At 45.1% G+C, this 115,343-nt stretch carries 102 protein-coding genes and 1 tRNA gene (2 of these 103 only partly in view); 89 read left to right on the top strand and 14 right to left on the bottom strand.

Annotated elements, in window-relative coordinates:
- The 5 genes in view from NYE35_RS21475 to NYE35_RS21455 are tightly spaced (at most 60 nt apart) and all read left to right on the top strand, a layout consistent with a single transcriptional unit that may run on beyond the window.
- On the top strand, positions 1–274 hold the final stretch of the coding sequence (locus tag NYE35_RS21475) for a phosphoribosylanthranilate isomerase (protein ID WP_036676248.1). Its footprint begins 404 nt before the window's first position; only the last 274 of its 678 coding nucleotides appear in the window; the start codon falls outside the window, past its left edge; it ends in the stop codon at positions 272–274.
- A complete protein-coding gene (gene trpB / locus NYE35_RS21470) occupies positions 271–1,470 on the top strand; it encodes a tryptophan synthase subunit beta (RefSeq protein ID WP_341122022.1) in 1,200 nt (399 codons plus the stop codon). Before NYE35_RS21475 ends, trpB begins: the two co-directional genes overlap by 4 nt.
- Complete coding sequence (trpA, locus tag NYE35_RS21465; RefSeq protein ID WP_076147359.1) at positions 1,467–2,291, top strand: tryptophan synthase subunit alpha; 825 nt, start codon at positions 1,467–1,469, stop codon at positions 2,289–2,291. Before trpB ends, trpA begins: the two co-directional genes overlap by 4 nt.
- 60 nt (positions 2,292–2,351) lie before the next feature.
- Positions 2,352–3,449: a histidinol-phosphate transaminase gene (hisC, locus tag NYE35_RS21460; RefSeq protein WP_076127634.1), complete on the top strand. Its 1,098-nt coding sequence runs from the start codon at positions 2,352–2,354 to the stop codon at positions 3,447–3,449.
- Between the two features lie 46 nt (positions 3,450–3,495).
- A complete protein-coding gene (locus NYE35_RS21455) occupies positions 3,496–4,590 on the top strand; it encodes a prephenate dehydrogenase (protein ID WP_036676253.1) in 1,095 nt (364 codons plus the stop codon).
- Between the two features lie 511 nt (positions 4,591–5,101).
- Here NYE35_RS21455 and NYE35_RS21450 read toward each other — a convergent pair.
- Positions 5,102–6,406: a CynX/NimT family MFS transporter gene (locus tag NYE35_RS21450; RefSeq protein ID WP_341122020.1), complete on the bottom strand. Its 1,305-nt coding sequence runs from the start codon at positions 6,404–6,406 to the stop codon at positions 5,102–5,104.
- Positions 6,407–6,623: 217 nt separating this feature from the next.
- Positions 6,624–7,190 carry a helix-turn-helix domain-containing protein gene (locus tag NYE35_RS21445; protein ID WP_038572428.1) on the bottom strand — a complete coding sequence of 189 codons (567 nt, stop codon included), beginning with the start codon at positions 7,188–7,190 and terminating at the stop codon, positions 6,624–6,626.
- 196 nt (positions 7,191–7,386) lie between these two features.
- Between NYE35_RS21445 and NYE35_RS21440 the strand changes: the two genes are divergently transcribed.
- From NYE35_RS21440 to NYE35_RS21385, 12 genes are all read left to right on the top strand, one after another.
- Positions 7,387–7,563, top strand: coding sequence for a hypothetical protein (locus tag NYE35_RS21440; RefSeq protein ID WP_143766109.1), 177 nt, complete (start codon positions 7,387–7,389; stop codon positions 7,561–7,563).
- 551 nt (positions 7,564–8,114) lie between these two features.
- Entirely contained in the window at positions 8,115–8,702 is a 588-nt protein-coding gene (locus NYE35_RS21435; RefSeq protein WP_036676255.1) for an RNA polymerase sigma factor, read from the top strand.
- 152 nt (positions 8,703–8,854) lie between these two features.
- Entirely contained in the window at positions 8,855–9,301 is a 447-nt protein-coding gene (locus NYE35_RS21430; protein ID WP_051490909.1) for a hypothetical protein, read from the top strand.
- A 177-nt stretch (positions 9,302–9,478) separates the two neighbouring features.
- Positions 9,479–10,066 carry a histidine phosphatase family protein gene (locus tag NYE35_RS21425; protein WP_036676257.1) on the top strand — a complete coding sequence of 196 codons (588 nt, stop codon included), beginning with the start codon at positions 9,479–9,481 and terminating at the stop codon, positions 10,064–10,066.
- An 89-nt stretch (positions 10,067–10,155) separates the two neighbouring features.
- Complete coding sequence (locus tag NYE35_RS21420) at positions 10,156–11,241, top strand: hypothetical protein (protein ID WP_076101463.1); 1,086 nt, start codon at positions 10,156–10,158, stop codon at positions 11,239–11,241.
- A gap of 246 nt (positions 11,242–11,487) precedes the next feature.
- Positions 11,488–11,667, top strand: a complete 180-nt coding sequence (locus tag NYE35_RS21415) for an IDEAL domain-containing protein (RefSeq protein ID WP_036676261.1) — start codon at positions 11,488–11,490, stop codon at positions 11,665–11,667.
- Positions 11,668–11,851: 184 nt separating this feature from the next.
- Positions 11,852–12,271 carry a DUF2487 family protein gene (locus NYE35_RS21410; RefSeq protein WP_036676262.1) on the top strand — a complete coding sequence of 140 codons (420 nt, stop codon included), beginning with the start codon at positions 11,852–11,854 and terminating at the stop codon, positions 12,269–12,271.
- A gap of 239 nt (positions 12,272–12,510) precedes the next feature.
- A complete protein-coding gene (locus tag NYE35_RS21405; protein WP_036676264.1) occupies positions 12,511–13,065 on the top strand; it encodes a QcrA and Rieske domain-containing protein in 555 nt (184 codons plus the stop codon).
- 5 nt (positions 13,066–13,070) lie between these two features.
- The gene (gene qcrB / locus NYE35_RS21400; protein ID WP_036676266.1) at positions 13,071–13,742 is read left to right on the top strand and encodes a menaquinol-cytochrome c reductase cytochrome b subunit; all 672 of its coding nucleotides are present in this window, start codon (positions 13,071–13,073) and stop codon (positions 13,740–13,742) included.
- Between the two features lie 26 nt (positions 13,743–13,768).
- On the top strand, positions 13,769–14,641 hold the full coding sequence (locus NYE35_RS21395) for a menaquinol-cytochrome c reductase cytochrome b/c subunit (protein ID WP_036676267.1): 873 nt from the start codon (positions 13,769–13,771) through the stop codon (positions 14,639–14,641).
- A 91-nt stretch (positions 14,642–14,732) separates the two neighbouring features.
- On the top strand, positions 14,733–15,380 hold the full coding sequence (locus NYE35_RS21390) for a DUF1405 domain-containing protein (RefSeq protein ID WP_051490910.1): 648 nt from the start codon (positions 14,733–14,735) through the stop codon (positions 15,378–15,380).
- Between the two features lie 153 nt (positions 15,381–15,533).
- Entirely contained in the window at positions 15,534–16,436 is a 903-nt protein-coding gene (locus NYE35_RS21385; protein WP_038572421.1) for a sporulation protein YpjB, read from the top strand.
- A 59-nt stretch (positions 16,437–16,495) separates the two neighbouring features.
- Here the strand turns inward: NYE35_RS21385 and NYE35_RS21380 are convergent, their stop codons facing one another.
- Positions 16,496–17,365, bottom strand: a complete 870-nt coding sequence (locus NYE35_RS21380) for a YitT family protein (protein ID WP_036676270.1) — start codon at positions 17,363–17,365, stop codon at positions 16,496–16,498.
- A 167-nt stretch (positions 17,366–17,532) separates the two neighbouring features.
- Between NYE35_RS21380 and NYE35_RS21375 the strand changes: the two genes are divergently transcribed.
- The 26 genes from NYE35_RS21375 (at position 17,533) to NYE35_RS21250 (ending at position 42,705) form a co-directional block, all read left to right on the top strand.
- Complete coding sequence (locus NYE35_RS21375; RefSeq protein WP_036676271.1) at positions 17,533–17,862, top strand: nucleotide pyrophosphohydrolase; 330 nt, start codon at positions 17,533–17,535, stop codon at positions 17,860–17,862.
- Between the two features lie 59 nt (positions 17,863–17,921).
- Entirely contained in the window at positions 17,922–18,443 is a 522-nt protein-coding gene (locus tag NYE35_RS21370) for a tetratricopeptide repeat protein (protein ID WP_036676272.1), read from the top strand.
- A gap of 34 nt (positions 18,444–18,477) precedes the next feature.
- Complete coding sequence (gene dapB / locus NYE35_RS21365; protein WP_036676273.1) at positions 18,478–19,281, top strand: 4-hydroxy-tetrahydrodipicolinate reductase; 804 nt, start codon at positions 18,478–18,480, stop codon at positions 19,279–19,281.
- Between the two features lie 15 nt (positions 19,282–19,296).
- Positions 19,297–19,719: a methylglyoxal synthase gene (mgsA, locus tag NYE35_RS21360; RefSeq protein WP_036676275.1), complete on the top strand. Its 423-nt coding sequence runs from the start codon at positions 19,297–19,299 to the stop codon at positions 19,717–19,719.
- Positions 19,716–20,408 carry a bacillithiol biosynthesis deacetylase BshB1 gene (gene bshB1 / locus NYE35_RS21355; protein WP_038572419.1) on the top strand — a complete coding sequence of 231 codons (693 nt, stop codon included), beginning with the start codon at positions 19,716–19,718 and terminating at the stop codon, positions 20,406–20,408. Before mgsA ends, bshB1 begins: the two co-directional genes overlap by 4 nt.
- A gap of 234 nt (positions 20,409–20,642) precedes the next feature.
- Entirely contained in the window at positions 20,643–21,803 is a 1,161-nt protein-coding gene (gene bshA / locus NYE35_RS21350; protein WP_036676278.1) for an N-acetyl-alpha-D-glucosaminyl L-malate synthase BshA, read from the top strand.
- Positions 21,778–23,163 (top strand): CCA tRNA nucleotidyltransferase, encoded by a 1,386-nt coding sequence (locus NYE35_RS21345; protein ID WP_341122018.1) that lies wholly within the window; start codon positions 21,778–21,780, stop codon positions 23,161–23,163. Before bshA ends, NYE35_RS21345 begins: the two co-directional genes overlap by 26 nt.
- Positions 23,153–23,953 (top strand): biotin--[acetyl-CoA-carboxylase] ligase, encoded by an 801-nt coding sequence (locus NYE35_RS21340; protein ID WP_051490911.1) that lies wholly within the window; start codon positions 23,153–23,155, stop codon positions 23,951–23,953. The genes NYE35_RS21345 and NYE35_RS21340 overlap by 11 nt, the downstream gene beginning before the upstream one ends.
- A 339-nt stretch (positions 23,954–24,292) precedes the next feature.
- Entirely contained in the window at positions 24,293–25,159 is an 867-nt protein-coding gene (gene panB, locus NYE35_RS21335) for a 3-methyl-2-oxobutanoate hydroxymethyltransferase (RefSeq protein WP_036676283.1), read from the top strand.
- The gene (gene panC, locus NYE35_RS21330; RefSeq protein ID WP_341122017.1) at positions 25,160–26,050 is read left to right on the top strand and encodes a pantoate--beta-alanine ligase; all 891 of its coding nucleotides are present in this window, start codon (positions 25,160–25,162) and stop codon (positions 26,048–26,050) included.
- Entirely contained in the window at positions 26,043–26,426 is a 384-nt protein-coding gene (gene panD / locus NYE35_RS21325; protein ID WP_036676288.1) for an aspartate 1-decarboxylase, read from the top strand. The genes panC and panD overlap by 8 nt, the downstream gene beginning before the upstream one ends.
- A gap of 111 nt (positions 26,427–26,537) precedes the next feature.
- Positions 26,538–27,179, top strand: coding sequence for a tetratricopeptide repeat protein (locus NYE35_RS21320; RefSeq protein WP_038572413.1), 642 nt, complete (start codon positions 26,538–26,540; stop codon positions 27,177–27,179).
- 126 nt (positions 27,180–27,305) lie between these two features.
- Positions 27,306–30,167, top strand: a complete 2,862-nt coding sequence (gene dinG / locus NYE35_RS21315; RefSeq protein ID WP_076104447.1) for an ATP-dependent DNA helicase DinG — start codon at positions 27,306–27,308, stop codon at positions 30,165–30,167.
- A 130-nt stretch (positions 30,168–30,297) separates the two neighbouring features.
- Positions 30,298–30,951, top strand: a complete 654-nt coding sequence (locus NYE35_RS21310; RefSeq protein ID WP_036676294.1) for a redox-sensing transcriptional repressor Rex — start codon at positions 30,298–30,300, stop codon at positions 30,949–30,951.
- Positions 30,938–32,239 carry an amidohydrolase gene (locus NYE35_RS21305; protein ID WP_076101458.1) on the top strand — a complete coding sequence of 434 codons (1,302 nt, stop codon included), beginning with the start codon at positions 30,938–30,940 and terminating at the stop codon, positions 32,237–32,239. The genes NYE35_RS21310 and NYE35_RS21305 overlap by 14 nt, the downstream gene beginning before the upstream one ends.
- Positions 32,240–32,411: 172 nt before the next feature.
- Complete coding sequence (locus NYE35_RS21300; protein WP_076104448.1) at positions 32,412–32,930, top strand: cell wall elongation regulator TseB-like domain-containing protein; 519 nt, start codon at positions 32,412–32,414, stop codon at positions 32,928–32,930.
- Positions 32,931–33,340: 410 nt separating this feature from the next.
- Positions 33,341–33,883, top strand: coding sequence for a hypothetical protein (locus NYE35_RS21295; RefSeq protein ID WP_036676301.1), 543 nt, complete (start codon positions 33,341–33,343; stop codon positions 33,881–33,883).
- Complete coding sequence (locus NYE35_RS21290; protein ID WP_036676302.1) at positions 33,876–35,378, top strand: AAA family ATPase; 1,503 nt, start codon at positions 33,876–33,878, stop codon at positions 35,376–35,378. Before NYE35_RS21295 ends, NYE35_RS21290 begins: the two co-directional genes overlap by 8 nt.
- A 133-nt stretch (positions 35,379–35,511) precedes the next feature.
- Positions 35,512–36,384 (top strand): 3-hydroxyacyl-CoA dehydrogenase family protein, encoded by an 873-nt coding sequence (locus NYE35_RS21285; protein ID WP_036676304.1) that lies wholly within the window; start codon positions 35,512–35,514, stop codon positions 36,382–36,384.
- The gene (locus NYE35_RS21280; protein ID WP_036676305.1) at positions 36,381–37,589 is read left to right on the top strand and encodes an acetate/propionate family kinase; all 1,209 of its coding nucleotides are present in this window, start codon (positions 36,381–36,383) and stop codon (positions 37,587–37,589) included. The genes NYE35_RS21285 and NYE35_RS21280 overlap by 4 nt, the downstream gene beginning before the upstream one ends.
- Positions 37,590–37,610: 21 nt before the next feature.
- Positions 37,611–38,909 carry an asparagine--tRNA ligase gene (asnS, locus tag NYE35_RS21275; protein WP_036676308.1) on the top strand — a complete coding sequence of 433 codons (1,299 nt, stop codon included), beginning with the start codon at positions 37,611–37,613 and terminating at the stop codon, positions 38,907–38,909.
- Between the two features lie 31 nt (positions 38,910–38,940).
- Positions 38,941–39,693: a DnaD domain-containing protein gene (locus NYE35_RS21270; RefSeq protein ID WP_038572407.1), complete on the top strand. Its 753-nt coding sequence runs from the start codon at positions 38,941–38,943 to the stop codon at positions 39,691–39,693.
- 71 nt (positions 39,694–39,764) lie between these two features.
- On the top strand, positions 39,765–40,373 hold the full coding sequence (locus NYE35_RS21265) for an RNA polymerase sigma factor (RefSeq protein ID WP_176462568.1): 609 nt from the start codon (positions 39,765–39,767) through the stop codon (positions 40,371–40,373).
- The gene (locus tag NYE35_RS21260) at positions 40,370–40,861 is read left to right on the top strand and encodes a hypothetical protein (RefSeq protein WP_076297404.1); all 492 of its coding nucleotides are present in this window, start codon (positions 40,370–40,372) and stop codon (positions 40,859–40,861) included. Before NYE35_RS21265 ends, NYE35_RS21260 begins: the two co-directional genes overlap by 4 nt.
- Before the next feature lie 15 nt (positions 40,862–40,876).
- A complete protein-coding gene (locus tag NYE35_RS21255; protein WP_036676314.1) occupies positions 40,877–41,983 on the top strand; it encodes a hypothetical protein in 1,107 nt (368 codons plus the stop codon).
- Complete coding sequence (locus tag NYE35_RS21250) at positions 41,980–42,705, top strand: hypothetical protein (protein WP_051490914.1); 726 nt, start codon at positions 41,980–41,982, stop codon at positions 42,703–42,705. The genes NYE35_RS21255 and NYE35_RS21250 overlap by 4 nt, the downstream gene beginning before the upstream one ends.
- Positions 42,706–42,757: 52 nt before the next feature.
- On the opposite strand, the gene proC is transcribed toward NYE35_RS21250, so the two are convergent.
- Genes proC through proB form a run of 3 tightly spaced genes read right to left on the bottom strand, consistent with a single transcriptional unit; the run spans position 42,758 to position 46,064 of the window.
- Positions 42,758–43,627 carry a pyrroline-5-carboxylate reductase gene (proC, locus tag NYE35_RS21245; RefSeq protein WP_036676316.1) on the bottom strand — a complete coding sequence of 290 codons (870 nt, stop codon included), beginning with the start codon at positions 43,625–43,627 and terminating at the stop codon, positions 42,758–42,760.
- Between the two features lie 49 nt (positions 43,628–43,676).
- On the bottom strand, positions 43,677–44,924 hold the full coding sequence (locus NYE35_RS21240; RefSeq protein ID WP_076141301.1) for a glutamate-5-semialdehyde dehydrogenase: 1,248 nt from the start codon (positions 44,922–44,924) through the stop codon (positions 43,677–43,679).
- 36 nt (positions 44,925–44,960) lie between these two features.
- Positions 44,961–46,064, bottom strand: a complete 1,104-nt coding sequence (gene proB / locus NYE35_RS21235; protein ID WP_076147249.1) for a glutamate 5-kinase — start codon at positions 46,062–46,064, stop codon at positions 44,961–44,963.
- 432 nt (positions 46,065–46,496) lie between these two features.
- Here proB and NYE35_RS21230 point away from each other — a divergent pair, with 432 nt between their 5' ends.
- Entirely contained in the window at positions 46,497–46,694 is a 198-nt protein-coding gene (locus tag NYE35_RS21230) for a hypothetical protein (RefSeq protein ID WP_036676321.1), read from the top strand.
- Positions 46,695–46,779: 85 nt separating this feature from the next.
- On the opposite strand, the gene NYE35_RS21225 is transcribed toward NYE35_RS21230, so the two are convergent.
- Positions 46,780–47,691 (bottom strand): LysR family transcriptional regulator, encoded by a 912-nt coding sequence (locus NYE35_RS21225; RefSeq protein WP_076101451.1) that lies wholly within the window; start codon positions 47,689–47,691, stop codon positions 46,780–46,782.
- A gap of 903 nt (positions 47,692–48,594) precedes the next feature.
- Between NYE35_RS21225 and leuC the strand changes: the two genes are divergently transcribed.
- The 17 genes from leuC to mglC all read left to right on the top strand — a co-directional run bounded on the left by leuC (position 48,595) and on the right by mglC (position 73,457).
- Complete coding sequence (leuC, locus tag NYE35_RS21220; RefSeq protein ID WP_036676324.1) at positions 48,595–50,019, top strand: 3-isopropylmalate dehydratase large subunit; 1,425 nt, start codon at positions 48,595–48,597, stop codon at positions 50,017–50,019.
- A gap of 29 nt (positions 50,020–50,048) precedes the next feature.
- Complete coding sequence (gene leuD / locus NYE35_RS21215) at positions 50,049–50,651, top strand: 3-isopropylmalate dehydratase small subunit (RefSeq protein WP_036676325.1); 603 nt, start codon at positions 50,049–50,051, stop codon at positions 50,649–50,651.
- 186 nt (positions 50,652–50,837) lie between these two features.
- On the top strand, positions 50,838–52,430 hold the full coding sequence (locus NYE35_RS21210; protein WP_081386864.1) for an N-acetylmuramoyl-L-alanine amidase family protein: 1,593 nt from the start codon (positions 50,838–50,840) through the stop codon (positions 52,428–52,430).
- Positions 52,431–52,579: 149 nt separating this feature from the next.
- On the top strand, positions 52,580–54,019 hold the full coding sequence (locus NYE35_RS21205) for an N-acetylmuramoyl-L-alanine amidase (protein WP_038572397.1): 1,440 nt from the start codon (positions 52,580–52,582) through the stop codon (positions 54,017–54,019).
- A gap of 116 nt (positions 54,020–54,135) precedes the next feature.
- Positions 54,136–54,795: a GerMN domain-containing protein gene (locus NYE35_RS21200; RefSeq protein ID WP_076104455.1), complete on the top strand. Its 660-nt coding sequence runs from the start codon at positions 54,136–54,138 to the stop codon at positions 54,793–54,795.
- Positions 54,796–54,882: 87 nt separating this feature from the next.
- Positions 54,883–57,615, top strand: coding sequence for an S-layer homology domain-containing protein (locus NYE35_RS21195; protein ID WP_081384340.1), 2,733 nt, complete (start codon positions 54,883–54,885; stop codon positions 57,613–57,615).
- Between the two features lie 313 nt (positions 57,616–57,928).
- Entirely contained in the window at positions 57,929–58,609 is a 681-nt protein-coding gene (gene nth / locus NYE35_RS21190) for an endonuclease III (RefSeq protein ID WP_036676333.1), read from the top strand.
- 32 nt (positions 58,610–58,641) lie between these two features.
- Positions 58,642–58,908: a hypothetical protein gene (locus NYE35_RS21185; RefSeq protein ID WP_036676334.1), complete on the top strand. Its 267-nt coding sequence runs from the start codon at positions 58,642–58,644 to the stop codon at positions 58,906–58,908.
- 343 nt (positions 58,909–59,251) lie between these two features.
- Positions 59,252–62,938: a dynamin family protein gene (locus NYE35_RS21180; RefSeq protein ID WP_254924644.1), complete on the top strand. Its 3,687-nt coding sequence runs from the start codon at positions 59,252–59,254 to the stop codon at positions 62,936–62,938.
- Between the two features lie 149 nt (positions 62,939–63,087).
- The gene (purT, locus tag NYE35_RS21175; protein WP_094903381.1) at positions 63,088–64,278 is read left to right on the top strand and encodes a formate-dependent phosphoribosylglycinamide formyltransferase; all 1,191 of its coding nucleotides are present in this window, start codon (positions 63,088–63,090) and stop codon (positions 64,276–64,278) included.
- Positions 64,268–64,732 carry a GNAT family N-acetyltransferase gene (locus NYE35_RS21170; protein ID WP_232061416.1) on the top strand — a complete coding sequence of 155 codons (465 nt, stop codon included), beginning with the start codon at positions 64,268–64,270 and terminating at the stop codon, positions 64,730–64,732. The genes purT and NYE35_RS21170 overlap by 11 nt, the downstream gene beginning before the upstream one ends.
- 194 nt (positions 64,733–64,926) lie before the next feature.
- A complete protein-coding gene (locus tag NYE35_RS21165) occupies positions 64,927–66,579 on the top strand; it encodes a response regulator (RefSeq protein ID WP_036685685.1) in 1,653 nt (550 codons plus the stop codon).
- A 2-nt stretch (positions 66,580–66,581) separates the two neighbouring features.
- A complete protein-coding gene (locus NYE35_RS21160) occupies positions 66,582–68,411 on the top strand; it encodes a sensor histidine kinase (RefSeq protein ID WP_094903383.1) in 1,830 nt (609 codons plus the stop codon).
- Positions 68,408–69,430 carry a substrate-binding domain-containing protein gene (locus NYE35_RS21155; RefSeq protein WP_036685687.1) on the top strand — a complete coding sequence of 341 codons (1,023 nt, stop codon included), beginning with the start codon at positions 68,408–68,410 and terminating at the stop codon, positions 69,428–69,430. Before NYE35_RS21160 ends, NYE35_RS21155 begins: the two co-directional genes overlap by 4 nt.
- Before the next feature lie 198 nt (positions 69,431–69,628).
- Positions 69,629–70,699, top strand: coding sequence for a galactose ABC transporter substrate-binding protein (locus NYE35_RS21150; RefSeq protein ID WP_094903385.1), 1,071 nt, complete (start codon positions 69,629–69,631; stop codon positions 70,697–70,699).
- Between the two features lie 146 nt (positions 70,700–70,845).
- Entirely contained in the window at positions 70,846–72,357 is a 1,512-nt protein-coding gene (locus NYE35_RS21145; RefSeq protein ID WP_076141297.1) for a sugar ABC transporter ATP-binding protein, read from the top strand.
- 92 nt (positions 72,358–72,449) lie between these two features.
- Positions 72,450–73,457 carry a galactose/methyl galactoside ABC transporter permease MglC gene (gene mglC / locus NYE35_RS21140; RefSeq protein ID WP_036685697.1) on the top strand — a complete coding sequence of 336 codons (1,008 nt, stop codon included), beginning with the start codon at positions 72,450–72,452 and terminating at the stop codon, positions 73,455–73,457.
- A gap of 351 nt (positions 73,458–73,808) precedes the next feature.
- Here the strand turns inward: mglC and NYE35_RS21135 are convergent, their stop codons facing one another.
- Positions 73,809–74,039, bottom strand: coding sequence for a hypothetical protein (locus tag NYE35_RS21135; protein ID WP_076104459.1), 231 nt, complete (start codon positions 74,037–74,039; stop codon positions 73,809–73,811).
- Positions 74,040–74,319: 280 nt separating this feature from the next.
- Entirely contained in the window at positions 74,320–74,472 is a 153-nt protein-coding gene (locus NYE35_RS21130) for a hypothetical protein (RefSeq protein ID WP_155288159.1), read from the bottom strand.
- Positions 74,473–74,770: 298 nt separating this feature from the next.
- Here NYE35_RS21130 and NYE35_RS21125 point away from each other — a divergent pair, with 298 nt between their 5' ends.
- Both NYE35_RS21125 and NYE35_RS21120 read left to right on the top strand, forming a co-directional pair.
- The gene (locus NYE35_RS21125) at positions 74,771–77,245 is read left to right on the top strand and encodes a WG repeat-containing protein (protein ID WP_341122016.1); all 2,475 of its coding nucleotides are present in this window, start codon (positions 74,771–74,773) and stop codon (positions 77,243–77,245) included.
- Between the two features lie 304 nt (positions 77,246–77,549).
- Positions 77,550–78,266: a CAP domain-containing protein gene (locus NYE35_RS21120; protein WP_036685704.1), complete on the top strand. Its 717-nt coding sequence runs from the start codon at positions 77,550–77,552 to the stop codon at positions 78,264–78,266.
- Between the two features lie 133 nt (positions 78,267–78,399).
- On the opposite strand, the gene NYE35_RS21115 is transcribed toward NYE35_RS21120, so the two are convergent.
- Positions 78,400–78,472: transfer RNA gene (locus tag NYE35_RS21115), tRNA-Lys, on the bottom strand.
- 239 nt (positions 78,473–78,711) lie between these two features.
- Here NYE35_RS21115 and NYE35_RS21110 point away from each other — a divergent pair.
- The 6 genes from NYE35_RS21110 (at position 78,712) to NYE35_RS21085 (ending at position 87,012) form a co-directional block, all read left to right on the top strand.
- Positions 78,712–79,551: a GDSL-type esterase/lipase family protein gene (locus tag NYE35_RS21110; protein ID WP_076274742.1), complete on the top strand. Its 840-nt coding sequence runs from the start codon at positions 78,712–78,714 to the stop codon at positions 79,549–79,551.
- 102 nt (positions 79,552–79,653) lie between these two features.
- Positions 79,654–80,634 carry an ABC transporter ATP-binding protein gene (locus NYE35_RS21105; RefSeq protein WP_036685707.1) on the top strand — a complete coding sequence of 327 codons (981 nt, stop codon included), beginning with the start codon at positions 79,654–79,656 and terminating at the stop codon, positions 80,632–80,634.
- A complete protein-coding gene (locus tag NYE35_RS21100; RefSeq protein ID WP_036685819.1) occupies positions 80,627–81,616 on the top strand; it encodes an ABC transporter permease in 990 nt (329 codons plus the stop codon). Before NYE35_RS21105 ends, NYE35_RS21100 begins: the two co-directional genes overlap by 8 nt.
- A gap of 169 nt (positions 81,617–81,785) precedes the next feature.
- Positions 81,786–83,768 (top strand): DNA topoisomerase IV subunit B, encoded by a 1,983-nt coding sequence (gene parE / locus NYE35_RS21095; protein ID WP_036685709.1) that lies wholly within the window; start codon positions 81,786–81,788, stop codon positions 83,766–83,768.
- Positions 83,769–83,946: 178 nt separating this feature from the next.
- On the top strand, positions 83,947–86,388 hold the full coding sequence (gene gyrA / locus NYE35_RS21090; protein WP_036685712.1) for a DNA gyrase subunit A: 2,442 nt from the start codon (positions 83,947–83,949) through the stop codon (positions 86,386–86,388).
- Positions 86,389–86,580: 192 nt separating this feature from the next.
- Positions 86,581–87,012, top strand: coding sequence for a MarR family winged helix-turn-helix transcriptional regulator (locus NYE35_RS21085; protein ID WP_036685713.1), 432 nt, complete (start codon positions 86,581–86,583; stop codon positions 87,010–87,012).
- 679 nt (positions 87,013–87,691) lie between these two features.
- Here the strand turns inward: NYE35_RS21085 and NYE35_RS21080 are convergent.
- Positions 87,692–88,438: an RluA family pseudouridine synthase gene (locus NYE35_RS21080; protein ID WP_076104464.1), complete on the bottom strand. Its 747-nt coding sequence runs from the start codon at positions 88,436–88,438 to the stop codon at positions 87,692–87,694.
- A gap of 3 nt (positions 88,439–88,441) precedes the next feature.
- Complete coding sequence (locus NYE35_RS21075) at positions 88,442–89,305, bottom strand: class I SAM-dependent methyltransferase (protein ID WP_341122014.1); 864 nt, start codon at positions 89,303–89,305, stop codon at positions 88,442–88,444.
- Between the two features lie 231 nt (positions 89,306–89,536).
- On the opposite strand from NYE35_RS21075, the gene NYE35_RS21070 reads away from it, so the two are divergent.
- The 4 genes from NYE35_RS21070 to NYE35_RS21055 all read left to right on the top strand — a co-directional run bounded on the left by NYE35_RS21070 (position 89,537) and on the right by NYE35_RS21055 (position 92,211).
- A complete protein-coding gene (locus NYE35_RS21070; RefSeq protein WP_076104465.1) occupies positions 89,537–90,367 on the top strand; it encodes a helix-turn-helix domain-containing protein in 831 nt (276 codons plus the stop codon).
- A gap of 85 nt (positions 90,368–90,452) precedes the next feature.
- Positions 90,453–90,818 (top strand): VOC family protein, encoded by a 366-nt coding sequence (locus NYE35_RS21065; protein ID WP_076104466.1) that lies wholly within the window; start codon positions 90,453–90,455, stop codon positions 90,816–90,818.
- Between the two features lie 171 nt (positions 90,819–90,989).
- Positions 90,990–91,442, top strand: a complete 453-nt coding sequence (locus tag NYE35_RS21060) for a flavodoxin (RefSeq protein ID WP_076104467.1) — start codon at positions 90,990–90,992, stop codon at positions 91,440–91,442.
- Between the two features lie 13 nt (positions 91,443–91,455).
- Complete coding sequence (locus NYE35_RS21055; RefSeq protein WP_176462674.1) at positions 91,456–92,211, top strand: hypothetical protein; 756 nt, start codon at positions 91,456–91,458, stop codon at positions 92,209–92,211.
- 97 nt (positions 92,212–92,308) lie between these two features.
- Here NYE35_RS21055 and NYE35_RS21050 read toward each other — a convergent pair whose 3' ends face one another.
- Together NYE35_RS21050 and NYE35_RS21045 are read right to left on the bottom strand one after the other, a co-directional pair.
- Positions 92,309–93,154 (bottom strand): GNAT family N-acetyltransferase, encoded by an 846-nt coding sequence (locus tag NYE35_RS21050; RefSeq protein WP_036685729.1) that lies wholly within the window; start codon positions 93,152–93,154, stop codon positions 92,309–92,311.
- An 82-nt stretch (positions 93,155–93,236) separates the two neighbouring features.
- Complete coding sequence (locus tag NYE35_RS21045) at positions 93,237–93,530, bottom strand: GNAT family N-acetyltransferase (RefSeq protein WP_076104469.1); 294 nt, start codon at positions 93,528–93,530, stop codon at positions 93,237–93,239.
- A 1,675-nt stretch (positions 93,531–95,205) separates the two neighbouring features.
- Here NYE35_RS21045 and NYE35_RS21040 point away from each other — a divergent pair.
- From NYE35_RS21040 to NYE35_RS20965, 16 genes are all read left to right on the top strand, one after another.
- Positions 95,206–96,108, top strand: a complete 903-nt coding sequence (locus NYE35_RS21040) for an ArsR/SmtB family transcription factor (RefSeq protein ID WP_038572383.1) — start codon at positions 95,206–95,208, stop codon at positions 96,106–96,108.
- 233 nt (positions 96,109–96,341) lie between these two features.
- Positions 96,342–98,090, top strand: coding sequence for an ABC transporter substrate-binding protein (locus tag NYE35_RS21035; protein WP_036685737.1), 1,749 nt, complete (start codon positions 96,342–96,344; stop codon positions 98,088–98,090).
- 64 nt (positions 98,091–98,154) lie between these two features.
- Positions 98,155–99,108, top strand: coding sequence for an ABC transporter permease (locus NYE35_RS21030; protein WP_341122013.1), 954 nt, complete (start codon positions 98,155–98,157; stop codon positions 99,106–99,108).
- A 16-nt stretch (positions 99,109–99,124) separates the two neighbouring features.
- Positions 99,125–100,048, top strand: a complete 924-nt coding sequence (gene opp4C, locus NYE35_RS21025; protein ID WP_036685740.1) for an oligopeptide ABC transporter permease — start codon at positions 99,125–99,127, stop codon at positions 100,046–100,048.
- An 11-nt stretch (positions 100,049–100,059) separates the two neighbouring features.
- Positions 100,060–101,043 (top strand): ABC transporter ATP-binding protein, encoded by a 984-nt coding sequence (locus NYE35_RS21020; RefSeq protein ID WP_036685742.1) that lies wholly within the window; start codon positions 100,060–100,062, stop codon positions 101,041–101,043.
- Entirely contained in the window at positions 101,036–102,001 is a 966-nt protein-coding gene (locus NYE35_RS21015) for an ABC transporter ATP-binding protein (protein ID WP_036685744.1), read from the top strand. The genes NYE35_RS21020 and NYE35_RS21015 overlap by 8 nt, the downstream gene beginning before the upstream one ends.
- A 210-nt stretch (positions 102,002–102,211) precedes the next feature.
- Complete coding sequence (locus NYE35_RS21010; protein ID WP_051491406.1) at positions 102,212–102,820, top strand: 50S ribosomal protein L25; 609 nt, start codon at positions 102,212–102,214, stop codon at positions 102,818–102,820.
- A 324-nt stretch (positions 102,821–103,144) separates the two neighbouring features.
- A complete protein-coding gene (locus NYE35_RS21005; protein WP_341122011.1) occupies positions 103,145–104,992 on the top strand; it encodes a fibronectin type III domain-containing protein in 1,848 nt (615 codons plus the stop codon).
- Positions 104,993–105,262: 270 nt separating this feature from the next.
- Positions 105,263–105,907 (top strand): YhbD family protein, encoded by a 645-nt coding sequence (locus tag NYE35_RS21000; RefSeq protein WP_076100120.1) that lies wholly within the window; start codon positions 105,263–105,265, stop codon positions 105,905–105,907.
- A gap of 12 nt (positions 105,908–105,919) precedes the next feature.
- Positions 105,920–106,606, top strand: a complete 687-nt coding sequence (locus NYE35_RS20995; protein ID WP_036685749.1) for a hypothetical protein — start codon at positions 105,920–105,922, stop codon at positions 106,604–106,606.
- On the top strand, positions 106,599–107,270 hold the full coding sequence (locus NYE35_RS20990; RefSeq protein ID WP_038572381.1) for a hypothetical protein: 672 nt from the start codon (positions 106,599–106,601) through the stop codon (positions 107,268–107,270). The genes NYE35_RS20995 and NYE35_RS20990 overlap by 8 nt, the downstream gene beginning before the upstream one ends.
- A 40-nt stretch (positions 107,271–107,310) precedes the next feature.
- Positions 107,311–108,858, top strand: coding sequence for an MFS transporter (locus NYE35_RS20985; RefSeq protein WP_341043072.1), 1,548 nt, complete (start codon positions 107,311–107,313; stop codon positions 108,856–108,858).
- 1,675 nt (positions 108,859–110,533) lie between these two features.
- The gene (locus NYE35_RS20980) at positions 110,534–111,493 is read left to right on the top strand and encodes an ABC transporter permease (RefSeq protein WP_036685755.1); all 960 of its coding nucleotides are present in this window, start codon (positions 110,534–110,536) and stop codon (positions 111,491–111,493) included.
- 17 nt (positions 111,494–111,510) lie between these two features.
- The gene (locus NYE35_RS20975) at positions 111,511–112,407 is read left to right on the top strand and encodes a carbohydrate ABC transporter permease (protein WP_341122010.1); all 897 of its coding nucleotides are present in this window, start codon (positions 111,511–111,513) and stop codon (positions 112,405–112,407) included.
- 91 nt (positions 112,408–112,498) lie between these two features.
- Positions 112,499–114,334 carry an ABC transporter substrate-binding protein gene (locus NYE35_RS20970; protein WP_036685758.1) on the top strand — a complete coding sequence of 612 codons (1,836 nt, stop codon included), beginning with the start codon at positions 112,499–112,501 and terminating at the stop codon, positions 114,332–114,334.
- 134 nt (positions 114,335–114,468) lie between these two features.
- On the top strand, positions 114,469–115,343 hold the 5' portion of the coding sequence (locus tag NYE35_RS20965) for a sensor histidine kinase (protein WP_036685760.1). The gene runs 871 nt beyond the window's last position; the window shows 875 of its 1,746 coding nt (coding positions 1–875); the start codon lies at positions 114,469–114,471; its stop codon lies off the right edge, out of view.

Genomic DNA, 115,343 nt, shown 5'->3' with positions numbered 1-115,343 from the left:
AGTAGATGCGGTTTTATTAGATACTTATGATCCATTGCAGAGCGGCGGCTCTGGCCGAACCTTCGCATGGAACAAATTACCTGAGTACCAAGAAATTGCAGTACGACATGGCTTGCCCTTGTTTGTGGCTGGAGGGCTTCATTCAGATAATGTTGGTGAATTGCTTGATACCTATGTCCCGTATGGGGTAGACGTATCGAGTGGAGTAGAGACTGACGGCATTAAGGATATTCAAAAAATGACAGCTTTTGTGGAAAGGGTGAAGCAATCATGATACAAGTACCGGACCAGCATGGACGTTTCGGTTCATTCGGAGGCCGCTTCGTGCCCGAGACTTTGATGAATGCATTGATTGAGTTGGAGGAGGCCTACCGTAAGTTTTCGGCAGATCCAGCTTTTCAGGAAGAAATAGATTATCTATTAAAACAGTATTCCGGACGGGAGACCCCGCTGTATTATGCGGAACGTCTGAGCAAACATCTGGGAGAAGCTAAAATATATTTGAAGCGTGAAGATTTGAATCATACAGGTGCCCATAAGATTAACAACGCGATTGGTCAAGGGATTTTGGCCAAAATGATGGGAAAAACGAAGGTAATCGCTGAGACTGGCGCGGGTCAACATGGTGTAGCCACAGCTACAGTTGCATCTCTGCTAGGTATGGAATGTAAGGTGTTTATGGGGGAAGAGGATACGCGCCGCCAGGCCCTTAATGTATTCCGGATGAAGCTGCTTGGTGCAGAAGTGATTCCCGTTACTTCCGGATCGCGCACTTTAAAAGATGCCGGCAACGAAGCGCTTCGCTACTGGGTTAGCAATGTAGACGATACCTTCTATATATTGGGTTCAGCTGTAGGACCGCATCCTTATCCGATGATGGTCCGTAACTTTCAGCGGGTTATTGGGGATGAAACACGGCGCCAGATTCTGGAGGCTGAAGGAAGGCTGCCGGATCTGCTCGTAGCTGCTGTAGGCGGTGGCAGTAATGCCATCGGTATGTTCTATCCATTCGTTGAGGATGAAAGTGTCGGTATGATTGGTGTAGAGGCGGCTGGTAAAGGCATTGATACCCCTTTTCATGCGGCAACAATGAGTAAAGGAACTCATGGCGTATTCCAGGGTTCGATGAGTTATCTCTTGCAGGATGAGCATGGACAAGTAACAGAAGCACATTCCATCTCCGCAGGCCTGGATTATCCTGGTGTGGGTCCTGAACACTCCTATCTAAAAGATATCGAACGCGCAAAATATGTACCGATTACAGATGCAGAGGCGCTAGATGCACTGAAGCTGCTTTGCGTAACGGAAGGTATTATTCCAGCGTTAGAATCAGCACATGCGATAGCTCATGTAGTGAAATTGGGTCCAACCCTTACCAAGGATGATATTGTTGTCATCTGCCTGTCAGGCCGGGGAGACAAAGATGTAGAATCCATTATGGCGTATACAGAAGGGAAGGGAACTGAATGACAACCCAAACTACAAACCGGATGGATTTGGTATTCCGGAAGCTTAAAGCTGAGAACCGGACCGCATTGATTCCTTTTCTGACTGTTGGAGATCCAGATTTGGAGACTACTCTTGCCATCATTACTGAACTGGAGACAGCAGGTGCAGATATTCTGGAGCTGGGAGTACCTTACTCTGATCCGCTTGCAGACGGCCCTGTAATTCAGAGAGCATCTGCCCGGGCACTGCGGGGTGAAGTTCACCTGCGCACTTGCATGGAGACCGCGCTAAAGGCTCGTCAAGCCGGCAGCAGTTTGCCATTTATCTTGTTTTCTTATTACAATCCTATCCTGCAAATGGGTCTTGATACGTTTTTTGCTGATCTGAACAAGCATGAAATTAGCGGACTTATTATCCCGGATCTTCCCGTTGAGGAATCAGCGGAGATGCGGCGCCGTAGTGATGAAGTTGGAGTCAACCTCATTCCTTTAGTTGCACCAACCTCAAGCGAACGTATTGCAAAGATTGTATCCGGTGCGAGCGGGTTTATCTATTGTGTATCTTCATTAGGGGTGACTGGAGAAAGATCCTCTTTCCATGCGGATGTAGAAGCCTTTATTGCTTCCGTTCGTCAAGCTACGGATCTGCCAGTGGCTGTAGGATTTGGGATCTCTACTGGCGAACAGGTTGCCCGTTTTGCTCAGATTTGCGATGGTGTTGTAGTAGGGAGTGCCATTGTCCGCAAAATAGAAGAGGTAATTCCGTTGCTCGATCATCCTGCTACGCGGAATGAGGGACTGTTGCAAATTCGAGAATTTGTGGCACAATTAAAAAGACCATAACAGTGTCATTCTGACCTGTGTATAGTGGAGTAATCAACTATGGAGAGCGAGGACTATTCAATGAATCCAAAACCGAATATAGTTAATCTCCCTGTCTACAAACCAGGGAAACCTATAGACGAAGTCAAGAAGGAGCTTGGCTTAAGTGAGGTTATTAAGCTTGCATCCAATGAGAACCCGTATGGAGCTTCACCGAGTGCAAAAGAAGCAATTCTAGCAGAACTTGAGAATCTTTATCTTTATCCGGACGGCTCAGCCGTTGAATTGACTTCAGCACTGTCCAGCCGTCTTGGCGTGAATAACGACAATATTATTTTTGGCTGTGGCTCAGATGAGATTATTGCACTTATTGCTCGTGCCTTTTTCTTGCCAGGTGATGAGACCATCATGGCGGACCAGACCTTCTCCGTGTATAAGAGTAACGCAGACATCGAAAGTGCGGTATCTATTGAGGTGCCACTTGTAAAAGGGACACATGATCTGGATGGAATGCTGGCCCGTATAACAGACCGTACTAAGGTTATCTGGATCTGTAATCCGAATAACCCAACAGGTACGATTGTACCAGAGGAAGCTTTGGTTTCTTTCCTGGATGCTGTGCCTTCCAATGTAATGGTTGTCCTTGATGAGGCATACTGTGAGTATGTAACAGATCTTTCATACTCCAATGGCATCCAGTTACTGACTCGTTACAAGAATTTGGTTGTGCTTCGCACATTCTCCAAAATTTATGGCTTAGCTGCATTGCGTATTGGATACGGTGTTGCGAGTCCTGAGATCATTTCGTTGATCAACAAGGTACGCGAGCCATTTAATACCTCTCGTCTTGCTCAAGCTGCAGCTCTTGCTGCTTTGAATGACCAAGATTATGTGCAGGAATGCCGTCGTCTTAATAGCGCGGGTATTGTCCAATTGCAAGGTGAATTCAAACGTCTGGGTCTAGAATCCTTCCCGGCACACGGGAACTTCATCATGGTAGATGTTCGTAAGCCTGCTACAGAGGTCTTTGATGCTTTGATGCGTAAAGGAATCATCGTAAGAGCGGGTCATCAGGTTTATCCGACTTATATTCGGGTTACTGTGGGCTCGGCTGAGCAGAATACAGCTTTTATCACCGCGCTGGAACAAACTCTTATAGAGAGTGGAGTACGCGCCTAGTAATAACAGCAAGTCAAGACTAAAGAAGGCAGGTAGTTCAAAGAACATGACGACAAAAATAGCAATATTCGGTGTCGGTCTGATCGGAGGCTCACTGGCCCTTTGCTTTAAAGGCAAGGAGGGCCTGACCGTCGTTGGCCATGCCCACCGTCCTGAATCCGCGAGTAAGTATATTAGCAGAGGTGTGGTCGATAGTGCCACATTGTCTGTGGAGGAAGCGGCAATCGATGCCGATTTCATTTTTTTATGTGTGCCGGTGGGTATGCTAGAGGATTATTTGCAGCAGTTAAGCAAATTGCCGCTCAAGCCCGGCTGCATCATTACAGATGTTGGAAGTACGAAAGCTAGTATTGCCGCATGCGCGGTCTCTTTGGATATTCCTGGAGTACATTTTATCGGCGGTCACCCTATGGCAGGATCAGAGCGTTCAGGTGTTGAGGCAGCTTCATCGCTGTTGTTTGAGAATGCCTATTACGTATTAACGCCTCCACCGGGAGTGCCAGACGAGGCTTATCACGCGTTGGAGTCCTTACTCCACCTTACTAGAGCGCAGATTGTACGCCTTAATCCAGAACGTCATGATGAGATTGTAGGTGCCATTAGTCATTTGCCACATATTATTGCGGTTGCGCTGGTAAATCAGATTAAAGCTTATGATGATACTGACTCCTTGTATAGTACGTTAGCTGCAGGGGGCTTTCGGGATATTACACGAATTGCGTCCAGTGATCCAATTATTTGGCGTGATATCTTGTTAAACAATCGTTCAGTGATGCTTCGATTGTTGAAGGATTGGAACGAGGAAGTTTCTTCTTTTGTTCGTTTGCTGGAAAGTGAAGATGGTGTAGGGATTGAAGAGGCATTTCATGAAGCCAATGGCTTCCGTAGTCAATTGCCTGAACGGCGTAAAGGTATGATAGCACCTTTATTTGACCTACATATTGATGTACCGGATCATCCGGGGATTATCGGTCGTATTGCTACAGAGCTGGGGGATCAAGGAATTAACCTTAGCAACGTACAAATTATCGAAAGCCGTGAAGATGTTCCGGGGATTATGCGTCTCTCATTCCGTCAGGAGAACGATATGGAGCGGGCGAAGATCCTGTTGCAGCATCATGATTATACGGTATACGTGTAGTATTAAGGTTCGCTCAGGTTCGTTTTCAAATCGTAATAAACAGCAAAACAGCGATTCTCATGTTGATAGAGAATCGCTGTTTTTTTTGTTTGTTGGTTTGTTGGTTGCTTAGTTCAACATGCCGCCGTCAGTATCATCATCGGTATCGCCATCGCCATCACTATAAGTACCAGTATAAGTACCACTATAAGTACCAGTATAAGTACCAGTATAAGTACCAGTATAAGTACCACCTAGTACTTACGGACCCTAATGACGTTATTTGCTCGTTTTTTGCCTTTGAAGCAGTCTTTCGGACTCCACTGACACTATTTCATATGAAGAGGCTTATATTGGGTGTTTTTCGTGCCAATAGCTGCTATGCGGTCCGTTAGCATCCCAAATGTGGATTAATGCTGTATTTAAGGTCAACTGTGTCCGATAGCGTCTTCGTACAAGCTAAATGTTTATTGGATCAACGAAGAAAAGAAAGGAGTGCCGCAAAATGCTTCCGGATTAATACCCGAAGACTCTAATTTAGGTTTGGTTTGTTGCAACTGTTCCCAAACTCGCTTTCTTCATTTCGATCAGTATTTCTTCCAAGAAATTCTCTGGTACTTGAGTTTGTTTCCTCGTAACTAGCTTGGCTACCTACAAAACGATTTCTTGCTGCTCCTAGACCGACAATAAAGAGTAAGACCGAAGCGCCAAGCAGTATGAAAAGTGGCAGGTTCCAACTATTTGTCGTGTCATGCAAATATCCTATAAGGGCAGGACCAATTGCGGCAAGCAGATATCCGATCGATTGCGCCATACCAGACAGTTCCGCTGCTTGATGCGCACTTTTAGTACGTAAACCGAAAAACATCATGGACAAGCTAAAGGCGCAGCCTCCACCAATTCCGAGTATGATAATCCACAACAGAATGATATTGGAGCTTCCGTAAAGCAGTCCGAGCGTTCCCGTCAAAAGCAAAATGGTTGTGATGAACACTAACGAACGTTGATTTGACATTCGCCCTGCAATAACGGGGACAATAAAGGTAAATGGAAGCAGCGCTAACTGCATTATTGAGAGGTACCATCCTGATTGGCTTGAGTCAATGCCTTGCTGTTTTAAAATTTCAGGCAACCATGCGATCAGCACATAGAAAATCATAGACTGCATCCCCATAAACAAGGTTACTTGCCAGGCAAGAGGGGAACGCCAAACATTCACATCATTGCCGGCCATCTGTTGACTTGTCGAGGCTGTTTGCTTCGTATGCTTCCTTAATTGAGGCAACCAGCAAAGGATCGATACAAAGCTTAGGATCCCCCAAATTCCCAATGCACCCTGCCATTTTAAACCTGCGTTTGCAGCTAGCGGTACACTGATTCCCGAGGCGATCGCTCCAGATAAACTCATTGAAATTGCAAATACACCAGTCATGGCACCGATTTTATTAGGGAAATCACGTTTGATTAAACTTGGCATTAATACATTACAAACGGCAATTGCAAATCCAAGAATTGCAGTTCCAATATACAGATTTGCAGCCCCAGATAAAGAACGTATTACAATACCAACAGTCAAAAAGATCAGGGCAAACAAAATTAAAAGTTCTACTCCATACCTACGTCCTAGTTTTGGTACTAGAGGCGATATTAAAGCAAAGGTAAGTAAAGGTACCGTTGTTATCAGGCCTGCTAAAGTATTGGAAATATGAACGTCACCCCTTATGAGACCCACTAAAGGACCGACCGAGGTTAAGGGAGCACGTAAATTTGCGGCAATAATAATAATGCCGAGTAGTAGCAGCCCTAAAGATGATGGTACGAATTTTTTATTCGGCATTCTTCATTTTCCCTCCCAGAATTAATGCGTACTAATATCCGCGCGGACAATGAAAGTATAGTATAATATATTAAATTTAACAATAAGTATTTTAAAGTTTACTTTATTGAGATTGTCCTATATCTTGAAATGCTTAAATTAGTTAAAAAAATACAACTCAGAGTTTCCATATAGAATGGAATACTGAGTTGCATTTTATAGGTGAAATTTTCGACTTTTAGAAACCATATTTTAAGGAGATATGGAGCACTGTTTCGCTATTTGTATGATTGGTATAAGAGTGAGGGCGGTCTGCACGAAAACTGATCGTATCATATTGATTCAATGTGTACATTTCTCCATCGACTCGAATTTCAATGGAACCAGTCATTACTGTCGCAATTTCAGTTGTATTCACATGATGACCTTCAGGGTGATACGAACTATTTGGCTGTAAGTAAGCCCGACACATTTCAATATCGTTGCTTACGTTTTTAAAGACGGGTTCAATGATCCAATTCTTTTGATCATTAGAAAACCGGAGACCTTCACCTGCTCGATACAGACTAACAGGGTCTTCAGATTTGAACAAAGCTAATAGGGGCAAAGATATGCCTTTTGAAATTTTCCATATTATCGCCAAAGTTGGATTTGTCTCGCCACGTTCGATATTCCCCAGAGTAAGTTTGCTTACGCCTGTTAATTCCGCTAAGTCATCTAAGCTCATGTTTTTTTCTTTTCTGTACTTTTTCAAGGCACCGCCGATTTGTAGTACCAGTTGTTTTGATTCATCGATTTCATCCATTTCAAATTCACCTCAATAAATAACTTTATAGCTAGTATATTGTTTATTTTGACTCTTTTCCATACGATTAGGATTAGAGGGTGGATAACACACGCAGCTAAACAAAATCTGACGTCTATGTAACGAACCTGCCCGTAAGCTTATCACCGTCCCCGGTTTAATCCTTTATTTTTGCAAAAGGAAGGATACCAATGGGGTGAGCGCAGAGGAGGCTATATTTGTAGGTGATCATCCAATGAATGACGTACAAGCGAGCCGTAACGCAGGGCTGCAAGGCATTTGGAAACGTAATGAGCATATACCTCTTCAAGTGGACGCAGACGGGGTAATAGATGATTGTGGGGATTTGTGGAAGCTAATTCGCTCGCTATAGTAAAATAATCTGATATTGACCATCTAAAAAAGGTAGAGCGCTTTCAGGACAAAAAAAGACCGCTTACAAAGTAAGCGGCTACAGTTCACAATAAATTGGAACCGTTAAGTATTGGATAGGAGTGGAGAGAAACCATACTGTACTTTTATTATATGTATACGTTTACATTTTGTCAACAGTTTTTAAAAATTGATAAATGTGTTATTTTTAAAGCCGGAATCTATGTCAGAAATCCAATGTCGGGTCTTGTTGGCGAGAGGACCTATCTTAAGTCTATTAATGTCATCCTATGAGAATATGTGGTACAATAGAGCAGGTATGTTTCTAGATTCGTTTCTATATTTATGTAAAATTAGAAGTATGCCTTATTTCTTTTTGTCTTCTTCATATACATCATGCCTTAATTATCGGGTAGTTGAATATACATAGGTGTATTTCATAAAAAAACTAAATATTTGCAGTAACACCGCAACTTTTAAAGCCCAAACCGGTATAATAAGTACGGACCGGATGGGAAAAGACGTGCAAGGGCGAGGAGGGCCAATCTCACCATGACGGATTCCCAGTTGATCCAGCAAATCAAACAAGGAAACACAGAATTATATTCAGAATTAATGCGTCGTTATCAACGTAAAATACTAGCATTTGTATATCATATGCTTAGAAATTCACATATGGAGCTTATCGCAGAGGACCTTTGTTCGGAGACCTTCTACAAGGCATTTCGTAGTTTGCATTCCTTTCGAGAGGTAGATGCTTCATTCTCAACATGGCTGTACACTATCGCCCGCAACACTGTGCTAAGTGAGCTTCGCAAGAACCGTGCCGGTAATGTATCTCTGGAAGAGAGTGGATATACACCAGTAGCACCGTTTGAAGTTGCACCCGAGCAGGCTGCATTGCGCAATGAACGGATGAATTTGGTCCGTGAGGCGATAAATAATCTTCCCGAAAAACAACGCTCTGCACTTATCCTACGTGAATATGATCAAATGGACTATCAAGAAATCGCAGAAATTTTAGATCAGAGTGTAAGCTCAGTGAAATCATTATTGTTTCGTGCCAGGAGTAGTGTGAAGCTTCAACTCGAATCCTATTTCAATGAGCCTGAAGTTGAAGAGCAGGTTGAGAGGGTGTAAGGCGAATGAATTGCAGGGAAGCGCAAGAATGTATTCCGCTCTTGTGGGACGCTCCCCCCACACATCCTAGGCGGATTTTACTTGAAAGACATATTGAAACTTGTCCTTACTGCGCTGCAGAATGGGCTCTATGGCAAGAGAGCAGCCTGCTTATGCAAGATTTGAGGGAAGAGATCAGTGAAGAGCGTGCTGAAGCCATAAATGTTAAAGTCATGGAGCGGATTTATTTAGAGAGTCCATGGTTGATGCCCGGTGACGGGAAATCTGCTGGGACCTCTGCTATTGTTCGCCATCGGCTTAGCTTATGGATCGCATGCTTTCTGGCAATATTTCTGTCCAGCGTTCTTTATTTTACGATGTTCAGAACTCCAGGTGATGCAGTTGTTGCTCAGAGTGGAATTGTGGAGACAGGTGTCGCTGGATCCTCGATGGAATGGCAATCAACGTATCCAATTTTGGGCTCTGAAGGTGGGATCATTGAACCCCTTGTAGTAAGTATGGGACCCACTCATCCTCAATACTGGATGATGTTATCGATGTTAGGTGTAGGCTTTGCAGTATTTTCATTAACTAGGCTGAATCGTTATCGCCGATCATAGAGGTTATTAGACGTATGTCTTTGCTTCCGTTGTTTATAATATTCAGAACATTGAAGGAGTCCCTTTACTTAATGTAATGAGGGGCTTTTTGCATTGTAAAACTCATAAAAAGAAGACTTTTTATTTCATCCATGTTACATTAAGAGACAAATACTTTGCTGAAAAGGGGGAGGCAACATGCTAATCGGCTTGATACGCCATGGATTGACGGACTGGAACGCGATAGGGAAAATACAGGGACAAAGTGATATTCCACTTAATGATGAAGGACGGATGCAAGCTGCAATGCTTGCTGACCGCTTATTACAGGAACCGTACAGCTGGGACTACTGCGTTACTAGTAATCTTTCCCGCGCTGCTGAGACCGGTAAGATTATTGCTGACAAGTTAGGAATTCCGCTATTAGAACCTGATCAGCGTATCCGGGAACGTGCTTATGGGCAGGTAGAAGGGCTTACTGCCGCAGAACGTGAAGAGAAGTGGGGTAAGGAATGGAGCCAGCTCTCCCTCGGTCAAGAAACCGACGAACAGCTTCAGGCTCGGGCTCTTGCTTTTATGGAAGATATTTCTGCACTGCATCCCAATCGGAATATACTCGTCATATCCCATGGAGGATTTCTTGCTCAGCTGTATACTGCTCTTTACAAGGATAAGTATTCTGAACGAATTGGCAATCTATCCTTGACGATTCTGGAGAAGAAAGAGCGGGAATGGAATCCTATTTTATATAATTGTACTCGCCATATCCTGCAAAATCAGCATTAACCCGGGCTTCGGGTTATTTTTTTTGCAATAAAGGGAATAAAATAGGCAGTATTCCCCATAATGGTAGTAAAACGGTGAGGCGATAAAACATGAATCTGGCGGATATGCTTACTTATGCAGATATTGGACAGCTGACCGCCATAGCGGGCCGCTACCGGTGTGAATGCAAACAGAATTCCAAACACGACTTGATCCAAAGTATTTTGATTATGCTTGGAAGCAGAAGTTTTATGGAGTCTCATATCCGGGAATGCGCTCCGGAGGATTTACGGTTTTTGAATACATTGCTTTTTGATGAACGCACATACTTTAGTCTTGAGGATTTGTTGGCTGTGGCAAGGCAAGCGTCCTTTGATGCACCTGAAGGGAAAACTGGAGGTTTCCGGGAGATGGTCTCTCGTTTCAAAAGTGGAGGCTGGCTTTTTAGTGGTTCCTCACAGCAGACCAGATATTTGTACCAGGTACCCAAGGATTTAAAAGAACGTTTTCGGGAGACGATGAGTGCACATATCAAAGAGAGCATCGCAACTAGCCCTGAACCTGTTATGTATCGCAGTGAAGGAGAATTAATGATCAGTGATCTGGTAATGCTGCTGAGATATATTAAGGACAATGAGCCAGAACTGAATCAGGAAGGGGCAATGTATAGGCGGTACCAGCAAGGTGTGATGAACGCGCTTCATATTCCGGAGGAGCTTCTTAGCAAAGGCGGTTGGAGGTTTGGTTATGGGAGAGCTTGTGAGCATTATCCTCCAAGATTTGCGCTTTTGTATGACTATATTCGTCACCGCCGCTGGATCTCTGAGGAAGGCTTCCGGCTAAGGCTTACTGCGACCGGTGAGGCTGTGTTAAACGATGGAAAATGTGATTCGTTGATGCAGATATTCTCTTTTTGGTTAAGACTATATAAAGGGGCTGTGCCAAATCTACCTTCACTTGTGTATTGGATAAGCATTAGCGCCGGTAATTGGGTGACAGTACCTTCTTTAGTGGATGGTGTGGGGTGGCTAATTAAACCGTTTTATTATGACAGTGCTGCTTCTATTCTAGAGCAACGAATAATACGGATGATGGTGCACCTAGGGATGCTTAAATTGGGCGAGACTTCTGGTGGACTCGCTGTGATGATGACGCCATGGGGGATAGAGACAGCCGTACCTAAGTATCTTCGGTAGAGGTGCGCATGCGAAAAGGCTTATGGGGATTACATACGCAGATGTAGGAATCCGTTAATGCTGCTGATGGGTACAATAGAGGAAGTATTGAGCGTAATGGGCAAATATGTAGAACGAAGACAGGATTGATGAATATGCTTTAGTAGGTGCCGCTTCTCTTGAAACCGAAAACATAATCATCTTGATGGATATCAAAATATCAAATAACAAGAAAAAAGGATCTCTTAAACAGCGGAGGTGTATCGAATGGACAAAATGAAGGCTACGTATGAAGTGATGCTAGGACTTGCGGCAGAAATGGTGTGGGATGAAGCGCTGCGAAAGCGTCGCTCCGACATCTTGCACCGTGAGATTGACACGGCGCTGGCTACCGGAGATGAGATGGCTTTCCGAAATCTTACTGAGGAACTTAAAAGTTTGGCATAAAGAAATGCGCTTAGCGCATTTCTTTTTTTGCTTATAATCTACTCACTTTGCTTAAACGAACGAAAATAAAAAATCTAAATCTGGACGTTCATCCTCCTCCTTCAATATAATGGGTTCTATAACTTCAGGAAGATCTGCGAAAGATCAAAAAGATTAACAATTATACATAGGGAGATGAATGGAAATGAAATTCAGCGATTTTGAAGTGGACACTTGGGAAGAAAATCGAAAATTCTATGATACATGTCTCATACCTTTTACAGGATTAACTGGACTTGAGAGTCCTCCTGAGACCGTTCAGGCACTCGAAAGATTACGTAATTTCATGGATATGGTGGAAATACCGTTCAAGGGGCGGATCGTGACTTACCCAGCCATTCAGTATGCTGGAGAGGGTTATGTGAATTTAATTAATGAGATTTGCCAAAAAGTCAAATCCAGTGGTTTCCAGCATGTTGTGGTGTTGACAGCGGATGTACCTCTCCAAGAAAGCCAAATCTATGAAAGCGATTTAGTTCTCTCTCTGCCTATCATTGAGGCTTCTCCAGAAGGGAAGAATAACAGTGGAATTAGTATCAAAATTCAAGAGATGTGGCGGAGATGAACTCCTTATAAATGTGACAGAAATTCAACAATTACAGGTTGAAACCGCTTTTTAGCCTGTCACAAATTAGACAATATTCTTGACGGGTTTTGGAGCCTAAGCTATTATTAGGTTGAATCCAAATGGTATGTGATGTATTTCATTGAAAAGATTTGAAAACGGATTATTTATATTGAGACATCTCTGATCGGACACCACAGATACTTTCTTATATCTTGAGAAGGGGGTTATATAACAGTATGAGCAGCCATAATGAACAACAGGAGACATGGCCTGAACAACCACCCAGCCGTAAAGAGATGTCGCGCAGGCAATTTTTGACCTACACGCTTGGTGGCGCCACTGCTTTTATGGGGGCGGGTACAATTCTTCCAATGGTCCGTTTTGTCGTAGATCCGATATTACATAAGAAGGGTGCTGGAGATTTTATCAAGGTTGCTGAGATAAGCAAAATCACCGAAGAGCCCCAGGAATTTACTTTTGAATTGAAACAGAAGGACGGATGGTACGACAGTACAGCGACACTCACTGCGTGGATCCGGAAAGACGCGAAGGGTGATATTTATGCGCTTTCACCGATTTGTAAACATTTGGGATGTACGGTCGGGTGGAACAACAATAAAGCTCATCCGGACGAATATCACTGCCCTTGCCATGGTGCACGTTATACAAAGCTTGGCAAAAATCTCGAGGTTGCTCCTAAGCCGCTTGATCAGTATAAAACGAAATTCGATAACGGGTGGGTGCTTTTGGGAGACATTGTGCCAAATACAGTAGCTCGTGAGGAGGCTTAGTTCTGATGTTTAAAAATGTCTATAACTGGATTGACGAACGTCTGGATGTTACGCCAATTTGGAGAGACGTGGCCGATCACGAGGTTCCTGAGCATGTTAATCCGGCCCATCATTTCTCTGCGTTCGTGTATTGCTTTGGCGGACTGACCTTTTTTATTACAGTCATTCAGATTTTATCAGGTATGTTCTTAACGATGTATTATGTTCCGGACATTATTAATGCTTATGCTAGTGTTGAGTATTTACAGACAAGTGTTGCATTTGGACAGATTGTCCGCGGGATGCATCACTGGGGTGCAAGTCTAGTAATTGTTATGATGTTCCTTCATACGATGCGCGTCTTCTTTACAGGCTCTTACAAAGCGCCGCGTGAGATGAACTGGGTAGTTGGAATGCTGATTTTCTTCGTAATGTTGGGACTTGGTTTAACAGGTTACTTGTTGCCTTGGGATAATAAAGCTTATTTCGCAACAAAAGTAACTCTCGAAATAGCCAATTCTGTTCCAGTAATGGGGCCGGTGCTGAAGGAACTGATGCAAGGCGGAACGATTGTTGGCGCCGAAACCTTAACTCGGTTTTTCGCACTACATGTATTCTTCCTCCCAGCGGTGCTTCTTAGTCTGCTCGTAGGACACTTTATTATGATCCGCAGACAAGGGATTTCCGGACCGTTGTAAGTTAATCTGAGAGAGGAGGAATACGGATGGCGCATGGAAACAATTCTAAGGAAAAGGTTGTATATGTCGGTGATTCCAGAGTTCGCAAAGGGAACGGATTTATCACACCTCCGGACTACACGGCTTACCCCGGCAAATCGGAAGCCTTTATCCCTAACTTTCTATTGAAGGAATGGATGGTCGGAGTCGTTGTACTTGTAGGAATATTAGTACTTACTATTTCAGAGCCAGCTCCGCTAGGGTTTCCAGCAAATGCTAGTGCTACGGTTATCCCGATTCCTGACTGGTATTTCTTGTTTCTCTATCAGTATTTGAAGCTCCCTTATGCTTCGGGCGATTATATCGTTCTGGGTACACTAGGAGTTACTGGTGTGGCTTTTGGTTCACTTCTGTTGGCTCCTTTTTTGGATACGGGTAGAGAGCGTCGCTTTTACCGTAGGCCGATTGCTTCATCTTTGATGTTCTTGTCCCTAGCAGCAATTGTTTATTTGACCAATACAGCCTGGACTGAATATAAACATGAAATGGCTGAAACGGGTCAGATTCCTGAAGATGTTCAACGGGAAGAAAAGGCGGCGGAGAACAGGGCAAAAGGTCTTCCAACCTCCAGCGCCGTTAAGGCAAAAGAAGTAGCGATTGTGGACAAGGATGATCCAGCTATGGGGCTCTACAAACAAGCTACTTGTATCACCTGTCACGCAGCGGATTTGAAAGGGGCAGGCGGACCTTCGCTTCGCGGAGTTGGGGACACTCATGACAAAGAAGCAATCCTTACTATTATAAAAGAGGGTCAAGGGCAGATGCCAAAAATGTACGATACCGCGTTGGGAGCAGGTCTGTCAGAAGCGGATATCGATACCTTGGCCGGCTGGCTTGCCAAACAAAAAAGCGAACAGTAAAATAATGATAACGCAACCTGATCGTGCATGCGGTCAGGTTTTTGTATGTCTAAATGTAAAGTGCCACTACTTGGGGAGGTTAATAATCTGTATGCCAGTTCATTGGTTTAACAAACTGTTTAAGAACCGGGGAATTATTTGGTTGTTATTTATCGTAAATTTCCTGGGCACAATTTATGGCTACATATGGTATGGCAATCAACTGGAGTTCACTGCGGCTAATTATCCACACTGGCTGCTTCCATTTGTTCCGGATAGCCCAACCGCAAGTTTGTTTTTTACCTTAGCTCTGTTGCTGATGCTCTTCCCTCCAAAAAGCTACACAGGAAACAATGTAAGGGAACTTATTGAGGCTTTGGCGGTCGTTACGTCAGTGAAGTACGGGATATGGGCAGTGAGCATTATTTTTGCCGGGGGTTATCACGGTGATGTTTTGGTTTGGAAAGATTGGATGCTGGTAATCTCCCATACGGGGATGGCAGTTGAAGCGTTGATTTATGCAAGGTTTTTTTCTTTCCGCAAAATGATTCCATTAGCCTTACTATGGACACTCGCCAACGATATGCTGGATTATTCTTACGGAATCTATCCGTGGTTACCTTCTGTTTTGAACGATTATGTAATTCAGGTACAGTACTTTACTATGGCGCTTACGCTGCTTAGTGTTGCAGCTGCTTGGTTGTTTAGTAGAAGACAAAGACCGGTAGAGTCAATCTATCAGTTCAAGAATAGACGTTAGTAAGCAGTTCTATCCCTTGTCCCCCTGCCATACATTTAGAATTATAAGAAGTATAAGTTTTATACTATACTTTATCCTTATAATTTTACGAGAAACGAATATCGTCTTTAAAAGACGACAACGTCGTTTCTTCTTGGGTAGGAGGGGAGTTTCATGCTCCGCGGGAGATATTATGTAGTGGTTGTGCTAGTATTCTGCTGGCTACTGACCAGTATGGATGTTGTAAAGGCTTCAGCAGCGCTAGGGGATGATGGCGAAGGGTCTGGCAATGCTTCGAAGCAAAGCGCCGACGTTAGTTCGGGTAACGGTTTGGCAGTAATGAGCGGAAAGACTGGAGCACAGCAGCTGGAACAAGCCGCTGAGGCGTTGTATGGGTATGTTTTGGAAGGGGATGTAATGAAGGTTCGACAGGAGACCGAAGCGATCTCCAAGATCTTTGTGTCCACATCCTTTGAGGGAATGACCTCTGTGGAGGGGATTAATGCGTTGTCAGGGGTCATTATGGACCTGAAGGCTACCGTGGCAGGCGCGAAAATAAATCCACAGCAATGGGAAGCGGCAGCCGCCAAGCTACGTCTAGCTGCCAATAGTCTTAATCATCCGCGTCAGCCTATCTGGCTTCAGTACTACAAGCTGATTCGTGAGGATCTAAATGCGATGGAGCAAAGTGCGGTTGCAAATGATTTGGCGGGCTGGAAAACAGCTCTGGAAAGACTGCAGGGCAGGTATGATAACATCCGGCCGGCAGTGATTGTCTCCCGCCAGCCTGAAGTTGTGAGTGCTTTTGATTCTTGGCTCTCATATGCGGCCGGCATTCCTTCGTCCTCACAAAAAGTTGAACGTGCCCGCCTGCTTGAAATTGTATCTTATGGTCAGGATGCGGTAAGAGTGATGTTCGGAAAAGAGAAGGATGAACCCGCATTGTCCTTGCCGCTGGCATCGCAAGAATTTGGGATTTGGGGAGGGTTAGCAGCAAGCTTCATTATAGCTGCGTTAGCCTATGTAGCTTATCGCAAGTACCGTGGTCAGAATCAGAATTGGAAGCCGATTCCGTAGGGTGAAATTATAACAGCAAAAAGGAGTGTGGGCTTGAAATGGCCTACACTCCTTTTTAATTAGGTTTCTCGAAAGCCTTCTCCATGTACGTCGTGTACATCGCTAATAATTACGAAGGCGCGTGGATCAACGGATTTGACCAGCAGACTTAGCCGGCGAATTTCTTGCCTTGAGACTACACAGTACACCATATATTTAGCTTGCTTGGAATAAGCACCAATGGCAGGGATGAGGGTTACACCACGATCCATTTCCGCTGTAATCAGATCGGCAATTTGCGGTGCATCATCACTGATAATTGTAAATGCCTTGGCAGCATAGGCACCTTCTTGGATAAAATCTATAACTCGTGATGAGATGAAAACTGCGACAAGTGTGTAAAGTATTTTTTCTTTAGGAATGTAGAGGATGGAAGAGCCAATAATAATAATGTCGATGGCCAAAATAATCTGCCCCATGCTCCAGCCAAAATTCCGTCCCAGAATTCTTGCGACAATATCAACACCACCTGTTGTACCCCCAAAACGGAATACTAGCCCAAGCCCTGTTCCAAGCGTTACTCCTGCGTACAGTGCCGCAAGAATAAAGTCGTGTTCGGTACTGAAGGGGATAATCCATCCCGCAGTAATCATTCGTTCGAAAACCCACAGGAAAAAGGTCAACGCCCCGATCCCTACACCTGTATACACAATTTGCCGCCCGCCTAGGACTTTCCAGCCCAGCAGAAACAAAGGAAGGTTGATCAGCAGTGTGGATAAAAAGATGGGAATACTAAAGGCATAATTAAGGAGAAGTGTGATCCCGGTTACGCCGCCTTCCATCAACTGATTTGGAATGATGAAATACAGTAGCCCGAAGGCATATACTGCGGCTCCGAGCAAGATGGGAGCGACTGTCTTGCTGATTGTAATTACCTTTTTTGAATTCATGAAATCCCTCGTTAGGCCTTTTGTAGGCAGTTTTTCTTTTCCTATAATAAGTATACCTTTTCTTGCGTGTGTTAAAATATTCAAAAAAGATTGTCTTCAAAACGTCTTTACGATAACATAGGGGCAAACAGAAGGCAAGATATACAGAGGGGGAGAAGTTACATTTTATGGACAAAAGTCTTGGTGACATACAGCGTGAAGTAGACGCTTATATATCGCAGTTTAAGGAAGGGTACTTCAGTCCACTCTCTATGCTGGCCCGCATGTCCGAGGAAGTCGGAGAACTGGCTAGAGAGGTCAATCATGAGTTCGGTGAGAAGCCTAAGAAGTCTGATGAAGCTGAGAATTCCATTGAACTTGAACTGGGAGATATTCTGTTTATTACCGTTTGTTTTGCAAATTCTCTCGGGATAGACCTGACGGAAGCGCATAATAAGGTAATGCATAAATTTAATACCCGTGATGCGGGACGTTGGACACCGAAAGACACCGATTAGGCCTCTATAACATATGCTGTACCAAACGAACGGGATTTAGCCGTGAGGATGGTGTGTATATGGATCATAAGGATTATGTAAGAGAGGCCTACCGCTCGATATTGCGCAGTGACTTTGCCGAAGCTATTGTTTGCTTCGAGTCTGCAATTGCGGCAAGCCCTGCTGATGCCGAGGTTAGATATCGTTGTTCCATAACGTATGCCCGCAGTGGTATGCTAGATAAAGCTTTAGTTCATGCTCAGGCTGCTGTAAAGCTGGACACCAGCAAACCTGAGTATAGTCTGCATCTGCAGCATTTGCAGGCTATGATGCATGTACAGGAAGCCAAACGGTTGATAGAAGATGAAGACAACAAAACTCGCAACCCTTATCATCCGATTACACTGCTCAAAGAGGCGATTACCCTTGATCCATTATATGGGGATGCTTATGTATGGCTTGCTATCGCGCATAGTCGAGTGAATGAACATTTACAGGCTATGACTGCCTTAAAAGAAGTGATTTCGTTACATCCGGATGATTCTGGCTTGCGGGAATTGATGAGAGACCTTCAGAAATCCATACAATCGTATATGCAATAACTATATAACTAGTGAGAGCGAGGATGGAAAAAATATGAATAACAAGATCAGGGTCGTTGTATCCGGCGCAGGCGGAAGAATGGGTAAAGAGGTTGTTAAACTTGTATTGCAGGACGAAGAGCTGGAGTTAGCAGCAGCAGTAGATCGTTCTTCGGGCGATATTGATGCAGGGCGTCTGGTAGGTCTGGAAGACTCAGGCGTTATTGTAACTTCTGATCTTGAGGCCGCCCTCGCGGGAAGCAACGGAGATGTCCTTGTGGATTTCACTACACCACAGTCAGCGTATACGAATACAGCGCTAGCTATTAAGTACGGAGTGCGTCCGGTTATCGGTACAACCGGATTCACACCGGAGCAGATGGTGGAACTGGACAAGCAGTGTCAAGAACAGGGGATAGGCGGACTTATTGCTCCGAATTTCTCCATTGGGGCTATTCTATTGATGAAATTTGCGGCGCAAGCTTCAAAGTACTTCCCGCATCTGGAAATTATAGAGTATCATGGTGACCAGAAACTGGATGCTCCATCTGGAACTGCGGTCAAAACCGCAGAGATGATTTCGGAAGTTCGTGAGGAACTTCGTCAAGGTAATCCTAAAGAGGAAGAAACCATTGAAGGTGCCCGTGGTGGTTACTATAACGGATTCCGGATACATAGTGTCCGTCTTCCTGGTGTGTTTGCTCAAGAAGAAGTGATTTTTGGCGGATTCGGACAATCCTTGAAGATTCGCCATGATTCTTATGAGCGTGCGGGATATATGCCAGGCGTTAAGATGGGTATTGAAAAGGTAATGGGATATACAGGCTTGATCTATGGATTCGAGCACTTTATAGAATAGACAGGAGAGAACACCATGTTAAAGATCGCATTTATTGCCCACGATCGTAAAAAAGATGAAATCGTAAATTTTGTATTAGCTTATGAACATGTATTTGAAGGTCATGAACTTTTTTCTACAGGGACTACTGGCCAACGGATTATGGATGTAACTAACTTAAAAATTCATCGTTACATGTCTGGTCCATTAGGTGGAGATCAGCAAATCGGTGCAATGGTAGCACAGGATGAACTGGATCTTATTATTTTCATGCGTGATCCATTAATGGCGCAGCCACATGAACCTGATATTTCAGCTCTACTTCGTCTATGTGACGTATACGGGATACCGGTAGCTACGAATATTGCCACAGCGGAGGTTCTTGTGAAGGCGATTGATCGTGGTGATTTTGCTTGGCGTGCACTGGTTCATAAATACAAACCAGGTGTTGATGAATGAAGCTGGACATTCTTGTATTTGGTGCGCATGCAGATGATGCGGAGATCGGTATGGCAGGAACAATTGCAAAACATACCGCTGCGGGACTTAAGGTGGGACTTTGCGATTTAACAGCCGCGGAAATGTCATCGAACGGTACAGTAGAACTTCGCAAGCAAGAAGCGCAGCAAGCTGCAGACCTTCTCGGAGCATCCGTGCGGACAAACCTGGGTCTGCCAGATAGAGGGCTTTTTATTACAGCAGAGCATGTGGCGGCTGTGACTGCTGAAATTCGCCGCTTTTCTCCTACGATAGTTTTTGCTCCTTATTGGGAGGATCGTCATCCCGATCATATCGCCTGTAGCAAGCTGGTGGAAGAGGCTGTTTTTAATGCCAAGCTACGTAAATATATGCCGGACAAGCCGGCAATTCCTGCTCCACAGCTGTACTTCTATTTTATCAATGATTTAGGACGTACCGATCTTATTGTTGATGTTACTGAGCAATATGGCTTGAAGGAGCAGGCGTTGTCCTGCTATCGCTCCCAGTTCACCAAACCTCCGGGTGAGGATGCTGTATCCACACCGTTAACGGAAGGCTACATTGAACGAGTCCGTTCGAGAGATATGCTGCTTGGCCAGCGCAGGCTGATTCCTTATGCAGAAGGGTTTGCAACCAAGGTACCTCATACGGTGGAATTGTTTACTTAAGGAACGGATATAACGAAGTTTGTATGATAATATAATAAGCTGATTATGATTGATCCAGGAGTGCTTGGAATTAATACGCCATTGCGCTCCTGAGAGCTTTTTTTGAACAGCTTAGAGAAATGAAGTCCTGTGATTTTGAAAGAAACGGTGTTCGCTTCGCTTTTTTGAAAGCGGCCGACAAACAATAGATGATTCATTACACGAATCAATACTGGAGAAGAAGGAGACAGGAAGATGGATCGTATGCTGAAAATAGGAATTACCTGTTATCCGTCTCTTGGCGGTTCAGGCGTAGTTGCGACTGAATTAGGTAAACTCTTGGCCGAGAAGGGTCATGAAGTTCATTTTATTACACATAGTATCCCGTTCCGGTTGGGAACGTTTCAGAAAAATATTTTTTACCATGAGGTAGAAGTAAACGATTATTATGTATTCCGCTATCCCCCGTACGATCTAGCGCTTGCTACGAAGATGGCTCAGGTTGCCAAAATGCAAAATCTGGATCTTCTCCATGTTCACTATGCAGTGCCACACGCAGTGTGTGCTTTCCTTGCAAAGCAAATGCTTGGGAACGATATGAAGGTTGTAACGACTTTGCATGGCACGGATATAACGGTGCTTGGTCAGGATGAATCGCTTAAAGATTTGATTCGTCTGGGGATTAATGAAAGTGATGCCGTTACGGCGGTCTCTCAGGATCTTATTAGAGAAACACGGGACGTACTCGATATTACCCGCGACATTGATCTCACTTATAACTTCGTGGATCATCGGGTCTATTATCCGCGTGATGTAACGGATCTGCGGGGAGATTTCGCAGCGCCTGATGAGAAGATTCTGATGCATATCAGTAACTTCCGTCCTGTAAAAAGAGTCAGCGATGTTGTTGACGTTTTTGCCAAAGTGAATCGTGAACTGCCTTCCCGCCTGCTGCTTGTAGGTGAAGGTCCGGATCTTCCCAAAATCCAAGCCAAAATTAGTGAAATGGGTCTGGAAGATAAAGTTCGGTTTCTGGGAAGGCAGGATGAAATTGCTCAGGTGATCTCTTTAGCTGATCTGCTTCTGCTTCCTTCCGAGAAGGAAAGCTTTGGTCTGGTTGCTCTGGAAGCAATGGCTTGCGGCGTACCGACGATTGGCTCGCAAACCGGAGGCATTCCTGAGCTTATAGAGCATGGAAAGACTGGATTCCTTGCACCGATTGGCGATACAACGGCTATGGCTAAATATGCAGTTAAGCTCCTGTCGGATGAACGTATGGTGCAACAGTTCAGAGAAGCTTGTTTACAAACAGCCTGCAAAGATTTCTGTAAGGATTCGATAACGAAACAATATGAAGATATTTATTACCGGGTGCTGGGGCGCAAGGTACTTGGACTGGACCCAGTTCGGGGGTAAGGAGTCACATATGGAATGGACAATGGCACCTTCTGCGATGGCAATTGCAGCGGAGATTGTAATTTCCGAGTTAACCCAAAATGGCCACGAGGCTTATTGGGTTGGAGGATGTATTCGCGATGAGCTATTAGGTAGGCCAGTGCATGATATGGATATTACAACCTCAGCACTGCCTGAGGAAGTGATAGCTATCTTTGCGCGCAGTGTGCCAACAGGATTAGCTCATGGTACGGTCACCGTGATACAGGATGGTTGCGGGTTTGAAGTGACGACATACCGGACAGAAAGTGGTTATGTAGACCATCGTCGTCCTGAACATGTTTTTTTCGTGAACGATGTGAAGGAGGATCTTCGTCGTCGTGATTTCACGATCAACGCGATTTGCTGTGGATTAAATGGGGAACTTATTGATCCATTCGCAGGTGAGAAGGATCTACAGCTGCAGGTGATTCGCTGTGTAGGCGATGCGGAGGAGCGGTTTGACGAAGATGCGCTTCGCATGCTTCGCTGCATTCGTTTTGCATCGGTGCTGGATTTCTCCATCGCGAAGAACACGTGGAGGGGCCTGATGCGCCAGCGGGATAAGCTGGCGCATATTGCTGTGGAGCGTGTCCGCGCGGAGCTGGACCGCATCGTCGAGGGGCCGCATCCTCTGCGCGGCCTAGGCATGCTAGCGCGCTGCGAGCTGCTGGCGCGCGGCAAAGCCCTGTTCCCCTGGACCGGAACCGATATGGCGGCTGCTGCCACCTTAACGGCCGGGATCGGGGAACTGGAGAGCGCCCGCCTGCGGTGGGCGCTTCTCCTCCATGCCCTGAAGCAGTCGGCCCAAGAGGCCGATGTGCTGCTGCGGGCATGGACGTTCTCGGGGACGACGCGGAGCGGCGTCGTCCAGGTGCTGCGGGTCCGCGAAGCTTGGACCGCTGCGCTAGAGGGCATGCCGCCGGATATGGGCGGCATGGAAGGTCTGCGGCGGCAATGGATCGCCGCCGTGCTGGCCTTCGGCGTGGAAGCCGCCGAAGGGTGGCTCTCGCTGCTGGCGATCCTGCCAGCCGCCGCACCTACTCTTCCCACTGCGGCCTCTTCTGTCTTTTCCGTCGTGGAATCGTCAGAGGCCTCAACCTCACCTGCCGCTGTAAATGTACAAGCGGCAAGAGAATGGATCGCGCAAATGCCGCTAACCAGCCTTTCGGAGCTTGAGATTACAGGCAATGAGCTGCTGGAGTCTTTGGACAAACGTCCGGGGCCATGGCTCGGCAAAATGTTAAATGGACTCCTGCAAGTGGTCGCTTCAGGTGATTTACCTAATGATAAACAATTATTGCTGCTTGAAGCAAAAAGGATGGATGGACATGAGCGATGATAAAGCGCTGTCGCTAACTGAGCTGAAGCGAGAGACCTCCGCTTCGAATTGGATAGGCAACGTTCAGTTGCTGGAATCTGTGGTGTCCACACAAGAAGAAGCTAAGTTTTTAGCGGAAAACGGCGCGCCGGAAGGAACAACCGTCATCGCAGAAGAACAGACGGGTGCCCGAGGCCGAATGGGAAGAAAGTGGTTCTCTCCCCGTGGCAAGGGCATTTGGATGAGTATTGTGTTACGGCCCCAATTACCCTTGTCGGAGACTCCGCAGCTGACATTGCTGGCTGGAGTTGCCGTCTGCAAGGCAATTCGACGGGTGACCGGTGTAGATGCCGGCATCAAATGGCCGAATGATCTGCTCGCAGGCGGTCGTAAGATTTGTGGGATTTTACTCGAATCTTCTCTAAGAGAAGGGGAGCTTCATTATTGCATTGCTGGAATTGGCATTTCCGCGAACATGACAGAGGAAGATTATCCCGATCATCTGCAGGAGGTCGCCACTTCACTTCGGATTGAGCGGGGGGGTGCTCCAGTTGACCGTTCTGAGCTGGTAAGGGCGGTTTTGGACGAACTGGATATGCACTACAATCTGTACATGAAGCAAGGTTTTAAACCTATAAAGGAGCTTTGGGAGTCCATGTCTGTGACTTTGGGGCGCCAGATCGCACTGAACAGCCCTCAGGGGCGTTCTGAAGGTGTGGTAGTGGGTTTGGATGAAATAGGTGGTCTACTGCTTAAAAACAGCTCAGGAGAGATCTCTAACGTATGCTCAGGTGAAATTGAACTCTTATAAGATTTATTTATATGACAGGGGTATCATCCCTTGTCATATTTTTTTTCGTGTAATTCCGCGCTTTTTTTGATATACTATGGGTCGGAGGCGGTATCGTTTATCGAACTGTACTCTTGAATTGTAGAACTTTTTTATATTTTTTATTACTGAAAGTACCTTCATAACTGCGTTTGACGGTTACGTTGGATTCTGCTCTGAGCCGTAAGGACCGAGACAGAAGGGACGATCGCAAGTGACTCTTTTTTGCCCTTCGGACCTTTTTAGCAAATGATTGCTAAAAGGTTTTTTTGTTGCGATTTTTACGGGCAGGTTACTTAAAAAAGGAGGACGAAAAGAGAAATGGCAAACAAACAAGCGCTAAATATTGTAAAAATGAAAAAAATGAAAGCAGAAGGTGTGCCACTGAGCATGCTGACCGCTTATGATTATCCATCTGCAGTTCTTGCAGAAGAAGCAGGTATCGACCTTATTTTGGTTGGTGACTCTCTTGGGAATGTAGTCCTTGGATACAATACAACTTTACCGGTAACGATTGAAGATATGGTGTACCATACCCGCTCGGTAACTCGAGGAGCACAAAGTACATTTATCGTGGCTGATATGCCATTTATGACGTATCACGGGAGTATAGATGAAACCCTGCGGGGTGTGCGCAGATTGATGCAGGAAGGGCGGGCTCATGCCGTCAAAATGGAAGGTGGACTTGAGATTTGTGAGACTGTAGCTACGGTTGTGGCTGCGGGAGTCCCTGTGCTGGGACACATCGGGCTTACTCCTCAATCCGTGAATATGATTGGTGGCTACCGGATTCAAGGCAAAGACGCCAAGGATGCCCAACGCCTGATGGATGAAGCTAAGGCGCTTGAGGCAGCAGGTGCTTTTGCAATCGTTTTGGAGCTGGTAACGGAAGAAGTAGCCCAGGCAATTTCTGAAGCGCTTAGCATCCCAACCATTGGGATTGGTGCAGGCCGTTACTGTGATGGACAGGTATTGGTTTTCCATGATTTGCTGCGTTATGCCTCACCTTATCGTGAGAAACGTTTTGTCAAAACCTATGCGGATGTGGGTAATGTGATCCGTGAGGGCATCAGCCAGTATGTGAAGGAAGTGAAGGAACGTTCCTTCCCAGATGAAGGCCACGTTTTTAATGCAGATGAAACAGTCTTGGAATCTTTATATGGCGCTGCCAGAAAGGAAGGGAAATAAATGAGAGTCGTCAGAAGCATTGAGCAGCTGCGCGAAGCTTTGGAGTATATGAGACAAGGCGGGCACGCCCCGATTGGGTTCGTTCCTACGATGGGATACTTGCATGACGGACATGCCAGTCTGCTTCGCCGGGCTGGAGAAATGAGCCACACAGTGGTAATGAGCATTTTTGTGAATCCTTTGCAATTCGGGCCAAACGAGGATTATGATTCCTATCCGCGTGACGAGCGTCGTGATTTGGAACTCGCTGAACGAGAGGGAGTAGATATTGTATTTATCCCCAGTGTGGAAGAAATGTATCCGCAGCCTACTCGGACTACTGTCTCGGTATCGGAGCTCACTACCCGGCTATGTGGGGCTTCCCGCCCTGGGCATTTTGATGGTGTAACCACAGTGGTTAATAAATTCTTCAATATTGTACAGCCGGATTATGCTTTCTTTGGGCTGAAGGATGCTCAACAAGTTGCTGTGCTTCGCCGAATGGTGTCCGATCTTAATATGAATGTCGAAATTATTCCTTGTCCGATCGTTCGTGAAGGGGATGGACTCGCACTAAGCTCACGTAACGTATTCTTGTCTCCAGAGGAGCGTAGTCAGGCATTGGTGTTATCTCGTTCCTTACGTGAAGCACGTCAGTCTATTGAAGAAGGAAAAGTAACAACCGTTGCTGAAGTGCGGGAATTGTTGACATCGGTTATTTCCAGCTCACCTCTAGCGGTGATTGATTATGCGGAGATCCTAACATTCCCTGATCTTGAAGGATTAGAGGATGAAGCTCTTTTATCAGAAGTGGATGGGGAAATTATTATAGCGCTTGCCGTGAAGTTTGGCAGAACACGCTTGATTGATAATAATGTATTTATTCCAAAGGAGGTTGCTGCACTTGTTTAGACATATGATGAAATCCAAAATTCACCGCGCAACAGTAACGGAAGCGAATTTGAACTATGTGGGCAGTATTACCATTGATGAGAGCTTGATGGAAGCCGCGGACATTCTTGAGAATGAAAAAGTTCAAATTGTGGATAACAACAATGGTTCGCGACTGGAGACCTATGTAATTCCTGGACCGCGTGGAAGCGGAGTGATCTGTCTCAATGGTGCCGCAGCTCGTCTTGTTCAGCCGGGCGATACAGTAATTATCATTTCGTATGCGATGTTGTCCTCGGAAGAACTGGAGTCACATAAGCCAACGGTGGTATTCGTGGATGAGAATAACAAACCAGTGAAGCTGGCTGATCATGAATTGCATGCTACAATCGCTTAATGTATGGACTTACGCCATGTAATGAATGGCAGGGATGAAAGACCCCGATCTCGCAGAAAATGAAGTCAGGCAAGCTGAACTGATTTCATCTTCAGTAAGGGGGGATAGCCCATGTTTCAACATTTGTTTGCTGAAATGAACAAGGTGCTTCAGGAGATCGTAACAGATTACCCTACAGCGGAGGGTGCCCGCCGGAACGAGCTTTTATGCAATTATAATATGCTGCATAGACTGAGCGATAAAGTGATGGATGAATGGCTCGCTTTTGCTGAGAAGCTAAGTCACTTTCGCGAAAGTGCGGATTTTACAGCAGTGGTCGAAGAGGAAGTGCCGGAACAGGAAGCACCAGAGCTGTGTATGGATTCCTTTGTAAGAGGTCAGGGATATTATAAGCTGCTGATGTATGGAAAGTGTATTGATCAGTTTAAAGAAGTTATTGCGCAATACCCGGATAGCTTGGCTGCTCGATTATATTTAGCCATCTCTTATCTGCAGGAAGGTGACGGTGAAGCCGCTTGGAGTCATCTGAACCATATGCTGGGCTTGATACGGGAAACCAAGCTGAAAGCCATGGTATATAATGCTTTAGGCTGCATACGAGCCTCACAGGAACGTTTTAATGAAGCGCAGGAATTGTTTGACCTTGCCTTGCAGCATGACCCGGCGCTTCCGGAGCCAAACGTTAACTTAGAGGTATGCCGCCGTCGTGGAGGGAAGCTGCATTTTGGAAATCAGCTGGTTTCCCTTTTGTAAAAGAATAACGGTTTTGGAAATTTCTATTCAAGCGATGCATCCCCTGAACCAGTGGTGTGCATCGCCTTTTTTCGCAACTTCTGTTATGCTGATTAAGAGTCTCAATTGAAAGGGAATAGAATTATAATGAAATTTGCCGTGCTTGATTTTGAAACAACAGGAACCCAATCCGTGGGTGAAATTATCCAGGTTGGCCTTGCAATTATAGAAGAAGACCGGTCCATCTCCCGGGTATATGGTTCCTATGTCAAGCCCGGAACGCCGATTCCTCCTTTTATAACAGGTCTGACGGGGATTACCGATGATGATGTGAAGGATGCGCCTGAGCTGGATGAGATGATGATGGAGCTTGTTCCGCTCTTGGATGATGTTGTGCTTGTAGGGCATAATGTCGCTTTCGACTTCCATTTTTTACAAAATGCTTTAGATCGTTGTGGTTATTTGCCATTTCAAGGGCGGATTTTGGATACGATTGATTTTCTGAAAATTTGCTTTCCTTCGCTCACATCTTATCAGCTAGGCTCTGTCAGTGCTCATTTTGGAGTGACACATGATCGTCCGCATCAGGCAGATAGTGATGCACTTGCGACTGCTTTAGTGCTGTTGAAATGTCTGGAGGAGCTCTACGAGCTGCCGCTGCTTACGATCCAGAGACTCTGTGAGCTGTTTACCGAAGAGGATAGTGATCTGGGCTGGTACTTTGATGGTCTGCTGCGAGAGCGGGAAGCGGAGACGCTACAGCCCGAAGGTGATCTGACTTTCTATCGTCAATTAGCGCTTGCAGTAGGAGACTGGACGGAGTTAGCGCCACCTAGAGATGAGCATGTAGAGAATCCGCTAGCGAATTTATCTTTTACTGATTATATGGACGAAGTAACCAAACGACTTAAAGACACATTACCGCAGTATGAAAGCCGGGAAGCTCAGGATATTATGATCAATGAGGTGATGACGGCACTTGCCGAAGACAAACACCTACTGATCGAAGCGGGCACAGGAACCGGTAAATCGCTCGGTTATTTGTTGCCTGCCATTTATCAAAGCGTTCGCACCAATGAAAAAGTCATGGTCAGCACTCATACCATTAATCTGCAGGACCAATTGCGCGAGCGGGATATCCCTTTGTTAACGCAGGTAGTTCCTTTTCCGTTTAAAGCTGCTATTTTTAAGGGAAGAGGACATTATTTGTGTCTGCGTAAGTTTGAGCATAAAATTAATAAAAAGGACTTTATAAGCCCAAGGGAAGATGCGCTTACTGCAGCTCAGATGATCGTATGGCTCACTCAAAGTGAATCAGGGGATGATGAAGAGCTGAATTTAAGCGGCCGGGGCGGTGATTTCTGGGAGACGGTGGCAAGCGATACCGATTCCTGTCTGGGACGTTCCTGTCCTTGGTTCCGCAAATGCTATTATCATAGGGCCAAGCATGAAGCTGGGATTGCTGACGTGGTCATTACGAACCACTCCAAGCTATTCGCAGATGTTAAAGCTGGGCACCAGCTGCTTCCAGCTTACGAGCATCTTGTAATTGATGAAGCACATCATTTAGAAGATGTGGCTGGTAAACATCTTGGCATGCATATGAAGCATTTCACTGTGGCACACACGTTATCGCGACTGTATAAAGATAGCCGAAACGGACAGCTTCCTGCTCTGCGCCAGATCTTACAGTCGTCAGGCAGTGAAGAGGCTTCAGAATGGAGCGGAGTCATCGATCGGATCTACCCGGATCTGCTTACTGTCAAAGAAACCTGGGATGCACTCAGCGACAAGCTGTTCAGCCTTTTGCCGGAACGCAGTGATGCAGCAGCAGGGGAAGCGGGACAACTGGTTATGCGTTTGCTTCCCGCCCGTAAGCCGAAGGATTGGGATGAATTAGTTGCGCTTGAGAACACTATGAATCTGACGTTAAGCGACATCATCCGTAAGGGTGATAAAATGCTTAATGAGATGCGTGACCAGGAAAGCCAATCCTCAGCAGACAGTCTTGTTACTGATATTAGCGGTTTATTTAAGGATTTGGCTTCCATACGTGAGCAAGTAAGATTCTTTATGGGGCTGAATGACGATAATGTAGTATATTGGCTGGAGGCAAATGGAAATTACCGCAGCAAATCACTGCAGATGTATGCCGTCCCTGTGGATGTTAGCAGCCAGCTTAAAGAGTTGTTCTTCGATAAGAAAAAAAGCATCGTGCTTACCTCGGCGACGCTGTCTGTAGATAAATCTTTTCAGTTTATGATTGATAATCTCGGACTTAACGAAGCTGCGGAAGAGGGACGTCTAATGACTTCACTCCTTCCTTCTCCCTTTAAGTATCGCGAGCAGGCGCTGCTAGTTATACCGCGTGATTTTCCTAGTGTGAAGGGCAGTGTGGGCGATGCTCGATTTGTCGATACACTCGTACAGTCGTTAGCAGAAGCTGCCAAAACAACACGTGGGCGGATGCTGGTTCTGTTTACTTCTTATAAAATGCTGCGTCAGGTATATGATCCGCTTAAAGAGGCTTTGGCCTCACAAGAGATTACGGTGCTTGGTCAAGGCGTGGAAGGTGGCAGCCGGAGCAAGCTGATCCGCCGCTTTCAGGACAGTGCAGCATCCGTTCTGCTGGGGACGAGCAGCTTCTGGGAAGGTGTAGATATTCCAGGTGAAGCACTGACTTGCCTGGCCATCGTGAGACTTCCGTTTCAACCGCCGAATCACCCGTTGGCGGAAGCGAAGTCGGAGTTATTGCAGGCTCAGAAGAAGAATCCGTTCATGAAATTGTCTGTTCCTCAAGCGGTTATTCGCTTTAAGCAGGGATTCGGAAGACTGGTTCGCACGGCGCAGGATCGCGGAATAGTTATTGTTTATGATACAAGGGTTATTGAATCTCATTACGGGAAGTATTTCCTTTATTCATTGCCTGGTCCCAAAATGGAGCATATGCTGACTGATCAAATGGTCCCCCGCATAGCGGAATGGCTAGAGGATGGCGGCGCTTCTTAAAATGCTCGTCTTCAGTTTAGCTCCTCCTTATCCTTAAGGGCGGTAAGTTACAGTACCGCCCTTAATAAGGAGAGGTATACGTTTGAATATGGATTTTCACAAGAACATTACTATTTTTAGGAGGAAAAATATGAAATCGGATAAAATATCAGAAGCCGTTGTTCGCAGACTACCTGTGTATTTGCGTTTTTTGAATGATCTCCAGAATCGCGAAATATTAACAGTTTCCTCTCAGGAACTTGGACAAAAGCTGGATCTTAATCCCGCACAGATTCGTAAGGATTTAGCGTATTTTGGTGACTTCGGCAGAAAAGGTATCGGCTATGATGTAACGTATCTTATTGAGAAAATCCGTCATATTCTGAAGCTGGATCAACAGCTTAATGTAGCTTTAGTAGGGGCAGGTAATCTCGGACATGCCTTGTCTAATTACAATGCATATCTTAAAGATACAATGAAAATCACCGCTATATTTGATTCGTACGCTCCTAAGGTTGGACGTAAGATCAACTCCCTTACTGTGCAACCAATGGATGAACTAGGCAGCACGATTCGTGAGCAAGGTATTCGCATTGCCATTATTACCGTACCTGATTCAGAAGCTCAAAATGTAGCAGATATTCTCATTTCTTCTGGGATTGAAGCGATTTTGAACTTTGCCCCTGTGATTCTGAAGACACCACCGAATATCCGGGTGCATGCAGCTGATTTTACAACTGATCTGCAAAGTCTTGCTTATTACTTGCGGGATGGAAAGGAAGAAAGCGAACATGAACAGCAATAAAACGATAATTAAGGGCGGGTATTTTCTGACTCCGGGAACGGATGAGCCGGTTCTGAGTGGATATATGACTATTGAAGATGATTTAATCACTTACATAGGAAAAGAAGAGCCTCAGATGGAAGCTGGAGTGCAAGTGGTTGATGGCAGTCGTCTGCTGTTCATGCCTGGACTTGTAAACACACATGGTCATGCGGCGATGTCTTTGCTGCGTGGATATGGAGATGATTTAGCGCTACAAGTGTGGCTTCAGGAGAAAATGTGGCCGATGGAGGAAAAGTTCACCGGTGATGATGTATACTGGGGAACCTCCTTATCTGTATTGGAAATGCTGAAGGGTGGAACTACGACCTTCCTCGATATGTATGATCATATGGACCGAGTAGCTGAGGTAGCTGAGTTATCAGGTATCCGTTCCGTATTGATGCGTGGTGTGATCGGGTTATGTCCAGAGGATGTACAGAATCACAAGCTTGCGGAAGCGATTTCTTTTGCCCGTAACTGGCATGGAAAGGCGGACGGTAGAATTACTACTATGATCTCGCCGCACGCCCCTTATACTTGCCCTCCGGACTTCCTGGTTAAGTTCGTGCAGGCAGCGCATGATCTGGATTTACCGATGCATACGCATATGTCCGAAACGAAACGTGAAGTGGAACAAAATGTGGCGGATTACGGGTTGCGTCCTGTAGCTCACTTAGAGAAGCTTGGAATGTTCACACGTCCCTCGATAGTTGCACATGGTGTTCATTTAAATGATGAAGAGATTGAGATCTTGGCTCGCCATAATGTGGGTGTCTCTCATAATCCGGGCAGTAATTTGAAGCTGGCTAGCGGAGTGGCTCGGGTTACTGATCTTCTAAAAGCTGGTGTGAAGGTGTCTCTTGGCACGGATGGCGCGGCAAGCAACAATAACTTGGATATGTTTGAAGAGATGCGGCTTGCAGCTCTCATTCATAAGGGTGTCAGCGGTGATCCAACGGCTGTTCCAGCTCCAGAAGCTCTACGTATGGCTACAGAATATGGCGCCCAGTCCATCTTTTTAAATAATGTAGGTAGACTTGCTGTTGGGATGAAAGCTGATTTCATTGCAATTGATATAGATCAGCCGCATTTGCTGCCACACACAGATCTGTTGTCTCATGCAGTTTACTCTGCTAGCGCTAAGGATGTTGAGCATGTGTGGGTGAATGGTAAACAGGTCATCAAGCATGGACAATGCTTAACCCTGGATGAGGAAGCTATCCGGCGTAAAGCGCAAGAAGCCTTCGAAGGTTTATTGAAGCGTTAAGTCTGGATAATAACGAATAAATAATAGGCTGCGACTTTTTGCTTTTAGCAAAAGTTGCGGCCTTTTGTACATTTTAAAGGCTGGGAAAGCTAGAAAATTATGAAATTTTGGATAAACACGCGGGTGTGTTATATAATCAAAAAAGATATATTACTAGAAAGGGAGCTGTACCTTGAAGAAAAGGAAAAAATGGATCCTCCTGGGGTCAGTTCTGATTCTGCTCCTGGGGTTTGGACTTATCCAGTTCTATGCCTATATTATGAAAGATCAATGGAACGAGCGGGATATCGCCAAGGATGTTGCCAAAACCAGAGCGGGTCTAACAGAGGTAACCAAAGCACAAAAATCGGTTTGGGATGAAAATGCAGTGTACTGGGTTTTAACAGGAAAAAATGAAGCCGGGACTGCTCTTATGGTCTGGGTCCGCTTTACGGTAGATGGAAAATATGCTGAAGGCGACGACGCAGTGTTTGCTGAGGAACTAAGTAAAGGAACCTCAGAAGCCCAAATACGCGGCATTATCAAAGCTGATCTTCCGGACATAACGATTGAACGCTTGCTGCCGGGAGTATATAACGGAGAGTATGCTTGGCAGCTTTTTTATAAACAGAGCGGTCGGTATTATTATCAATTTTATCGGTTTTCGGATGGGTCCCGAATGGGTGAAGGTTACAGTTTACCTAAAAGTTAAGCCGAACATAAGGAAATTAAGGGTGGCAATGTAAACAAGCGAACTTATTATAAGTTCGCTTGTTTACATTTATTTGATGTACAAAAGTGATATACTAAGTGATATACTGAATGGGTGGTTATCACCGAATATTCTCTTAAATTCACATACAAAAATAGGCCGATTGATTAAAAATCAAGGCCGATTTTGTCGAAAACGAGGAATATATTTGGTATTGATGGAAATATTTAAAAAATTAAATTTTAAATATATTCACATTTATTTTGAAATTAGTATATACACCTGTGATATACTACTACTTGTAATTAGAACAGCAATAAGAGACTTCAGTCTCTCTGATGAGCTCTCAAGTAGCTATAAATTATTATACTGAGCTTTATATTTTGTCATCTTTGAGAGGAGGACGTTTCTTGAAATTACGTCTTGTACCTGTGCTGATAACGTCTCTACTGTCGGCTACTCTATTGTTTGGTGGCTTCTTTTTGTATCGTCAGTTTGCAATGCAGGAACCACTTCAGAAGATTGTATCTCAATATGAGGGCGTCAATGATTCTCATATCAGTATTAACCGCAATGAGGTCACTTTGAAACTTGATCTCCAGCCAGGCACGAAATTACGTGAACTGGTTCAGTACGTCTCTAAAGAAGGAAAATCGATGATTGATGGACGTACACTGAAACTTGATGTAGAACAGAACTCCAGTGAACTGCTGGATGAATACTGGGATAAAGCGATGTTCTCTGTAGCTGAAGCCATGGAGAGCCGTAAATATACACTTATACCCACAGAACTTGATGGACTCAAAGCGCAATATCCGCAATATAAAAATGTGATAGCCTCAACAGAAATTGACGACAATAATGTCTATGTAAGCTTGAGTAATGGAAAAGAAAGCAAATTTATTATTTTGCCGCGCAAACCTGCGACATTGGGGGTATGGAATAATGCCTAAATACCTTAAAGAAATTCTAATCGGATTTGTTCCTGTCTTGTTTATTTTTATGGCTTTTCTAGGCATTAATATATTCCCGATCGTTATTGCTGCTGGGATGCTCACGGCTTTACTTATCATTGCTCATTTAAGAGGCGGACTTGCGGTAAATGCAGGTGCCGGGAAGAAACGCAAGAAGGATGGACCTTCAAAGCTTACTTTTGAAGAAATTGGCGGGCAAGACAATGCAAAGCAGGAGCTTCGTGAAGCGTTGGATTTTTTGATCCGGCATGAGGAAATCAGCAAATTCGGGATTCGGCCTTTGAAAGGGATTCTGCTTACAGGCCCTCCAGGAACAGGTAAGACCCTTATGGCTAGAGCAGCAGCACATTATACGAACTCTGTATTTGTGGCAGCATCAGGCAGTGAGTTTGTAGAAATGTACGTAGGTGTCGGTGCCGGCCGTATCCGCGATTTGTTTAAGGATGCCCGTACCCGCGCCCTTAAGGAAAACAAGCAAAGCGCTATTATTTTCATAGATGAAATTGACGTAATTGGCGGTAAGCGTGAAGGCGGACAGCAGCGAGAATATGATCAGACCTTGAATCAGCTGTTGACTGAGATGGACGGGATCTATAACAACGAAACGCCGCGCATTCTGCTGGTAGCAGCCACTAACCGTAAAGAAATGCTTGATTCAGCATTGCTGCGTCCTGGCCGGTTTGACCGTCATATTCAAGTGGACATGCCTGATAAAAAAGGCCGCAAATCGATTCTCGAATTGCATGCCAAAAATAAGCCGCTTCATGCAAATGTGAACCTCGACAAAATTTCCGAAGAAGCCTATGGTTTTTCCGGTGCTCAGCTCGAAAGTGTTATGAATGAGGCAGCAATTTATATGATGCGTGAGGAATTGACAGAGGTTGAGCAGCGGCATCTGTCGATGGCGATTGACAAGGTTATGATGGGGGAAAAAACGGACAGAGAAACTAATCACGAAGAGAAAAAACGGGTGGCGATCCACGAATTGGGACATGCCATTATGGCAGAGCTGCTGCGTCCGGGAAGTGTTAGTCAGGTTACGCTGACTCCGCGGGGGCAAGCCCTTGGTTATGTACGTCACAATCCTCAGCAAGAGCAGTATTTGTACACCAAAGATTATCTCGAAGATCAGATTATGATTGCACTTGGTGGAGCGGCTGCAGAAGAAATGTATTATGGCGGACGAAGCACAGGTTCGCGTGGCGATTTTGATCAGGCCCTGAATATTGTCGAAACCATGATGAAATCCGGATTGACTTCGTTGGGTATCGCCAAGCTGGAAATGGTTACCACTGAAGAGCTTATGAAGGAAAACAGTAAAATTTTGGATGAACTGATGGTTCGTACTCACGACCACCTTGAAAAGCAACGAAATGTATTTGATTACTCCCTTGACATTTTAATGAAGGAAGAAGTGCTCTCTGGAGAGCAATTTCGATGTCAATTTCGTGACAGCGTGCGTTTACCAGCATAAATATTTATGCTGGTTATTTTTTTTTACTTTTCAGGCATGCTAAGATATCATTATATGTCGGGCTTTATAAATTTTTGCGACAGACAAGGTACAATACAAAAGTATAGATACCTGAAAGGATGGAGACTTTTTTATGAATTTCAAGAAAATTGGTGTCATCGGCGGTGGCACAATGGGACAAGGGATTGCCGAAATGCTGGCAGCCAAGGGCCTGGATGTATTGCTGGTGGAGAAAACCCCTGAGAAACTGGACTACTCCTACGAAATGATCGAGACAAGTCTAGATAAGCAACTGGAGAAATGGGCGATCACTCAAGCTGAGAAGAAGCTGATTCTTAGCCGCATTCAAAAAGTGACACATTTCGCAGAGCTGAGCTCTTGTGACATGGTTATCGAAACAATCGTTGAGGATTTAGAAGAAAAGAAAAAAATATTAAATCAACTGGATCAAGTATGTCCAAACCACATTATTCTTGCCAGCAATACGTCAACACTTAGCTTGACTGAACTTGCAAGTTCTACAATGTATCCGGAACGCGTGATCGGAATGCATTTCATATACCCTGTAGCTAAAGTGGATCTTGTTGAAATTGTACGCGGTCTGAAAACTTCAGATGCTACTTTTGAAGATACAAAATCCTTTGTTGATGAAATTGTTGAGAAAAAAGGTGTAATGATTTATGAATCCCCAGGATTTGTAACATCACGCCTCATTTGCTTGTTTATCAATGAAGCTATGCACGTGCTGCAAGAAGGCGTTGCCTCCGCACAGGATATTGACGATGCTATGCGTATTGGTTATCAATTCCAATATGGACCGCTTGAAATGGCTGACAGATTCGGTCTGGATTCGGTTCTTGCTGCACTTGAAAATATGTTCCGTGAATATGGTGAGCTGAAATATCGTCCTTCCACGATCCTTAAGAAGATGGTGCGTGCAGGACAATTGGGTATGAAATCAGGCGAAGGCTTCTTCCAGTACGACAAGGATGGTGACCGTATATGAATATTCTAGTAATTAACTCCGGTAGTTCTTCTTTAAAATATCAATTGTACAATATGGCTGATGAATCCGTTTTGGCTAAAGGTTTGGTGGAACGTATCGGGATGGATTCCTCCATTCTGAACCATAAACCTACTGGTAAAGCTGAAGTAACAGAAGTAAGTGAAATTTTGGAGCATAACACAGCGATTCGTAAAGTTCTAGCTTGCCTAACGGATAAAGAGCATGGCGTTATTGAATCCATTAAAGAAATCAATGCTGTGGGTCACCGTGTAGTACATGGTGGTGAATTCTTCAAAGCTTCCGCACTTGTGGACGCTGATGCCAAGACTAAAATTCGTCAATTGTTTGACCTTGCACCACTGCATAACCCAGCAGCAATGATGGGGATTACGGCTTCTGAAGTAAATATGCCGGGTGTACCGCAGGTTGTTGTATTCGATACTGCATTCCACCAAACAATGCCTGAAAAAGCTTATATGTACGCGATTCCTAGAGTACTGTACAATAAATATAAAGTTCGTCGGTATGGCGCACACGGTACATCACACGACTTCGTAAGCAAAGCTGCTGCGGAGTACTTGGAGCGTCCGTTGGAAGATCTGAAGATCATTACTTGTCATATCGGTAACGGAGGTAGCGTAACTGCAGTTCAAGATGGAGTGTCTGTGGATACTTCCATGGGTATGACTCCTCTGGAAGGTTTGATGATGGGTACTCGCAGTGGTGATCTTGATCCAGCAATTGTTCCTTACGTGATGAACAAGGAAGAATTGTCCGTAGGAGAAGTTAACTCCATGTTGAACAAACATAGTGGACTCCTAGCAATTTCGGGCGTAAGCAGTGATATGCGTGATATTATTGAGGGTATGGAAAAAGGTGAGCCTAATTCCACGCTAGCTTTTGAAATGTATGAGTACCGCTTGCGCAAGTATATCGGTTCTTATGCGGCTGCTATGAACGGTGTAGATGCTATCGTATTCACTGCTGGTGTTGGTGAAAATGCTTCATTGCTACGTGAGAAACTGCTAAATAACCTTACGTTCCTGGGTATTGAGTTGGATGTTGAAGCTAACAAAGTTCGCTCCGGCGACCCGCGTCGTATCTCTACGGTAGATTCCAAAGTGCAGGTGCTTGTAGTTCCGACTAACGAAGAACTTGTCATCGCACGTGATACAAACCGTATTGTGCAAGGAATTAACGGCTAAATTAGAGGAGAGATTGAAGGCATGGCTAACAAGAGTGTAATCAAGAACGTGAATGAACATGTTGGAGAAAGTGTTGTTATCGGTTGTTGGGTAAACAACAAGCGCTCCAGTGGTAAAATTCAGTTCCTGCAGCTTCGCGATGGTACAGGTTATATTCAGGGAGTTGTAGTGAAATCAGAAGTGCCTGAAGAGGTATGGGACGCAGCTAAGAGCCTCACGCAGGAAAGCTCATTGTATGTGACTGGTATTATTCGTGAGGAGCCTCGCAGTCAATCCGGTTTTGAAATGACTGTTACCGGAATTGAAGTTCTGCACCTTACAGAGAATTATCCAATTACTCCGAAAGAGCATGGCGTTGATTTCTTGATGGATCACCGTCACCTCTGGCTCCGTGCCTCGAAGCAGCGGGCTGTTCTGGTTATTCGTGCGGAGATTATCCGGGCAATCCAACAGTTCTTCAACGAGAGCGGATTTACAAAGGTGGATCCTCCGATTCTGACGCCAACGTCAGCAGAGGGAACTACTAACTTGTTCCACACGAAATACTTCGATGAGGATGCTTACCTGACCCAAAGCGGACAGTTATACATGGAAGCTGCAGCTATGGCACTGGGCCGTGTATATTCCTTTGGACCAACCTTCCGTGCGGAGAAATCTAAGACTCGTCGCCACTTGATCGAGTTCTGGATGATCGAGCCGGAAATGGCCTTCACAGATCATGAAGAAAGCTTGAAGGTTCAGGAAGAGTTTATTAGCTTCGTAGTGCAATCCGTATTGAAGAATTGCCGTGCGGAGTTGGAAGCGGTAGGCCGCGATATTTCCAAGCTGGAGAATATCAAAGCACCATTCCCACGCATTACTTATGACGATGCGATCAAGTTCTTGAATGATAAAGGCTTTGAAGATATTGCTTGGGGTGATGATTTCGGTGCACCTCATGAAACAGCAATCGCTGAAGCATACGATAAACCTGTATTTATTACTCATTATCCTGCTTCATTCAAAGCGTTCTACATGAAGCCGGATCCAAATCGTCCTGAAGTCGTACTGTGTGCTGATATGATCGCTCCTGAAGGTTATGGAGAGATTATTGGGGGTTCACAGCGGATCGATGATCCTGCGCTGCTTGAAGAGCGTTATAAAGAGCACAATCTTTCGATGGATTCTTATAAATGGTACATGGATCTGCGTACTTACGGATCTGTACCTCACTCCGGTTTTGGACTTGGGCTTGAGCGTACTGTAGCTTGGATCTGTGGTCTTGACCATGTACGTGAGACTATTCCATTCCCACGTACACTGTACCGCCTCTACCCATAAGTTCTTAGGATTTGAACAAAGGGGGAAGCACATGGACGGCAAGACATGGAGTACCTGGAGCGAAGGCGTCTCCTTCGGTCTGGAGAACGGAATGGCCGTCATACCTTACGCTTTACTGAAGTATTACCGGAAGCTGAATTTAAGCGGAAGTGAAGCCATGCTGCTGATTCATCTGCTCTCCTTCAGGCAAGTAGAAGGGATTGAGTTCCCTTCTCTGGAGGAGCTTCAGGTTGTAACTGGTCGTAGCATTTCCGTTCTCGCCGGAGAATTGCAGAAGCTCATGAAGGAAGGTTTCATTAGCATCGATGGAGACAACGATGAGCTAAGAGATATCCATTATGAACGCTACAATTTCTCAGGGCTATATGGAAAGCTAGGTGCTTATCTTGCGACAGCTGTACAAGAAAATGAGCAAGATAAGGACAAGGGAGCATATGGAACATCAGCTCCCCGGGCTGCTGCGTCAGGTGGAGGATTCGGAACTCCCCCCACATCTCCTTCTTCACTTGGAGATAAAGAGGAGAGCCGGAATCTATTCAGTATTTTCGAGAAGGAATTCGGGCGCCCGCTGTCTCCAATGGAATGTGAGACGATTTCCAGCTGGGTGGATCAAGACCGATATCCTGAGGAGCTGATTCTGTTAGCACTCAAGGAATCCGTATTTGCGGGGAAGGTTCATTTTCGTTATATCGACCGGATATTGCTGGAATGGGCCCGTAACCGGGTCAAGAACGCTCAGGATGTTAAGACGTATACACAAAAATTCCGCAATGGTGGAAGATAGATCGTTTAGGAGAGAACCGTATTGCTTTAGCTATTGCTAGAGTCTGTACGGTTCTTTTTTTATTTTTTTAGATAAGTGCAGGGGTAGGCGAAGAACTCAGCGTCTATTGCTGTGGGAAGGAGGGGAGAGTCATTGAGGAAGAGCTATTAATCAAGCGGATTTGCCAAGGAGACGAAGATGCGTTTCGCCAGTTTGTAAATACATACAGTCAGCATATATACAAAATCACCTATTCTGTATTACGTGAAGTCAAAGGGGCTGAAGACGCTGCTCAGGAAGCTTTTCTCCAGATGTATAAATCTCTCCCTGACTACCGTTATCAAGGCTTAAAATCATGGATTACGCGGATCGCCTTAAATAAGGCTATTGATGCCAAACGTAAACGTGATCGGCTACGAGAGTTACCTGTTGACTATGAGCTTGTGCTGAGCCAGACACCTTCTAATGAGGAGGATGTACTAGCCACTGTTGTCCGTCGTGACCGGATGAATCGTCTGTCGGGTGAGATCAACAATTTACCGGAGGGTCATCGGGAAATTATGGTGGCTTATTATCTGGAAAATAAAAAATATGAGCAAATTGCTGCTGAAAATGAAATTACTCTGAAGACGGTGGAGTCCAGACTATATAGGGCGAGACAATGGATGCGAAAACATTGGAAGGAGGACGAATGGCTATGATGAAGAGTGGAGAAAACCTAAATCGCCGCGAGCAGGCAAAAGCTTATCTTGAAGGGCAAGAAGATAGTATAGAGCGAGATGAATGGGAACAATTGCTGCTCAAGGATGAAGACACATTTGTTTCGTACATGGAGATGCTGGATGAGCTAAAGGAGGATCTGCCTTCATTGGAGAATTCGTCTGCTTTTACAGAGAGAGTTATGGGAGATTGGGTTGCTACGGTGAGATCTTCAGTAGTCATAGAAGAAGTAGCGGGGCAAGAAGAAGGATCACGGCGTTATCGCTGGTATGAAAAAACAATCTTTCATTATGCCGTTGCTGCTTCGTTAACGCTGTTGATTATGTCTTCCGGGATGTTTGATAAGTTACTCACGGGTGAAATGGAGCTTATTGTCCCTAAGAAAGATAATTCGCCATCTTATAGCGAACAATTCATGCAAGCCACCAGCGGATGGTTGAGCCGGATTATGGACGGAAGACAGAAATGAGAGGAGAAATGAACAATGCAACAGCAGCGTAATAAAATTAAGGGTCTTTTTCTTAATATGATTCCTGGAGCAGGTCATTATTATATGGGAAGACGCCCACAAGGGATTGTTTATTTTTTGCTAAGCTTTGGTGTGTTATTTATGTCATTCTTAATCGCTATGGCTGAAGGGGATGAGGGAATTCTGGCATTGGGAGTGATCGGATTCTTACTTCTATGGATCCTTTCGATGATTCATCTGGTAATTAAATTACTGCAAATGCCCACTCCAATTGTAGCGCCTGATGGATCAATGCTGGATTTTAGTTCTACTATGCCCGTAAAGACGGAGGATAATGAACGTGTGCATGTCATCTTATTGTCTTTCATTCCTGGATTGGGTCATTTTCATATGGGGCTGATGCAGCGTGGACTATCCTTTCTGATTTCTTTTTTCGGATTCATGACCGTTATGTTGTTCTTGGCCGGAATTACTTCGAGTGATGCATTTTTGCTGCTGTTTGGAGTATTGCCAGTAATTTGGCTGTATTGCATGTTTGATGCAGTTCAGTTGATCCATCGTAAACAAGCAGGAGAAATGCTTGTTGACCGCACATTATTCGAAGAGATGGAGGCTGGACGTGAGGAAGGACGACGCAGCAAAGTATTAGCGACATTACTATCCGCATTTCCTGGTGCTGGACAGATGTATCTGGGACTGCAAAAAAGAGGGCTCCAGCTCATGCTTCTTTTCTTAGGAAGTATTTATGTCATGGATCTATTGCGGTTAACATTGCTCTTTTTCCTTATCCCGGTCATTTGGTTCTATAGCTTATTCGATGGCTTACAGTTAGTTAGCCGATATGGACGTGAACCTTTGCAGGATAAGCCGGTTATCGAAGGTTTCTTAAATCATCAAGGCTGGCTCGGAGCAGTCCTGATGTGTCTCGGATTATACTTTATTGTTGTGAATGTCGCAGTTCCTGCCATCGATATCAGATTTCCAGAATGGCGGCTGGAATATCGCGTAAATGAATATTTTAAGACCATTGTCGTCTCCGTGTTATTGATTGGTGGTGGGGTGAAGCTGATGACTGGAAGTAAGAATAATAAGAGTAGAAAAGGGGCGGGGGGTCAATCTTGAATAATCCAGTAGAAGTAGAGCCGGGAGTCATGGTAACTAGCGAGTTTCCAGTGAACGAAGGGAAATCTAGAAGTTGGCGTGTAGGTACGTTGTCGATGGGACTGAGCCTTTTATTTCTGGGGGCATTAATAATGGTCTCGCAGTGGAAAGGAGCGGATGTGTTCGAGACAACGCTTGCTTGGTGGCCGCTCATTTTTATCTTACTTGGTTTAGAAATTGTAATTTACACCTTATGGTTCCGTGGTAAAGGGAAAATGTACTATGATGTGCTAAGTGTTCTGTTCGTCGGATTTCTGGCAGTGTGCTGTTTAGTATTCGCAGGAGTCAGCTCTTTAGGATTAACACAAGAACTTAGACATGTGATCTCATCTACGGAGGAGAATTATTCCTTGCCGGAATGGAAGGGGAATGTTCCACAGGGTGTAGGCACACTTATAATCCAGGCTGCTGAACCTTATGGAATTATGGTTGATCGAACGGCTGGGAACGAGTTGAATGTATTTGGGAGTTATTCCACGGCAGAAGGGCAACTCAAGCAAGAGCAAGAGAAGCGGCTGTTGCAAACTAAACAAGTCGGAGACACATTTTACGTCATTTTAGGAGACATACCTAGACATCTAGTATTCGATAACTCCAGGAATGCATTGAACGTGACCATTGCGGCTCCTGTAAATCTAAAGGTAATCGTAAGAGATAATTATGGAAATGTTGTAACAAGATAAAAAAAAGATCGCTTCCCACCCGATGAGGGGATGGGCTGCGATCTTTTTTTGGTTAAGAACGAAGCTCTTTCTCTAGGGCAGCACCCATTTCACGTGAGCGCTCGGCACATCGGTTAACTGCAGCAATCACAGTTTCAAAGAATTCCCCTCGTTCAAGCACTTCTATAGCTGCTTGTGTTGAACCGTTAGGGGAAGTAACCTTCTTACGGAGTGCTGCGGGTTCTTCTCCCGTCTGTTGTACCATTCGGGCAGCACCCAGCACTGTTTGAACAGTTAATTCGGTGCTTTGATCAAGTGGCAGCCCACCACGGATACCAGCGGCGATCATGGCTTCCATCATGTAATAGATATACGCAGGCCCGCTGCCTGAAATTCCGGTCAAGGTTTCCATACGTTCCTCATCAATGACTGTTGTAAGCCCGACAGCCTCAAAGATATTAAGAGCAAGGCGACGGCCTCTTTCGTCTACTTCTTTGGAGAAGGCTAGACCAGTGGCACCCAGACCGATGGAACTGGAAGTGTTAGGCATTGTGCGAACAATAGGCTGTGCTTTGCCAAGTAGACCTTGCATGGTGCGAATAGATAGACCTGCAATGACAGAAACTACGATCTGATCCGGAGAAAGAATTGGACCTAGTCCGCGTAAGGATTCTGCAGCATCTTTAGGTTTCATTGCCAGTACTATTACTGGTGCGTTCCGTAAGTATTCTATTTTTTGTTCGGGATCATTTGTGCCTATTACACCATAACGGCTTTTTAGTTCTGCCAGACGTTCACTGCTGCTGCGATTGAGCATGATGACATTATCGGACTTCACGATATTGCGGCTAATCATCCCGCGAACGATAGCTTCTGCCATGGAGCCTGCGCCATAAAAAACAATATTATGATTCATGAGTGGAACTGATGGTTGCTGACACATGGCTAAAATCCTCCTAAAAGTTGTGTGATAGAATACTTAAACGTGTATACTAACCCCGAATTTGTCCCGTTCCGTAGATCTTATATTTGGTTGAAGTTAGAGCAGGCAGACCCATCGGGCCACGAGCGTGGAGTTTCTGGGTACTAATACCAATCTCTGCACCGAATCCAAATTCAAAGCCATCCGTGAAGCGGGTTGAGGCATTGTGATAAACAGCGGCAGCATCCACTTCTTGTAAAAAGCGTGTGGCGTTCTCCTGATCTTCTGTTACGATACATTCCGAATGTTTCGTACCATACTGGGCGATATGCTGCATAGCTTCTTCCAAATCACTGACGATTCTAATATTAAGGATATAATCGTTGTATTCTGTAGCATAGTCTTCTACGGTTGCAGGTAATACCCATGGGACAAGAGAGATGGTTTGTTGACAGCCGCGAAGTTCTACATGAACCTCACGGAATGCTTCGGCTAAGGATAACAGATATTTGCTCGCGTAATCCTGATGAACGAGTAGTGTTTCCATAGAGTTACATACCGAAGGGCGCTGAGCTTTGGCATTTAAACTAATGTCCCGTGCCATTTCTGGCAAGGCAGTTGTGTCGAGATAAGTATGGCAGATGCCTGCTCCAGTTTCAATTACGGGAACGGTTGCGTTAAGGACTACATTTTGAATAAGAGAGCTGCCTCCGCGCGGGATGATCACATCTAAAAGTCCGTTCAGCTTTAGCATTTCATCTACTGAAGAACGATTTGGGTCTTCAATCAGCTGAAGCGCGTTAGGCGGCATTGAGGTTTCAGCAAGAGCATTGTGCAGAACCTCGACAATTTTACGGTTGGAGGACAGGGCAGAAGAGCCACCGCGCAGCACAACAGCGTTGCCGGTTTTGAGACATAGACCTGCAGCATCAACAGTTACATTGGGACGTGCCTCGTAGATGATGCCGATCACACCAAGCGGAACACGCAGCTTCTGGATGTTGAGGCCGTTAGGACGTTCAATGCTTTCTAGCGTGTCACCGATAGGATCCGGTAATATAGCGATTTGTTGCAGGCCTTCGGCAATGCTGTTAATCCGACCCACATCTAACGCCAACCGGTCGAGCATGGATTCCGGAGTTCCATTAAGTCTTCCTCGTTCCAAATCCTCCGCGTTGGCGGCGATAATGGCGGGAGCTTCGCGGCGAAGCGCATCGGCCATGACCAGCAGTGCTTCATTCTTCTGGCCAGTTGTTAAGCTTGCTAGAACTCCTGTAGTCTCCTTGGCTAATTTACTCTTATTAATTACTTCACTCATGACGATTCCTCCCTATATTTGAATTGAAAAAAATGTTTATCTCAGTGTAATCCATTCGTCACGGTGAATGACCTCAAGCCGGTGTACTTCTCCCAGCTTTGGTACAATCTCACGGCTTGGCAGACCTTGAATGCTGCGCAGCTGAGCATCATCGTAATTTACAATCCCACGTCCAAGCAATTTGGAGTCGGGTCCAAGTACTTCTACAACATCTCCTGCGTGAAAGCTACCCTCTGTCTGTTTGACGCCTACAGGCAACAGGCTGTGACCGCCATGAAGCAAAGCTTCTACAGCCCCTTCGTCCACGTATAGGGAGCCGAGAGGGGTAGACATAAAGCCAAGCCATTGCTTTTTGACGGGGAGAGAGGATAGCTTCGTTGCAAAATAAGTGCCCCTACCTTCTCCTGTTGCAGCAAGCTGTAAATCTCCAGGTTCGGTGGCTCTTCCGACAAAGACAGGAACACCACCTCGAGTAGCGATCTTGGCCGCATCGATTTTTGATCGCATACCGCCTGTTCCAACACTAGAGCCAGCTCCACCAGCAATAGCATATATCTCCGGTGTAATGTCATCTACGAACTGATAGCGGACAGCATCCGGATGCTTGCGGGGATCTCCACTGTATAAACCATCCATGTCGGTTAAGACAAGTAGTCTAGAGGCTTTTAACAGGTTGGCTACTAGCGCAGAGAGGGTATCGTTATCGCCAAATTTCAGTTCATCTACGGAGACAGTGTCATTTTCGTTAAATACGGGCACCGCTCCTTGGCGAAGTAGCTCTTCTACAGTCATCATAGCGTTATTCATGGCTCTGCGGCTGCAGAAATCGGTGCGAGTCAGCAATATTTGCGCGGTAGTAATTCCATGCTGGGCAAAAGCTTCCTGATAGGCTTGCATCAGCAGTACCTGACCCACAGCCGCAGCGGCCTGCTTCTCATGCAGCAGCTTCGGACGTGCTAGATAACCGATACTGCGGAAGCCGGCGGCTACCGCACCAGAGGTTACTAACAACACCTCACAGCCGTTTTTCTTCAACTCGGCAATCTCTGAGGCAAAAAAGGAGACTGCTTCACGATTCAAACCGCCCTCGGGTCCGGTCAGCGAGCTGCTGCCTATTTTGACCACGATTCGCGTCGTCATTTCTGTCCACATCCTCTTCGTTTATTAAGTCCTGAAAACAACAAAAAGCCCCCATCCTTAGACTTAGCAAAGGACGAAAGCTTATAAACTTCCGCGGTACCACCTTCATTGATGAGGGATCATCCGACTTCATTCTCATAACGGGAGGATCCGTCCTGTTTGACACAGGCCGCTCGGGGGTAGGATTCGGAACGAAAACCGCGGTAAATTCTTTCAGCCTGTCGGAATCTACTCTCTAGGCGCGGTTAGACTCATTCTTACTGGTCCCGTCTGCACGTTTCACTTATTTTCAATAGAATACCATGGAGCTCGTTGCATTGCAAAGGGAAAACGTAGGATATATTTCTTCATGCAGAAAGCTCTAAATATTATGTTTAACCTCAAAGAGAAGGGGTAAAGAACTTATAATCTGTTACCAGGAGGTGGATTAAATTGACTAAAGACAACAATGCCGAGCAGGGACAGAATCAAGATTCAAACGAAGTAGCAGAGCTTCAGAATAGTGTGACTCGTGAATTTGTGGAAGAGCACACCGGGGCTCCAGTTGATAAGGGATTGGCTGATTCAAGTAAAGCACATGTGTCGGATGATCAGAACCGCCTGATTACACAGCGTAATTTGCGTAAATAATCTAGTACTGTTAAAAGAGGTTTACCTGAAAAAGTGCCCCGACAACCACGCGAATGGTTACTGGGGCACTTTATTTGTATATATTCTATTCTTCCGTTAATTCAGACACTGTTGATTTGAATGTCTCTACAAAAGCCTTTGCGGCCTTGGATAAATATCGTCCGCGTCGATATGCTACAACTAGCGTACGACTAGGCACTGGATCAGCGAGCGGTAAGTAGACTGGAACAAATTCACTCCGCGGTGCACGAGCGATAAAACGAGGAACAAGAGTCACGCCCATGCCTGTTGCCACTAGGGACTGGACGGTTTCCATATTGTTGCTCTCGAAAACGATTCGTGGCTCGAATCCGGCTTTCCGGCACAGTTCCACTGTCATTTTGCGGAAGCCCTGACCTTCCTTAAGTACGATAAAGGGTTCGTCCTTAAGCTCTTCAAGTGAGGTCCGTGTTCCATCTAGGATTCGTTTAGCGAGCGGATGTTCAGGAGGAACAGCGAGATCGATTCTTTCCTCTCCAAGCTCTTCATAAGCCAGAGCAGGAATTTCGAGGGGTAAGGAGAGCAGGCTTAAATCGGTCTGGCCACTTGCCGTGAGTTTCTCTAGGTTCATCGACGAGTCTTCGAGCAGCGTAATTTCTACCTCAGGATAATTTTGTTTGAAAACTGGAAGCACATGCGGCAGAAGATGTGCACCTGTTATCGGCATACTGCCCACAACTACACGTCCAGTGCGCAGTTCTGATATGTCGGACATTTCTTGCCGCAGCAGCTCCACTGCGTCAATGATAATCTGGGCTTGTTCAACGAATTTAGAACCTGCGTAGGTCAGCTCAACGGAGCTGGTATTACGCTGAAACAGCATTACGCCGAGCTCTTTTTCCAGTTTGGAAAGCTGCTGGCTGAGCGAGGGCTGGGCAATATGCAGCTTGTCCGCTGCACGAGAGAAGTTTTTTTCGGCTGCGATTTGCAGCACATACTGCAGTTGTCTCAGTTCCATGTATGAACTCCTTAGGAAAATGATTTACTTATAAGTATATCCTATTGGATTATAGTTTTGTATAGGCAACCCGAAAGAGCCTTCACTTCATCGCTCCTCAGGATTTGCGGGCCTGATTTCAAGAGATTAACCCTCCAACACTGACCGAAGTATCCGATATCCTCTAACAGTATATTTTTAGCGCCGGATCTTGAGAGTATCTATGAAATAACTGTATTTTGTACAGCTATTTCGTATGCAAAAGGGATCATTTTGGTTTTAAGTGTATTCTATACAACTAAAAACTAGAGTTCCCAGCTATAACGCGATAAATCATGAAAATAGCTGTACAAAATGCAGCTATATTCATTAACGAATGATTCACAGGAATATAGCTGTACAAAATACAACTAAACGCACCTACACACTACGCTTGCGCATCGCACCTACACATCACACTTGCGCATCGCACCTACACATCACACTTGCGCATCGCTTCTACACACTATGCTTGTGCATCGCTTCTACACACTATGCTTGCGCATCGCTTCTACACACTACGCTTGCGCATCGCTTCTACACACTACGCTTGCGCATCGCACCTACACATCACACTTGCGCATCGCTTCTACACATCACGCTTGCGCATCGCTGCTACACACCCCGCTTGCGTATCGCTGCTACACACCCCGCTTGCGTATCGCTGCTACACACCCCGCTTGCGCAATGCTGCTACATACCCCGCTTGCTCATCGCTCCTACATATTGCGCCTCGACATACCCTAACTTAGCTTATAGGTTCAGGCTATCACTTTTATAGATATCATATCTTGGAATTATAAAGACAGGGGTGTTATATTTAGATCATTCAAGAGAGACTCCACGCTCTCTTCCAATGAACGATTCTATTAATGAGGTGAAATTATGAGCAACAAGACAATGTTTGAGAAGATTTGGGAGAATCACGTTATTCATCAAGAGGAAGGTAAACCTAGCATTATTTATATTGATCTGCATTTGGTTCATGAAGTAACTTCTCCACAGGCTTTTGAAGGGCTTCGTCTCAGCAACCGGAAGGTTCGCCGTCCTGAGCTGACCTTCGCAACGATGGATCATAACGTACCAACTAAAGATCGTTTTAACATTAAAGATCCAATCTCCAAGCAACAAATTGATACCCTTTCTAAGAACTGTGCTGATTTTGGTGTAAGACTGTTCGATCTGAATGATATTGATCAAGGCGTTGTACACGTAATGGGTCCTGAAATCGGCTTGACACATCCTGGCAAAACTATCGTTTGCGGCGACAGCCATACCTCCACGCATGGTGCATTCGGCGCACTGGCATTCGGTATCGGAACTAGTGAAGTTGAACATGTAATGGCTACGCAATGTTTGCAGCAATCCAAAGCTAAGACAATGGAAGTACGCTTTACAGGCAAACGTAACCCTGGCGTAACAGCAAAAGATATGATCCTAGGTGTTATTGCTAAGTACGGTACTGATTTTGCCACAGGTTATGTAATTGAGTATACAGGCGAAGCTATTCGTGAATTGTCGATGGAAGAACGTATGACTGTCTGCAATATGTCGATCGAAGGTGGAGCAAGAGCTGGCTTGATTGCCCCTGATGAAACTACTTTTAATTATCTGCGTGGACGTCAATACGTACCGCAAGGCGAGGCTTATGATGCTGCTGTAGAAGCATGGAAGAGTCTTGTAAGCGACGAGGGCGCTCAGTACGATACGGTTGTTGAATTTGATGTGGAAACATTGATTCCACAAGTGACCTGGGGTACTAGCCCGGGCATGGGTACTGACATCAACTCCAGCGTACCGAATCCGGCTGACTTCACCACTGAAAATGAACGTAAAGCTGCTGAAAAAGCGCTTGAATATATGGATTTGACTCCTGGAACACCTATTTCTGAAATTCCGATTGATTATGTATTTATTGGTTCCTGCACTAACGGACGGATCGAAGATTTGAGAGCTGCAGCAGTGGTAGCTAAAGGTCATAAGGTTTCTGAAAAGGTTACTGCCATTGTTGTTCCAGGCTCGGGCCGTGTTAAGATGCAGGCTGAGAAAGAAGGACTTGATAAAGTCTTTACTGAAGCTGGCTTTGAATGGCGTGAAGCGGGATGCAGCATGTGCTTGGCCATGAACCCGGATGTTCTGCAGCCTGGACAACGCTGTGCATCTACCTCGAACCGTAACTTTGAAGGACGCCAAGGACGCGGAGGACGTACACATCTGGTATCTCCAGCTATGGCAGCCGCAGCTGCGATCAAAGGTCGTTTCACTGATGTACGTGATTGGAATTATAAGACGGAAGCCGTCAGCTCATAGAACTAGAGAGAACACGGGAGGATAAAACTATGGATGCTTTTAAAAAATTAACAGGAATTGTTGCACCAGTTGACCGGGTAAATGTAGATACGGATGCGATTATTCCGAAACAGTTTTTGAAACGGATTGAACGGACGGGATTTGGACAGTTTTTGTTCTATGAATGGCGTTTTGATGAAGAAGGTAACGATAATCCAGCCTTCGAAATGAATAAACCACGTTATCAAGGGGCTTCTGTTCTGATCTCACGCGCTAACTTTGGTTGTGGATCCTCTCGGGAGCATGCACCATGGGCGATTATGGATTACGGGTTCAGAGTTGTAATTGCACCTTCTTATGCGGATATCTTCTACAATAACTGCTTTAAGAACGGCATTCTGCCGATTAAGCTTTCGGAAGAGCAAGTGGATGAATTGTTCAAACGGACAGCTGAGCATGAGGACTACAAGCTGACAGTTGATCTTGAGAACAACGCTTTACAAGATGAATTCGGACTGAGCATCAACTTTGATCTGGATGAGCACCGTCGTCAATTCCTGCTGCAAGGCTTGGATGATATCGGTTTGACCCTTCAACATGCGGATGAAATTGCTGCTTATGAAGAGCGTCATGCTGCCAAGCTATTCTCTTAAAAAGAGGATATAACTGGTCTGATTCTTAAACTTTACAAAAAATACGCAAAACTTCTATTTCCGGGTGTCGGAAATAGAAGTTTTTTTGCTATAATCGATATATTCATTGGTCATTAAGGAAACATTTGGTGATTTCTGTCGTCTAAATACTTATCTAGGATCTATTACTTGCAGAAGGAGCGGAAAATGAGAATGAGAAGAGCTGGGCTTCGTATATTGCTGCTTTTGTTACTGCCATTATTATTATTATCATCCACCGGACAAGAAGCTGCCGCAGCTGGTAGCAGCGCAGGCAGAATTATTATGGACAATCAGGAACTTGCTTTGCCAAAAGGAATTAAGCTCGAAAACGTAAATGGTAGCGTTATGATTCCGGTCAGAGTGGTAGTAGAGAATCTTGGATTCGAGGTGTTATGGGAGCAGCAGACCCGGAAAGTAACCGTTCACCAGGATGGTAAAAGCATTGAGCTGGCGGTAGGACGGAAAACAGCTGATGCAGATGGGGTGACGTTTGATTTAAATGCAGCTCCTAAGCAGAGTGGCGGCACAGTACTCGTTCCAATTCGTTTCGTAAGCGAGCAGTTCGGCTTAAAGGTGGGCTGGGATAATGTTGATAAAACTGTCTATTTGACAGGTGGACAAGTTAGCAATTCTGCAATGACACCTGAGGGGAATACTACCAATCCAACAGCAACTAATACACCTGTCCCAACTCCAAGTGCTACGCCGGGAAGTGATAACGGGACAACTGCTGGCAGTGTAGTAACTTCACCCAGCCCGACACCAGTTCCACAAACAACTACGGCACCAGGAAGCACAGCAGGAATTCCAACAGGCCCTCTAGTAAACGGGGCAGTATTCACTGAGAATCGGCTTATTATCGCTGTGTCGGGGGCTACTAAGCCAAACGTTACAAAAATGAGCAACCCTGATCGAATCGTCGTAGATTTTCCGGGTGCTGCGTTCGATCCGGATTTCATTGGAAGTCTTACGGGTGTTACCACCACTGGCGGTCCACAAGGTAAGCTGGACGTTGCCGGCTACCCGCTCGTTTCTGAGATCCGTTATGCACTGTTCAGTGTGAGTCCGTCCACTGTCAGATTCGTAATTCAAACGGTTGGAAATCAACCGTACCAGCTTAGTACGGATGAAAGCACCGGGCTGGTTACGATTGATTTGAATGTAACTAGCAGCGGAGGCAACACCCCAGGGGCTAATGGAACGTTAGGTAAACCCATTGTAGTTCTAGATGCGGGGCATGGCGGAACTCAATCTGGAGCTGTCAGTCTCACAGGCAAGCTGGAAAAAGACTTCAATCTGGCCGTCATCCGCAAAGTACAAACGCTATTAACGCAGGAAGCATTAGTTGACGTGGTCTTTACTCGAACGGATGATGCTACCTTGGGGCTTCAGGATCGCGTGAAAATTGCGGAGGCTGCTAAAGCGAATCTCTTTATTTCAGTGCACGCGAATTCGCTAGATGTTGGATATCCAAATAGAGATAAAATAAATGGCAGTGAAACCTATTATTCTCGCAGTGATAGTCTGCCTCTTGCTCAGATTATGCATAAGCATTTATTAGCCGCTACTGGTTTTAAAGACAACGGGATTCGTACGAAAAGCCTACATGTTACACGAGAAACTACTATGCCGGCAGTCTTGCTGGAGGTAGGATATCTTACAAATTCAGGGAATGAGTCGGCGATGTATAGTGAGCAGCTTCAAGAGAAATTAGCGAGAGAAATTGTTGCCGGAATTAAGGAATATCTGGGTCTTTAAGATTTGAGGTTGGTGAGATTTCTCAATTTTTATGGAATATATTCGCAACCTTTATAGATTACCAGCGTCTAATAGAGGTCTGAGGTTGACGGAGACAGGGCACCACGATCGCCATTCACAGGCGAATACTAGATTCTTAGAGGTGAAGAATGAAGAAATTCAGTTTGATGTTGTTTTTGTTGCTCTTTGTGTTGGTTTTGCCTGAGCATGGACATGCTGCTGCCGCGAATAGCAAGATTTATCTGGACGGCAAAGAGATTACTGCAGGGCAAAAAGTACCGGTTGAAAATGTGAATGATACTATCATGGTACCGTTGAGATTGATCTCCGAGAGTCTTGGTTATACCGTGGGCTGGGATCAAAAAAGCAAAACGGTGACGATTGAACAGCAAGGTAAGGTCATCAAACTTATTGTTAATCAAAAGACAGCTTCGGTTGATGACAAAACAGTACAGCTTACCACTGCACCTGTCCTGCGGAGTGATACGACACTTGTACCTATACGGTTCATAAGTGAGCAGTTTGGTCTCACCGTCACTTGGGATAATGCAAAGAAGATCGTGTACCTTATTACCCCAGGATCCTCAAATGAAAACGGAAGTTCAGATGGAAACTCTGGAAATGGTGGATCTGAGGTTGTTCCGCCGGTAGATCCTACTAAGAATTTAACCATGATAAATGGTTTGAGCTTTAGTGAGAATCGTTTGAGCATTGCGATGGAAGGTAATTCAGCGCCAAAAGTAAGTGTAATGACAGGGCCGGATCGGTTAGTTATTGATTTTCCTAATGCCACTTTCTCAGATCTGTTTGGTACGGGACAAGTTCTTGATCCTGATCTGAATGGCAAACTGGAAGTGAAGGATTATCCTGATGTATCAGGCGTCCGGTATTCGCTTTATAGCTCCAACCCTTATACTGTACGTTTTGTAATTGATTTGAATTATCCTAAGAATTATAACATCAGCGTATCTGGAACTGATTCTAAGTTGGTTATCATTGACCTGAATGCAGAAAGTACGGATGATACTTCAACACAGCCAGGTAATGATGGCAAGAAGCTCGTAGTACTGGATGCAGGGCACGGAGCTAAAGATTCTGGTGCAGTAGGAGTAACAGGAAAATACGAAAAGAATTTTAATTTAGCTATAGTACTTAAGACAGCAGCATTGCTGAAAAAAGAAAGTAATATCGACGTCGTACTGACACGCAGTGACGATACATTCTTGGAGCTCAAGGATAGGGCGGCTATGGCTAATAATTTAAAAGCAGATCTATTCATTTCTGTACATGCCAACAGTTCCGCATCTTCTGCGGCAAGCGGGACAGAAACGTATTATCAGCGGGAAGCCAGTAAGGCCTTAGCGAAAGTGATGCATAAGTATCTAGTTGAGGCTACAGGGCTTAGTGATCGCGGTGTACGATACGGGAATTTCCATGTCATTCGTGAAACGAAAATGCCTGCTGTTCTACTTGAAGTAGGATACCTTAGCAATAAGAAGGATGAGACATTGCTATTTACGGAAGCATTACAAAACAAAGTTGCTGCTTCAATAGTGAGTGGAATCAAGGAATATTTGGGTATAAAATAACAGACCAGTGGCAGACGAGCGCCGCAAAGTCAGCTTTCTGCTTTTATCTATAAAAAGGCAAGAAGTGGTTTTGCGGTACCTGTCTGCCCGTATTCATCTAGAGGAGGCGTTTATTAATGTTTAAACAAAAATGGACTATGGTTGGGGTTGCTGCGCTGCTTCTACTAGTGATTGCTGGCTGTGGAGATAAGCCTACTGCAGCTCCTGCTAATGGAGTGGAGCAAGATACTACAAACGTTGTAAGTGGTGCGGGAGAAAGTACCCCAGCTCCGTCTGATGATCAGGAAAGCGAAGTGGCTAGCACTCCGCAACCGACAGCAGATAATACTAATGCAGAAACACAGCCGTCATCGAAGCCGGTAGAAAATGAGACACAAAAGCAAAGCCAGAGTATTGAAGTTTATTACACAGATTCGCAAATTATGGATTTAGTGCCTGCTAAGACTACGATTAACTACTCTGACGATGCTGAGAAATATACAGAGACGTTCAAAGCACTGCAAAGTAATGAGAATACAGATCTTGTACCTTTATGGGGGAAAATTGAACTCAAATCACTGAAATTCGTTGAAGGTCAAATCGTAATGGATATTCATAAACCAGATGAAGCTCAGCTTGGTGCGGGTGGAGAATCCTTTGCCATTACTTCACTTGCCAAAACTTATTTTCAATTTGCGGAAGTAAAGAGTATCGAAGTTTTAGTTGATGGTGAAAAGGTAGAAAGTCTGATGGGCCATGTGGACCTATTGCATCCTATGACTAGAGATAATTCTTAATTGGTCATGCAACAAAGGAATTAGGCATCTAGCTGACGAATTTTTAAACATACTATTTATTTGAGTCATAGAGAGGGGAATAATCTATTGTCCGCGCAAAAAAGGTCAAAACGTCCATTGAAGGCTTATTCTAATAAAGCAGTGTCGGCTGTTATGGCTGGTGTTATGGTTTTTGGTGGTGCAAGTGCAGTGTTTGCAGACACAGCTGCCACTACACCGACATCAACCACTACTCAATCTGTAGGGATTTTTAGCGATGTGAAGACAGGCTTCTGGGCTGAAAAACATATTTACAAACTCGCTTCACAAGGAATTGTGGTTGGGAATAATGGATTGTTCCGTCCTGGAGATTCTGTAACTCAACAGGAAGCAGTGCTTATGGCCCTGCGGTTTATGAAGTTGCAGGATAAAGTGGATGCTTCTTCTGCGGTAGCATTGCCTACCGATTTTAAGGTTACGAATTATTACAAGGATTATGTTGTGTTGGCTTTTCAACAAGGATTACTCGATAAAGCAACCGAAATGGCTCCAGATAATCTGAAGACTTCTTGGGGAGAGCGTAAAGCATCCCGGGAATGGATTGCGGAGCTGTTAATCCGCTCCCTTGGAAAAAGCGCAGATGCAGCAGGGGCTGCTAGTGAGCCAACTGGCTTTGCAGATGATACCAAAGTGTCTGCCAACAAACGTGGTTACATCAACGTTGCCGTTGATTTAGGCCTAGCCAATGGACTTGATGGCAATCGTTTTGATCCGCAAGGCGCTGTAACACGTGCGCAATTGGCGACTTTTTTCAGTCGCGCTGAAGCTCACAATACGGTTGAATACGACAACACGGTATCAGGAACGATCAGTCAATTAGCAGATGGGAAACTATCCGTCTATAACAACGGAAAGACTTCTACATATACCCTGGGAGCAAGCACTGCTTATTACACAAGTGCTTCTGAAAGCAGAATCAATCTAAGTGATGTCCAACCCTACACTAAGGTTACTGTAATTGGCGCGACATATAACGCGGCTTATGTTGAAGTGACTGACCCTACACAACAAGTAGAGACTCTGTCAGGAAACTTCGCCATGGTAGCTCCAGGTAATAAGCTTTGGTTAAAGTCACCAACAGGGTTCACAGAATACTACTACGATGAGACTACTTCCTTTGTGGATGTAAATGGAGCTGGAATTGAACCTGCTTCGCTGGTAACAGATAGTGTAGTTTCACTGCAACGTGAAACGTATAGTGGTTCACATAAAGTAGTAAAGGTTCAAGTGACTTCAGGGGTTGTTAACAAAACAACAACAGGCACTATTCAAAGTGTAGATCTTACTGGTAAAAGCATTACTTTCAAAAATACTGCGGGTACTGTAGAAACTTTTAAATGGGAAGATGGGACTTCATTATTCAGCTCTCAAGCATCAGTGCTGAAACCTGCAGATTTGAAGACAGGTAATGCGGTCAAATATACGATTCAAGATAATGTGATCCGCACTGTAGAAGTGACAGAAGGTGTTGAACGGACAGTTGACGGGGTACTTACCGAGCTGACTAGTTCCACAGTTGTTTACAAAAAAGCAGACGGAAATCGTGAGGTTAAACTGCTTGGCACTAAACCGACGATTGTTATTCCGAACATGAGTGGAGCAGTAGCTGATGATCTTATTGCTGATGCAGTAGGTGGGGACAAGATTCAGGTTACCTTAAACAGCAGCGATCAAGTCACCAAAATTGAAGTGTTAAGCCGCCAAATTGAGCAGTATAGTGGAGCAACAATTGTGGATTATAATAGCAAAACACAGCTCCTTACAGTTATGGATAGCAGCAAAAAAGCCCATGTGGTTCAGTTGGATGAGAAAACAAAGCTGATTTATGAAGGTGCATTGCCTAACTTAACTAATATGGGTGCGAAACTTATCGAGAACCGCAAAGTTAATCTGAAGGCAATAGGACAGCGTGCTTTGTCTTTGGAAATTGTCACAAAGTACGATGGAACTTTAACGGCTGTTAATTCTACGTCGAAAACTCTTGTTCTGAAGCTTAATGATGGACAAAGTTTAACGATGCCTTATCCGCAACTTGTTGATCTCTTTGGCAAGACTAGTCCAACCCTAAGCGATGTTCCTATTGGAAGCAATATAACTGCCTCACTGACTACAGGCCAGGATCTGATAGCGGTATTGAAAGTGAAGACTGTGCTGCAAGTTGAAGCGGCAACGGTGAATTCCGGAACCAACCGTTTGAGCATCAAATGGAATGGGGGAACCAGTGATATTAATACTTTGGCAATCCCGTTGACCAATGAAGCTGGTGAGAGCATTAAGCTAACGGATTTAAAAGCGGGAGATTATCTTAATGTGACCTTTGATGGTAGCTCACCGCTGGCTATTCAAGCAGTTAAGCTCACAACAGGCCAGGTAAGTTCTGTAGATGCCGCTGGGAATAGCGTAGTCGTGAAGGATTATGCTGGAGCTGCACAGACCTTAGCAGTAAGTGGAGGAGTCAAAATCATTCGTGACGGCTCGACAACGACTGCTCTTAGCAACTTGACGGCAGGGGACAGAGTAGAGATTCGCAAGGATCCGGATGGATCTACAACGATTCGTATTATGTCTCAGCTCAGTAGAACATTCTCACGTTATGAGAGTGCAACAAACTCATTGGTGACGAAGAGACCTAATTTGAACGATAAATATCAATTCTTTGTTCCTGCTAATGTTTATATTCATCAGGGAGATTCGACTTTATCCGTGCAATCTTTGAAAGAAAATGATAATATTATAATGTATTTCAATAATGATATTTTGGTTGAAATTGTGAAACAATAGTTGCAATGGTGGATTTCTGAGTGAATCACCGTCTTGACACAGGGGGCTTTACCTGCGTCAAGACGTTTTTTTTGAAATATAAGAAAGTATAAGTATTGCTCCTATACTGTATGTCTTATATTTCTCTCTTAAACGCTTACTGTTCTTATTAGGACAATCAAGGCGTTAATACTTGAAATATAATGCCAGTATCGTATGTGTTGAAATGTATGAATCCATACGTTATAATACGTACTTTGCTTATATTTCTAACATTTGAGGTGAGACGCTCGTTAGAATTTTCTGAGCGTTTTTGCTCCGTGGAGGGGACACTATGAAAGCTGCAGACGTCCGCCACATTTTGGATACGATTGGAGATTTGTTTCCGGATGCACATTGCGAGCTGAATCACAGTAACGCTTTTGAATTAACAATAGCGGTGCTGCTGTCAGCCCAATGTACGGATGCAACGGTGAACAAAGTGACCGAGGACCTGTTCCAAAAGTACAAAGCCCCCATCGATTATATTTCTGTGCCGCTGGAGGAATTGGAGGGGGATATCCGGCGCATCGGCTTATATCGTAACAAAGCTAAGCATATCCAAAGCCTGTGCTCTATACTCATAGAACAGTATGGCGGAGAAGTGCCTGAGGCACATGACTTACTTGTAACGTTGCCAGGAGTAGGTCGTAAAACCGCTAACGTAGTAGTGTCCAACGCATTTGGAGTTCCTGCCATTGCTGTGGACACTCATGTGGAGCGGGTTGCTAAACGACTTGCATTGGCAGGCTGGAAAGATTCTGTGCTGGAAGTGGAGAAAAAGCTGATGAAGGCTGTGCCACGTGATGAATGGACGCTCACGCATCACCGGCTAATCTTTTTTGGACGATATCACTGTAAGGCTCAGAATCCAAAATGTCAGGTTTGTCCGCTCCTTGATGTATGTCGAGAGGGCAAAAAACGTATGAAAACGGCTGTCGTCAGGAAAGCTAAAGATCATACGCCAAAAAGTTAAAAGTTAGAGTTGAAGAAGAGGATGGGATAGAGATGAAATGCATTTCTGTATACACAGATAATTTTGAGGTATTCTCGGATATTTTTGACCGCGTAGTGGAAAGCCCGCTGGAAGAAAATGAAGAGCAAGAAGTAGAGGGCATTACGATCAGTCATTCCGGTGATGTGCCTGAGCACTATCTGGAGCGTATGTCTGTAAAACCAGAGGTTGTCGTAATGAGAGACAAATCTCGTGGATTGACTATTCTGCAGCACGGAAAAGTATTCGAAATTCTGTTGCCTGTTTTGGAAACTGCATAATTGAGAAGTGACCTGAAATGGAGTCAGCCCTTGGGGCTGGCTCCTTTTTTTATTGAATATCCTTATATTTCTACGAGAAACGACTGTTGGCTTTACAGGACGACAACGTCGCTTCTTTTTTTGTATCATTTCGTAGGAGATGATAGGTTATTTTGTAAGTAGTGTGTATTTAATTTGTGTCAAACTGGTGATAAACTGTAATTATTATTTATAAAAATGTTCCGCGCTAAATTTCAGAAATTGCACCTATATAAGTTTTGCATAAAAAAGAGCTTAAATCAGTATTCATGAATGGATTAAGATCAGTGCATGATTAGAAGGTAACTGTGGAGGTGGAATGTCTGTGGGAGCGGAACGGGTTAGAATTCAGAGAGAGACATTAAGTGAAACAGCATCGCTGCTTTCCCAACTGAAAGATTTAATGCGCCACTGGCGCGATGAGAGCGCTGAACGAATATATGAAGATTTACAAAATAAAGAGGGTGGGAATGAACTGACCCTTGCTTTTTGTGGGCATTTTTCGGCAGGGAAATCCAGCATGATTAATCTTTTATGCGGCAGCTCAGTGTTGCCCTCCGGACCTGTGCCGACTAGTGCCAATATTGTTTCAATCCGCAGCGGGGCTCCACGAGTGCTTATCTATCCAAGGGTTGAGGGAAGTGAAAATGAACCTGACCCTGTAGAGACAACACCAGAAAGATTACAGGAATATTGTCGAAATGGCGGAGAATATTCCGCTATTGAAGTCTGGAATGAGATTCCTCTTCTAGGGAAGCATGGTGTTCTATTGGATACACCTGGCGTGGATTCGACGGATGATGGCCACCAGGCGGCCACTCGTTCCGCGCTGCATTTAGCTGATGTCGTCTTTTATGTTATGGATTATAACCATGTACAGTCAGAGAATAATTTAGCATTTGCCAAAAATCTTAGTGACTGGGGCAAACCGCTCTATCTTATTGTTAATCAGATAGACAAGCACAGAGAACAAGAAATTTCCATTGAAGAATATAAACGCCAGCTTGAAAATGCTTTTGAGCAGTGGGGGATTCATTGTGCGGGGATTCTGTTTACCTCACTCAAAATGAAAGAGCACCCATTGAATCATTGGGATAATCTGCTGAACCTTATAACAGAGCTGTTGGAGCACAGGGAACAATTGCTTCAATATAGCTTGTCACGTTCCATTCATCATACAGCAGATTCTTCGCTAACCGCGTTCCGTGAAGACCAGCAGGAGGAACGGGAAACTCTTTTAGCTGAGCTAGAGGGTGCAGAGATTACAGTTGTGATGGATGAGCTGAAATCGCTGGAGGAAGAGAAGGCACTGCTTGAGGAGCTGCCTCAGCAATCACGAGCGAGCCTGCGAAGTGATCTTGATGCCTTACTCAATAATGCTAACTTAATGCCTGCGGATGTTAGAGAGGCGGCAGGGAGCTATGTGGAGAGTGTCAGTCCAGGCTTCCGCTTAGGTTTGTTCTCTACAGCCGGACGGCGGGAGAAGGAACAAGACAAACGACTGGATGCCTGGCAAGGATTACTGGTCCGAGAGGTTTCCGCTCAGCTGGAATGGCATCTGATTCAGCTGGTACGTCAATGGGCGGAGAATCTCGGACTGTGGGCAGAGGAGGCAGAGACGACTCTGAAGCAAGGGTTCCCGGCGGTGAGCCAGGAATGGCTGGCGGCTGCAGTTAAGCCGGGAACGGGGTATAGCGGCGAGGCGCTGCTCAATTTCTGCCGCACACTTGCGGCAGATCTGAAGAGCCAATTCCGCCGCGCTGCGCTGTTAGTTGGCGATGAGCTGCTGGCGAAGCTGCCATCGCTTATCGAGGAGCAGCGCGCGGAACTCCAGCGCCGCGAACAGGCCCTTACGCGGCAGGCGAGCGCTGCCCGCGCGCTAGCCGCCCTGGACCGCGCGGCTGACGCCCGCGCGCACGAGCTAGCGGCGCTGCTGCCGCCGCGCCGGACCCTCACCCCCGGCATCCTGCCGGAGGTGAAGGTCACCCTGCGTGCGGCTGCGCAGAGCGCCGCACCGCGGGAGACCCAGCCGCGCGAACGCGCCGCGGCTGGAAGTGCCGCCGCCGCAAGCTGGGCGGCGGGAACGGCTTCGCCGGCGGGCGGACGCCGCCGGCTCTCGGCAGCCGCTGACGCGCTGGCGGCTGCGGCAGAGCTGCTGCGCCGCGAGCCAGCGATGGCATCGGCGGCGCGCAGTCTGGCCGCACGGGCGGAGGATCTCGCCGGCGGCCGCTTTACCCTTGCGCTGTTCGGTGCGTTCAGCGCAGGCAAATCTTCCTTCGCCAACGCTTTACTCGGCGAAGAAGTGCTGCCCGTGTCGCCACACCCTGCCACGGCCGCAGTTAACCGCATATTGGCGCCGGAAGGAGACTTCCGCCATGCCAGCGCGGTTGTAACGATGAAGAGCATGGCGGATTTCTGGGATGACATCTGCCATTCCTTCAGCGTGCTGCAGCTTGGAGAGCCGCAACAGGATACGTGGACAGCAGTACTTGCGAACCTGCCAACACGGGGAATCCACCCCTCTGCGCTGCCGCATGCAGGATTTCTAAGAGCCGCAGCATCCGGTTGGGCTGAAGCGGAGCCGTTGCTAGGAACGGTGCGGACGGTTGATTTGGAAGAATATCGAAACCTAGTTGCGGAAGAGACCCGAGCTTGCTTTGTGCAAGGGATTGACCTCTATTATGCCTGTCCTTTGACTGAGAGCGGGATTGTGCTCGTAGATACACCAGGAGCAGATTCACTGCATGCACGTCACACTGGCGTAACCTTTAGTTACATGAAAAATGCGGATGCGATCTGTTTTGTGACCTATTATAACCACGCTTTTTCGAAGGCGGATCGCGGCCTCTTGGCCCAGCTGGGCCGCATTAAAGACAGCTTTGCTCTCGATAAAATGTTCTTTATTATTAATGCCTCTGATCTCGCTTCAAGCGAAGAAGAACTAGATGAGGTTAAAGCACATGTCGTTCAAAATCTGCGTGCCGGAGGTTTGCGGTCTCCGAGAATCTATGCTTTGTCCAGCTTGCTTGCTCTAGAAGCTAAAACTCAACATAATCACGATCTTTATGGAACCTCCCGCTTCAATGAATTTGAGCAAGCATTATCCAGCTTTGCTGGTGATGAGCTTCCTCAGCTTTCACTTAACGCAGCTGCTGAGAGTATCGCATCGGTTCGGCGCCGGGCTGAGGAATGGCAGAATCTGGCTTCCAAGGCGGCGGGCGAGCGTGAAGCCGGGTTAAAAGAACTGCAGGAACGGCGTCAGTTCGCCATGAAGCGGTTGTCTCTTTTGGAGACTGAGGAACGTCCTAGCAGAGATCTTATTCACGAAAGTGAAGAACTGATCTATCATGTGTGCCAGCGGATTAGCTTCTCCTTCAATAGAAATTTTCAGGAATCTTTTCATCCCTCCTTACTGCGTGAGGATGCAGGGAATTTAAAAGCCATTTTCTCTGCCTGTGGTGCCGAACTAATGCGTACTACTCAGCGCGAGCTTGAGCAAGAGCTATGGGCAACAACGCTGCGGCTAGAGAGCACGGGACGCAGGCTTGTTCATGAAGCTGCTGAAGCGGCAGCTACAGAACTACTCTTTTCCACGGAGGAATTTCATCTTATGGAGAATGAGGAGCAGGCTTGGCCATCTCCTAAGGATCTGGAATGCCAGCTTCAGCCTGTGCAGTGGTCCGCTTTATGGGGCCATTTCAAATCCCCGCGTTATTTCTTTGAGGGAACTGGGCGGGAATTGGTCAAAGGTGCGGCAGAGCCGCTTTTGAAAGAAGCGGTTAATCTTGCAGCGGCAGTGCAGAAGGAAAAATTAATTGCTCATTACGTCGAGAATATCAGCAGAGAATTAAAATCTGCTGCCGAAAGCCTGCAAGAAGGGCTTGCGGAGCAAGAGAAAGCGATGTTAGATCTCCTTAAAGGGGGTGAGACTGCAGATCATTGGGGCCAAATAAGCCACCAATTATCACGTCTAGAACAAACTTTCGTTGATAAAGTCGACAAAGTTCTGTGAAGTTTGTAGGAAAATGTCGAAGAACACTTGCAATCTGGCGTATGATGGATGAAAATAAAGAAGCCTGAAAATATACAATGAAACTGTTACGTTTTCTGAAATTCATAAAAACGAGACAGTCAATTTGCCGAAAGAGGTTGGAATCGACAATGTGGGGAGCTCCTTTTTCAGCTCAAAGCCGCAAGCTGTTGCTGCTGGGCAGCGGGGAACTGGGTAAGGAAGTCATAATTGAAGCTCAACGCCTTGGCGTAGAGACCGTAGCTGTAGACCGTTATACCGATGCACCGGCGATGGGTGTAGCTCATCGTTCACATGTAATTGATATGCTGGATGCAGAGGCGCTGAAAGCGCTGATTCGCTCTGAGAAACCGGATGTCATTGTTCCGGAGATTGAGGCAATTGCCACTCATGCTCTTCAAGAGCTTGAAGAAGAAGGCTTTTTCGTTGTTCCGACGGCGCGGGCGGCTCGGCTGACCATGGACAGAGAAGGGATTCGTCGTCTTGCGGCTGAAGACCTTAGACTGCCAACCGCTGATTACCGTTTTGCGGATAGTCTGGAAGAGCTGCAACAAGCTATAGCCGAGCTAGGCACTCCTTGTGTCATTAAGCCGATTATGAGTTCTTCTGGCAAGGGTCAGAGCGTATGCAAAAGCCCTGAGGATGCAGAAAACTGCTGGAACACTGCTTTGGATGGAGCGAGAGCTAAAGGAACACGGGTTATCGTGGAGGCTTTTGTTACTTTTGAGAGCGAGATTACTCTTTTGACGGTGCGTTCTGTATCTGGAACGGTATTTTGTCCACCTATTGGACATATTCAGAAGGATGGAGATTACGTGGAATCCTGGCAGCCTCACTTTATGAAGCCAGAGCTGCTTGAAGAAGCGCAATCTATTGCAAAAGCAGTAACGGATCAGCTCGGAGGTTTCGGTATTTTTGGAGTGGAACTTTTTTTGACAGATCGAGGCGTATTGTTCAGTGAAGTGTCACCTAGACCCCATGATACGGGGATGGTCACGATGGCGACGCAGGATTTATCTCAATTTGCAGTGCATGTCAGAGCTATTCTTGGTTTTCCTGTCCAGTCAGTACAATTGCTGACACCTGGTGCCTCAGCTACGCTGAAGGCTGATGGAGAAGGACGAGCCTTTGCTGTGACCGGAATTGGAGGAGCTTTGGAACTGCCCAGGACTCAGGTTCGCGTATTTGGTAAACCGGAAGTTCGTCCTGGTCGGCGGATGGCAGTAGCGTTAAGTGCGGCGGAAGATGTGGAAATCGCGCGGACGATAGCCAAGCAGGCGGCGTCTATGCTAAAAGTGGAGGTATATGAGGATGAACAGTAGTACCATGGCACCTGTACTGGAAATTCGCAAATGCGGCTTGAATGATCTGGAGAGAGTTACAGCGCTTCTGCGGGAATTCGGCTATCCAACAACGCTAAGCGTGATGAAAGAGAGACTGGAAAGCATGGAGAACAGCAATCTCCAATGCACACTTGTAGCAGAGCTGAACAATGAAGTTGTGGGTATGATCGGCCTTAGACAGGTAAGCTCGTATTACAAACAGACAGATTGTATCACAGAGATTACTGCACTTATCGTATCAGAAGAACTCAGAGGAAACGGACTCGGTAAAAGACTTGTGGCCGCAGCAGAAGAATGGGCACGTGAGCAAGGTTGCTGTCAGCTTTTCCTCAGAAGTGGCAACCGCGTAGAACGCGCACCGGCACATGCTTTTTATCGTCATATCGGTTTCGAAAAGACAGCAGGCTATCGCTTTAACAAAGCGTTGCTATAATACTTATAGGTTACCGATCATCCCCATCCCAGCTACGGCGGGATGGTTTTTTTTTGCTCTGGAACTCTTTTTTTATATGTATTTAATATATTAATACCTAAAACTATTTAAATAACTTAACCATAGATGGATTGGTTTGAATCATATACAATAAAATTTATGACATCTAAAACGTTTCCAAAGAGGGATGAGACATGTATAAGCTAGTTCTTGCTGAAGATGAAGAAGACGTTAGGGAAGGCGTTATCGGGCAGATTGACTGGGAGCGTTACGGATTTGAGATTGTTGAGCAGGCGGAGAATGGACGGGAAGCTGCGGATGCCATAGATCGTTTGCTGCCGGATGTGGTAGTTACCGATATCCAAATGCCTTTTATGAATGGACTTCAGCTGGCTGAATGGATTCGTAGTCATCATCCTAACACTAAGATTATCATTTTGACTGGGTATGATGAATTTGAATATGCTCAGAAGGCGATAAAATTGCAAATTGATGAGTATATTTTGAAACCGTTCTCTTCGCAGGAATTAATTGAAGTATTGCTTAAGGTTAGAGCCACTATCGAGGCTGAAATTGCAGAAAAAGAAAATGTATTTGTACTCAGTGAGCATTACCGGAAAAGTCTGCCTGTGTTAAGGGAGCAATTTTTATCGTCCCTTATTTCGCGTAGATTGCGTACGGATGAAATTGCTGAGAAAAGCTCTGAATATGGCATAAAATTAACGGGACGGTGGTTTCAGGCTTCGGTAATTAGTGTGGATTATATTCGTCCTGAGCGGGAATCGGCTGGGGGTGCAGCAGGCAGGCAAATTTCTTTACGAGACACTGGTGAAAAGAATTTACAGCTATTCGCTGTGCTGAATATTGCTGAAGAAATATGCTCGAAGCATGGTTTTGGAAGGGTGTTTATTCATCGTGATGAGGTCGTATTGCTCACAATCCATGAAGAAGGGGAAGAAACTGATATCACTGGAAAGACTTTTGAGCTTCTTGAAGAAATCCGCCAGAACGTACAGCGTTTTCTGAAGCTGACGGTAACGGCAGGCTCCGGAACGGTCTGTTCATCGCCTGCTTTGTTATTTAATTCATTTGGGGATGCCATGCAGGCATTAGATTATCGGCTTATTCTCGGCAATAACCGGGTGATCTGGATTGAGGACGTTGAGTCACGTTCCAGCACACTGCTAACCTATGATGAACTAACCCAGCAATCCTTAATCCGGACGATTAAACTAGGTACGGTGCAAGAACTTAAAGAGGTTGTTGAGGAGTTATTTGCTGGTCTTGACGCAGAGCAGGTGTCTACACAGGATTATCAGATTTTTTTGCTGGAGATTTTTACATCTATCCTGCGAGTGGCTAAAGAATCCGGCAGTGAGGCTGCAAAGTATATTGGTTCTGGCATTTCGTCGCTAACTGCCATTAATAAATTTAATAGTATGGCCGAAGCCAAGCAATGGATTATTGCAGTCTGTAGCGGTTTAATGGATACGATTGCATTAGAACGTCAATCTTCCTATAAGCTGCTTATTGATGAAGCTAAAGAATATATACGCAGCCACTATGTTGAATCTGATATTTCCATCGGCAAGGTTTGTCAGCATTTACATATAAGTACCGGCTATTTTAGCAGTATTTTTAAGAAGGAAATGAAAATGACGTTCGTTAGTTATCTTTTGCAAATTAGGTTAGAAGCAGCCAAGGAACTTTTGCGATCCACGGAGCTGAAGGCTTTTGAAATTGCAGAAAAAATAGGTTTTGCCGATCCTAACTATTTCAGCTTTTGTTTCCGCAAAAAATATGGCCAATCTCCTAAAGAGTATAAAAACAGCTCCAGAGGAGGGTAAAGATGCTGAAGGATAAACCATATTCCTTTCATCTAAGACCGCAGCATCCCAAAGGCGGAAAACGTCGGTTGTCCTCCAAGCTCCGAAGCATTCAAGTTACGATTACACTCACTTTTACATCTGTTGCCGTGCTGGTAGCTGTCGTTGTCAGTCTTATGCTGTACAACAAGTTTGCCAAGACCGCAGAAGAGAATGCCAATATGAATATGCAGCAGATCATTGAGCAAGTGAATTACAATCTGGGTCTTTATGTTAAGGGAATGCGCAATATTTTTGAGACAGCGGAGGAGCAGATTACGAATAGCCCTTCCGTGGATTCCGCTTTATTGACGGAAAGAATGGCTATGCTAATGGGGAGCAGAGAGGATCTGGTCTCGGCGGCTGTTTTTACACCACAGGGGAAATATGTCGTGGGTACACCCGGTCAGAAGCTGCGCAGCAACACACAGCTGGAGACTCAGAGCTGGTTTACGACGGCGCAAAGAACATCAGAGCTCTCCTATTCCGCACCTCATATTCAGAATTTATTCAAAGGTCAATATATCTGGGTCGTGTCTATCAGCAAATTAATTCAATATAAGGAGAACGGAGTCTTAAAAACCGGCATCCTGCTGATGGATTTTAACTTTCGAACCATTGATGAGCTGAGCAAGCAGGTTAAGCTTGGCAAAAGAGGATACGCTTACATCCTCGATCAGCTGGGAAATATTGTGTACCATCCTCAGCAGCAGCTGATTTACGCTGGCTTAAAATATGAGAATGTGGAGCCAGTACTGGAATATGCTTTTCGTAGCTATTTGGATGAGTCTACGGGTGAAAAACGGTTTATCACCGTAAGAACACTGGAACAGACAGGCTGGAAGATTGTGGGCGTGGCTTATTATGATGAGATTGTAACCACCAAACGTGATCTAAACACTTTTTTATCCTGGTTTTTAGCGGTAGTCATTTTATGTGTAATTATTGTATCTGTCTTTTTGTCTGCACGTATTGCCCGCCCTATCCGCAAGCTGGAACGGACGCTTCAGCAGGTGGGCGAAGGGGACCTCAACACCCGAATAGATGTCAGCGGCGCGTATGAGGTGGAACAGCTGTCCAAACGGTTTAACCTTATGCTGCAACGTATCCGCCAACTGATGGATCAGATTATTTATGAACAGGAAACCAAACGTAAAGGTGAGCTTGAAGTGCTGCAATCCCAGATCAATCCGCACTTTCTGTACAATACCTTGAATTCTGTGATCCGGCTCGCTGAACGTGGCAAGACTGAGGAGGTAGTCACGATGATTCAGTCCTTATCGAAGTTCTTCCGGATTAGCCTTAGTAAAGGGAATAATATGATTACCGTGCAGGAAGAGCTTGATCATGTTCGTCATTACCTTGTGATTCAGAGCTTTCGGTTCAAAAATAAGTTCCGCTACGAGATCGAGGCTCAGGATGAAGTGCTGCAGTGTCAGACTATTAAGTTAATTTTACAACCTATTGTGGAGAATGCCCTGTATCACGGGATTGAAATGATGCCTGATGAAGGTTTTATTTCGATCCAAGCGGAGCTGAAGGATGATCTTGTCATCATCCGCATTCGTGATAATGGACTGGGTATGTCCGAGGAGACTATGAAGGTTCTTTTAACTGGCGGCAGTAAGAGTATGCATGGCTCCGGGGTAGGCGTTAGAAATGTAAACGAGCGTATTGAGTTGTATTATGGGCGTGATTATGGTCTTTCTTTTGAAAGTGAAATTGAAGAAGGCACTACGGTTACTCTTATCTTCCCGGCACTCGCAGCAGGCGAGGGCAAGCCTGGACATGAGGAGGATGAGACATCGGTATGAGAATCGTTCGTTTTTGGCTAACCCTGCTGGTATGTGTGGTGTTATGGACCACGATCACGTCTTGTTTTAATTCGGCACCTAATTATATCAACACAAACAAAACCCGCAATATTCATCTTATTGTGAAAATGAACAAAGGCGACTATTGGAATACAGTTAGATTGGGTGCAGAAGCCGCGGCACAGGAATTTAATGTGAAATTAACGTTCAAAGCTCCGAATGCGGAGAGTGATATTGCGGAACAGGTCAGAATGGTTGAGGACTCCATTAAAGAAAAAGCGGACGTTATTATTTTAGCTGCCAGCAGCTACATGGGACTTGCACAAGTGGTCGATCGGGCGGCATATTCCAAGATTCCCGTATTGTCTGTGGATGCAGAAGTCGGTTCGGCCAGAGTAAGAGCCTATGTGGGTTCAAACGGCTATGAAGCGGGACAAAAGTCTGCAGAAAGACTCATTCAACTGCTAAATGGATACGGGGAGGTCGGCATCATTAACTTCACAAATTCATCTTTGGGGGCGGAGCAGGAGTCTTCAAACGGCATTGAATATGGTGCAAGAGATGCAGAGGAACGGGAAAAGGGATTTTTAAATTACGCTGCCCGATATCCGAACATACAGGTAGTAGAGATTTCTTATACCACTTCGAGTATTAGTGATGCTGAAGAGCTGACACGGTTAATGCTGCTGAAACATCCAAATCTTCGCGGGATCGCCAGCTTGAATGAGACAGCTTCACAAGGGGCGGCAAAAGCTATCCAGAGCCGAGGGCTGCATAATATTAAAATGGTTGCGTTCGACAGCTCCCCGTCAATGATGGAGTTGCTGCAGGAGGGGACGGTTCAAGCGACCGTAATCCAAAATCCTTTTAGTAACGGGTATTTAGCCGTAAAACATGCCGTTGAGGTAATCGAAGGAATGGATGTTCCTGAACGTGTCGATACGGGCACTAAACTCATTGATTTGGACAATATGCTGTGGCCTGAGAATCAAAAATTGTTATTTCCCTTCGTCAGATAGTGGACGGGTTATTTTTGAAAAGACGAATGCCATCCTTAAAATGGGAGGTATTCGTTTTTTGGGTTCAGTAGAATTTTTATAAAAGTGAGTAGGATTTTATATTCGAAACCGTTTTCACCTAAGGCATAATATGGATGTGCCCGAGAGAATTCGGGGTTAAACCAAAAAAAAGAAGTATAAACAGGAGGTCAATGAATAATGAAAAAAATCACTTCCGTTCTTTTAGCAAGCGCAATACTGGGTGCAGCTCTGGCAGGCTGTGGCAATAGCAACAATAATGCAGACAGTGGTAAAGCTACCAATGCTCCAAAAACTGAAAATGCGGGTTCTTCCACTGAAACGCCAAAAGTAGGGGTAGCCATTTACAAATTTGACGATACCTTCATGACGGGTGTTCGTAACGCAATCGACACTGCTGCCAAAGGCATTGCTACTGTAGATATCGTAGATAGCCAAAATTCTCAACCCACACAAAATGACAAAGTTGACTTGTTCATCACCAAAAAATATAAAGGCATGCTGATCAATCCGGTTGACCGTACTGCGGCTGGCGTTATTATCGAAAAAGCAAAAGCGGCAAATATTCCGGTGGTCTTCCTGAACCGCGAGCCGCTGCCAGAAGATATGAAGAAATGGGATAAGGTTTATTATGTAGGCGCTAAAGCGGAAGAATCCGGAACTATGTCCGGTCAACTGATCGTGGACTACTGGAAGGCACATCCTGAAGCGGATAAAAACGGCGACGGTGTCCTCCAATACGTAATGCTAAAAGGCGAACCGGGGCACCAAGACGCTGAGCTTCGTACTACGTACTCCATCCAAGCAATTGAAGATGCCGGCATCAAGGTAGAAAAGCTGGCTGAAGATACTGCGATGTGGGACCGCGTAAAAGGGCAAGAAAAAATGGCAGCCTTCCTTGGCTCCCATGGCGACAAAATTGAAGCTGTGCTTGCGAACAACGACGATATGGCTCTCGGTGCAATCGAAGCTCTGAAAGCTTCAGGTTACTTCACGGGTGATAAATTTATGCCGGTAGTAGGTGTAGATGCTACTGCTCCTGCGATTCAAGCGCTGCAAGATGGAACGATGCTTGGTACCGTGCTGAATGATGCGAACAACCAAGGTAAAGCTGCGATCACAGTTGCTGCTCTGCTTGCTAAAGGAGAAACACCTACAAAAGATAACGTAGGCTTTGATATCACAGACAACCAATACGTGTGGATTTCCTATAAAAAGATCACCAAAGATAATATCGATGACGCCAAATAATAACGCTCTAATCTAGATGGAATTCATGATCATATAGCAGCAACGGGGAGCGGATATTCGCTCCTCGGATTTCTTTCAGGCAGGGAACAGGATGAAACCGCTGTGCCTCTCATGAAAAAAGAAAAAAGCGTAGGGGGCGTAACAACATGGAAAAAGCTGAGTTTTTGCTAGAAATGAATGACATTACTAAAGAATTCCCCGGCGTCAAAGCGCTGGATGCAGTTAGTTTAAAGGTCAGACCAGGTTCGGTGCATGCCCTTATGGGCGAGAATGGTGCGGGTAAGTCCACTTTAATGAAATGTCTCTTTGGTATTTATTCACCGGATGCCGGTGAGATTTTTTTGGAGGGTGAGAAGACCTCTATCGGAAGCTCAAATGACGCTTTGAAAAATGGGATATCCATGATTCACCAGGAGCTGCATCCCGTGCCGTTCCGAAGTGTGATGGAGAATATCTGGTTAGGACGTTTCCCAACCAAAGGGATTGGACCTTTTCAGTTTATTGACCATAAGAAAATGTACACTGACACGGAGAATTTGTTTAAAGATCTGGATATCGATCTGAATCCCGAGACATTAGTGGGTAAGCTGTCTGTATCCAAAATCCAATCCATTGAAATTGCGAAGGCTGTCTCTTTTCACTCCCGCGTTATTGTAATGGATGAACCTACTTCCTCCCTGACCAGTGTGGAGGTGGAGCATTTATTTCGGATCATACGGGATCTTAGGAGTAGAGGCGTAGCTATTATTTATATATCTCACAAAATGGAAGAGATTCTCGAAATTTCTGACGAGGTTACCATTATGCGGGACGGTAAAAAAATCGGAACCTGGCCAGCGGCGGAATTGACTACAGATCTTATCATTTCCAAAATGGTCGGCCGCGACTTGACCAATCGATTCCCAGAACGCTTTAACGTGCCTGGCGAAGTATATATGAAAGTGGAAGGATTAACCTCCCCTGAGGAAAGATCGTTTAAAGATGTTTCTTTTGAATTAAGACGAGGTGAGGTTTTAGGGATTGGTGGTCTGGTAGGCGCTCAGAGAACAGAGGTTATTGAAGCATTATTCGGCCTGCGGGCTATTAAATCGGGGACGATTTCTATCGATGGTAAGCGCATTCATATCCAATCTCCCAAGGATGCTAAGAAACACGGAATGGCCTTGCTTACCGAGGAACGGCGTGTCACTGGTATTTTTCCAGTCTTGTCTGTTCATGAAAATGGCGCAATCGCTAATCTGCATCGATACCAGAAACTACTACTTTTACTAGATGGAAAAAAGAAAAAAGAAGAAGTCGATAAAATGATTGAAAAATTACGGACCAAAACTCCAACAACCAAAACGCTGATCATGAATCTTTCTGGTGGTAATCAGCAAAAGGTGCTGCTCGCCAGATGGCTTCTAACCGAGCCCGAAATCCTGCTTCTGGACGAGCCGACTCGCGGTATCGACGTAGGGGCTAAATTCGAGATTTATTCGATTATTGCCGACTTGGCGCAGCAAGGGAAAAGCATCATTATGATCTCCTCAGAAATGCCGGAGCTGCTCGGAATGTCTGACCGTGTAATGGTCATGTCGGAAGGTAAGCTTACCGGAATACTAGAAGGCGGGCAAGCTACGGAAACCGAAGTTATGCGGCTCGCTGCACAGCATTAGGATAGGATTTCAATGATAGTTTTGCTGGGCGAAACTAGATTGGTTTACGAAGAGAATTACTCTTCGCGTAACTTTAAGGAGGAACACTACTAATGAACGCTAAAAGAGCCCAATCTTTTATTACTCAAAATGCCATTTATATTGTCTTGGTAATTCTGATTATGGGTATTGCCTTATATGAGCCGGCCTTTATCTCTGTAAATACTTTACGGGACATTCTTATTCAATCGTCAACACGGATTATCATCGCGCTTGGTGTTGCCTTCATCCTTATCACAGCTGGGACGGACTTGTCTGCTGGACGTGTGGTTGGTTTTACGGCGGTAATCTCTGCTTCGATGCTGCAAATTCCGGATTATTCCCGGCGGTTTTTTCCTGATCTGCCGCAGGTGCAAGTGTGGCTTCCGATCCTTATAGCTATCATCGCTGGTCTTCTCTGCGGACTCGTCAATGGTATTGTCGTCTCCAAGCTGAATGTCCCGCCGTTTATCGCAACACTGGGTACGATGGTTATCGTCTACGGCTTGAATTCCTTGTACTTTGACATGGATCCGAACCAATCGCAGCCGATTGGCGGTCTGCGTCCAGATTTCACTACAATCGGTTCCGGGTTTATTGGCAAGGGGCAATATTCAATCCCGTATATTGTGCTGATAGCCTTGGGTGTCGCCGCCATCGTATGGGTGGTGTTCAATAAAACCAAGCTGGGTAAGAACATGTACGCTATCGGCGGTAACATACAGGCAGCTAAAGTATCTGGCATCGATGTTTCCAAGAACTTGATCTATATCTATGCCATTGCTGGAGCCCTTTATGGTCTGGCGGGTGTGCTAGAGGCTGCAAGAACAGGTGGCGCAACCAATAACTACGGGAACATGTATGAGCTTGATGCGATTGCTGCTTGTGTAGTGGGCGGGGTGTCTACAACCGGTGGTATCGGAACGGTGCCAGGTGTCCTGGTCGGTGTTATTATCTTTACCTTAATCAACTACGGCCTGACCTTCATTGGCATCAGCCCTTACTATCAGTTGATTATCAAAGGTCTAATCATCATTGCCGCCGTCGCGTTTGATATGCGGAAGTATTCTTCGAAGAAATAGTTGCGTGTTGGATGTATGGTGATCATAGCGTTTGCTATTTATGGCAAACGCTTTTTGGTTTGTCCATTTCGCTTGCTGAGATTAAGCAATTCATAAGAAGCAATTCATAAGAAGCAATTCATAAGATGCAATTCATATGAACCAATTTAAAGTACCAATTCATAAGATGTAATTTAAAAGTACCGATTCATAAAAAGCAATTTAAAAGTACAATTTCACAAGTACCAATTCACAAGTACCAATTCACAAGTACTTAACGTCGCCCCCTTGCTCCTCGCATAGAAAAACTACGCACGAGCACGAAAACTACCCACCATAACTATGTATGAAAAACTACCCACAAAAACTGGTTTAATTAGTTGGGGATAAACCACTTCCGCTCCCACTAGTACCATTGGCACCACCATCAACTACGCCAATAATATCAATTACACCAATAATGCCAACTACACCAATAATGCCACTAGCAGCACTGCTAACTACAGCGCTGCTAACTAAAGTACTACTAACTACGGTACTGCCAACCACAGCACTGTCAACCAAAACACCACTAACTACAGTACTACCAACTACACACAACACCAAAACTACCCACTAAGATGCGACCACGACCAAATAGCGTCGTCACCACCAACACACAGATCAACAATGGCTACTACCAACATGAAACAAACACACCACAAAAACTACCCGCGAAAATGTAACCACAACTAAACAGCGCCAGCAACACTAACATCAACATCAACATCAACATCAACATCAACATTATTTACCACCACAAACTTCAATCAACATTGCCACCCTTGCTCCATCAAATCTAATATTCCACCAATAGGATTTACTCGACCCAATAGTTGCACCTTCACCGCCACGGAACATCTACAGCATCATTACCATCACCAATTAATGTCATCAACACAAATACGGCTATCACACTCCACTCAATATTATCAGCATGAACACAGCAATCACGCCCACAAATCAATATCAGCAGCAATAACACGACCATCGCCATCAGGAGCACCACGAAAACACATCATATTCATCATAGCTCCCCAACAATATCAACAAACTAATATTAGTAACAGAACAAAAGCACCATGAGGCTAAAGAACGGTATAAATCCCGTAGGATTGGCTGAAATGAGCTATGTGGGACGATAGAACGGTAAAAATCCCGTAGAATTGGCTGAAACGAGCTACGTGGGGCGAAAGAACGGTATAAATCCCGTAGAATTGGCTGAACCGAGCTATGTGGGACGAAAGAACGGTATAAATCCCGCAGAATTGACTGAAACGAGCTATGTGAGGCGAATGAACGGTATAAATCCCGTAGAATTGGCTGAAACGAGCTACGTGTGGCGAATGAACGGTATAAATCCCGTAGAATTGGCTGAAACGAGCTACGTGTGGCGAATGAACGGTAAAAATCCCGTAGAATTGGCTGAAACGAGCTATGTGAGGCGAATGAACGGTAAAAATCCCGCAGAATGGGCTGAAACGAGCTATGTGAGGCGAATGAACGGTAAAAATCCCGCAGAATTGGCTGAAACGAGCTATGTATGGCGAATGAACGGTAAAAATCCCGCAGAATTGGCTGAAACGAGCTACGTGAGGCGAATGAAAGGTACAAATCCCGCAGAATTAGCTGAAATGATATACAGAGGAGGAAAGAGAGGCAAAAATGCCCTAGAATACGCCTACCCCCTCTGCGGATTCCCCACCAAAGCTCCTCTCCCCCCAACCCCAAAGATCAAAAAGCACATAAACCAACGTTCTCCCATATTCTATAGGCAAATGCCTTTGTTAAAGGGGAGCGACTGGATGTTAAGGATTAGGTTGAATGAGCTGGGGAAAGGGAATGACAATGGTCTGATACAGGCGGATGTATGGAAATGGGATGGCATTGGCTGGAACGAATATATTACTCAGCAGGATGAGGATTTCATACGCACGGAAGAGGAGTTATTTGTCACGATTCCGGCAGAAGCGGGATTATATCGTGTAGATTACTCTAATAAGCCTTTTGAGGCGCCATACTTATTGCCGGAGTGGGTGGGGGACGATCTGCGGACCACGGGTCTGCATCCGGCGCCGTTTAATCTCAAAGAGGGCACACTTTGGGGATATATTAATGACGAAGGCCGTGTTCAGATTGAACCTCGGTACGAATATGCTGAGGATTTTCAAAAGAACGGTCTTGCCGTAGTTCAGCGAAAAAATAGCAGCGGGCTCATTGACAGCACTGGAAGAGAACGAGTGAAGCCGATCTATTCTTTTATTGCGCCTTTTTCGGAAGAGCGCGCGGTAGTGTCGGATGCCAAGGGGTACACTTTTATTGATGAAAAAGGCAAAGAAGTGACGTCCGCCCGGTATGATTATCTGAACTCATTACATGAGGGGCGTGCACTATTTTCAAAACAAAATACAACCGGTGGCCAATCGCTATATGGATATGTGGACGCGCAAGGTAAAGAGGTGCTGCCCGCGATTTATGTGGATGCCAATGATTTTATGAACGGCGTGGCTTTGGTTAAAATCAAAGAAGGAGAGTATGCGCTCATCGATCCGGCTGGGAACATCCTGCATACTTATAACCATCCTTTTGTAGGAAGTCCGGGAGAAGGTTTACTCGCCTATCAAGCGACTGAAAACGGTAAATATGGCTATTTAAATACGGATGGTTCTGTAGCTATTCAGCCGCAATTCACCTCTGCTTTACCTTTTTCAGAGGGACGTGCGGTGGTGAATACCGCTGAGAATTATGGCAACGCCTATGGGCTGATTGATAAACAAGGGAAAATGATCATCCCGGCAAAATATTATGAAGTATTGCAGCTAGGTGAAGGCAGAGTAGCCATAGGAACGCCTGTATTCCCCAGCCAGCCTTATCGCGGATCACGTTATGTAATTGCAGATGCGGAAACGGGAGCGGTCCTGAGCAATCACACCCTGCTTGGCGTGAACAATTATCAGGAAGGCTTGGCGTCTGTATTTGATGCTAAAGATACCTATTTTATCGATAGAAGTGGAAAAAAGGCAGCCCAGCCTCCAGTTATTCCAGGTGCAGGAACACTCACCCTTAGCGGACGTTTGATAAGAGCAGATGTAGATCAACGCACCTCTTATTATGATCGGCAGGGAAAGCAGGTTTGGCGCCAAAATGGAGTCATTCCGCTGAGACCTCCCTATTCCGTAGTGGAGAAGAAATACAAACCGAACAGGGATTATCTGGTGTATTATCCGGTCGTTGAAGGGATTGCCAGTGCGGAAGTTTCGCGAGAGGTTAACGATAAGCTGCGCAAGCTATCCCTTGCTGAAGACGTTGGGAGTGGAGGGGTTTCCCAGGACTTTAGTTATAATGGTGATTTTTCAGTCTCTTTCTTCCGTAAAAACCTGCTGGTGCTGGAGCTGACCGGATATCGTTTTCCTTTTGGAGCAGCACATGGAATGCCTACCAAAATCTATCCGCATATTAATTTGCGCAGCGGCAGGTTCTATAAGCTGGGAGATTTGTTCAAGCCGGGCAGCAGATATGTGGAGAAGCTCAGTAAAATTGTGGGCAAACAGATCGAGAACGATCCACAATATTCATATGTTTTTCCGGATACGTATAAAGGAATTACCTCGGATCAACCCTTCTTTGTGGATAATGAAGCGTTGTATCTGTATTTCGCACCTTATGAGATCGCTCCGTATTCTGCAGGTTTTCCAACCTTCCGGATTCCTTATGCGGAGATCATGGGATTGATCTCTACGGAGGGCGAGTTCTGGCAGTCGTTTCATTAATTGACAGCTATCCATAGGTTTGCTGAAGTTGCCGTCCTTTCGGGGAGGGCGACTTTTTTTGTGCTTTCTTTCGCGAATAATAGATGAATTGGTATTTTTAGGCAGGAAAACAGCGAAAGAAAGCGAATGTATCTAGGAATCAGAAATCTTACAGTCAAGACTATTATATGTAAAAAATTAGAAGCGCACATTTGAGAGATTTATGCTACAATGACTGAGGAACAAATTACAACTTTGTAACATTTGTAGATGGTCACTCTAGGCACAAGCATATATTACACGCAAGAAAAAAGGAGATGGCAGATTGAAGAACAAGACATTAAAAGCAATCATCGGTGGTAGTGTGGCAGCTGTTATGGCACTTAGTATTTCTCTTCCATTGGAAGCAAATGCGGCATCGAATGAATCGACAGTAACAATAAAAGGCACAAGTTATGAGCAAATATTACAATATTTTAAACAAGCTAATCTTGAGGGATTCCCTTTTTCGAATAGCACAATCGTGGTGACTAAGCCGCAAACTGGAACAGTACCAAACAAAGACAACACGACCACAACTACAACTACAAAACCGGTTACAAAGCCAGCAGACACAACTACTGTAACTAAGCCGACAGATAATACAACTACAACAGGTGCTGTGAGCAATAAAGGAACCTATGTTCAGCAAATCGTAACGCTGGTAAACAAAGAACGTGCAGCAGCTGGTTTGTCACCTGTAGCTGGATTGGACAGCCTGCACAAAGTTGCCGCTACAAAAGCTACGGATATGCGTTCGAATAACTATTTTTCACATACTTCACCTACGTATGGTTCACCATTTGATATGATGAAATCCTTTGGCATCACTTATAAAGCCGCAGGCGAGAACATCGCAATGGGACAAAAAACACCAGAAGAAGTTATGAAGGCATGGATGAATAGTCCAGGTCACCGCGCTAATATTTTGAATGCTAACTTCAATTATATCGGTGTAGGTTATGATAATAATTACTGGGTTCAAGAGTTTATTGGTAAATAATACGAGTAGATGCTTCAGGAAGAAATCGTTCTCCGATGTAAGTCGGGGAGCGGTTTTTTTTGTGTGGTGAAGATCAAAAATGCAACAAAAAAAGAAGCAAGGAACTTGTCCTTACTTCTTCTGTCTAGCTCTATGGGTTATGCAGGGGTCGAACCTGCGACCTGCCGATTAAGAGTCGGCTGCTCTACCAGCTAAGCTAATAACCCGTAATGTCTAAAGAGTCAACGGGAAATATTATATAATGGCATTAATTAAAAAGCCAGTATTTTTTTATTTTCAAAAAAGTCCACACTCGCTCCTCGGCATAAACACTGTAACAGCGGGATTTATTTCTTTGCTAGACATTTGCAAAACTTCTATGGAAGAATTATGTTTATGTAACATAGTTAAGATCTTTGTAAATTGTGGAACAATACATAATAGAACGGCATACGGAGGGATAGCTTTGAAGGATTCGAAATGGACATGGCGCAGCGTCAGCTTGATTTCCATAGTAACAACTATAGTTTTGATGGTTGGTTTAGTTTATGCGGTTAAAGATATTATCTATCCGGTCGGAGAGGTTACCGAGAGCAGCTTGCCTCAGCAAACAGCCGCACCGGTGACGGAGACTGTCAAGCTCCTCAAAATTGTTGCGCTCGGGGATTCGCTTACCAAGGGGACTGGTGATAACACCGGAGAAGGGTTTGTTAAGCGTACGGTTACTGGTTTATCTGCAAAAGGTGTCACAGTAGACTTTTTAGGCAATATGGGGATTAACGGGTTGACTACTGCCGGGCTGTTAAGCAAACTGAACGAAGATGGTGTGGAGTATGCCTTGCGCATGTCGAATGTTGTTTTGCTATCTGTCGGAGGAAATGATCTGTTTAAGGATTCGGATATTCTTGAGAATAATGGGGCGCAGCAAGGAAACACAACTTCATCAACCACTGAGCAGGAGCTGACTCCAGAGTCTTTATTAGCCGCTCTGCCAGAGGCAGCAGCTAGACTGGAGAAGATTCTCGATAAAATCTCACAGATCAATCCAAATGCGCAAATTTACTATATGGGGCTGTATAATCCCTTTGGCGATATTCCAGAATTACTGGTACCAGGCAATCAAGCGGTAACGAAGTGGAATAATACGGCAATGGATATTATTAATAAGCATAGCAACATGACCTTGGTTCCTACGTTTGACTTGTTTAACAGACATTTGGACAAGTATCTATCCACCGATCATTTTCATCCTAATGGTGATGGCTATCAGCGAATCGGAGAACGGTTCATACAGGCTGTGCAGTAGTATATAGGTGAGTGTTAAATTTTGCAGTAAGATCATGTAGGTAAATGCCCTTTGAGCAAGTACAAACCGAGAAAATGACAGTCACAAGGAGCTAAATTAAATATGACAAAAGCGAATAGTGAAGACTCCGGCACAGTCGTCTTGTCTGTGGACGGGGTACGTAAAAAAATAGGACGGAAATGGATAATAGATGATGTTACTTTCGATGTGAGAAAAGGGGAGATTTTCGGCTTTCTCGGCCCTAACGGCGCTGGGAAGACGACCACGATCCGCATGCTTGTGGATTTGATTCGTCCTACTGAGGGCAAGATTACAGTATGTGGGTACAATGTGAACCGAAATCCGGAAAAAGCATTGCAATATGTAGGCTCTATCGTTGAGAATCCTGAGGTATATACCTATTTGACCGGGTGGGAGAATTTGCAGCATTTTGCCCGGATGCAGCCTGGTGTAGACAATGAACGTATTAGCGAAGTGGTAGATATTGTTCGATTAGATCAGCGGATACATGATAAGGTAAGTACATACTCGCTTGGGATGAGACAACGATTAGGCATTGCGCAGGCACTGTTGGGACGTCCACGGCTGCTTATTTTGGACGAGCCGACGAATGGACTTGACCCTAAAGGTATTAAGGAGCTGCGAGAATTCATTCGCAAGCTGGCGGATGAAGGGCTGGCGGTGTTCGTATCGAGCCATTTGCTAAGCGAAATTCAACTTCTTTGCGACCGTGTAGCGATAATTAGTAAAGGGCGTGTATTGGCTGTTGGTGCGGTAGATGAGCTGATCGCTCGTAATTCACCGTATGTACTTTGGGAGCTGGAGCCTTTTGCTGAGGCTCGGGAAATGCTGGCTGATCGTTCAGATATTCAGATTCAGAAACTGGAAGACGTCACATTAGATGACTCAATTATTGCAGGGATGGGCCCAAATTCTTTAATAACGATCATGGATCAGGATCTGATCCCCGAGATTGTCGCCGTAATGGTTACTGCTGAAATCGAGGTGAGGGCTGTGCATAAAATTAATCCGACACTGGAACAGCTATTCTTGAAACTAACGGAGGGTGAGAATGTTGAGTAACTTGCTTCCGCTAATCCGTAATGAGTGCTTGAAGATTATAAAAAAGAAACGGTTTTATGTTATACTGCTGATTCTGATTGTACTGGTGCCTATGTTCACCTATGCACAGATGCGTTCAGCCGAACGGAGCCGGGAGAAGTTTAATTCCGATTGGCGGCTTGAGATCCAGCAGCAGATTATCGATAATCAAAATTCACTGGGAAGTGACCGGATTCCAGAGGAATGGAAGACTTATCGGCGAATATTTGTACAACAGCTTCAGTATTATCTTCACCATGACGTTAATCCGAATGAACCTAGCGGGGTTACCTTTACCCGTGAATTTATGGATAATTCGGTTACATTATTTATTCCGTTGCTTATTATGGCGGTGGCCTCAGATTTGGTCTCGGCCGAAAGGACAACTGGAACTATCAAAATGCTGTTGACTAGGCCGGTCAAGCGCTGGAAGGTGCTTTTTAGCAAAATGACAGCACTGCTAATGTTTGTCTCGCTTATCGTACTTTCCACATTTGCAATCAGCTACTTTATCTCTGGTCTCGCCTTTGGTTTTAAAGGCTTTAACATTCCTGTTTTCACAGGCTTTAAAATCAGTGGTGATTCGCTAGATATGTCTACTGTACATGCAGTGCCTCAGTGGAAATATATGCTTATGCAAGGTGGTTTGATTTGGTTCGTCAGCGTAGTGGTTGCACTGCTCGCATTCATGATCTCGGTGCTTGTTCGCAGTACTGCCGCGAGTATAGTAGTTATGATGGCCGCGTTGATTGCAGGTAGTATACTGACCAATATGGCCTCTGCCTGGACAACAGCGAAATATTTATTTATGGTAAATCTTGGACTGACCAGCTATTTGTCTGGTACTCCCGCCCCCATTGAAGGGATGTCCTTGTCATTTTCCATGGCTGTGCTGGCTGTATGGGGAGCCGCTTCGGTGATCATTTCATTCGCCGTCTTTACGAAAAGGGATATTTTGAATTAGAATGAACAAAGTGACCAAAACGTTTGTTTGCATTTCTTAGAAATATAGGAGAGTATAATTTCACGTTATATTCTATCCTTAGGTTTTTGGCAGTAACGGATACCGTTCTTAACAAAAAGGACGGCCAAGCCGTTTCTTCTTAGTATAGAGAAAAGAAGGAGGAGCATGAATGCTCGAACAGATCGATATGTTTGCTGAAGTTTCTAATAACGGCGAGAATGGCCGTACTGGATACGATGCTGACGACATTCAAGTGCTCGAGGGTCTGGTTGCAGTACGCAAACGACCTGGCATGTATATCGGCAGTACGAGTTCTTCAGGACTACATCATTTAGTATGGGAAATCGTAGATAATGCCGTAGATGAGCATTTAGCCAAGTATTGTACAAAGATTGACATACTGCTTCGCAAGGATGGCTCGGTAACCGTTAGCGATAATGGACGGGGGATCCCGACTGGAATGCATAAGACAGGGGTACCTACACCGCAAGTTGTATTTACAATTTTGCATGCGGGCGGTAAGTTCGGTGGATCGGGTTATAAAAAATCAGGCGGTTTGCATGGCGTAGGGGCTTCTGTCACAAACGCTTTGTCTGAATGGCTCGAAGTAGAAATTTATCGTGAGGGCAAAATCCATCGTCAGCGGTTTGAGTACTGGGTGGACAAGAAGGGCAAAGAGCATGTCGGCGAACCTGTAACTGGTCTTGAAATCTTGGGTAACACCAATAAAACTGGTTCGAAAATTACTTTCAAGCCAGATATTCGTGTCTTCCCAAATGGAATTGCTCTGAATTATGACACGCTGGCAGAGCGGGTTCAGGAGATTGCTTTTCTGAATTCCGGTCTGCGTATTACACTGCAAGATGAGCGGAGCAACCGTCAGGATGAGTTCTTTTATGAAGGTGGTGCCAGTCAATTTGTGCAGTTCCTCAACGAAGGTAAGGATGTTCTCCATGATGTTATTCATTTCAGTGCAGAAAAGGATGATATCGAGGTAGAAGTAGCTCTTCAATACAACGGAGGCTACACAGAAACCTTGGCTTCCTTCGTAAACTCCATTCCAACTCGCAGCGGGGGCACACATGAGACCGGCTTTAAAACTGCGTACACTCGTGTATTAAATGAATATGCCCGCCGCACGCAATTGCTTAAAGAAAAGGATAAAAACCTGGAAGGTAATGATCTGCGGGAAGGTATGATGGCTGTCATCAGTGTAAAAATGTCCGAGGTTGAATTTGTTGGACAGACGAAGGATCAGCTTGGCAGTGCTTCCGCCCGTAGTGCAGTAGATTATATTGTTTCTGAAAATATGGCGCGTTTCTTGGAAGAAAATCCACAAGTTGCGCAGAGCCTGCTGAAGAAATCGATTCAAGCGTCGAAAGCCCGGGAAGCGGCACGTAAAGCCCGCGATGAGATCCGCACAGGCAAGAAACGCAGCGAAAGCTCGAATCTTGGCGGTAAGCTGTCTCCTGCACAATCAAAGGACGTTACACGTACGGAGCTGTTCATCGTGGAAGGTGATTCCGCGGGTGGTTCGGCTAAGCAAGGCCGTGACTCTAAGATTCAAGCGATATTGCCGCTAAAAGGTAAACCGATGAATCCGGAGAAGGCTAAGCTGCTGGACATCCTGAAGAACGACGAGTATAAAGCAATTATTTCTACGATAGGCGCTGGAATTGGTCCGGATTTCACTGTCGAAGACAGCAATTATTCCAAAATTATCATTATGACCGATGCCGATACCGATGGAGCGCATATTCAGGTGCTGCTGCTGACATTTTTCTATCGTTATATGAAGCCTTTATTAGATGCAGGCAAGGTCTTTATCGCTCAGCCTCCACTTTATAAGTTGACCCGCAAAACGGGTAAGCTGGAGACCGTAAGGTATGCCTGGAGTGATGAAGAGCTGCAAAATTACTTAAAGGAATTCGGCAAAAACTTCGAGCTTCAGCGTTATAAAGGGTTGGGTGAGATGAACCCTGATCAGCTGTGGGAGACAACGATGAATCCAGAGTCGCGTACGCTGCTTCAGGTACAGATTGAGGATGCCGCTAAGGCGGAGCGCCGTGTTTCAACACTTATGGGTGACAAAGTCGATCCACGTAAACGCTGGATTGTTGAAAATGTCGATTTCACCGAAATTGTAGAGTAATGTCAGTGCTGCAAGTGACGATAATCCCGATTTTCTAAGAGTTTGGTGATTTATGGGACCAAGAAGATTTTTGGAACTGTAGGAGCGATAGTGCCCGGAATTCCAAAAATCCCTGAAGTACCCGAGAATCACCACACTATTTTAAAACGGGCAGTTTGAGGAACAGAAGGTGAGCAAAGTGAGTAGTTTATCAGAACAATTTTTGCCGGCATTTCTGGAAGAGGTCGTCGGTGACCGCTTTGGTCGGTATTCAAAATATATTATTCAGGACCGGGCAATCCCCGATGTCCGTGATGGACTTAAACCCGTGCAGCGCCGGATTCTTTACGCGATGTACGACTCCGGCAACACACCTGACAAGCCATACCGCAAGTCAGCCAAAACCGTCGGAGATGTAATGGGTAATTACCATCCACATGGTGACTCCTCTATTTACGATGGTATGGTACGTATGGCACAGCCTTGGAAGATGGGGCATGTGCTAGTTGACGGTCACGGCAACTGGGGCTCCATGGACGATGACCCAGCTGCGGCAATGCGTTATACAGAAGCACGGCTGTCTCCCATTGCAATGGAGATGATGCGTGATATCGAGAAGCGGACCGTCTTGTTTAAAGATAACTTTGACAATACCGCCAAAGAGCCTGTTGTGGTTCCTTCCCGGTATCCGAATCTGCTCGTAAATGGCACGAGTGGGATTTCTGCGGGTTTTGCTACTGAAATTCCGCCACATAATCTGCGTGAAGTAATTGACGCTTGTATCGCAGTGATGCAGAAGCCAAATATTGAGCTGGAAGAAATTATGACCTTTATGAAAGGTCCGGATTTCCCTACAGGCGGCACGATCATGGGCGGAGACGGCATCATGGATGCTTACCGCACAGGTAAAGGCCGTATTTACCTGCGCTCCAAGACAGAGATTGAGAATATGCGGGGCGGCAAGCAGCAAATCGTGATTACGGAAGTTCCATTCCAGATTGTAAAATCACGGCTGGTTACTTCCATGGAGAATATTCGGCTGGAGAAAAAGATCGATGGCATTGCCGAGGTTCGTGATGAGAGCGGCCGTGAGGGATTGCGGATTGTAGTCGAACTCAAAAAAGAGGCTGATGCTCAAGGCGTGTTGGCGTATCTGCTCAAAAAAACCGATCTTCAAATCACCTATAACTTCAATATGGTTGCTATTGTTAACAAAGCGCCTCAGCAGCTTGGTCTAAAAGCCATCCTGGAAGCTTATATCGCGCATCAGCGTGAAGTTGTGACTCATCGCACCCAGTTCGATCTGGAACGCGCAGAAGACCGTGCTCATGTCTTAGAGGGCTTAGTTAAAGCACTGAACATCCTGGATGAGGTTATCGCTGCGATCAAAGCTTCGAAAAACCGTCAAGATGCTCAGAACAATCTCGTATGGATGTTCGGCTTCAGTGAACGCCAAGCCGATTCGATCCTTACTTTGCAATTGTATCGTCTGACCAATCTGGAGATCACTTCACTCCAGAAAGAGTTAGATGAAATGATGGCAAAGATTACACATCTGCGCGGCATTTTGGAAAGCGACAAAAAGCTAGTTTCTGTAATCCGTAAGGAACTGCTGGAGATTCGCGACAAATACGGCATTGATCGCCGTTCTCTGATCCAAGGCGAAGTAGAGGAGCTCAAGGTTAGCCTTGAAGCGCTGGTCAACGCGGAGGATGTGCTAGTTGCTCTTTCAGCAGATGGTTATATTAAGCGGACTGGTATGCTTTCCTTCACCCGTTCAGGTGGGGAGCGTCATACCTCAGGCGTCAAAGAAGGCGACCATATCGTCAGGCTGCTGGATGTGAATACCCGTGACAGTCTGCTGGTATTTACCCGCAAGGGGCAATACTTCTTGCTTCCTGTGCACCAGATTCCGGAGTTTAAATGGAAAGAGCCTGGTACAGCGATTGTGAATGTCATTGGATTGTCTAAAGGAGATGGAATCGTTAGTGTGATTCCGGTTAATAATCTAGATGATCCGCAGCAAAGTCTTGTGTTCGTCACCCGTCGGGGTCAGGTGAAGCGTACAGAGCTCAAGGAATACTCTACAAGCCGTTCTGGAGCTGTAGCGGCCTGTAAGGTAGCCGAGGGTGATGAGATCATTACAGTGGCTTCCAGTACGAATGACAAGGACATTGTGCTGGTTACCCGTGAGGGAATGAGTATCCGATTCCATGAGAATGAGGTTAACCCTATGGGTCGCGTTGCATCTGGTGTAAGAGGAATTCAGCTGCGCGAGGGCGACGAGGTGATTTCCTGCTTCTGGGTCAGCGAAGATGAAGGCGAAATCCTTGCTATTTCTGATATTGGTTATGCGAAACGTTCATTACTTGTGGATTATCCATCACAAAGCCGTGGTGGCAAAGGAATGCCAACCTTCGAATTCAAGGAAGGCAAACGAATACGTCCAAATGGCAGCAGGTTAGCAGGGGCTTTCTATTGCAAGGAGCCATTAGAACTGAATGCCGTTACTCGTGAGAATGCCCACCATACGTTCTCCTCTGAATCAGCGCCGCTGGGCGAGCGTCGTTCTACAGGCAAACAGATTGTAGCTGTGGAGAAAAAGGATGAGATCATAAATCTTTTCCCATCGGTTCATTAAAACTAGCGATTAACAAGTGATTTTATAACGGCGTTTAGTCCGCTCTTTTGGAGGGTTGACTAAGCGTCGTTTTTTATTTTTTTATGCTGAAGGTCCGGCAGATTTATTTTTTCTTCTTTTGCAGGAAATGGAAGTTGTTTCGCGAAAATGTAGATATACCGGATAGAACCGCGAGGAAAGGAAGGAATAAGTGTGCATGCTTCTGAATTCAGTAAAATTTGGCATAAGATTTTAAAAGATTATAAATTACATATGGACAGTAATCTTGCTCCAACGCTGACGGATGCCCAACTTACTGTACTTGAACTGCTTCAGGAACGCGACGCCATGAAGCCTTCTGATCTGGCTCCACATTTGGCGACCAGTCCTGCAGCGGTTACGATGTTACTTGATCGGATGGAGAAGCATGAGCTTATTGTGCGGGAAAGAGATGCTTCGGACCGGCGGATTGTATGGGTGAGCATAACGGAGACTGGAAAGGAAGAAACTGCACGTGGTCTAAAGATCCGCAGTGATTTTTTTGCGGAAGCGCTTGATCCGATCTCCTCTCATAACCAACAGTTACTGCTCTACTTAATGGGCAAAATGGTTGTTACAACTACACCGGAGGGTTCTACACCTTGAAGCAAATAGCTTTGCTGTATCACTAGTGCATTTAGAGTATGTAGAAGCATTTAGAGTGTTTTAGAGCAATTAGAGGCACCTAGATGCATCTAGATGCATTTAGTTGTATTTTGTACAGCTATTGTTTGCTAATTACTCGATTGATGAAATATAACTGTATTTTATACAACTATTTTCTTGATTTACTTCTCTTTTTGCAGTTTCCCTGATTTTTAATTGTAAAAAGTACACTTAAAATCCGATCTACTGCTTTTTTATTCGGAATAAGTGTATAGAATGCAGTTATCTTACTTTTCATTTCAGATTCCATCTAGGAACCACTGCTGAACCACTGCTGAACCACTGCTGATCCACTACTGATCCACTGCTAAACAGAGCGGTGGATCAGTTGGCTAAGTTCAGGTTGGAAGGTAGAAGAGATGTTTAATCTCAAAATGATGTTTAATCTCAAAATGATGTTTAATCTCAAAGGGATATTCAATGCCCGGCTGGAATAATCGGACTAAGCATATCCTGCGGAGCTAGGAAGAACACTTCAGCGTGCGTGGACCCTCTTTCCATAGTCTGTTCAAGTAGCAGACGCAGAACCAAAAACGAGGCAGTGATTCTCCACTAACCGGAGAATCACTGCCTCGTTTTTAAATAACAGGGATCGTTTCAATGCCTAGAAACGGCTGCTTTAGAACAGCCCTTTTTTTAGTGTTTCCCGCGGCCACAGATCCCAAGGATGGGTTTGTGGGGGCAGAGAGATGAGTTCCACTTCTTCTTTAGTAACAGGGTGAGGGAATCCTACAAGTGCTGACCATAACGCAATTTGTTGCCCCGGTTTGTTCACTGAAGCCCCGTACTTCTGATCACCGTATAATGGGCAGCCGATCGAACTTAGTTGCACCCGAATTTGGTGGGAACGCCCTGTAAGTAAATCAATCTTAAGCAGGCTGTATCCTTCTGCACTGTCAAGCACTGTGTAATCCAGAATTGCTTCCTTGCTGCCGGGAGTTCCTTTTCGAACCACGGTGACGGTGTTACTCTTTGCGTCTTTAAGCAGCGTATCTGTAAGACGGCCACGAGTGGCTGGCGGTTTACCATGCACGACTGTTAAATACACCTTATGAAAACCGTGAGTACGGACACTCTCGGATAGTCTTGAAGCCGCTTTTGAAGTCTTGGCAAAAATCATTGCTCCCCCAACCGGTCGGTCCAAACGGTGGACCAGACCTATATAGACGTTGCCGGGTTTGTTGAAACGTTCCTTCACATCTTCTTTCAGCAGGTTCAGCAGGTCAGGATCGCCTGTTGCATCCTCCTGAACAGGAATATTCACGGGTTTTACAATCCCCAGAAGATGGTTGTCTTCGTACAACACTTCAAAGCGTTGTGATCCGCCGCTTACAGCCTCATTGTTGCCGGAACTATGCTGTGTCATGGCTTACGCCTCCCAGCGACCCAGGATACCACATGGCAGGTTCATGCCGGAGGAGGTGATCGGAAGACCGATTTCGCCGGAGGTAAGCTTTCCGCCATAACGTTTGCCCATGGTCATGGACAACATGTTGCGCAGTACAGTTGGAGAAATACCAGTGGTGTAGGAATTAATGAGCATGAACAAAGGGTTGTCGCTCATAATCTCCATACAGCTCTCAAGGAAAGGGTACAAGCTTGATTCAAGCTTCCACATTTCTCCACCAGGTCCTCTTCCGTAAGAAGGAGGGTCCATAATAATCGCATCATATTTACTTCCGCGGCGTTGTTCACGTTGTACGAACTTGAATACATCATCCGTGATAAAGCGGACTGGACGTTCTCCAAGACCAGACAGTTGAACGTTTTCTTTCGCCCACTGCACCATACCTTTGGCTGCATCCACGTGAACGACAGACGCACCGGCACTCGCCGCTGCCACAGTAGCTCCACCTGTGTAAGCAAAAAGATTCAGCACTGAGATTGGACGGTTAGCCGCTGCAATCTTGTCCATCATCCAGCTCCAGTTGGCTGCTTGTTCAGGGAATAGTCCTGTATGCTTGAAGTTTGTAGGACGTAAGTGGAATTTTAAATTACCATAGCTAATCTTCCAATCGTCCGGAATGGTTTTTTTCATTTCCCATTGTCCGCCACCAGCGGAGGAACGGTGATAATGTCCGTGCACATCACGCCATTTAGCGGTCTCATTATTTAGAGGCCAAATAATCTGTGGATCAGGACGACGCAAGATAATATCGCCCCAGCGTTCGAGCTTTTCTCCACCGCCTGTATCAATTACTTCATAGTCTTTCCAATCGCTCGCTATATACATGATTTAATCCATCCTTCAAAAAAATTCATTTAGCCTTTATTGTACAACATTTCACCTGATTGCTACAAACAAATTACGCCTCAGCCAGCTTCACCAATCATTTTGTCCAATGCTAATGAGGTGTATAATATTTCCATGCTTATGCGGCTATTCAACTGGTGCCGCAAGACTTGATTGTGTATGATCATATAGTAGAATCCTTACCCTATTTACGATCGGAGAACTAAAGCTATGTTCAATCTCTCACCGCTGTATTTCCCTATAACTGCAAAACCCAACCACACTAGTGAGTTTCTGCCCAGCCATGCCTTGCAGCCGTTTATTCGCTGTTTTTGGGGTTCTGTAGATGTGGAGTCTATACAACAACCTGAGACGGAGACAATAATTCCGGACACCTGCATGGATATTATTTGGGATTTGGATAGGGTATCAGGCAATACAAATACTTTTTTCTCCGGCATCAATGACACTCCATTTGAAGTCTCTTCAGACAGAAAGCCAGGGGGGAGTTCAACCTTTGGGATCCGATTTCATTTCTGGGCAGTTCATTTTTTTGCAGATGATCATCTGCGGAATGTCTTGAATGCACATGTCGATGTAGAACAATATTTTGGCACTTTTAAAAAAGAGCTTGGTCATCTATTGGAGAAAGTAAACTCGATGGACGAAAGGATTGCAGCCGCTGAAGCCTATCTGCTTCGTCGTCTTGAGCGTAGAGGGCGGACTAACGATCGGATGATGAATGCAGTCTATACTATGGTTAAACAAAAAGGGATTGTGACCGCTGAGGATTTGGAGACCAGTTCTAATTTAAGCAGACGACAACTTGAACGGCTTTTTCAAGAATATATAGGTGTATCGCCCAAAAAAACAGCAGATCTCGTGCGGTTTCAGAATGTATGGCGGGAGATGTGTCATTTACCTGGGCAGACAAAGAATATGCAGGATCTTATTTTCGCGTATGGTTACAGTCACCAGTCCCATTTTATCAATAATTTCAAAAAATATGCTGGAAGAACCCCACTTGAAGCCTTGGTCTATGCAGGCCGAAGAATGTCGTAATTTTGCAATACAAAGCGTGTTAACCTTGTTAGACTAAACCCATGTAAGAAATGAGACATATTATGAAAATGAGAGGGGACAAGTTATGATTTCGTCTTTTGAAGGGACTAACATTTACACTAAAGATACTGCGGCGTCAGCTAAATTTTATACGGAGGTACTAGGAATTCCTATGCCTTTCGAAGGTTACGGTAATTTCGACGGGGCAAAGCTTGGTTTTGACAAGAAACAGCCGGGAATTATTATTTGGGATGCTGCAAAGTGGGAAAATCTTACGACAGGTTTTGTTAATTTAGTATTCGGCTGTGATAATCTTGATGAGACATACGAGCAGTTGAAAGCTAAGGGACTGGATTGTCAGCCACCTGTTACGATGGAATATGGGGGTAAAGAAATGAATTTTCGTGATCCTGATGGGAATCACATAACCTTGCTGGAAGGTGCTTATTAAGCTTCTTTTTAAGAAAAATGAGACGGAGCGCAAACTTCAACCGTGTGTAATAACGGGGAGTTTGCGTTTTTTTAACTTTATTTATTGACAATGATAATCATTATCAAATAGAATGAGGTGAAGCGTATATGATTTAAATTTAAGGTGTTAGTAGGGGAGGAACAGGAGTTTATGGCTAAAGTGCTTGTGGCATATGCTAGTTTAACTGGCAACACTGAAGAAATGGCTGAATTGATTGTAGAAGGAATACGCCAAGCAGGCGGTGAGGCTGTTTTGAAGTCGGTCACTGAATGTAATGCGATTGAGATAAAATCATATGAAGGCGTTCTGCTAGGGGCATATACTTGGGGAGACGGAGAGTTGCCGGATGAATCTCTTGATTTCTATGAGGAGATGGATGAACTTGATTTGACTGCCATGAAGTCAGCAGTTTTTGGTAGTGGGGATACAGGCTACGCCATTTATTGTGGGGCAGTGGATGTTATCGAGGAGAAGTTAAAGGAGCGTGGAGCAGTCATTTTGCAAGATAGCCTAAAGATTGAGTATGGCCCTAATGCTGTAGAAAAAGAAGCCTGCCGTCAATTCGGACGTCAATTCATCGAAGCCTGTATGGCGGTAACCTAAGATGGGGGGGCCAGTGGGAAGTTGGTTTAACAAAGCAAGGGCTGTACATACCCCTCCGTATAAACGGCTGCACGATTATCGCATGGAGCATATTATGCTGGGCGGGACTGAGAATTTAGCTAGCGGAGCTCAAGCGACGGGTCTCCCACGTTGGCGCCAGCAGGTTCAATATGCTGTGGGGCATACGCTTAATGACTTCTATAGTCTGCTGCCGGAAGTGCGGAGAGAGACACCTATACAATTTCTGTTAGAGCGACGGTGGCCTCCTAGGGGAGATGCTTTTCCCTCCCTTTTGCAATATTGGGATATCAAAACGAGTGTAGCTGATGAGCTTATGCGTATCGTTTCAAGCAATCATCTACAGGAGATTCCAGTGATGTTATATGAACAGTGGCATGTCCCAGTTCCAGCGTTGAATTTGGAGTTATCGATGATTACGCAACTGGCTTGGAACTCTTCACTAAGTGGCCGAAGCGTGAACATTCAGAAGTTTATGGTTAATGGCAATGAGGATATCATCACTGGATTTATGCATATGGCCAATGTTTTTTGCCATCATGCTTATGGTGAGCCAGCGGAGACCGTGGAAGTTTTCTCGCTGCTGGATGGACGTAAATACTGCTTTGCTGGAGAGGCAATCTCGCTTATGGAGTCACTGGATTATGTTCGTTTGTTATCCGTATTTCTTGAGCGTGAAGTGTTAGCTGACGGTTCCTTAAGCTGCAGCGATCGTAGAAATGAGAGAGGCGAAGCGAATTATTTACTATAATAAATATAGACCTCCTTATCTGCAGGTTAGAACACCAGCAAGTAAGGAGGTCTTATTGTTACTGCTTTATTAAAATCTCAAGAGTTAGGTCGGGGGATTAGCCGATAAATCGGTAATAATCCTGTTTATTCTGAATGACAAAGCCGCAGCTCTCATACAGCTTAAGTGCATTGGGATTATCCAGTGCGACCTCCAGATTTACACCATTATAATTTTGGCGCTCTCGTTCGATGGTCTGAAGAAGGGCGCTGCGGCCAATGCCAAGCCCACGTAGCTTTTTGTCGACTGTAAATCCATAGATCCAAGATTCATTATCTTCAGTCCACACTCGCATTTTCCCAACAGGCCTGCCATCCATCTCGATCATAATATTCTCTTGCATACCTTCCTGTTTGTGCAACTCATACTGCTCGGCAGCATCTTCTGTCTTCATATCAAAACCTCCACAATCCAGTTCGACCAGAATGTGTGCCTCTTCTTCACGAGCTGGCCGTAAGACCACAGTCCCTGTCGCTGAGCTAACATCAGAAGAAACCATGGAATTGCCATCCCATTTCATTTGATATTCAGCGTGATTGAACTGTAGAGGCAAGGTTTGCAGGAAAGCAGTTCCAGATGAAGAAGCGGCGGGTGCATTTAGAAGAAGAGTAGAGACTTTATTGCGTTTGATTATGGTTTGTGCTCGGTTCCACAGAGAGGTGAAGATTCCGCGTCGACGGTAGCCTGGCCGAACCATGCCACAGACCTCCATATCGCTTCCAAAACCATAGAGTCCCAAGAAACCGACCAGTAATTCGTCCTCATAAGTCACAAGCCATTCCGTATCACCTGCGCTTGATGGCTGGCGGAGCATATCCCAATTCAGTTTTAATGAGATTCCTTCATATTGCTCACAGCGTTGTTGCAATTCCTCAATATTCTTAAAAGTGTCGGCAGTCGTCAAACCCGTTTCCCCCTAAAGTGTATTTGAACTATTATAAGTTCGCATAGTTACTAAAAAAGCTTCGCGGAAACGGGAGCAGGTTTTAAGCTCTCCCGCCAGTATTCCCGCTCAGCACGTCTTTGTACTCCGGGTGCTTCTCAAATTGATGCGCAGCATAGGAGCACACGGGTACAATTTTTAAATTCTCATTCCGAGCCTTGTCCACAACAGCACGTACAAGCTTTTGTCCAGTACCTTGCCCGCGCAGTTCTTCGGAGACACGAGTGTGGTCAATGACCAATTCCCCGGTTTCTTTATCCAAACTGTATGTGATTTCGGCAAGGTCCTTACCGTCATTAGCAACAAAAAAACGTCCGTTTTCATTTTGAATTTGCATCTTATGGCTTCACTCCTAATTAGTTATTGCCTATATTTTACTACCATGAATTGCAAAAAGCGAGGAACGAACCAGATTGATTGTTCTTCGGGCTGAATGTTGCTTTCCTTGTTACCCGTGGATCGCTGCGCTGTATTTTTTGTTCATGTGGGCAACTTGGTCAAGCAGAATATAGCAAGTGAGAGTTAACTAACCTCGAGTATTTGTTTTGGTAAGCTGAAAACTGGGAACGCTGGGAACGCTGGGAACGCTGGGAACGCTGGGAACCCCCGGAACCCCGAAATGCCAGAACCCCGTAACCCCGTAACCCCGAACCCTTGGTTGTCCTATTCCTCCGCGGAATCTAACGGACCCATTTGAAGCTATTTGCACATTTTTAGTAATTTAAGTAAATTTTCGGACCCCAGTGCAGCTATTCCTTATGAATAGGCACGAAATAGGCATTTTTAATGCCCATAGCGCCTATGGAGTCCGATCGCACACAAAAAATGGGATAATACTGCGAATAACGTCAACTGTGTCCGATAGCGTAGGATCCTAATTCTCCGCAGAAGCTTACGGACCAGAATCCTAATTCCTCACTGATGCTTTCGGACCCAGCAGACGCTATTTGCACATATTTAGCCGTTTGAGCAAAGTTTCGGACCCCAGTGCAGCTATTCCTTATGAATAGGCACGAAATAGGCATTTATAGTGTCAATAGCGCCTATGGAGTCCGATTGCACACAAAAAATGGGATAATACTGCGAATAACGTCAACTGTGTCCGATAGCGTAGGATACTAATTCTCCGCAGAAGCTTACGGACCAGAATCCTAATTCCTCACTGATGCTTTCGGACCCAGCTGACGCTATTTGCACATTTTTAGTCTTTTGAGTAAATTTTCGGACATCATAGCAGCTAATCCTTTGGAATAGGTACGAAATAGGTGTTTTTTATGCCAATAGCACCCATGGAGTCCGATAGCACGCAAAAAAAGGATAATACTGCGAATAAGGTCAACGTGTCCGATAGGTTTCCGATAGCGTAGGATCCTAATCCTCCGTAGAACCTTTCGGACCAGAGTTCTAATTTCCCACTGATGCTTTCGGACCCAGCAGACGCTATTTGCACATATTTAGCCGTTTGAGTAAATTTTCGGACACCAGAGCAGCTATTCCTTTGGAATAGGCACGAAATAGGTATTTTTAATGCCCATAGTGCCTATGGAGTCCGATAGCATGCTGAAAAGGAGATAATACTGCGAATTAGGTCAACTGAGTCCGATAGAGCTGAGTCCTGATCTCCCGCTGAAGCCTGCGGACCCAGCAGACGCTATTAGCACAAGGTCAACTGAGTCCGATAGCGTAGAGTCCTGATCTTCCGCTGAAGCCTGCGGATCGAGCAGACGCTATTAGAATAAGGTCAACTGTGTCCGATAGCGCAGAGTCCTGAACTCGCGCTGAAGCCTACGGCAGACGCTATTAGCACAAGCTCAGCTGTGTCCGATAGCGCCCACGCTCGCGGAAATGACAGCTAAATCAACGTGAAATGCAGAAAATTCGGTGCTGAAACAGCAGCTAATGAATTTTTATACACTCCCGTTTATAGAGTAGCTTGCGTATTCTCAGGATAATACAATAAGATTAAGAGAATATCTCACTACTGAAAAGAACCGCTAGCAGGAGGAATCATTGTGGAATACAAGGTTGAGGTTGAATTTGGATCGATTTATGAATTGTTGAACAGCTTACATACTTATCTCTGCAAAAAATCCTATAAGAAGATTGATTTAGGGGTAGCGTGGGCTAATGAAATTGAAAGCACGCTCAGTGAAGAGCTGTTATCCCGTCTGAAAGAAACCGAACTAAACAATGAGTGGAAAATGTTGAATCTGCTCATTTACTGTTGTCCATTTAAGGATGATGTAGACAGTGTGTTGAACTGGATTGAACGGTTATCGGTTGGTGAGTTATATGAGACCTTATCAAAATATGTAAAGGTATTTCCAAGCCATATGGAGGATTACCGTAACCGCGTAGTATTTTTACTTTCCGAGTGGAACCGCCAGTACTTTAGCCAATGCAATCCTGCGATTTTGAGCAAACTGCAGCAGCATGCGGATTCGAAGAACACGGAGCTTAATGAACTGGACACTGCGGATTTCGTGAACAAGACGACCAACGGATTTTACTTCATGCCTACGGATGGGCTTAAGAAGCTCGTACTGATTCCACAGTATCATTTTCAGCCTGCTAATATTATCTATTGCTATGGGGAATTAACGATCTGCCATTATGCGGCGTGGATATCGATGGAGAATGAGGAAATCTCCCCTTTTATGTACAGAGCGATCCGTAGTCTGAGTGAAAAAAGCCGGCTAAAAATCCTCCAAGCCCTTAGTGATGGCCGTAAGACGTTTACCGAAATTGTTAAGCATGCGGGGATCTCGAAGGGGATTGTGCATGATCATATTTTTAATCTTCGTTGTGCAGGTTTGCTTCATGCCTATATTGAAGGAGAGAATGTCACCGGATACAGTCTGCGTCTTGAAGGTATTCATCGGATGAATGAGCAGCTATTCGAGTATTTGAAATAATGATTTTGAAAAAAAATAACCGTCTGAAAGCCAGGGCTTCTCTTATGCAGAGAGGGGTTTTGGCTTTTTTATTTGTTTTAATTATCGCCTAATTCTGTTTATGGAGAATTTTTTTGAAGTTCTCTCTTTACAGAACTCGAAAACCTTTCTATAATGAACATCAGATGTTATTCATACTTAACGGGTAGGAATTATAGTTATTATTCTATCAGAGAGAAAAGGGAGATAGGTACATGAGAAAAAATGCGATTGTAATCACTTCATTACTGCTTACGGGGTCACTGTTACTTTCTGCTTGCGCTAACAACAGTAATAACGAATCCTCATCCGCAAACAATGCGGCTGCAGGCTCCAATTCAACCAACGTGGAAGCAACCACTGCACCAGAGATTGTTCCTGCGGGTGCTCTAAGCGAACCTTTTACTGCCACGGATTTATCCAAACTTCCAGCGGTGGCCCAGAAACGTACAGATACCATTATCGTCGGGCTTACGGACCCAAGCGGAGCGTTCACTCCTTATTTTCAACAAAGTGGTTATGATGGCAATGTCTCTTCACTGCTATACGCTTCTCTCGTAACTGTTGATGACAAAGGCGTTCCAACGCCGGAGCTTGCGGAGAGCTGGGATGTTTCAGATGATCAGCTTACATACACGTTCCACTTGAGAAAAGATTTGAAATTCAGCGACGGTTCACCGTTAACAGCGGATGATGTGGCATTTACATGGACGATCCAATACGACAAATCGTATGACGGTAGCTCCCAGCTTCCATCGCTAAATGTTAAAGGCGGCAAAGCCTATAAGGAAGGTACATCCCCTACAGTTGAGGGCATTAAAGTAATTGATCCACAGACGATCTCAGCAACCCTTGAGCAACCAAACGCAACGGCGCTGGTACAGCTCGGCTCGAATGTACTGTCGAAAGCTTACTATGGCAAGGACTATAAAATTGGAAATCTTGAATACATTAAAAAGCTGCATGAGAAGCCACTTGGCGATGGACCTTACAAGCTGGAGAAATTTATTCCAGGTCAAGAAGTGCGTTTTGTAGCGAATGAGAATTATTTCAAAGGTAAACCAAAGACGGAGCATTTCATCTACAAAACTACGGAAGGCGACGTATGGCAGTTCGTAGAAACTGGTGAAGTGGACTACGCTTCCTTTAGTGCGACAGACGAGAATATCGAGAAGCTGAAAGCACTTGGTTTTGTGAATATTATTCCATACACTCCAAGCACCTATGGTTACTTGCAAGTTAACCTGAAGCATGAGCAGCTCAAGGATAAGCTTGTACGTCAAGCTATTGTGTACGGTTTGGATCGTCAGAGTATTTATGTGGATGCAGCACAAGGTGCAGGTTCTATTGCTAACATCCCGGCATCGCCGATTTCCTGGTCTTACACTGAGGAAGGTATTAATCCTTACAAATATGATCCGGAAAAAGCAAAACAATTGCTCGATGAAGCTGGCTGGACGGTAGGCGCGGGGGGGATCCGTGAAAAAGATGGCAAACCGCTGTCCATCCATTACCTCGGTTCGAAGAGTAAAAACACAGATATTTTCATTGCTGTAGCTAAAGAGAATTTTGAAGCGCTGGGTATCGAATTCCAGCCTGAGGTTTTCGCAGACTTTAACTCACTGGTATCGAAAGTAGAAGGTGGGGACTACGATCTCGTATCCTTCTCCACAAGCATGTTGACTGATCCGTCTGACGGGTTCATGCAATTCTTCGATGGAGAAATCACGGATTATGACAATCCGAAATTCCTAGAGCTGTACAACAAAGCCTTGGCCACTACTGATATTGAGGCACGCAAAGCGGTATATAAAGAGCTGTATCAGCTTTTCAATGATGAACTGCCTATTATTTTCACAAGTTACAAAAAGACGGTATACGCCTATAACGGACGTATTGAGAATCTCTCGGTCAGCCCGTTCATCGGTCTTGCTGGCAGTCTGCCAACTTGGAGCCTGAAATAAATAAACCAGTGTCCCCTGCCCTGACTGGATTCAAGGGCAGGGGACGAATCATAAGGAGTCTGTCATGAGCGCTTATTTATCGAAAAGACTGTTGTACATGGTCATCATCTTATTTGCGGCATCATTATTGATCTTCTGTCTGTATGCTTCAACTCCCGGTGATTTCATAACCGGAAATATTAAATTGACCGCTGAACGCAAAGCTGAGCTTCGTGAAATCTACGGCTTAAACAAGCCTGTGCTTGAACGGTATGGGATCTGGATGAAGAATGCGGTGCATGGTGATTTCGGGTATTCCTTAGCCCAACAAAAGCCTGTGCTGCAGCTTTTTAATGATTATATTTGGAATTCCTTTTTGCTGGCTGCCGTATCTACGTTTCTAACGTGGGTGATTGCGGTCATTATTGGCGTCATCTCTGCCTATAAGCAATATTCCTGGTTCGATACACTCGTGATGATCGCTATATTTGCAGCAATGTCGCTGCCGTCATTTTTTATAGGCTTATTCCTGATCAAAATCCTGGCCGTCGATCTCAAGTGGCTGCCTCCAGGTGGAATAATCACTACGGGGAGTAATGCTACGGGTTTGGCTTACTTTAAGGAGATCGTAATGCATATGACCCTGCCGGTTGTGGTTATGACCCTTCTGGGATTAGGTTCGCTCACCCGTTATTTCCGCAGCAATATGATTGATGTCTTAAAACAGGATTATATCCGTACGGCACGCGCCAAAGGCCTAAAAGAACGCAAGGTGCTCTTTACACACGCCTTACGTAATGCCTTGCTGCCCGCAATTACACTGGTTGGTTTTGAGCTTCCAGCACTATTTGGCGGATCACTTATTATTGAGAAAATATTTAATTGGCCTGGGATTGGCCAACTGTATATGCAGTCCTTCGGACTAAGGGATTATCCTTTGCTGATGGGCTTTACGATGTTTATTGCCATACTTACCGTCATAGGAACGTTGCTTTCGGATGTTTTGTACCGGATTGCCGATCCTAGAGTTCGGCTATAGAGAGGAGGAAGCTGACGTGGCAGTTCAAAGTAATGTAGCTGGGATTGCGAAGCCGCAGACCACCAAAGGAAAATCCTCTTTATTCCGGCAATCTATGCGGAGGTTGCTGAAGAACAAGCTGGCGGTATCCGGATTTGTGGTGGTGATCTTTATGTTTGCGCTTTGTTTTATTGGTCCGCTGTTCTCACCTTATACGGATAACAAAATTAATATGGCTATGATGAACAAGGCACCCAATATGAAGCATTGGCTGGGCACTGATGCATTGGGCAGAGATATTCTGACCCGGGTAATGCAGGCGGGGCGCATTTCACTGACCGTAGGACTAGCATCAATGGTTCTTTCGGTGTTCATCGGTGCTCTTTTGGGGGCTATTGCTGGGTATTACCGCGGTATTGCCGATCAAATCATTATGCGGATTGCGGATCTTTTATTGACGGTCCCGAGTCTGCCACTGCTCTTTATTTTTGGTGCGTTATTATCGGAGTGGAAGATTCCAACGGATTATCGGATGTATATCGTTATGCTGATGCTTAGTATTGTTAGCTGGCCGGGTATGGCACGTATGGTACGGGGGCAAATGCTTAGCCTGCGTGAACGTGAGTTTATGCAGGCGGCGGTAGTATTAGGCCTCCGTGACCGACGTAAATTATTTAATCATTTGCTGCCGAATATCGTTCCGTTACTGATCGTTATGGCTACACTTAACATCGGTGGCGCTATATTGAGTGAATCGGTTCTTAGCTTTTTTGGGCTAGGTGTTATGCCGCCAACTCCAACCTGGGGCAATATGATTGATGCTGCGAATAATATGATCGACTTTCAGGATCGGCCGTGGCTGTGGATTCCACCAGGGTTATCGATTTTTGCGACAGTGATCGCGATCAATATCTTTGGAGACGGACTCCGGGACGTGCTTGATCCTAAACAGAAGAGGTAGGTGACCCTCAGATGAGTGATTTAATGAATATAGACGGTCTAAGTACATACTTCTTCACGGAAGAAGGAAAAGTGAAAGCCGTTGATGATGTAAGCTTCCGTGTTCGCGAGGGAGAGACGGTATGTATCGTTGGAGAATCAGGCTGCGGCAAAAGCGTGACTGCGATGTCCATCATGGGACTTGTCGAGGAACCAGGGGGCAAGGTAGCCCAAGGGAAAATTGATTTTCAGGGTGAGGATTTGTTGAAAATGGACAAAAACACACTGCGAACCATCCGCGGGAATGAAATCGCGATGATCTTTCAGGAGCCCATGTCCTCCCTTAATCCTGTAATCAAGATCGGTGAGCAAATCATGGAGCCGCTGATTGTACATCTGAAGATGAACAAGAAACAGGCGCGTATCCGGGCGATTGAACTGATTAAGCAGGTAGGCATATCACGACCAGAGCAAATTGCTGATAGTTACCCGCATGAATTAAGTGGAGGTATGCTGCAGCGGATCATGATTGCTATTGCCATTGCCTGCAGTCCAAAGCTATTGATTGCTGATGAACCGACCACGGCGCTGGATGTAACGATTCAAGCGCAAATTCTGGATATGCTGCGTGAAATTAAAGATAGCTCGGGCATGTCCATTCTACTAATCACCCATGATCTTGGCGTAGTGGCAGAGATGGCCGATTATGTGATTGTTATGTATTCCGGAAAGATTGTGGAGGAGGGGGAGGTTGTTGAATTGTTCAACAACCCCAAACATCCCTATACAAAAGGGCTGCTCAAATCGAAGCCGGTAATCAATCAGCGACAGGATGAGCTGTATTCCATTCCAGGTCAAGTGCCAAATCCGCTTGAGCTGGTGCCCTCTTGTTATTTTCATGACCGCTGTGAGCATTGCATGCCTGTATGTGTCAGCCAGCAGCCCCGGCTTAAAGAGGTGGCCAGCAGACAAAAGGTAGCTTGCTGGTTGTATGAGGAGGCGGTTGTTCATGCCTGAAGCACTGCTTGAGGTCAATCATTTAAAGAAATATTTCCCTGTTACTAAGGGGCTGCTTAATCGAACCGTTGGGCATGTGAAGGCTGTTGATGATATTAGCATCACACTTCAACCTGGGGAGACGTTTGGGCTTGTAGGGGAATCTGGGAGCGGCAAAAGTACAGTCGGACGGACGATTTTACGGCTAACGGATAAAACGGCAGGTGAGATCAAATTCAAAGGGATAGACATTCACTCCCTGTCTCCCGCTGAATTGCGCAATATTAGACCCCAAATGCAGTTGATCTTCCAAGATCCTTATAGCTCTCTTAACCCACGGGTTCGTATAGGTGATGCCATTGGTGAAGCTTTACTGGATCATGGTTTATGCTCAAGGTCCGAGGTGCGAGATCTGGTGCTTGAAGCGCTAGCGGCTTGCGGTTTATCTTCTTATCATATTGATCGCTTTCCGCATGAATTCTCCGGGGGGCAGCGGCAGCGGATCGGGATCGCCCGTGCGCTTGTTTTGAATCCTGAGCTGATTATTGCAGACGAACCAGTTTCAGCACTGGATGTTTCCATCCAAGCACAGATTATTAATTTATTCAGTAAGCTCCAGCAGAGTCGAGGGTTAACGTATTTGTTTATCTCCCATGACCTGAGTGTTGTGGAGCATTTGTGTTCAAGAATCGGTGTCATGTACCTGGGCTCTATGATGGAGACGGCATCAAGAGATGAACTGTTTAAGAATCCGCTCCACCCGTATACCAAAGCGCTGCTGTCGGCTGTTCCGATTCCTATTCCAAAGCTGAAAAGGGAAAGGATTGTACTTAAGGGAGATATTCCGAGTCCGGTAAACCCGCCTTCTGGCTGTAAATTCCATACCCGTTGTCCCTTTGCGCAAGAGGTTTGCAGATCTGAAATCCCGGTATTTCGTGATGTTGGCAGTAACCATTTTGTAGCTTGTCATTTAGTTTGATAGTTGTCACAAATATAGCAATGATTTACTCCTAAGACATGAATAATTAATGTTGAATTGTATAATAATACAATTTGACCTTATTTTTGCCTGGGCTCAAAAGTCTTGAGAGGTTTCAAAGCCAGGTCAATGGGGTAATTAGAGAGTGGTTAGGTTAGGCGTACATATCTAATCGGTCTAGTATAAAATCCCTACTTAGGAGGAATCATCGTGAATACAACAGTACGTTTGACAGAAAGATCCGGCTCGACTTCTTCACAGCGCAGAAAAGGCTTTGTACCGGTAGTCGTGTACGGTGCAGGTTCAGATAGCCAGTCCTTTACAGCGGATGCTAAGACAATTTCAGGTATTTTAGCCAGCAACCCACGGGCTGTTCTTACTTTGGAATTGCCAGACTCGGGCAAAAAGAACGTGGTTATTCAAGAAATCCAACGTCAGCCAATCTCTAAACAACTGCTGCACATTGATTTTCAGCAGATTGATATGAAGGCCAAATTGGATACAAAAGTAGCGTTCCACTTTACAGGTGAACCAGTAGGTGTGAAGAGCGGCGGCGTGCAACAAATTGAATTGCATGAGCTGGATATTCGCACACTTCCAGATAAAATAGCTGCATCCTTTGAAGTGGATATCAGTGGACTAGATATTGGTGATCAATTGCTGGTATCTGATTTGCCGAAGCATGAAGGCTGGGAAGTATTGACGCCTGAGGACACTTTGATTGTCCGTATTTCACCTCCAGCAGCGCAAGAGCCAACAGAAGAAGATACTGCTGAACCCGCTGCAGCTGAAACTGCTGGCGAAGATAAAGCAGAATAGTATAGAGATAAATAGTAAAGAGCAGATAGAATCCTTATAAAGGAGCTGTCTGCTCTTTTTGTTTTGCCTTCATAAATATGAATTCATAAAAAAGATGCTGGTCTTTCGTATGGTTTCTGAAATGGCAATTTTGGTTGTTTCGCCTCATTTAGTTAAAAATTTACATAAAATCGTTGACGAACGGGTTTCTAAGCCTGAAAATGAGGACAATTACCATGGTGAAATATTCAAAAGTCCCTGTTGTTGCTGTTTGAAAACGCTTTAGTTTTTATGCTTCAAAGAACTCTCATTGCCTAGTTCATCATGATTAAGAGGAGGAAAGTTATGAAGATGAGGAAGCTGTTTTCGATTTTAATGACAAGTTTGCTGGTGCTTGGGGTAGCTCTACCCTTTGGTGGAAAAGCGAATGCAGATGCTGCAAGTGACGCTTCAAATCGTGCTTTAATCTGGTTGAAAGCCCAGCAGGATGCAACAGCGGGGTATGCTTTTGAGGGACTGGTAGATAGCTTTGAAGATTTCTGGGGACCGAACAACCCCAAACAGATTGTATACACGTATGATCAAGCGGTTGCAGCTATCGCCTTTATTGTAAAGGGTGAACGGACGCGGGCAGAGCAAGTTTTGAACAAAATGCGGGACATTCAAGATCCTTCCGGCTTCTGGCTGAATTCTTATTGGTATAACAACGGCTTCGGAGAAGAAATCCGTAAACATGTGGGACCCGTTGTATGGATGGCAATGGCTGCTATGGCTTATGAGAAGCAATATAATGATACACGGTATCGTCCGATGGCACTTAAAGCACTCGATTGGAGTTTACAGTATAAAAAGGCTAATGGCAGTATTGCAGGAGGATGGAGTGGTTGGAGTAATTCCGATGAGCCTTGGAGCTCAACCGAGCACAATATCGATATTTACCGGGTATTGCAGTATTATGCTTCGGTGGATTCCTCAAAGGCAGCCACTTATAACAGTGCGGCTTCTGGAGTCAAAACCTTCCTGGATAATTATGTGTGGGATGACACTGTCAAACGTTTCAAGGGGGGCTGGAAAAACGATACAAATCTGATCGACCCCAAAATACCTTTAGACGTGAACCCTTGGGGAGTGTTAGCTTTAGGCGTATCCGGGGCCCATAACTACGGCGCAAGCTTAACCTATGTGGAAAATGCCTCCGGCACCCCGGGAACACTAGCAAATCCGCGTTACAAGCAGACGCTTACTTACAATGATGCTGGGAATACGCTAACCGGATACGATTTTGACTGGACAGACGAAGTATTGCCGGCGTATGACGATAACGGAAATCAAATTGGCAATACGGGTGCTGACGTATGGTTTGAAGGAAGCGCATTCATGTCACTCGCTTATTATCTGCAAGGCAATGCCTCAAAGGCAGACGCCATTAATACAGAGATTATTAAAAAACAAGGCACAAGCGGTGCTTCGCTCGGGGGTATTCCCTACTCGCTGAAAGGGTCCAGCAACAGTTATTGGGTGATGGCGCAGCAAAACTGTGTTTCCAGCACAGGCTGGTTAATAATGTCCCTGCACCGGTTTAATCCATTCACAGGTCAATATTTGACGGGTGGTGGTAATACTGGGGATACAACCGCGCCAACCGCTCCCGCTAATCTAACGGTAACCAGTAAGACGGATACAGGAGTTAGCTTAACCTGGTCCGCTTCTACCGATAATGTTGGCGTTACAGGTTATATTGTTTATCGCGGAACACAGCAGGTGTCCACTGTGGGGGGAACTACAGCTACTGTTAGTGGACTTACTCCAAGCACAGCCTATACGTTTACAGTAAAAGCTACGGATGCAGCAGGTAATTTATCCTCCGCTAGTAATACCGCAACAGTTACTACTAATTCCACTGGAGGCAGCGGAGGCGGTGATCATGTGACGGCTGACTTTACAGCAGGGGTAACGAGACTTTCTGCTACAGAGGCGAGTATCTATATTACACCTGTAACCAGTGCTCTTTATGTAGATGTACATTACAAGATTAGCGGTGGTTCCCAGCTTAATTACCGGATGACTAATAACTCAGGAACATGGAAGCAGACGGTGAGTGGATTAAGCGCTGGCAGCAGTATTGAGTACTGGTTCACTTATGAGAAAACCGGCCCGCAATATGATTCAGCACATTATACTTTTGTTCAGTAAGATTAGCAGTTCGTAAAAATCATTCTAAGAGAAGGCTGTTCCATGCTGCCATTTATAAGCGGCGGGGGCAGTCTTTTTTTGTGGGGAAAATAGTGAATAACCGTTAAATCCTTCTCAAGACGGAGGTCTGCTCTTAAGGTATGCTTTAAAATCTTTGGGGGAGACGTTAGGACTCGATGGTTACTAGCGTAGGTAGGTATGAGGTGAGTTTATTTTATTGGTTTTACAACGTAACAGTGTTATGTTACGATGGCTTCAGGAGTGATAAGCATGGAAGAGGATTTGATCTCGAAGAAGCAGCTATTGGAATTAACCGGTATATCCTATGGGCAATTGTACCGCTGGAAGCGGAAGCAGTTGATTCCAGAGGAATGGTTTATCCGTAAATCTACGTTTACTGGACAGGAGACTTTTTTTCCAAAAGACATGATCTTGTCCCGTATCGATAATATTGTGAATATGAAAGATGGACTTTCTTTGGATGAAATGGCTGATAAGCTATCAGATAAGGCTTCTTTTGACAGAGTAAGTGTATCTGCTGCGGAAATTATAGAACGTAACATTGTTTCGTCAGTGACACTGGGGAAATTTGGAGAGAGGCTTGGTGTCAAGAATGGATATAGCTTCGATCAGCTCACTTATTTATTGGCTGTAGACCGCCTGCTTAGTGCAGGGGAGATGAATATGGAGGAAGCAGAGCTCCTGTTTCGAACCTTAATGAATAAAGCCTCCAATCTTGAGAGTGACAGCTGGGAGTTGTTTTTTATCCGCAAAATGGGGGTGTCATCCTTTATTCTGGCTCAGGCACCAGCGGAGTTATGGTTCGATGAAGGGGTAAAGCTGGTCAGTAAAATACTCAGTGCAGATGTAATAGAACAATTGAAAGGTAAGCTTGCTTTTAAGCTTGTTGAATAGGGGGTTACTGTAATGGATAAACGACAGCTGCCGGATCTGATTATAAACGGAGTCAGCGGGGGGGCAGGAGGTACTTATAACAGTGTGCAAATCGATGGTGTAGGCAAAGTAACGGGACCCATCGTGACGCGAATTTTTAAAGGAAATGGGCATATGAATTTGAAGAATGATCTCTCGGCGGAAGAAGCGGAATGCAATGGGACGATGAAAGTGCTGGGACATTTGCGTTTTAACTCCCTAAAGGTGGATGGAATGATTACTGTCGGTGAGAGCTTTCGGGGAGAAAGTTGCACTCTTCATGGAATGCTGAATATCAAGGGTGATTGTGAGCTTGAGGATTTTGCGGGGGAAGGAAGCTTTAGTGTCGGAGGTTTACTTAGTGCAGGACATGTAGACTTCAAACTGCAAGGGCAGGGAAAGGCGCATGAAATTGGTGTGGAGAGTCTAGTGATCCGGCAAACGAATAGTGGAGTCTGGAGCAAAATGTTAAGTGGAATCATCCCTAAATTAAGATCGGAGCTGCGGGCTCGGACTATTGAAGGAGATTTTATTGATTTAGAGTATACAATAGCGGATGTTATCAGGGGCAATATTGTGATTGTAGGGCCAGGCTGTACTATCGAACGGATAGAGTATCGTGATCAGATCACAGTACATCCAGAAGCAAAGGTTGGAAAGGTGGAGAAGATCGGTGAGTGAAGAAACAACTCGGAGTAATTTGAAAATAATAGGCACAACGACCTCAGCGGGAGGCTTCTTTCGGGACATTAAAGTTACTGGGGAAGGTCATTTTGCAGGTGATGTAGATTGTGAGAAGCTGAGCCTGACTGGAAATGCCAGAGTAGATGGAAACCTGCTAATGACCAAAATGAAAATAACCGGTGAGATGACACTTTTGGGTAATCTTGAAGGGGATTCCTTGCGGGGTCAGGGTGAAATTAAAGCAACCTCCGTAAAAATCGACGATATTCATCTTAATGGTAATTTGGAGGTCAATGGTGATTGTGAAGGTGAACATCTGCGTATTTCGGGCGCTCTCAATGTGGCAGGACTGCTAAGTGCGGAGCAACTGGAGATCAATTTATATGGAATAAGTAGAGCGAAAGAGGTTGGAGGCAGTGCTTTAACGATCAAAAAAAGCAAGACCGGAAAATTCCTGCATTTGATGAAGCAGAATCCTAAAGTGCTTTTTGAGGCTGGGCTCATTGAAGGCGATACGATAGAGCTGAATAATACAAAAGCAAATATTGTCAGAGGAGATCGGGTAATCATCGGTGTGGACTGTGAGATTGATACTGTGGAATACCGTAGTGTTTTGGAGATTCACAAGAATGCAATAGTGAGGCATCAAGTGAAGTTGTAACACATAGTTATAGATCTTTTGACAATGGGGAGTGGAATAAATGAGTGCTGCCAAAGCGCCCAATCTGGGCATTGTTATCGCAGGTCTGCTGTTAGGAATACTGATGGCCTCCATGGACAGCACCATCGTTGCTACAGCAATGGGCAATATTGTTGGGGAACTAGGCGGTATGGACAAATTTGTCTGGGTAACATCAGCTTATCTTGTAGCTGAGATGGCGGGGATGCCTATCTTTGGCAAGCTGTCTGATATGTATGGGCGTAAAAAGTTTTTTATTTTTGGGATTATTGTATTTATGGCAGGTTCGGCGCTTTGCGGGACGGCAGATACAATTACTCAGTTGGCTGCTTATCGGGCGGTTCAGGGAATTGGAGGCGGCGCGCTAGTGCCGATTGCTTTTGCCATAATGTTCGACGCCGTACCACTGGAGACACGGGGCAAGCTGGGCGGTGCATTTGGTGCGGTGTTTGGATTATCAAGTATTTTTGGTCCATTGCTAGGCGCGTATATCACCGATCATATTGCTTGGCAGTGGATATTTTATATTAACTTGCCGCTTGGACTGTTGGCTTTTGTGATGGTCGTATTCTTTTATAAAGAATCACACGAGCATTCTAAACAACCTATTGATTGGCTGGGTGCGGGCACACTGCTGGGCTCTGTCATCTGCTTAATGTTTGCGTTGGAGCTGGGTGGAAAAGAGTACGCTTGGGGCTCATCGATGATCCTCGGCTTATTTGCAGCTTTTGCTATATTGGCGGCAGTGTTCCTTTTTGTAGAGACGAGAGCGAAAGAGCCGATCATTTCCTTTGCTTTATTCAAAAAAAGACTGTACGCCGTCAGCATTCTGTGCGCGCTATTTAGCGGTGCTGCATTTATCGTGGCTTCCGTATATATCCCGATCTTTATCCAAGGTGTATTAGGGGGTTCGGCTACCAATTCAGGACTTGTCCTGCTGCCGATGATGGTCGGCTCAGTAATTACCGCCACAACGGGAGGATTCCTGATGGCAAAAACCAGTTACCGCAATCTGCTGATTCCTACATTTATACTTTTGGTGATCGGCACAGGACTGGTAGCAACGCTTACTCCGGAAGCTTCACGTCTCTTGGTTACCTTGTACATGATTTTAATCGGATTGGGCATCGGCGCTTCCTTCTCTGTGTTAAGCACAGCAGCTATTCATGGTCTGACTGCGCAGCAACGCGGCTCCGCCAGCGCAACACTGAATTTCATTCGTTCGCTTGGCATGACCATTGGAATTACCACATTTGGCATTATTCAAAGCCATTATTTCTCGGGCAGTCTAACTAAGTTGCTCACAGCAAATGGAGGAGGAGCTGCTTCTGCGGGGGCTGCTGGGGTTATGGATTTTAAAGATCCGCATTCCCTGCTGTCGCCTGAGACTAGAGCACTCATTCCACCGGAAATTTTGAGCAAAATTACAGAGGGACTTTCCTCTTCCATTGCGAACACCTTCGCTTGGGCGGTTATTCCAGCTGCATTAGCTTTGCTGGCTTCCTTTTTTATGGGGCGTCAGAAAATGGATGCCTCCGCGGAGGGGGAAGTTCAGACGCCCGGGCATTAGGCTGTGGCGGAAGACGTTGGGCATTCGAATAATGAGCGGAAATTAGTGCGTATTATACGGAATGCAGTGATTGGTGTAAACAAACTATGGTTGTAAAGTGATGGAGCAGCTTCTCATTTGAGAGGCTGGTTTTTTATGTGTGGTTGGGAGTACAAATGAGCATGAACCCTCGAAGTAAGGGAGCTGCGTTGAAGGATGAGTAAATGCGATGAATCCTGGAAATAAGTGCATCTGGATCCGACGGCATGAGGGAATGCGATGAATCCAAGAATGAGTCCGATAGCAGGAGGGAATGCGGTGGATCCAAGAATGAGTCAGACTGTATGAGCAAATGTCATGGATTCAAGAATGAGTCCGACAGCAAGAGGGAAAGCGATGAATTTCCGAGAGAAGTGTGTCTAAGAATGATGCATGGAGTGTTGCGGACCGTATAGTCGCTATTGCTGATTATTGAGCTGTTTTGCCGTAGTTTCGGACTGTATAGCTCTTATCGGCATGAATTTGCTCATATTTGGACTATATTTGTGTGAATAGCTGCACCTGAGTCCGATAGCACGAGGAAAAACGCTGTATCCCGGAAATAAGTGCATTTGGGTCCGTTAGCATGAGGGAATGCGGTGGATTCTAGAATGAGTCCGATAGTACAAGAAAATGTGATGGATTCTAGATAGAAGTGTGCCAAAAAATGATGCGTGGAGTGTTGCGGACCGTATAGTCGCTATTACTGATTTTTAAGCTACTTTGCGGTAGTTTCGGACTGTATTGTTCTTATGGGCATGAATTTGCTCATATTTGGACTATATTTGTGTGAATAGCTGCACCTGAGTCCGATAACACGAGGAAAAGCACTGAATTCCGGAAATAAGTGCATCTGGGTCCGATAGCATGAGGGAATGTGATGGATTCTAGAATGAGTCCGATAGTACAAGAAAATGTGATGGATTCTAGATAGAAGTGTGCTAAAAATGATGGGTGGAGTGTTGCGGACCGTATAGTCGCTATTGCTGATTTTTGAGCTACTTTGCCGTAGTTTCGGACTGTATTGCTCTTATGGGCATGAATTTGCTCATATTTGGACTATATTTGTGTGAATAGCTGCACCTGAGTCCGATAGCACGAGGAAAAACACTGAATCTCGGAAATAAGTGCATCTGGGTCCGATGCGAGATCTATGAAGTGTGAAAGACCATAACGGATGAAGAGGACAAAGCGCACCATAGTTGATGTAGCGGACGAAGAGGACAAAGCGCACCATAGTTGATGGAGCGGACGAAGAGGACAAAGCGCACCGTAGTTGATGTATCGGACGAAGAGGACAAAGCGCACCATAGTTGATGTAGCAGATGAAGAGGACAAAACGCACCATAGTTGATGTAGTGAACGAGGAGGGTCTAGTTGCCCATAGCTCCCAAGCGTCCCTTAGAAACCATTTCTTTCAGCGGCAGGATGAGGGGAATTCCCGTCATCCTGCCGCTTTTTATAAGCCAAAAGGCATGTAGGCTCTCCATCACTAGACCCACAGTGATTAGGTAGAAAATGGTCGAAATATATGCGAATTTGGTTCACAAGCATCAGACGGTTCTCCAGTGAGGCCGTTCTGTGTTCTATCTCGCCATACATAAAGGTTCTGATACTATGAAAACGTAATCAAAATCTGGGTATAGGAGATTCCGACATGGGGGTACCTTCTGGTGAATTACTTCCCAGCGTCGATCCGGTTCATCGATCCCGCTGGAAGATGAAGAACAAACATAAATTGTTCTTCATGGCTTTTCCGTTTCTTATTGTCACCTTTATTTTCTATTATCTGCCGATCAGCGGATGGATTTATGCATTTTATGATTTCATTCCCGGAATACCGTTGTCTGACACGCCATATGTCGGGTTGAAATGGTTCAAGACGATTGTATCCAATCCAACACAGACCGCAGAGGTTGTGCGCGTGCTGAAGAACACTCTTGCCATGAGTTCACTTGGACTAATTACCTCGATATTTCCAGTGATCTTTGCGATTTTTCTGACCGAGATTAAGTCAGGCTGGTATCGCAAGATGGTGCAGACGCTAACCACGATTCCGAACTTTATCAGCTGGATTCTGGTATATGCATTGGCTTTCTCGTTGTTCTCCGTTGATAACGGGGTCATCACGCACATTTTAGTGCAGCTTGGAATCGTTGATGAAGGTTATAACTTTTTAGCCTCCAGCTCGAATATTTGGGTCACGATGATCATTTGGTATTGGTGGAAATCGTTAGGCTGGGGTGCCATTCTCTATCTTGCTGCAATCGCAGGCATTGATCAGGAGTTGTACGAGGCCGTTGAGGTGGATGGTGCAAGCCGGTTCCGTAAAATCTGGCATATTACCATTCCGGGTCTTGTCCCAACCTTCTTTGTCCTACTGCTGCTCTCCATAGGTAACCTAGTCAATAATGGGATGGAGCAGTACTTTGCCTTTCAAAATGCGATGAATAAAGATTCCATAGAAGTGCTGGATCTTTATGTATACAATATTGCGTTCGCTAACAACTTTCCGTTTGCCACTGCTGTCAGTATGCTGAAGTCGGTTGTCAGTGTAATTCTACTGTTCGCGGCAAATACATTATCCAAGATGGTGCGTGACGAATCTATCATTTAAGGCAGGGGTGATCCCATTTGAGAAAGAAAAAACTAACTTCTGGAGAATTAATCTTTCAAATTATTATCTACACACTCTTTGGATTGTTCACCCTGTCATGCATTTATCCATTCTACTATTTGTTCATTAATACGATCAGTTCGAATGATCTTAGCGCAGCGGGGTATATCAAATTTTATCCAAGGCAGATCCATTTTGATAACTATGTCAAGGTACTCAAAATCAGTGGTTTAGGTCATGCGGCGACAGTCTCTATTTATAGAACAGTTGTTGGTACTTTGCTCACCGTTGGGTCTTCGGCATTCCTTGGGTACTTGTTCACCAAAAAGGAAATGTGGGGCCGGAGTATTTGGTACCGCAGTGTTGTAGTTACGATGTATTTCAGCGCAGGGCTGATCCCATGGTATATCACCATGCATAACTTGCATCTGACTAATAATTACCTGGCTTATATTTTGCCAACCATTATTACTCCTTTTAATATCATTTTGGTCAAAACCTTCGTCGAGGCTATTCCGCCCTCACTTGAGGAGTCGGCGTCAATGGATGGAGCAGGGTACTTCCGGGTGTTCTGGAGTATCATTGTTCCTCTTACAACACCTATCTTGGCTACGATTACGATTTTCTCAGCGGTGAATCAGTGGAATGCCTTTATTGATACGGCGTTTCTAATGACAGATACGAAATACTTTACGCTCCAGTTCTTATTATGGCGTTATTTGAACGAATCCAGCTCGCTCGCGGCCTTAATTCGTAATTCGCCAGATATGGCCGCTAGTGCAGCGAATATGCAGACTCCAACCTCTGTGCGGATGACTGTAACGATGATCGTCGTATTGCCGATTTTGATCGTATATCCGTTCTTCCAACGCTTTTTCGTCAAAGGAATTATGATTGGTGCGGTTAAAGGCTGATGGGTGGCCGCTCTGGACCAGAACTGGGTTTTCCTCTGCTATAAGCAGAGTTGAACTATAAGTGAAGAGATGAAAGGGAGGGTATAAAGCAATGAGATTAAGAAGAGCATCGCTTGTCATGCTATCCGTAATCCTGGTCTTCGTTCTTGCAGCATGTGGCGGGGGGAATAATACGGCTAATTCGGGCAAAAACACGAGCACAGAGAAACCTACGTCGGCTGCCACAAATGCCCCGGCGGAGGAGACAGCAGCACCGGATGACGGAGCGCTTGATCATTCCAAGCCGCTGAAGCTGACTGTATTCTCAACAACCGCTAACTATGCCGGTCCACAGACCGGATGGTTTGCAAAAATCATCAAGGATAAGTTCAACATTGAAATGGACATTGTAGCTTCAAACCTGACTGGTGGAGATACCAAAATCTCTGCAATGATGGCTTCCGGTGATCTTGGAGATATCATTATTTTCGGTGACGACAAGAACCACTATCCAAATGCCATCAAAGGAAAGCTGCTCTTGGACTGGACACAGGACGGTCTTTTGGACAAATACGGAAAAGACATTTCTAGCACTTTCCCAAAAGCTATTGAGAAAGCAAAGGTAGCTTTTGGCGGTGGATCATCAGTCTTTGGTATGGGGAACAGCGTAGCTTCTAACCCATCCGGACCTTCTGAAGGAAAAGATATGACTTGGGGTCCAGACCTGCGCTTTGATCTTTACCAACAAATTGGAGCGCCAGAAATTACAAAGATTGAAGATTATCTGCCTGTGCTGAAAAAAATGCAAGAGCTCGAGCCTAAGAACGAACAAGGCAAAAAAACCTATGCTTTCTCGATGTGGTCTGATTGGGATGGCAACTATAAAATGACATTGGCTAAACAGTTCGCAAACATGATGGGCTATGACGAAATTCCTGATACTGCTGTGTATGTTAAGGCAGATGAAGAAAAGTATTATGACTTTTTATCCGAAGATAGCTGGTACATGAAATCGCTCAAACTGTATTTTGAAGCTAACCAAATGGGGCTGGTTGATCCGGACTCTATGACGCAAAAATTCGACGATGTTGTAGCGAAATACAAAGATGGTCGTCTATTGTTCTCTTGGTTCCCATGGCTAGGAGCTGCTAACTACAATACACCAGAAAGAACAGCCGAAGGTAAAGGTTTTGCGCTAGTTCCGTTCAAAGATGAATTGATGTATTCCACAGGCTTCAATGTTTACGGTGGTAACGGTATTATTGCAATCGGCGCAAAAGCTAAGGAACCTGCTAGAATTATGGAATTCATTAACTGGATGTACACACCGGAAGGTGCAATGATTTCTGCAGGAAGTGGTACAGCAGTACCTAACGGACCTCAAGGTCTGACTTGGGATATTGATGCAAACGGCAAACCTGCAGTGACTGATTTTGGTTGGAAAGCTTATACTGATCAACAGAATACTCAAGTTCCTGCTGAATACGGCGGGGGTGACTACTACTATGGCTCCAATCAAATGAACTTCTCGTTTGTGGTTCCGGCGATGGTGAATCCAGAGAATAGTGAGCCATTCGATCATAATCTGTGGACAACAACCCTGGAACGTAACCCTTCCAAGCTTGATAGTGACTGGAGAGCGAAGATGGGCGTTCTGACTCCTAAGGAGTATTTTGAGAAAAACAATCTATTGGCTGTAGCACCACAAGGCTTCACTGGCAAAGAGCCGTTAACCATGGATAAAACAGTGGAACAAAAGAATAAACAAATCGGTACGGTTATTCAACAGATTTCCTGGAAAATGGTCTTTGCTAAAGATCAAGCGGAATATGATAAGTTGAATAAAGAAATGCATGATAAGGTAAATGGTCTTGGTTATTCCGAAGTTATGGATTTCTCGATTAAAAAGGCTGAGGAATTGTTCGAGGCCCGTAAAAGCGTTAAATAAACACGGCTAGTAACTATAAAATAAGGCGGGGCGGCGTGGAGGCTGTTCTGCCTTATTCTATTCAATTAAGGATAAATGTGGTATTCTCACATTAATATAAAACGCTTTCAGATAGAAAGAAGAGGATAATCCAGATGGTAAGAGTACCCCTGCGGAGTCATACTCCAGCTGTCAAATCCTTACGCAATACCTTATTTATCTATCTGGTAATCGGAACACTACTTCCGCTTCTCTTAGTAGGATTCGTAACCTACACCTCTATTTACTCCATCCTTTCAGGTAAAATTGGCAACGGGATCAGCGCTAGTCTGAGACAGGAAGCCTCAAGCCTGGAGAATGCCATCGACAATATGGATTTTGCCTCCAAGCAGTTTGCTCTGGACGGGCAGATTGTGCAGGAGATGTCCTCATTTATTCAGGAAAAACAAATTTTTCGCAAATCGCAAATGATGAATTCCATCAACCAGAAGATCAATCTAGTTAATTTTACGAACCCTTATATTGGACTTACAGCCTACATTATGCCGGACAGCGATGATCCCGTTCTGTTCACCAACATGAGCGCACGCAGAAATTTTGATATCAGTACATTGCCGTCTTTTATGCGATATAACGGGGCTGATTATTATGGACCACATCCCACTATGTACGCTGTTGGTGATAATCTCGTGTTCTCGGAACAGCGGATTGTCCGTGTGCCGGGCCAGCATAAGCTTTATATTTATTTGGAGACGAATTATAGTTTGTTTCGCAAAATCTTCAATCAGGAGTCCTACGGGATGAAAGTAAATCATCTGCTGGTCAATCAGCAAGGTAATAGTACAAAAGTGATCGACGGCAAACTTCCGCTAAGTATTATTAAAGCTGCGGGAAGCAACTCCAATCTCACCCATGAAACGCTAAGTGGATATCATCTGTTTCGTTACGCGAGTCCTCAGGGCTGGAAACTTATTGCCGTTGTGAAAAAATCAGAATTCAACAGTGAAATTTATTCTTGGTTTTATAAAAT

The sequence above is a fragment of the Paenibacillus sp. FSL L8-0494 genome (assembly GCF_038003695.1).
GTDB lineage: Bacteria > Bacillota > Bacilli > Paenibacillales > Paenibacillaceae > Paenibacillus_AQ > Paenibacillus_AQ odorifer.
Note: the sequence above shows the minus strand (reverse complement) of the source record. Positions and strands in the feature narration are given on the sequence as shown.

Coding starts and splice junctions, on each gene's coding strand:
- trpB (WP_341122022.1), top strand. CDS start 271: ATGATACAAGTACCGGACCAGCATGGACGTTTCGGTTCATTCGGAGGC.
- trpA (WP_076147359.1), top strand. CDS start 1,467: ATGACAACCCAAACTACAAACCGGATGGATTTGGTATTCCGGAAGCTT.
- hisC (WP_076127634.1), top strand. CDS start 2,352: ATGAATCCAAAACCGAATATAGTTAATCTCCCTGTCTACAAACCAGGG.
- NYE35_RS21455 (WP_036676253.1), top strand. CDS start 3,496: ATGACGACAAAAATAGCAATATTCGGTGTCGGTCTGATCGGAGGCTCA.
- NYE35_RS21450 (WP_341122020.1), bottom strand. CDS start 6,406: ATGCCGAATAAAAAATTCGTACCATCATCTTTAGGGCTGCTACTACTC.
- NYE35_RS21445 (WP_038572428.1), bottom strand. CDS start 7,190: ATGGATGAAATCGATGAATCAAAACAACTGGTACTACAAATCGGCGGT.
- NYE35_RS21435 (WP_036676255.1), top strand. CDS start 8,115: ATGACGGATTCCCAGTTGATCCAGCAAATCAAACAAGGAAACACAGAA.
- NYE35_RS21430 (WP_051490909.1), top strand. CDS start 8,855: ATGCAAGATTTGAGGGAAGAGATCAGTGAAGAGCGTGCTGAAGCCATA.
- NYE35_RS21425 (WP_036676257.1), top strand. CDS start 9,479: ATGCTAATCGGCTTGATACGCCATGGATTGACGGACTGGAACGCGATA.
- NYE35_RS21420 (WP_076101463.1), top strand. CDS start 10,156: ATGAATCTGGCGGATATGCTTACTTATGCAGATATTGGACAGCTGACC.
- NYE35_RS21415 (WP_036676261.1), top strand. CDS start 11,488: ATGGACAAAATGAAGGCTACGTATGAAGTGATGCTAGGACTTGCGGCA.
- NYE35_RS21410 (WP_036676262.1), top strand. CDS start 11,852: ATGAAATTCAGCGATTTTGAAGTGGACACTTGGGAAGAAAATCGAAAA.
- NYE35_RS21405 (WP_036676264.1), top strand. CDS start 12,511: ATGAGCAGCCATAATGAACAACAGGAGACATGGCCTGAACAACCACCC.
- qcrB (WP_036676266.1), top strand. CDS start 13,071: ATGTTTAAAAATGTCTATAACTGGATTGACGAACGTCTGGATGTTACG.
- NYE35_RS21395 (WP_036676267.1), top strand. CDS start 13,769: ATGGCGCATGGAAACAATTCTAAGGAAAAGGTTGTATATGTCGGTGAT.
- NYE35_RS21390 (WP_051490910.1), top strand. CDS start 14,733: ATGCCAGTTCATTGGTTTAACAAACTGTTTAAGAACCGGGGAATTATT.
- NYE35_RS21385 (WP_038572421.1), top strand. CDS start 15,534: ATGCTCCGCGGGAGATATTATGTAGTGGTTGTGCTAGTATTCTGCTGG.
- NYE35_RS21380 (WP_036676270.1), bottom strand. CDS start 17,365: ATGAATTCAAAAAAGGTAATTACAATCAGCAAGACAGTCGCTCCCATC.
- NYE35_RS21375 (WP_036676271.1), top strand. CDS start 17,533: ATGGACAAAAGTCTTGGTGACATACAGCGTGAAGTAGACGCTTATATA.
- NYE35_RS21370 (WP_036676272.1), top strand. CDS start 17,922: ATGGATCATAAGGATTATGTAAGAGAGGCCTACCGCTCGATATTGCGC.
- dapB (WP_036676273.1), top strand. CDS start 18,478: ATGAATAACAAGATCAGGGTCGTTGTATCCGGCGCAGGCGGAAGAATG.
- mgsA (WP_036676275.1), top strand. CDS start 19,297: ATGTTAAAGATCGCATTTATTGCCCACGATCGTAAAAAAGATGAAATC.
- bshB1 (WP_038572419.1), top strand. CDS start 19,716: ATGAAGCTGGACATTCTTGTATTTGGTGCGCATGCAGATGATGCGGAG.
- bshA (WP_036676278.1), top strand. CDS start 20,643: ATGGATCGTATGCTGAAAATAGGAATTACCTGTTATCCGTCTCTTGGC.
- NYE35_RS21340 (WP_051490911.1), top strand. CDS start 23,153: ATGAGCGATGATAAAGCGCTGTCGCTAACTGAGCTGAAGCGAGAGACC.
- panB (WP_036676283.1), top strand. CDS start 24,293: ATGGCAAACAAACAAGCGCTAAATATTGTAAAAATGAAAAAAATGAAA.
- panC (WP_341122017.1), top strand. CDS start 25,160: ATGAGAGTCGTCAGAAGCATTGAGCAGCTGCGCGAAGCTTTGGAGTAT.
- NYE35_RS21320 (WP_038572413.1), top strand. CDS start 26,538: ATGTTTCAACATTTGTTTGCTGAAATGAACAAGGTGCTTCAGGAGATC.
- dinG (WP_076104447.1), top strand. CDS start 27,306: ATGAAATTTGCCGTGCTTGATTTTGAAACAACAGGAACCCAATCCGTG.
- NYE35_RS21310 (WP_036676294.1), top strand. CDS start 30,298: ATGAAATCGGATAAAATATCAGAAGCCGTTGTTCGCAGACTACCTGTG.
- NYE35_RS21305 (WP_076101458.1), top strand. CDS start 30,938: ATGAACAGCAATAAAACGATAATTAAGGGCGGGTATTTTCTGACTCCG.
- NYE35_RS21290 (WP_036676302.1), top strand. CDS start 33,876: ATGCCTAAATACCTTAAAGAAATTCTAATCGGATTTGTTCCTGTCTTG.
- NYE35_RS21285 (WP_036676304.1), top strand. CDS start 35,512: ATGAATTTCAAGAAAATTGGTGTCATCGGCGGTGGCACAATGGGACAA.
- NYE35_RS21280 (WP_036676305.1), top strand. CDS start 36,381: ATGAATATTCTAGTAATTAACTCCGGTAGTTCTTCTTTAAAATATCAA.
- asnS (WP_036676308.1), top strand. CDS start 37,611: ATGGCTAACAAGAGTGTAATCAAGAACGTGAATGAACATGTTGGAGAA.
- NYE35_RS21270 (WP_038572407.1), top strand. CDS start 38,941: ATGGACGGCAAGACATGGAGTACCTGGAGCGAAGGCGTCTCCTTCGGT.
- NYE35_RS21260 (WP_076297404.1), top strand. CDS start 40,370: ATGATGAAGAGTGGAGAAAACCTAAATCGCCGCGAGCAGGCAAAAGCT.
- NYE35_RS21255 (WP_036676314.1), top strand. CDS start 40,877: ATGCAACAGCAGCGTAATAAAATTAAGGGTCTTTTTCTTAATATGATT.
- proC (WP_036676316.1), bottom strand. CDS start 43,627: ATGTGTCAGCAACCATCAGTTCCACTCATGAATCATAATATTGTTTTT.
- NYE35_RS21240 (WP_076141301.1), bottom strand. CDS start 44,924: ATGAGTGAAGTAATTAATAAGAGTAAATTAGCCAAGGAGACTACAGGA.
- proB (WP_076147249.1), bottom strand. CDS start 46,064: ATGACGACGCGAATCGTGGTCAAAATAGGCAGCAGCTCGCTGACCGGA.
- NYE35_RS21225 (WP_076101451.1), bottom strand. CDS start 47,691: ATGGAACTGAGACAACTGCAGTATGTGCTGCAAATCGCAGCCGAAAAA.
- leuC (WP_036676324.1), top strand. CDS start 48,595: ATGAGCAACAAGACAATGTTTGAGAAGATTTGGGAGAATCACGTTATT.
- leuD (WP_036676325.1), top strand. CDS start 50,049: ATGGATGCTTTTAAAAAATTAACAGGAATTGTTGCACCAGTTGACCGG.
- NYE35_RS21210 (WP_081386864.1), top strand. CDS start 50,838: ATGAGAATGAGAAGAGCTGGGCTTCGTATATTGCTGCTTTTGTTACTG.
- NYE35_RS21205 (WP_038572397.1), top strand. CDS start 52,580: ATGAAGAAATTCAGTTTGATGTTGTTTTTGTTGCTCTTTGTGTTGGTT.
- NYE35_RS21200 (WP_076104455.1), top strand. CDS start 54,136: ATGTTTAAACAAAAATGGACTATGGTTGGGGTTGCTGCGCTGCTTCTA.
- nth (WP_036676333.1), top strand. CDS start 57,929: ATGAAAGCTGCAGACGTCCGCCACATTTTGGATACGATTGGAGATTTG.
- NYE35_RS21185 (WP_036676334.1), top strand. CDS start 58,642: ATGAAATGCATTTCTGTATACACAGATAATTTTGAGGTATTCTCGGAT.
- purT (WP_094903381.1), top strand. CDS start 63,088: ATGTGGGGAGCTCCTTTTTCAGCTCAAAGCCGCAAGCTGTTGCTGCTG.
- NYE35_RS21170 (WP_232061416.1), top strand. CDS start 64,268: ATGAACAGTAGTACCATGGCACCTGTACTGGAAATTCGCAAATGCGGC.
- NYE35_RS21165 (WP_036685685.1), top strand. CDS start 64,927: ATGTATAAGCTAGTTCTTGCTGAAGATGAAGAAGACGTTAGGGAAGGC.
- NYE35_RS21160 (WP_094903383.1), top strand. CDS start 66,582: ATGCTGAAGGATAAACCATATTCCTTTCATCTAAGACCGCAGCATCCC.
- NYE35_RS21155 (WP_036685687.1), top strand. CDS start 68,408: ATGAGAATCGTTCGTTTTTGGCTAACCCTGCTGGTATGTGTGGTGTTA.
- NYE35_RS21150 (WP_094903385.1), top strand. CDS start 69,629: ATGAAAAAAATCACTTCCGTTCTTTTAGCAAGCGCAATACTGGGTGCA.
- NYE35_RS21145 (WP_076141297.1), top strand. CDS start 70,846: ATGGAAAAAGCTGAGTTTTTGCTAGAAATGAATGACATTACTAAAGAA.
- mglC (WP_036685697.1), top strand. CDS start 72,450: ATGAACGCTAAAAGAGCCCAATCTTTTATTACTCAAAATGCCATTTAT.
- NYE35_RS21130 (WP_155288159.1), bottom strand. CDS start 74,472: ATGGCGATGGTCGTGTTATTGCTGCTGATATTGATTTGTGGGCGTGAT.
- NYE35_RS21125 (WP_341122016.1), top strand. CDS start 74,771: ATGAACGGTATAAATCCCGTAGAATTGGCTGAAACGAGCTACGTGTGG.
- NYE35_RS21105 (WP_036685707.1), top strand. CDS start 79,654: ATGACAAAAGCGAATAGTGAAGACTCCGGCACAGTCGTCTTGTCTGTG.
- parE (WP_036685709.1), top strand. CDS start 81,786: ATGCTCGAACAGATCGATATGTTTGCTGAAGTTTCTAATAACGGCGAG.
- NYE35_RS21080 (WP_076104464.1), bottom strand. CDS start 88,438: ATGACACAGCATAGTTCCGGCAACAATGAGGCTGTAAGCGGCGGATCA.
- NYE35_RS21075 (WP_341122014.1), bottom strand. CDS start 89,305: ATGTATATAGCGAGCGATTGGAAAGACTATGAAGTAATTGATACAGGC.
- NYE35_RS21070 (WP_076104465.1), top strand. CDS start 89,537: ATGTTCAATCTCTCACCGCTGTATTTCCCTATAACTGCAAAACCCAAC.
- NYE35_RS21065 (WP_076104466.1), top strand. CDS start 90,453: ATGATTTCGTCTTTTGAAGGGACTAACATTTACACTAAAGATACTGCG.
- NYE35_RS21060 (WP_076104467.1), top strand. CDS start 90,990: ATGGCTAAAGTGCTTGTGGCATATGCTAGTTTAACTGGCAACACTGAA.
- NYE35_RS21045 (WP_076104469.1), bottom strand. CDS start 93,530: ATGCAAATTCAAAATGAAAACGGACGTTTTTTTGTTGCTAATGACGGT.
- NYE35_RS21035 (WP_036685737.1), top strand. CDS start 96,342: ATGAGAAAAAATGCGATTGTAATCACTTCATTACTGCTTACGGGGTCA.
- NYE35_RS21030 (WP_341122013.1), top strand. CDS start 98,155: ATGAGCGCTTATTTATCGAAAAGACTGTTGTACATGGTCATCATCTTA.
- NYE35_RS21020 (WP_036685742.1), top strand. CDS start 100,060: ATGAGTGATTTAATGAATATAGACGGTCTAAGTACATACTTCTTCACG.
- NYE35_RS21015 (WP_036685744.1), top strand. CDS start 101,036: ATGCCTGAAGCACTGCTTGAGGTCAATCATTTAAAGAAATATTTCCCT.
- NYE35_RS21005 (WP_341122011.1), top strand. CDS start 103,145: ATGAAGATGAGGAAGCTGTTTTCGATTTTAATGACAAGTTTGCTGGTG.
- NYE35_RS21000 (WP_076100120.1), top strand. CDS start 105,263: ATGGAAGAGGATTTGATCTCGAAGAAGCAGCTATTGGAATTAACCGGT.
- NYE35_RS20995 (WP_036685749.1), top strand. CDS start 105,920: ATGGATAAACGACAGCTGCCGGATCTGATTATAAACGGAGTCAGCGGG.
- NYE35_RS20985 (WP_341043072.1), top strand. CDS start 107,311: ATGAGTGCTGCCAAAGCGCCCAATCTGGGCATTGTTATCGCAGGTCTG.
- NYE35_RS20980 (WP_036685755.1), top strand. CDS start 110,534: ATGGGGGTACCTTCTGGTGAATTACTTCCCAGCGTCGATCCGGTTCAT.
- NYE35_RS20970 (WP_036685758.1), top strand. CDS start 112,499: ATGAGATTAAGAAGAGCATCGCTTGTCATGCTATCCGTAATCCTGGTC.